The sequence below is a fragment of the Methylobacterium nodulans ORS 2060 genome (genome assembly GCF_000022085.1).
Lineage (GTDB): Bacteria > Pseudomonadota > Alphaproteobacteria > Rhizobiales > Beijerinckiaceae > Methylobacterium > Methylobacterium nodulans.
Genome location: NC_011892.1, coordinates 55,889 through 168,091, shown reverse-complemented (window position 1 = coordinate 168,091; position 112,203 = coordinate 55,889). Strand labels below are relative to the sequence as shown.

The following is a 112,203-nucleotide window of genomic DNA, read 5'->3' as shown; positions in this document are numbered from 1 at the left end:
GACAAGCGCCCGCGCGACCGCTACGCAACGGAATCTGCGCGGCTGCTCGGTGTCCTCGACGAACGGCTCGCGGGACGCGAATGGGTGATGGGCGCCGACTATAGCATCGCTGATATTTCCCTGCTCGGCTGGGTGCGCAACCTGATCGGCTTTTACGAAGCCCGCGAGCTCGTCGGCTTCGGCCGTTTTCTTCATGTGCAGGCGTGGCTCGACCGTGGCGTAGCGCGTCCGGCAGTGCAGCGCGGGCTGGAAGTGACAGCGAGCTAGAGGGTCTGCAAAGAACGAAGCGAGGGTATCTATGATTGAAATCACTGCCGACATGCATGCGATCATCAAGCAGGCGATACTGTCGTTCGTTGCGACAGTCAACGAGGACGGAACGCCCAATCTTTCGCCGAAGGCGTCTTTGACGGTCACGAACGGTATTCTCTACTTCGCCGATATCGCATCGCCCCAGACGATACTGAACCTGGGGCGCAATCCCGCCATCGAAATTAACGTGGTCGATATCTTTCAGAGACGCGGTTATCGATTCAAGGGCCGTGCGTTGGTACTACCGCCAGGCGATGACGAGTATCTGATGATCGCCAACCGGGTTCGGGCGACGAACGGCCCCGAGTACCCTGTTGATCACATAGTCAAAATCGAAACCACTTCGATCATCCCGCTGCTGTCGCCGGCCCAAATCTTTGCCCGCCCTCCTCGGAGTCAGGACGAGATCAGGGACACCTACCATCAAAAGTATGGTGTGAAACCCATCGGGTCATAGGTGCTGGGCCCGCGAGGCCGGCCCTGCCGAAATGCGCCGACCTCAACCGTGACTTCGGGCGTCCAGCGGTGCAGCGCGAGCTGCAAGTGACGGCGGCACGAAGCCTGAAAACCGACCCGTGAGCAGAAGGAGAAAACTCATGAAGTTCCGAACCATCATTGCCGCCGCGTGCACCGCCCTCGCCATCTCGATTGCCGGCGCCGCCTTGGCCCGTGATGGCGAAGGGCAAACCGTCACGAAGAACTTCGAGGCGGCCATTCCCAATATCCCCGGCAGGTCGCCAATCGCCGTGGAAGTCGATTACGCGCCCGGCGCAGCCTCTGCGCCCCATACCCACGCGAAGTCGGCTTTCATCTACGCCTATGTGATCTCGGGCTCGATCGAGTCGAAGGTGAATGACGGCGAGACGCGCATCTATCGGGCAGGTGAGAGCTGGTCGGAACCGCCGGGCGCGACCCACTCGATCAGCCGCAACGCGAGCAAGACCGAGCCGGCAAAGCTACTCGCTGTCTTTGTCCTCGACGCCAATGACAAAGCACTGACCACGCCCATTAAATAATCCCCTAGACGCAATCGACCCCGCCAAGGGTCGAAGGCTTGCACCGTGCAAGATCCGCGAGCCGCTACGAGGGAAGGGCGGTGAGACTGCATTTCCGCCGAAGGCACACTCAACTCAAAAAGAGATTGCAAATGACCAACCCGATTCGTCTTCTAATCGCTGAAAGAGGCGCTGGCTCTCTCAACTTCCTGGCGCTGCTTAGATGGGCTTTGGTCGTTATCTTTCTTTGGTTCGGCGGAATGAAGTTCACCGCATACGAAGCAGCCGGTATCGCGCCGTTCATTGAACACAGTCCGATCATGAGCTGGTTGCACGCCCTGTTCGGAGCTCAAGGGGCAAGCTACGTCATCGGCGTAATCGAACTGTCGACCGCCGCTGCTCTTATCCTCGGGGCCGTTCAGCCCATTTTTTCCGCATTGGGAGCAGCGATGTCCGCTGCGACCTATCTTATTACGCTCACCTTCTTCTTGAGCACCCCTGGCGTAGCAGAAGGGACGGCAGGCGGTTTTCCAGCGATCTCAGCGGCGCCAGGCCAGTTTCTTCTTAAAGACCTTGTTCTGCTGGCTGCGTCACTTTCCCTTCTCTTGGCGTCTGTACAAGGCCCATGGCTCAACGTTCGAAGTCGTGAGTAATTATTAGGGAAATCCCACACTTAAAGAGACTTCTATGCCAAGAACAGCAGTGCCAAACCCGGAACAAGTGTCGGCCGATTCGAAGCGGGCCCTCGATATGTTTACCAATAACATCGGGTTCACCCCAAATATGTTGGCGACCTTCGCGCAGAGCCCGATCGCGTTCAACGCATGGGCCACCCTGCGTGGCTCCTTGAGCAAGTCGTTAGACTTAAAGACGCGCGAGAGCATCAGTCTCGCCGTTTCTGAAGTGAATGGCTGCAACTACTGCCTTGGGGTTCACAGCCATGGGGCCGAGCTGGTCAAGATGCCTGCCGATGAAATCATTCTCGCTCGAAAGGGCCGTGCCAGCGACCCGAAGCGGGACGCCGCCGTCCAGTTTGCGCGCAAAGTGATCGAGACTCGCGGCCAGGTCAGGGACGCCGATGTGAAAGCCGTCTGCGATGCCGGCTACACGGATGCGAACGTCATGGAGATCGTCGCGCTGGTGGCCATGTACTCCCTGACGAACTTTTTCAATAACGTGTTCGATCCCGAGAAGGACTGCAGTGGCCGCTTTGTATCTGGCGTTTCAAGAGCGTCGTTCCGCGATCGAATGACTGGGATGAGGCTAATACCAACTCTCATTGATCAGAACCCATGGGCCCAGGCGCGCAAGCCGATGGAGATGATGCGCCAGGGCTGGTCGATGAGCCTGTTCCAGGCATGGCAGCAGTGATCGAGGATGGCGTCGGAGGAGGCGAAGATCCGGTTGCCGAGCCAGTTCTCGCGTATAAACTGCCAGATGTTCTCCACTGGGTTGAGTTCAGGCGAGCGCGCTGGCAGCGGCAGCAGGGTGATGTTGGCAGGGACCACGAGTTGTCTGGTCGTGTGCCAGCCGGCCTGATCGAGCAGCCGGACGGCGTGCGCGCCCGGCGCGACGGCCTTGGCGATCTCAGCCAGGTGCAGGTTCATCGCTTCGGTGGTGCAGCGGGGCATGACGAGCCCGGCTCCCGTGCCACGGGCCGGGCAGATCGCCCCGAACAGGGAGGCGGAGGCCGTGCGCTGGTCCTTCGGAGCCGAGGGGCGTGTGCCGCGGCGCGCCCAGCGCCGCGGGATGGTGTTCGTCTGGCCGACGCGGGCCTCGTCGGCAAACCAGATCTCTATCGGCTTGCCGCCTGTGGCCTGCGCGATCTGCGCCCAGCGGGCGGGGAAGGCTTTTTAAACGCGGCGGTGGCCTGCGGATCCTGGGCGTGATGGCGGGGACGGGCCGAGAGCTTCCGATAGCCCATGCCGCGCTGAACCCGGCTCAGCGTCTGTTGGGAGACCGAGACGCCGTGGTCCTCGAACAGGATCTGGACCAGATCGACCAGCCGCCAGCGCACGACACCATGGATGGCGGGCATGGGCTCCTGCTCGACCAAGGCGCGCAGCGCCTCCCGCTGCCGGGCGTTCAGGCGCGGGCGCGCACCGGGGGCCTTGGCGTCGATCAGCCCGTCCGGGCCGTCTGCGTTGAAGGCCAGCACCCAGTCGCGCCCCGTCTGCAGCCCGACCCCGCCGAGCGCGGCGGCCTGCGTGCGTGACCCGCCCGCGTCGATCGCCGACAGCGCCAGCAGACGGCGGGTTTGAGCCGGATCGCGCGACGCTCTGGCCAAACGACGCAGAGCCGCGGCGTCAAAGTCCGACCGCAGCGGAACGGGAGCGGCCAATCCAGCCTCCTCGCGCTTCAAACCCGAGGACAGAATCATAGTTGAGGACCCCACCGCCAGCCTGCGTGAGTCTCGATCAACGAGGCTTGGTATAAGCCGTATGGTCAAAGCTGACTTGTTCGGCTACGCGCCACGAAGCGACCTTCGATGAGTGCCATCGGAATGGCTGCTCATCACCCGATTTCGTTGAAAAACTCGCGGTCGAACTCGATCGGCGGGAGCCGCAAGGAGCAACCCCCGTGAGGAACCGGGTACCCCCTGGCGCTCAAGCCGGGCTCGGCTGCGGAACCGGGATGAGCTTGGCGAGCTTCCTGAGGTTCTGAGCCGTTGCGGCCAGATGGAATTCGTCGCGGGCTCCGTTTGGGCCGCGCAGCCGGAGCCGATCCAGCTTCAGGATGCGTTTGAGGTGGGCAAACAGCATCTCGACCTTCTTGCGCTCACGCCGCGACGTCTTGCCCTCGTCAGATCGCGCAATGTCGCGCGCCATGTCTCGCGCCCCCTCGGAGATCGAGCGTGGGATCTTGCGCACCGGCCCGTTCGGGCAGCATCGCGCCTTCAACGGGCACGCCATGCAGTCGAACGTGCTCGCCCGATCCAAGAGCGTCGCCCCGCCGTTGACCCGGCTGCCCGGCGTGGTCAGCATCTTGCCCGCCGGGCAGCGGTAGACATCGCCGGGCTGGTCGTAGCTGAAGTCGGCGCGCGAGAAGGTGCCATCCGTGCGCTCCGACTTGTCGAACACGCTGATGTGCGGCGCGATGCCCTGCTCGGAGACGAGCCAGCCCAGCATCTCGGCCGAGCCAGAGCCGCTGTCGCCGGCAAGCCGGGCCGGATAGAGGTCGAAGCTCGCGCGCGAACGCTCGATCATGCGCTTGGCGGCCGTGACCTCGGCCTGCCGGATGGCAGTGGTCGCCTCGACATCAACGATGATCGCGTGGTCGAGATCGACCAGGTCATTGGCCGTGTAGGAAGGCCAGCCCGCCATGGGCACCGGTCCAGCGGGCGGCCGGATCAGCGGGTGAGAGGAACTTGGGCGGCACTGGTGTGGCAGCCCCGAAGGCCGCCGCGTCGAGCACGGCCAGGTACTCCTGAGCGGCCCGGCTCACGGCCTCGGGCGGCAGGCCGGCGGATCCCTCGACGCCCTTCTGCCGACTGGCGTCGGCCTGGATCAGGCGGCCATCCACCGCAAAGCCTTCCCCGCCCACGAGCCCTTCCGCGATGCAGCGGGCCAACACGCGCGCGAACAGGCGGCGCAGGAGGTCGCTGTCGCGGAAGCGGCCGTGGCGGTTCTTGGAGAAGGTGGAATGGTCGGGCACGCGCCCGTCCAGGCCGAGCCGGCAGAACCAACGCTAGGCGAGGTTGAGGTGGACCTCGTCGCCGAGCCGGCGCTCGGAGCGGATGCCACGGCCGTAGCCGATGATCAGCATGCGGATCATCAACTCGGGGTCGACAGAAGCGCGGCCCGTCGAGGCGTAGAAGGGAGAGAGGTCCTGGCGCAGTCCGGTCAGGTCGACGAAGCGGTCGATGGCGCGCAGCAGATGGTCGGCTGGGACGTGGGTATCGAGCGAGAACTCGTAGAACAGGGCACCTTGCTCGACTTGCCGCGGTCCCATCATCTGCTTCAATCCCCGTCTCTCAACGGGAGTGAATCACCCCAAAACTGCCGGCGCAACAGCCGAGTTTTCAACAGAATCCACCCGTAGCGGACCTCGCGAGTGGGTACCAAGCGTCAGGTTTTGACCACTAGAACCGTCCGACGGCGACCGCAGCGAAGCTCCAGGCCATTGCGACGGAGCTCAATGAGCGCCAGCGGGCCTACCGGCTCGCCGCCTACGAAGAGGACCAAGCCCGCGAGGCGACCCACCGCGGGCCCGGCAGCCCGCCCGCCAGCCATTGGCGCTGGATCGAGTACGGGCCAGTCGGAGCGCGGTGGCAGGACAGCCCTCAGGGCAAACGCATGAGACGAGTTAGCCCTGAGCAGCTGGGCCATGCCGGCGTCGTCCCAGGCCGCGGTCTTGCGCCGGCCGGCTGGCCGTGAGCGAGGCGTCGGCGCGCCGCCGATCAAGGGCGACGCGGCGCAGGAGCGCGAGGTGGCGCGCCGCACAGCGCTCGCGCACGCGGCTGCGCTCCTCGCCGAAGCTCACCTCCAAGACCCAGGGCTCGCCGGTCGCGAGGGCCCCGTGGCGCCGGATCGCCTGGGCCAGCACCTCGGACGGCGCGGTCGAGCTGCCGAGGGAGTGGCGGACCTGCGCCGGCACGCTGTCGGTGCCATTCCCGCCGCGGAGGGTCTCGGTCGCGAGCACCGTCGTCAGCCCCGGCCAGGTGCGCAGCGTGGCCAAGCAGCTCACGTCCCGACAGGCGAAGACGCGCCGGCGTACCAGACGACCAGGGGTGTCGTCGCACGCGTCGGAACAGGGCCGCCGGACGGCCCCGCGGGCGAAGGCGTGCGCGGCACACCAGGCCCGGACCTCGTTCGTGGACCTTGCCCTGATTGGCCTTGAGCGTCAGCAGGTAGGCGGCCCCGCGTGCCAGAATCTGGCTGGCCACCTCGCGCCGACACGAGCGCGCGTCCAGGCCCGGCAGCCGTCAAGCTGCAGCCCCTCCAGCACGGCCGCGGGCTCACCGCCTTTCTGGTCCACGGCGCGCTGGGCCAGCACCAGCCCGCGTCCGGTCGCGTCGGCGCTGACCAGGTGCAAGGGCGAGCGGCCGCGGTCGAAGGACCGACGGATCACCTTGCCATCCACGGCGACCTGTTCAGGTCCGGCGGCTGCACTGTCCGCATCGGACCGGAACGCTCCTCGCCCCCAGGCCAGGCAGCCGCGCTCGAACCCGTCCGGGTCGATCAGCATGACCACGCGGCGAACCGTGTCGTGCGAGGGGATGCCGCCGGGCAGCTCCAGGACGCCGCGCAGCCACGCCTCCGTGCAGCGGCCGGAGAGAGCGCTGTCCTCGAACGGCTCGGCCTCGGCCCCGAGCGCAGACCGCGATCACCAGGATGTCCCCCAGCCGGTGCTCGATCTTGCCGGGGCGGCGTGGATCCTCCCGCGTCGCGAACGGCTCGACCAAGCCCTCGATCATGGCGCGCCTCCTGCCGGAAGCGCGCCATCTGACGCCATCACCGCCAGCGCCGGGCGCCCGTCAGAGTTCATGCGGTTGCCCTGCATGCCACCCGTCTCAGACCTTCGGCAGACGCTCACCGATGGATCGGAGTTGGTCGGGAGCGGACCGGCGGCTTCTGATTTGCCGAGCGGCGCCTCAGAAAAGGCCGCTTCGATCGCCTGGTGCGTCTCGCCTGCGGTCACCGCGCCTTTCAGCCAAGTCCGCAGGGGAGACAAGCCGGCTCCAACCGACGTTATCAGGCGACGCCGAGCTTCCCGCGCTCCCCTTCACGAGGCGTCGAGCGCTCCTCAGGCCTCAGAAACGGGCTTGTCGCAAACTCGGGCTCGGGCCGCAGAAGGGGCTCGGCTACCCCGCTTTCACGCTTTGTTCGCGACGGGAAGTCCGAAGCAGTGGGCGAGCAGCTGGTTCTGCTCCCGCACGGTCCAGGCCCCCGCAAACCCGAAGCCCTTGCGCAGCCACCGCATGGCTTTGACGCCCTGGATCGTGCGCCGGGCCGTGCGGACGGAGCGGAACCCGCCCCCCGCGGCATCGGCCGCTTCACCCGGAAGGGGTCGCTCGCGATCCCTTGCTGCAGGGGCTTGCTGACGTGGTGGATGGGCGTGCGCGGCAGCAGGCCCGCCTTGCGGCTCTCGGCGATCGCCGGCGGGTAAGGACCAGCGCCATCCGTGCCGATCCGGTCGGGGGCGCGCAGCGGCTCCTTCTGCAGCATCGTGCGGAAGAAGCGCTTGGCGGCATCGCGGTCGCGGTTGGCCGTGAGCAGGAAGTCGACCGCCTCACCGGGCTTGTCGATGGCCCGGTCCAGGGAGCGCCACTGCCCCCGGATGCGGATGTCCGTTTCGTCGACGCGCACCGAGCCGCAGTGCGGCTTGCGGAACCGGCGCAGACGACGCTCGATGGCCTGCCGACGGCCGCCGCGAGCGGCCACGCGCCGGCGGTGGAGGTGATGCGGCGACTGACCTTCGACATCCCAGAAGCCTTGCACCGGCGAATCCGGATCTACTGCGCGGAGAACGATCAGCGAATGGCCGATGTAATCCGCGACCTGCTCGAGGAGCGCTTCCCGGCTTGGTGATCTACATACCTGGCGCGATGAGGAGCGAAGCCATGTCGAAGGAACCGGAAGAGGCGTTCCCGCTGGGCGAGACTGCACGAGACCGAGACGTCGCCCTCGCGCGTGGTGCGCTCGGCTTGATCCCCGTGGTCGGCTCCGTGATCGGCGAGCTCGTCACGATGACGATCCCGAACCAGCGGGCAGAGAGGCTCGAAACCTACGCTCGGCATCTCGGCGAGCGCCTTCAGGCGCTCGAGCCCGATGCACTCCGTAAGACATTCGAGAACCCGGAGAACGTCGACCTCTTCGAGGATGGTGCCTTCCAGTCGGCCCGTGCGCTCTCGGATGAGCGTCGGGAGCGGATCGCTCGGATCGTCGCGCGAGGCTTGACTAGCGACGAGCGTGGCCGGACAGAAGCAAAACGTATACTTCGTCTTCTCAGCTCAGTAGAGGATGACCATCTAATTATTTTAGCTAGCCTTGGAAAAAAGCTAGCCTTGGAAAAAGATTTTCAGATGACGAGTTCAATGATTTTAGAGCGCTGCACGTAAATATATTGTATCCAGAATATGCTTATATGACAAAAAACGGCGTTGATTGGCGCAAATACGCCATGTTTACACTTCTCAGAAAGGAACTAATGACACTCGGACTTTTGAAGAGTAGTGAATCTATGTTAGATAGACCGATGAACGACACTCGAGATCCGGCGGAAGGATCGTTGGACATCACAGAGCTTGGCCGGATGCTCCTCGACTATGTTGGTATACAGCCCATCGAAGCCGAAGAAGCGGACGAGTAGCTTTCAGGCCCGCCTGAGCCAGCCGAAGAAGCCGCGCCGCTCCGGCGGCGCCGGCGTCGCCAGGCGCTCAGCCTGAGCGGCCCAGCGGTCCCGCTCCGCCTTCAGGTCCTCGATACGGCGGTTGCTGGCCTCCTGGACCTCTTCGACACGGCGAGCTCCGGCCTCCTGCGCCTCCTCGGCGCGCTTCCTCTCGATCTCGAGGAGGACGGTCAGGACCTCGACCTGTGCCGCGCGGACCCGCTCCGCCTCGAGCGCCGCCCGGGCCTCGTCGAGGTCTGTCCTGGTCCGCTCGAGGTCCTCCTCGAGGCGCGCAACCTGTTCGCGGAGGATGGCGACGACGGTCAGGGTGTCCGCACTCTCGACCGCACTGTCGACCGATCGGGCATCCGCACGCTCGACCGGCTGCCCGTCCGCATCATCGACCGGTGGGTCGACCGGTCGGGCGTTCGGTCGGGGCTTACGCGGCTTCTCGAGAACCTCGAGCGGGATGGCGATCTTCGCCTTCCCGTCATTGCCGACGATCCGCTTCCACCGCTTGCGGACGCAGATCGCCCGCGCAGCGGCCGCAGAGCGGCCGATCGCCTCGCCGAACTCGGCATAGGTCATCATCTGGTGATCGGACACCGTGCACCCCTCCCGTTGATCGGGCGTGCGAAAGGGAGCGCGGTCGGGCGACCGCTCAGCTGTGCGAACGGTCGCCGGTGATTCGGTAACGAGGTCCTAACGCAATCGGAAAATTGCGAAGCTGGTCGGATCCGGCTATGATGAAGATCCTTACGGAGGGATGGCAGAGCGGTCGATTGCGCTCCGCTGAAAACGGAGTGGGCCTCGTCAGAGGCTTCGCGGGTTCGAATCCCGCTCCCTATTCTAGGAGCCCGCTCCGGCCGATGGGCCGTCGAGCGGGCTCCGTCGTTTCGAGAGCCGCTTCGCGGGCGCCCGCCGGACGGCGGCTCGATCATCAGGATCAGCAACGGAGGGCAGGGCGCGGCGGAGCTCGACAACCGCGTCGAGGCCGCCTGTGTCTCCGCCGACGAAGCAATCCTGGGCGGCCTTCGCGAGCACCTGGCGGAGCCGGTCTGCGACCTCGGGATCCTCGGCGGCAGCGGTCTGCGTCAGGACGCCGAGGACCTGGACCAGGACGCCCTCGGCGCCGCTCAGATTGCCCGTCTCTGCCATGCCGTTCCCCCCTCGAGCCGTCCTCGCGCAGCAAGGCTGACTCGCGCGGTCGCGTCGAGTGCCGTCGGCGAGTGAGGGGCCGCTCCGCCGTGATGCCGCCGGGTCGGCCTCTTAGGCCCGACCCGGCTCGTCTCAGCCTAGACTGGCGGATCGTACGACGGCGGCCGGGTGAAAATCACGGTGCCGTCCTCAGCCGTGGCGGTCGCCGGCAGGAGGCACTTCGCCAGACGGCCGGCTGTGATCTCGAAGAGCGGCTGAAGGTCTCGCGCGTGGCCCTTCCGGCCCGGCGGAGCGATCACGTTGAGCGCCTTCCGTGGGAAGTGCTGTCGGACGGTCCGGAGAGCCGGAGCGAGGTCCGAGTCGGCGCTGATGATGAGCGCGCGATCGTACCCGTCGAGGAAGGCGTCGGTTGTGATCTGCACGGCGATCGCGACGTCGGTCTCCTTTTCCTCGTGGACGTCCCCCTGGGCGCCGCAGCGCTTGCACTCACGCTGCTTCGTCTTGAAGTGCCCGATGACGCAATTCACCCCGGCGTGACGGAGCGCCTTCACGTACACCTGATGGCGCTTCATCGGTCCCGGCTTCCAAGTCGGGTAGGCGGTGAAGAAGTTGACCTCGATCAGGGTCTCACCGGTGCCGCAGATGCTTTGCGCCAACTGCCATAGGTCGAGCCACTTCAGGTGCGGTTTCTGGAGATCGTCAATCGCGTGGTAGAGGTTGAACCCGTCGACGTAAGCGATGACGCGGCGCATTCCGTAGGCCCTGAAAAGCGAAAAGGCCGCAACCCCGGAGGGCTACGGCCTGTCCACCGCGACAAGCACGGTGGGAGTGCATGGGGGTTACATGCCCGTTCGACCGTCCGTCGGCAAGGGGGGCGATCGGAAATTTTCGATCCTGGAGAGCCCCTATTGGGCGACCTCGCAGGTCCCGGTGATCATCATCGACAGGCGGAACACGAGGAAGGTGACGCTTGGCCGGCGCTCCCATCCGGTAACACGGATGAAGTCGGTCGACGCTCCACTAAGCGACGATCGAGGCGTCGCGACGAAGTCGTTCGAGGAGCCACCCTTCTGAGTGACGAGCCACTCCTCGAGCTTGCCACTGCTCCACCGGATGGAGCCTGTGTCCGTGTCGACGAAGAAGCTTCGATAATAGCCGAGCCAGAAGTCACGGTTGGTTCGACCAACCGTGCCGTCCTCCTCAGCCGCGACGACGTCCCGGCCGGTGCAGCGGTACAGCTTCCCGGCCGCGGCCGGGGAGGCGACGACGAGCGCGGCCGCCAGGCCGATGATGGCGCCCTTCATGGTCAAGCCGCCAGCCGGACCGGCTCGATCGGCGCCTCGAGCGCCGCCAGGCGTGCGCGCACCCGCCGGACGCCGGCGGCCGTCCAGCGGCCGCGGCCGGTCGCGGTCGGGATCTCCTCCGCGTCCAGGGCCGCCGCGAGCTCGCGAAGCAAGAGACGGCCGTCCGGATCCAGCCGGCCGAGGACGGGAGCCAAGTTCGCTGCGAAGGCGTCCGCCTTCGCGTTCCGGGCGGCGTTCGCGATCGCGATCTCCCGCGCGGTCCCGGCGCGGCCGCGGAAGCCCCCCAGCTTGACCCCCCGCGCCTTGGCGGCCGCCAGGGCTGCCTTCGTCCGGGCGGAGATGAGCGTTGCCTCCTCCTCCGCAACCAGCGCCATGATGCCGACGGTCAGCCGGTTCGCGGACGGCATGTCGCACGCCACGAAGTCGACGCCGGCCTTGTGGAGGCCGAGCAGGAAGTGCGCGTCCCGAGCCAGGCGGTCGAGCTTCGCGACGACGAGCGTCGCGCGGTGTGCGCGGCCGAGCTCCGGCCGATCGGCTCGACGACCGCTTTCCACCTCGACGAGCTCGGCGACGATCCGGCCGCCTGCCGCGTGCGCGGCGACGGCCGCGCGCTGGGCTTCGAGACCGAGGCCGCTCCGTCCCTGGCGGCCCGTGGAGACGCGGAGATAGGACACGTAACGGTTCATGCGGAACGTCCAATCATAGCGGGTCGCGAGGAGCGTCCGACGTTGCCCGAGCACGACACGAGCCGGAACACGGGGCCCGACGTGATGCCGGCGGCGTCGAGCCATTCCTGGACCAGGGCAACCGGCCGCACGAACCCAGGGCAAACGCATGAGACGAGTTACCCCCTGAGCAGCCAAGATTGCCCTTGGGGCAGCATGGATCCTCCGGCGTCGCGAACTGCTCGACCAAGCCCGCGATCATGGCGCGCCTCCTGCCGGAAGCACGCCATCTTACGCCATCACCGCCAGCGCCGGGCGCCCGTCAGAGTTCATGCGTTTGCCCTGGCACGAACCAGCGGTCTGTAGTAAACGCCATACCGTACCCATCCCAACTTAATTCCACCTGCGATAGGCGTGCCTCTCGCCCACCGCCGCCGCGCCCGAAAGCCCCGAGCGCCACTCCGAAGCTCGCGCATCACATCGGCAGTCAGGACACAGCCTCAACGCGACACGCATGTCTGTTTGGGTATGCCCCGGGCGAGACGGTGGCGTGAGACACCGAATGTGGCCCGGCGCCGAACACGGGCCGGCCCCTCAGCAGCCCACCGGCCCTCATCTAGACCCAAGCGAGACACGCGACCTGCGCTCCGTTCGCAGGTCGGTATGTAAAGAAAACGACGGTTTTCCAGCCACTTAAACCTGTAATGATTGCGTGTCAGGAAATCATAATCGGGCGCCAGCGGTCTCCCGCACGCCTGTCACACCTGCGTCGCTCGCATAAGGGCGGCCCATGGAGCCCGCCTAACTCCCGCCTTCTCGCAATTCGTGAGTTTTGATGGGCGCTCGTAGGTACGTGACAGGCATCACCGATTACGCGGGCGTCCTCGTGGTAAGCCATTCCGGAGAAGGGGCTCAAGTATTCAGGACGACCTTCGCACGAACTTCAGCCGCGGCGACATGACCACTTTATCCTGTCGGCTCAGGTCCTGTTGCATCCACTTTGCCGCTTGGAAATAATGCTTGAAGGTCTCTTGGAAACTTGCCTCATCGAAAAATCCGACAAGATCCCACTGATCTTGATCCGAGAACGGGACGGCAAAGACATAGATGTAACATCCGAGCCTAAACTCGCCGACGATGTGCGGGAGATGCGGGTGCGAATGCCTCCGGGTGTAGATTGTGATCTGCGCTGATGGATTGAGCGGTAGAGGGATAACGGAGGAAGCCACCTTCGGTAACGGGCGCTCGGAATGCGTGCCGTGACGCACCCACTCGATCGTCTCTTTCAAGTGGGGCAGCTCTTCTTCGTCGACCACCGAGACGACCATCTTTACGAGCGCACGATAGACTGATGAGGGGGTGAGTGGAGCCCCCCTACCGAGGTTTACCACGAATGTGTCAGATGCGTCCTTGATGACAGATTTTGATTGTATATTCACCCTCTCGCCGTCGTGGAGGAGGATGTCTTCGCCAAAACGGAGCTTCGGCCTTCCATCGTTTTTGCCTCTGCCTTGCGTGCCTAGGAAAACGCGTTGCAGGTCGAGCATTGCAATAAGTGAGGGCTCTGTTTCGCATCCAAAGTAACCATTACACTCATCGCACTCCTCGGCCGACTTGAGGTGATCATTTCCTAACGCTGTCGGGATGACATGCGCCGCCTTCTTGAAGGTCGCACCGCCCGCAGCCGTGCGGCCACAAAAGCGGCACGTCCGGGGATCACGCTCCGCACCGATGAGCGTGCGCTGATCGGTGCGTGGTGATGATATATTATACCGCTCAAGCAATAGTCCGAAGAGATCATCGATCCGTTCATCCGCGGATTGATCTTCGGGATGGTTGAGGCTATGCAAATAGCGTTCAAGACGAAGTTTTTCTACGGTTGTAGCTGGGTATTCGGGGAGAAGAAGAAAGTACTCGTTATCTCCCAGCGAGCTGATGATCTTCTTCAGTTTATTCAAAGGAGGTACAGCGGAGCCGTGCTGCTGGATTAGTGCGTCGATAGCTGCTTTGAGTGTGGGGCTAGCGGTTTGCACCGGCTCCAACTCAACGCCATCACCTTCGGCAGAACCGAACGTCGCTATAATCTGCTGGACGGCTGCAGCTCCATCCAACGCATATCGAAACCGCATTTCCGTCACACCGGCCTGCGTCATGATATGCAGCGAGAGCTCGCTGAAGATCGTCGGCCCAGCGGGGGTGAACTGCACGCCAGCACTCTCGAAAGCGCGGCGGATAGCGATGAGATTATTGGGGATCGGCGTACGCAATCCTTTCTCGAAATCGGCGATGGTCGACACGCTAACGTCGGCAACCTTCGCGAGTTCGGCTTGCGACCACTGGATCAGCGCTCGGGCGGCTCGTACATCTTGTGGTGTAAGGCCAAGTTCGTTCATGGCGCGACTCGGATGTCATGGATTTTCGCTGACCTTACATGAAATCCGTGGTTTGGGAAGCGGCCTGTGAGAGCACCCTTGGCCGGTGCCATCGATGAGGCAGTCTCATGTCTTTGATGCTGTGAGGAAAACGACCGGATACTGTTGGCGAATTCGGCCGCTATGCAGCGAGAGCCTCGAAGCGTGAGGTGCGCGTGGGGGCCAGCGGGCGGTGCGAGAACCAAGCGGCGAGACGATCAAGATTGAGAGCGGCCGCCGTCGCCACGCTCTGCAGGGTCATCTTCGCCAGTCCGCGATAGCGCGCTCGGCGCAAGCCGAAGCTCCGCACGCCCTGCGCGATCGTCGCCTCAATGCCTTGTCGCTGCCCGTAGAGCTGCCGGCCCTCCTCGCTCTCCTGCCGCATCCGCGCGGCCGCCAGCGCCTCGTGCTCCGCACGCGGATGCAGGCTGAGCCGGCGGCTCCCCGCCCGGGTGCACCGCGGCTTGGCTGGACACACGCGGCAGACGGCGGGGCTGAAGCCTGCGCGTATGAACGCGCGTCCGCTCACCTTGTCCCTGTACGTGCCCCAACTCGTACTCTCGCGGCCCTCGGGGCAGCACACGCGACAGCGCTCCCAGTCGACCGCGAAGTCCGTGACGTGGAACGCCCCCTCCTCACGCGTCTGCCAACTCTGGTTCGACCGCGCGGGGCCGATCAGGGCGATGCCGTGCCGCTCGTGCGCCGCGACCAGATGCTCGGCGCTGATATAGGCCGCGTCGACCAGGTGCTCGGAGGGGATCAGATCCAGGCCCGCCAGGGCGGCATGGATCACGCCGGTGCGCATCGCCTCATGCACATTGGCCGGAGTGGTGTCGGCGTGAACGACCAACCGAGGCAGGTCGGGGTCGCAGGTCTCGGTCAGGTGGACCATGTAGCCGGTCCACTCCGTTCCAGACTTGGCCCGGAACCGCGCCTCGACGTCGTAGGGCGACTCGACCCGGTCGCCGGGCCCGCGTCCCTGCACCGGGCGCAGCCGGACGCTGGTGCCGGCGGGTGGACTTCCGTCCCCTGCGCGCTCGAAGTGCCGCGCCCATACCCGGCGCAGCACGGCCACGGCAGGCAAGGCGACAGCGAGTGGCGGCGCGCTCGCGCCATCCAGCGCGTCGAGCAGGCGGTAGCCGTCCGCCCCGACCTGCAGCACGTAGGCCTCGCGCTTGGGGCCGGTCTCCGGCAGTCGCGCATCCTCGATGCGGCGATCGTAGCGCTCGTGCCAGTCGGGCGGGGCGACACGGCGCAGCCAGTCGGGGGCGAGGGCCGCGACCGCGTTGAGAGCCGCCCGCAGCGTCTCGGCCAACAGCTCGACCCGGTTGAGGTCGCGCACCGCGGCGAGCACGTGGGTGCTGTCGGTGCGCTGGCGCCCGCGCGCCTTGAGCACGCCCTGGTCGCGCGCGGCATCGAGGATGCGGGCCAGCAGCCGCCCGGTGGCCTCGTGCTGCAGCAGCCGACCGCGGAACTCGCACAGGACGCTGTAGTCGAAGCCGGGATCGGCCAGATCAAGTCCCAGCAGGTACTTCCAGTCAATCCGCGCCCGGACCGCCTCGGCGGCTTGGCGATCGCTCATGCTCTCCCGAAACTGCAAGAGCGTGACCAGGGCCAAGCGCCAGGGCGCGTAGGCGGGCTGGCCGCGTGCGGGATAGAGGTCGGCGAACGCGGCATCAGCGAAGATTGTGCCGAGCCGCGTGCGCAGGAGCAGGTAGGGGTTGCCGCGCCGGAACGCGGTTTGGGCCACCCGGGCGGTGTCCTCAGGGACCGGTGGGAGTGGGTGGTGCGGCCGGAGCGACATGAGCGACCTCCGAGCGGGACGGTCAGCCTACACCCAGCACCCCCCGGAATTCGCCAACAGTGTCCGACCGTTTTCCTGACAGTATTGGAGCCGCCTTCGCTGACGCGCTTGACGCGAGAGCGCCACGCGCCGGCGGATGTCAGGAAACCCTGTAGGGAAAACAACTGTCAGGAATACGCGAACCTGGCACTATCCTGACATGCTCGTCGGCTACGCCCGCGTCTCCACCCAGGACCGGAACCTCGACCTCCAGCGGGACGCGCTGACCAAGGCCGGCTGCGAACGCATCTTTGAAGAAAAGAAGTCCGGCAAGACGGGCGCCAAGCGCCCGAAGTTCGATGCGGCCCTGGCCTTCCTGCGTCCCGACGACGTGCTCACGGTCTGGAAACTCGATCGGCTCGGGCGCTCGCTGGTGGAGATTGTCCTCCCAGCTCTCGGCGCAGGCGATCACTGCGCACACTGCGATCACAAGGATGTCGATGAGCAGGTGGTCGCACCGGCTGGTCTCGCGTGGATCCTCAAGCGCCGTGAAGCAGACCGCCTAACCTTCGATCATGCCGCCCGTCCCCCGTTGCACCGAACGGGAAACAGCCAGCGCGGGCCTCAATCACAGCCCAACCCGAGTTCATGCGGGAACCCTGGCTCGGAGCGCACGGTAGACGCTCGTGCGCGAGATCCCGAGCTGGCGAGCAATGGCCGTCGGGCCCGTCCCGGCCGCATGGCGCCGGCGGATCTCCGCGTCGGGCACGGTCTTCGCCCTCCCCTTCCCCGCATAGACGCCAGCCGCCTTCGCCGCCTCGATCCCAGCCCGCTGCCGCTCCAGGATGAACTTGCGCTCCATCTCCGCCGCCATGCCCAGCACGGTCACCACGATCCGGCCGACCTCGCCGCCCGTCGTCAGCTCCGGATCGAGGATGCGCAGCGAGGCGCCCTTCTGGTCGAGATCATGGACGAGGTTCAGCACGTGGGCCTGCGGGGCTGAAGAAGGGCCGCGGCCGGCCGCGCAAGGCTGCGGCCTCAGAGTAGGGCCGAGAGGTCGGCAAGGCTTCGTCAAGGTTCCTGGCCTGGACGTTCACCGCGCTTCTTAGCTGACGGTTCAAGATTGCCCTGCATGCTGCCTTCATGACTTCGGGGCTGGGAGGCAGAACCCGAGGCGGCCGGGCAACGACCCGGATCAACAGAGGCCGACGTGGAGATGGCCTCGTCCGCCCGGCAGAAGCCGGCGGCGGGGCCATCTTCGTCTATCGTTCATCTCATGCTGTTACAGCATCCATGCGGGTCGAAGGCGATGCCCGGTCGCCGGCAGCGCGAGGGAGGAGCCACCATGGTCGCCAAGAACACGATCTGCCTCTGGTACGACAAAGACGCCGAGGCTGCCGCCCGCTTCTACGTCGAGACTTTCCCAGAGAGCGCGATGGGGGCCGTCCACCGGGCGCCGGCCGACTACCCGTCGGGAAAGGCAGGCGACGTGCTGACGGTCGAGTTCACGGTGGCTGGCATCCCGTGCATCGGCCTGAACGGCGGGCCCGTCTTCCAGCACAACGAGGCCTTCTCGTTCCAGATCGCCACGGACGACCAAGCGGAGACGGATCGTCTGTGGAACGCGATCATCGGCAACGGCGGACAGGAAAGCGCCTGCGGCTGGTGCAAGGATCGCTGGGGCATCTCGTGGCAGATCACGCCGCGCGTGCTCACCGCCGCGATGGCGGCCGGCGGCGAGGCGGCGAAACGCGCCTTCACGGCCATGATGACCATGCGCAAGATCGACGTCGCGGCGATCGAGGCGGCCCGGCGCGGATGACGATGCGTCGGCTGCGCTCCTCGCCCGACCTCGTGCAACTCTTCGCGGTCTGACCTGCCCCATGCCACCCGTCTCAGACCTTCGGCAGACGCTCACCGACGGATCGGAGTTGGTCGGGAGCGGACCGGCGGCTTCTGATGTGCCGAGCGGCGCCTCAGAAAAGGCCGCTTCGATCGCCTGGTGCGTCTCGCCTGCGGTCACCGCGCCTTTTCAGCCAAGTCCGCAGGGGAGATAAGCCGGCTCCAACCGACGTTATCAGGCGACGCCGAGCTTCCCGCGCTCCCCTTCACGAGGCGTCGAGCGCTCCTCGGGCATCAGAAACTCGGCCAGATCCGCCGCGTCGAAGAACGGCCGGATCTCGATCTCGCTCGGGCCCGGCATGGGATTGGGGCAGCGCTGCGCCCAGGCCATGGCCTCGTCCATGTCCTTGACCTCCCAGATCGAGAAGCCGGCGACCAGCTCGCGGGTCTCGGCGAACGGCCCATCGATGACCGTGCGGTTCGGACCGTCGAAGGCGATGCGCTTGGCCTGGGCGCTGGGCTTGAGGCCCGCGGCGGCCACAAAGACGCCGGCCTTGACCAGCTCTTCGGTGAACCGGTCCATCGCCTCGAACGCCTCCAGCGCCTCCGGCGTGGGGGACACGCCCTTTTCGCTGTCCTCAGTGGCTTTCACGAACACCATAACCCGCATCGTCTGTCTCCTTGCCTGAGCCAGCCCCTCTGGCGTCTCATCAGAACGACGAACGAGCTTGTCGGAAATCGACATCGTTCTGCAAACATTGCCCGAATTTGAAGCGCGCAGCAGGAATGGCCGCTTTTCGGGTCAGGGATCCCGATGGCGCGATGGCCGCAGACCAGCCGTTGTTTGGACGCCGGCGCAAGGACCGCATCCCACCGATTTCGTTGCAAAACTCGCGGGCAGGCTGGATCAGCGGTGGCTGCGAGGAGCGACCCTCGTGGGGCACGGAGTGCCTCCCGCCGATCAAGCCGGGCTCGGCTGCGGGACCGGGACGAGCTTGGCGAGCTTCCTCAGGTTCTGAGCAGCTGCGGCGAGGTGGAACTCGTCGCGGGCTCCGTTCGGACCCCGCAGCCGGAGCCGATCCAGCTTCAAGAGGCGCTTGAGGTGGGCAAACAACATCTCGACCTTCTTGCGCTCACGCCGCGACGTCTTGCCCTCGTCAGATCGCGCGATGTCGCGCGCCATGTCCCGCGCCCCCTCGGAGATCGAGCGTGGGATCTTGCGCACCGGACCGTTTGGGCAGCATCGCGCCTTCAACGGGCACGCCATGCAGTCGAACTTGCTCGCCCGATCCAAGAGCGTCGCCCCGCCGTTGACCCGGCTGCCCGGCGTGGTCAGCATCGTACCCGCCGGGCAGCGGTAGACATCGCCGGGCTGGTCGTAGCTGAAGTCGGCGCGCGAGAAGGTGCCATCCGTGCGCTCCGACTTGTCGAACACGCTGATGTGCGGCGCGATGCCCTGCTCGGAGACGAGCCAGCCCAGCATCTCGGCCGAGCCAGAGCCGCTGTCGCCGGCAAGCCGGGCCGGATAGAGGCCGAAGCTCGCGCGCGACCGCTCGAGCATGCGCTTGGCGGCCGTGACCTCGGCCTGCCGGATGGCGGTGGTTGCCTCGACATCAACGATGATCGCAGGGTCGCGGTCGATCAGGTCATTGGCCGTGTCGGCGAAGAAGGCCAGCCCGCCATGGGCACCGGTCCAGCGGGCGGCCGGATCAGCGGGTGAGAGGAACTTGGGCGGCACTGGTGTGGCAGCCCCGAAGGCCGCCGCGTCGAGCACGGCCAGGTACTCCTGAGCGGCCCGGCTCACGGCCTCGGGCGGCAGGCCGGCGGATCCCTCGACGCCCTTCTGCCGACTGGCGTCGGCCTGGATCAGGCGGCCATCCACCGCAAAGCCTTCCCCGCCCACGAGTCCTTCCGCGATGCAGCGGGCCAACACGCGCGCGAACAGGCGGCGCAGGAGGTCGCTGTCGCGGAAGCGGCCGTGGCGGTTCTTGGAGAAGGTGGAATGGTCGGGCACGCGCCCGTCCAGGCCGAGCCGGCAGAACCAACGCTAGGCGAGGTTGAGGTGGACCTCGTCGCCGAGCCGGCGCTCGGAGCGGATGCCACGGCCGTAGCCGATGATCAGCATGCGGATCATCAACTCGGGGTCGACAGAAGCGCGGCCCGTCGAGGCGTAGAAGGGAGAGAGGTCCTGGCGCAGTCCGGTCAGGTCGACGAAGCGGTCGATGGCGCGCAGCAGATGGTCGGCTGGGACGTGGGTATCGAGCGAGAACTCGTAGAACAGGGCACCTTGCTCGACTTGCCGCGGTCCCATCATCTGCTTCAATCCCCGTCTCTCAACGGGAGTGAATCACCCCAAAACTGCCGGCGCAACAGCCGAGTTTTCAACAGAATCCACCCGTAGCGGACCTCGCGAGTGGGTACCAAGCGTCAGGTTTTGACCACTAGGACCATTCGACGGCGACCGCAGCGAAGCTCCAGGCCATTGCGACGGAGCTCAACGAGCGCCAGCGGGCCTACCGGCTCGCCGCCTACGACGAGGACCGGGCCCGCGAGGCGACCCACCGCGGGCCCGGCAGCCCGCCCGCCGTTGGCGCTGGATCGAGTACGGGTCCGTCGGGGCGCGATTGGCTGAACAGCCCTGGCTCACGCCTCCTGCGCTCCACGCTCGAGGCGGCCGGCGTGGTGAGCCAGGGCACCGGCGCTTCATGGCCGGCGGCGCTCGAGGAGCGAGGCCTCCTCCGAACCAGCTACGCCCACCCCGGGCTGGTCGATCGGCGCAGCCGCAGGCCGATCATGTCGCTGATGGTACGGCTGACGACCGACGGCCGGAAGGTCGCCCAGCTCATCCTGGGTGAGCCCCTGATCAAACCGCGCGATCGCATCGCCAAACCCCTCTCCCTCTCGGCCCTGCGGCTCATCGCCTACGGCCAGCAGCATCAAGCCCGCCCTCCCGGGGGAACTGGCGCATGGCGACCGTGCTGTTCGCCGGCGATTCACCCACTCGGCTCAAGATCACGGAGGCGGGGTTGGCCCTGGACGTCACTCAGGAACCGAATTGGAAGCCGTTCGCTCGGCCTGCCGTGTTCTCCGCGAGCGTCAGTAGCCGCCCTCCACGCCGACATGGCCGGCTGAGCTCTACCCAGGGCTAAGCCCCTCCAAGCCGGCTACGAAATCCGCAAGGCCGATCTTGAGCAGGACGGCCTTGTACGCCTCCCAGTTCGGTGCGGTCTTGCTCAGGTTCGCCTGCGCCTACCGCGTGAACTCCAGCACGGCGGCCGGGCTGCCATCGAGGAGCCTTCGCAGGAACCGGTCCGGCGTCTGAACCTCGACGCCAAGGGAACGCAGCGCCGCATCGTCGAAGTCCCCCACATTCCAGGTGAGCAGGATGGAGGGCGTGATGTGGACCGCACCGGCGGCGACATGGCGATCTTTCGGATCGGTCGTCCCGAACGGCGTTGCCGGCATCGTCGGCAGCCAAGCCCTCGGGAAGTGCCGCCGCATCAGGGGCAGCGTCCTCGTCTCGCACTTGGTCCTCTGCCCCAGGTCGAGGTTGCGGAGCCACTCGCCGATGACGGTGTCGGTCCAATGGATCGCGAAGAGGTCCTGATAGGCGAGTTGAAGGAGCAGGTTGCGCTGCTGAGGGGACCAGAGGACGTTTGCGTCGACGAAGACCTTAGAAGCCACGAGGGATCGGCTCCTCCTGCTCGTCGGTGTCCTCGCTCATGGCCTTGGAGAACCCCCGCCTCTCCTCCTCGAACGCCTTCAGCGCCAGGACGTCCTTGTAGAGGACGCGCCGGTGCGAGCCGACTTGGCGGAACGGCAAGCGCCCACTGTCCATGCGGTGGTAGACCACCGGCCTGGAAACCCCGAGGATCTTTGCGGCGGCCTCCGGTGACAACTCCGCATCCTGCGATCCGAGCATGATCGTGTCGGACTCGGCGAGGCGGGCCAAAGCAGCCTCGAGAGCCTCGACGGCTGAGGCGGTCAGCGAACCGACTGCTTCTCCGGAAGGACCGTGCAGGGTCAGGGCCATGGTCTTTTGTCCTCTCTCACCTCGAAGGCGTCGCAGCGCATCAGCGAGGCGTGCGTTCGGTTCGCGCTCGGCTTCAGGAGAGGGGATGATCGCCGCGGCTTCGGACATGACCGGCTCCATCGGTGTATCTGTAACAAGTGTAAGTCCGCTGGACAAAAAGGCAACCGGAAGGGGCTTGTCGCAAACTCGGGTGCGAGCCGCAGAAGGGGCTGTCCGTCCCCGCTTTCATGCTTTGTTCGCGACGGGAAGTCCGAAGCAGTGCGCGAGCAGCTGGTTCTGCTCCCGCACGGTCCAGGCCCCCGCAAACCCGAAGCCCTTGCGCCGCCACAGCATGGCTTTGACGCCCTGGATCGTCCGCCGGGCCGTGGTGAAGGAGCGGAACCCGCCCCCCCGCGGCATCGGCCGCTTCACCCGGACGTGGTCGCTCGCGATCCCTTGCTGCAGGGGCTTGGTGACGTGGTGGGTGGGCGTGCGAGGCAGCAGGCCCTCCTTGCGGCTCTTGGCGATGGCTGGCGGGTGCGGGCCGGCCCCATCGGTGCCGATCCGGTCTGGAGCGAGCAACGGCTGATCCTGCAGCATCGTGCGGAAGACGCGCTGGGCGGCATCGAGATCGCGGTTGGCCGTGAGCAGGACGTCGACCGCTTCGCCGGGCTTGTCGATGGCCCGGTCGAGGGAGCGCCACTGGCCGCGGACGCGGATAGAGGTCTCGTCGACGCGCCCGGATCCGCAGGGCGGCTTGCGGAACCGGCGCAGCCGACGCTCGAGGGCGGGTGCATAGGCGAGGACCCACCGGTTGAGGGTGGAGTGGTCCACCTGCAGGCCCCTCTCCAGGAGCATCTCCTCGATGTCGCGGTCGCTGAGCGCGTCGCGCAGGGACCAGGAGACGGCCTGCACGATCAGCGTGGCCTCGACATGCCGGCCCCGGAAGTCGCCGCGGGCCTGGCGCTTCAGCGTGAGGGCGAGGGCATTCAGGATCATGGGCCGGCTCCGAGGGCGGAGCGGCAAGCTGGGCGGCTATGGCTAACAACCCGTGAACATGGGCCCATCCGCGTTTGCGACACGCCCTCTACGTCCACCCGCTCGTGAACACGCGAACCCTCACGCTCACTCCGGGCGATCTCCTGAACGCCCTGCGCGCGGGGGGACACGAGCCCACATCCATTGTCTTTCCGGACAGCGCCGCGGCCTAAAGAATTTGCAATCATTTAAACCAGGCACGAGGGAGTGACACGACTTGTGGCAACAAATGAAAGAAATTTAACAGAATATCGCTGTTTGTGACGTCTGTTTATTAGAAGTGTTACTGGGCCAGTGTGCGATGGTTGTGATGCAACACGAGAGTGGTGCATAACTGCATCACCGGCATGAAGAGACAATGCGCGTGCGTTGAATGTGTGACAGATGACCTTGCTGAAAGTAAGAACGCATCAAAACAAAGCAGTGTTTTGATTGGCGCGCTCGTCATCGAGTTGGCATCTCGTGATTGCGCATACCCGCAAGACATTTGGATTCGCGCGCGCATGTTGCGCTCCAGCCTTCGAGAGACCCGATGTCCGTTCGCCCCATCTTCCTTGCCGCGTTCCTCGTCCCGACTTTGGCGGGTTCGGGTCATGCCGCCGACGCGCCGGCGCCGGTCCCAACCCTGCCGCCGGTCGATCCGCAGATGGTCTCGGCCGCCTTCGGCTTGCGCTTTGTCAGCGACTACAATTCGCGCGGCATACCGCAGACCAACCGCAATCCGGGCGTGCAGGGCTACCTGGAGTTCCAGATGCTCGACGGTCTGCTTTACGCCGGTATCGCGGGCGAGCAGGTCGACCTACCGAACCGCCCCTCGATGGAGATGGATTTCTCGGCCGGCATCCGGCCGACCTACGGCGCCTGGAGCTTCGATCTCGGCTACCTGTTCTACAACTATCCCGGCGAGCGCAGGCTGCAGGGCCTGGACAGCACGATCTACACTGCCAACAACGCCGACTATTACGAGATCGTCGGCAAGGCGACCTACGCCGTGAACGATGCCCTGATACTGGGCGTGAACGTCTACTACTCGCCGAGCTACTTCGGAACCCACGCTCCGGGAACTTACATCTCGGGCATTGCGAAGTACGCCATCCCCGAGGGAACGTTCGGCGTGATGCCGAGCGGCTTCATGCTCTCGGCGGAGGTGGGACACTACTTCCTCGGCACGACCCGTGCCTCGTTCGGCCGGTTCAACCTGCCGGACTACACCTACGGCAACGTCGGTGTCGCCTACACGGCGAAGAACTTCACCATCGACCTGCGCTTCCACGACACCACCATGACGAAGAGCGAGTGCGGGCTGATCACCGCCGATCCCCGCAGCATTGCCAACGGCACGTTCCGCTCCAACTGGTGTGGCGCGGCGGTGATCGCCACGCTGTCGGTCGACGTCACCTCGAAGGATCCCGGCATCTTCGCCGGACAGGAGCCGATCGCCTCCTCGGTTCCCGGCCGGACGAGCGACGCGGAAGGGCCGGCGGTCCGGTAAGCGCCCTTCGGCGGTCCTGCATCGCCCCACGACCGGCACAGGGCGCAATCCCCGCGGATTGCGCCCTGTGCCGCATGCGGCATGCAGATCCGCACCGGAGGTCAGGTAAGACGGCGATACGTGAATGCCGCAGCCCAGGGTAGGCGAGGGACTTTGCGCGCTTCGGAAGCCGGATCGATCGGGCGGCGCGTCAGCAGGCGGCGACGTTGACCGCGAGCCCGCCCAGGGAGGTCTCCTTGTACTTCGCCTGCATGGCGTGCCCGGTCTGGCGCATCGTTTCGATGACTTCGTCGAGGGTCACGAAGTGGACTCCGCCGCCGCGCAGGGTGAGCGAGGCGACGGCGACGGCCTTGTTGGCCCCGAACGCGTTGCGCTCGATACAGGGGATCTGGACGAGGCCGCCGACCGTGTTCTTCGTCGACATGGCGCATTTCGCCGGCCTGGTGGCGGGCGGGGTGCATCCCTCGCCGTTCCCGCATGCGCATGTGGTCACCACCACGACGCACAAGACCCTGCGCGGGCCGCGCGGCGGCATGGTGCTGACCAACGACGAGGCGCTGGCCAAGAAGATCAACTCGGCGGTGTTCCCGGGCCTGCAGGGCGGCCCGCTGATGCACGTCATCGCCGCCAAGGCGGTGGCCTTCGGCGAGGCGCTGACGCCCGAGTTCAAGCTCTACACCAAGCAGGTGGTCGAGAACGCCAAGGCGCTGGCCGCCACCATCAGCGCGGGCGGCTTTGCCATCACCACGGGCGGCACCGACAACCACCTGATGCTGGTCGATCTGCGGCCCAAGAGCCTGACCGGCAAGGCCGCCGAGGCGGCGCTGTCGCGGGCCGGCATCACCTGCAACAAGAACGGCGTGCCGTTCGACCCGCAGAAGCCGACCGTGACCTCGGGCATCCGCCTCGGCACGCCGGCGGCGACCTCCCGCGGCTTCGGGGTCGCCGAGTTCAAGAAGGTGGGCGAGCTGATCGTGGCGGTGCTCGATGGGCTGGCCCGCGCGGGTGAGGCGGGCGACGCCGCCGCCGAGGCGAAGGTGCTGCAGGAGGTCCACGCCCTCACCGGCCGCTTCCCCATCTACGGCTGAGGATCCGGTGTCACGGCGGTCATGCCAGCATGACCGCCCGTGATCTTCCCCATCCCGGTCGCAAGGTCAGGGTCGCGCATGGGAGCCCTGGAACAGGATCCGTTTTGGCGTGAGCGGATCCTTCCCTAAATCGGGCCGCAGCCCTTGCCTCCGATGATGCGCGTCGTTCGCGACAGGTCCTGGCTCGAATGCTCGGACAGCGACCATCCGAACGGATGCGCGGGTGCAGCCTCGAGATCCTCGGCCGCCGAAACCGCCTCGTCGTCGTTGATGGCGCAGAACGCTGCGTCGAGCGCATTCGCTATGCGACAGGCGCGCGAAGGGTCGCCCGCGAAGAGACCGAAACCGGCCGTCGCGCGGCGCCCCACGAGCCGGCGGATCAGTTCTTGGTCGTCCTCGAACGGGATCAGGGTCACGACGGGAGCGAAGTTGTGCCCCCGCACGAGGCTCATCAATTCGGTACACCGATCGAGAACCGTCGGCGTGAGCCAAGCGGCGCGCGTCGTCCCCCCGCGCGAGACCTGTCCGCCGACCACCAGAGCGGCCATTGCGGCAAGATCTGAGCGCAAGGCGTCCTCAAGGCCTGCGGCATGGGTCGGCGAGAGCAACGGACCGACCTGCGTCGCCGGGTCCAGTGGGCTACCGAGCCGCAACCGGCTCGCCAGAGCGCGTAGGGCGTCCAGCAGGTCCGGACGCATATCGGCATGGACGTAGATCCGCGACTGGCCGGCGAAGGACGATCCCGTCCAGCGCCGGCCGCCCTGAAAGATCGCGGCGGCGACCCGGGCGGGATCGGCTCCCGGCAGGACGATCGTGCAGGCTTTGCTGCGTCCGAGCCCTGCGCCGAGATCGACCTCGTCGTCCCCGCCCGCCGAGGCGGCTTCGGTGGCGAGCCCGGGATATGTTCGCAGGAGGCGCGCGCTCTCCGCATCGCCGCGCAGCACCGTCAGCGTCCCCTCTGGGAGACCCGCCCGCACGAAGAGATCGGCGAGGCGCGTGCTCGTCTCCGTGGCGTACGCATCGGCGGCGAGGACGACGGCATTGCCGTGGGCGAGCCCGGCGGCCTGCCTGCACAGGTCGAGGATGGCTGCGCTCCAATGTCCCGTTGCGGCGATGATGCCGACGGGGCCTCGCCGCACATGGCCGAACCGGCCGCTGCCTAGATCGGTCCAGCTTGCCGCCGCCCGTTCGGCGATCCCGGCGGCGTGGTCCAGCGCGCGGCCCGCATCCCGCAGGTCGAGGCCGGCGGTATGGAGCAGCGGGCGGCCCGTCTCCAGGCTCTCCAGGCGTGCGAGATCGGGCCCTTCGGCACGCAGGAGACCGGCGCAGCGGCGCAGGATCTGCGCGCGGTCGGCTGCGCCGATCGCCTTCCAGGCCGCGAGGCCCCGCTGTGCATCCTGGACGGCCCGTCGGATCTCCGTCGCACGGGCGGGAGCGAAACGGGCGATCTCCTCGCCGGTCGTCGGGCTCCGGTGCCGGATCGGCGGAGCCTCGGCGACGGGAAGCGCCGCGGCGATCGGCCGGGCGGACGCGCCAGGTTCCGCCGTCTCCGGCATCCCGGCCAGAAGGCCGTCGATGAGTGCGCGGACGATCGTTCGCGCCGCGGCCCCTCCGGCTTCCGCACCACTCGCCGTGCCGTTCGCAACATGGGAGCGCAGCCAGAGCCCGTCGATCATCGCGGCGATCATCCTGGCGTGCAACGCGACGCAGTCCGCTGGCACCAAGCCCCGCAGGGAGTGGCGCAGGTTTGTGATCATGCGGCGCTGGTAGATGTACTGAACGCGCTGGTAGCGCTTTGAATGCGTGAGCTGGCCCCAGAACGCGAGCCAGACGGCGCTGGTGCGCCGGTCGAACTGCTCGTCTGCCAGGGCGGCATCGCATACGGCGAACAGCCGCTCCCGCCGCGTCGATGCCGCCGCGAGCTTGGCCGCCGTCACTCGGGCGAGGCGCGCGGCCACAAAGCGCAGCGTGGCTTCCAGCAGCCCGTCCTTGCCGCGGAAGTAGTGGGCGAACAGGCCGGCCGACACGTTCGCCCGGCGGGCGATCTCGCTCAGGGTGGCGGCCTTGAAGCCGACTTCGGCCAGCGTCTCCATCGTCGCCTCAATGAGATGGCGCCGCCGTGCGGCCTCGAAGCTTTGCAGTGCCTCCAGATGTTTCATTGCGGCTCCCGGCGGATGTCCGAGTCGCCAAGGACCCGGGCAAGTGATTGAATGATCATTCAACCCATCTTCTCGTGCAACCCCGGTGCCATCACGAAGCCATCTCTCGGGCGCTCCGTGAGCCAGCGCCATCTGCTGCGACGCACAATTTCTCAACGATAATGCACGCACCGCAGCATCTATTGCTTAAAAATTTATCGTGACATCTGCGTCAACATACTATTGAATGGCCATTCAATGAAGTTTTCGAACTCGAATGCCCGGTATCCGCTGAAGGGGGTTCATCATGCGTGTTTTCCTGGTCCGTGTCCTGTTCGGCGTCTCCCTGTTCGCCACGCCAGCCGCGGCAGACCCGGCGGCCTGCAAGACCGTGCGCTTCGCCGATGTCGGCTGGACGGACATCACGGCCACGACCGCGCTCGCCTCCCGGATCCTGACGGGCCTCGGCTACACCCCGAAGACCCAGATCCTGTCGGTGCCGGTGACCTATGCCTCTCTCGGCTCGAAGAACATCGACGTCTTCCTCGGCAACTGGATGCCGACCATGGAGGCGGACCGGAAGCCCTATCTCGACAAGAACGAGATCGAGGTCCTGGGGCCGAATCTGACCGGCGCGAAGTACACCTTTGCGGTGCCCGCCTACCTGTACGAAGCGGGTCTGAAGTCATTCTCGGACATCTCCAAGTCTCATCGCCAACTCAAGGGCAAGATCTACGGCATTGAGCCAGGCAATGACGGTAACCGGATGATCCTGGGAATCATCAAGAACAATACTTACAACCTTGGCAATTTCGATCTCGTCGAATCGAGCGAGCAGGGCATGTTGGCTCAGGTCGAGCGCGCGATCCAGCGCAAGGAGCCGATCCTGTTCCTCGGCTGGGAGCCCCACCCGATGAACACGAAGTTCCCGATCCGCTACCTGTCGGGAGGCGACGACACCTTCGGGCCGAACTACGGCGGCGCCGAGATCTTCACCAACCTGCGGGCTGGCTACGTCGCCCAGTGCCCGAACCTCGGACGGCTCTTCAAGAATCTCACCTTCGACCTTCCCACCGAGAACGTCGTCATGGGCTCGATCCTGTTCGACGGCCTCGATCCGGAGAAGGCCGCCGACAAGTGGCTCAAGGCGAACCCCGGCGCATGGCAGCGCTGGCTCGACGGTGTCGAGACCTTCGACGGCAAGCCGGGCCTGCCCGCCGCGCGGGCGAGCCTCGGCCTGAACTGAGCGCCGCAGACCCTGCGCCGTCGGCGGTCGGCGCCGACGGCTCTCCCGTCATGTCCTGCAAGCGGGTGTGTCCATGTATAACTGGATCGTCGATCACAAGATCTCGCTCGGCATCTGGCTCAAGGCTGGCGTCGACTTCCTGAGCCGGCATGCCCAGGCCGTCTTCGACCTGATCTCGACGGTGCTCGGCGCGATGGTGCAGGGGCTCACCGACACGCTCCTGGCCGTGCCCCCGCTCGCCATGATCGGGCTGTTTGCGGCGGGCGCCTACCTGCTCCACCGCTCCCTCGGGCTTGCGCTGTTCATCGTGACCTCGCTGCTGCTGGTCGCGAATCTCGGCTACTGGCAGGCCACGATCGAGACCCTGTCCCTCGTGATATGGTCAACGGCCGCATGCGTGGTCGTAGGCGTGCCCGTCGGGATCCTGGCGGCGCACCGGCCGATGTTCTACGCGGCCATCCGGCCTCTGCTCGACTTGATGCAGACGATCCCGACCTTCGTCTACCTGATCCCGACCCTGGTCCTGTTCGGCCTCGGCATGGTGCCGGGCATCATCTCGACGGTCATCTTCGCGTTGCCGGCCCCGATCCGCCTGACGCAGCTCGGCATCTCGTCGGTGCCCGAGAGCCTGCGCGAGGCGGCCCTTGCCTACGGCGCGACCCGCACGCAGATGCTGTTCAAGGTCGAACTGCCGAGCGCCATGCCGACCATCCTGGCGGGTGTCACCCAGTGCATCATGCTCAGCCTCTCGATGGTGGTGATCGCCGCCCTCGTGGGCGCCGACGGCCTCGGCAAGCCAGTCGTGCGCGCCCTCAACACCGTCAACATCGCGATGGGCTTCGAGGCGGGCCTCGCCATCGTGGTGCTGGCGATCATCCTCGACCGCGTGTGCAAGCGGCCCGCGCCGCGCAGTCGAAAGGCCGCCCAATGAGCGTCATCGACATGAAAGCCCTCTCTCCTGTCAGCCGGACGTCCCCGGAGAACGCGATCGAACTGCGCGACGTCGCCATCGTCTTCGGCCGCGACGTCAAGGCCGCGCTGGCGCTGGCCGACCAGGGCGCCACCCGCGAGCTGATCCGCGAACGGGTCAACGCCCTGATGGGGACGTTCAAGGTCAACCTCGACGTCAAGCCCGGCGAGATCTGCGTCCTGATGGGTCTCTCGGGCTCGGGCAAGTCGACCGTGCTGCGGGCGATCAACGGGCTGAACCCGGTGGCCCGCGGGAGCGTGCTGGTCCGCCACCGCGGCGAGGCCGTCGACATGACGCGCTGCCGGGCCTCCACCCTGCGCGAGGTGCGGCTCAACACCGTCTCGATGGTGTTCCAGCAGTTCGGCCTGCTGCCCTGGCGCAGCGTCCGCGACAATGTCGGCTTCGGGCTGGAGCTGCGCGGGGTGCCGGCCGCCGAGCGGCAGCGGATTGTCGACGAGAAGCTGGAGATGGTCGGCCTCGCGAGCTGGGCCGACAAGATGGTCCAGGAGCTGTCCGGAGGCATGCAGCAGCGCGTCGGCCTCGCCCGCGCCTTCGCCACGGACGCCGACATCCTGCTGATGGACGAGCCCTTCTCGGCCCTCGACCCGCTGATCCGCGACAAGCTGCAGGACGACCTGCTGGAGCTGCAGCGCAAGCTCCACAAGACCATCGTGTTCGTGAGCCACGACCTGAGCGAGGCGCTCAAGCTCGGCAACCGCATCGCCATCATGGAGGGCGGCCACGTCGTCCAGTTCGGCACCCCCTCGGACATCGTGCTCCGGCCGGCCAACTCATACGTGACCGAGTTCGTGAAGCACATGAACCCGCTGGAGGTGCTCGACAGCGGCGCCGTGATGACGCCCGTCTCGGCCCTGCGGCGGGAAGGCGACGCAGTGCTCCTCGACGGGAGCGGCGAGGTGCGCATCAGCCTCGATTGTGCGGAACGCCCGGTCATGGCGCATATCGGCGGACGCGCGGAGGCGCTGGAGCGGGCCGACGCGACCGGCGCCTGCGGCGATCCCGGGCGGGTCGTCGTCGCCCCCGTGATGCTGCCGCTGCGGGCCGCGATCGATCTGCGCCTGCGCTCGCCCTACCCGATCGTCTTCGTCGACCAGCTTGGTCGCCTCGCGGGCCTGTGCGACCACAGCGAGATCTACCGCGGCCTTCTCCAGAACACCTGACCCGCCGGGCGCGCCGCGCCCGCCTCCCCCTCTCGACACAGACGTCCGCCATGCTCCTCACCGACATCCAACGCCCATTCATCGGGGGCCGCCTCGCCGAAGAGGCCGGGCGTTGCACCTTCCGGTCGGTCAATCCGGCGACCGGCGAGATCCTGGCCGAGGTCGAGCACGCCACGCGCGAGGATCTCGAGGCCGCCGTCGCGGCGGCCGCACGCGGGCAGGCCGTCTGGGCCGCCACGCCCGCGCGCGAGCGCGGCCGGGTGCTGATGCGGGCCGTGGCGCTTCTGCGGGCGCGCAACGACGAACTCGCCCGGCTGGAGAGCCTCGACACCGGCAAGCCGATCGCCGAGACCCGGGTGGTGGACGTCGCCACCGGCGCCGACGTGCTGGAATACTATGCGGGCCTCGCTGCGGCGATCGAGGGCCGGCAGATCCCCCTGCGGGAGACCTCCTTCGTCTACACCCGGCGCGAGCCCCTCGGGATCGTCGCCGGCATCGGCGCCTGGAACTACCCGATCCAGATCGCCCTCTGGAAGTCGGCGCCCGCCCTCGCGGCCGGGAACGCCATGATCTTCAAGCCGAGCGAGGTGACGCCGCTCACCGCCTTCGCGCTGGCCGGGATCTACGCCGAGGCGGGCCTGCCCGACGGCGTGTTCAGCGTCCTGCCCGGCCTCGGCGGCGAGATCGGCGCGTGGCTCACCGAGCACCCGGCAATCGCCAAGGTATCGTTCACCGGCGGCACGCTCACGGGCGCCAAGGTGATGGCCGGCGCCGCCCGCTCGACGCTCAAGGAGGTTACGATGGAGCTCGGCGGCAAGTCGCCGCTCATCGTGCTCGACGACGCCGATCTCGACCGGGCCGCCGACATCGCGGTCGCGGCGAATTTCTTCAGCTCGGGCCAGATCTGCACCAACGGGACCCGGGTGTTCGTGCCCGCTCCCCTCAAGGCGGCTTTCGAGGCGCGGGTGCTGAAGCGCGTGGCCCGCATCCGCATCGGCGACCCGCTCGACGAGGCCACGAATTTCGGCCCGCTTGCGAGCCATGCTCACCGGGACAAGGTCCTCGCCTTCATCCGTTCGGGGGTGGAGCAGGGCGCCCGCCTCCTGATCGGCGGCCACGCCCTGGAGGGCCGCTTCGCGGCCGGCGCCTACGTCGCGCCGACCGTCTTCACGGATTGCCGCGACGACATGGAGATCGTTCGCGAGGAGATCTTCGGGCCGGTGATGAGCCTGCTCCCCTACGAGAGCGAGGCCGAGGCGCTCGCCCGGGCCAACGCCACCCTCTACGGTCTCGCGGCCGGCGTCGTGACCCGCGATCTCGCCCGCGCCCATCGGATCACGCACGGCCTTCAGGCCGGCATCTGCTGGATCAACACCTGGGGCGAATCTCCGCCCGAGATGCCGGTCGGCGGAACCAAGCAATCGGGGATCGGCCGGGAGAACGGGATCGAGACCCTCGAGCGCTACACGCGCACGAAGTCGATCCAGGTCGAGCTGTCCGACTTCGCCCCCCTGTTCTGATCGGGTTTCCCGGCATCGGGAAACCTCGCTGCAACCCCGCGCGGCCCCTGAGCGAGGCCGAACTTCGCTCTCGACGGATCGACCGGATGTCCCGCGATATCGGATCCCGCGCCCCAATCGGAGCTGAGACGATGCCCCAGACGGACGCCCGCGAGTACGACTTCATCATCGTCGGCGCCGGCTCGGCCGGCAACGTGCTGGCGACCCGGCTCACCGAGGACCCGGACACGACGGTGCTGTTGCTGGAGGCGGGCGGCCCCGACTACCGCCTCGACTTCCGCACCCAGATGCCGGCGGCGCTCGCCTATCCGCTCCAGGGGCGGCGCTACAACTGGGCCTACCGCACCGATCCCGAGCCGCACATGAACAACCGCCGGATGGAGTGTGGCCGTGGCAAGGGGCTCGGCGGCTCCTCGCTCATCAACGGCATGTGCTACATCCGGGGCAACGCCCTCGATTACGACGGCTGGGCGCAGCGCCCGGGCCTCGCCGACTGGTCGTACCACGATTGCCTGCCCTATTTCCGCAAGGCCGAGAGCCGTGACGTGGGGCCGGACGCCTATCATGGCGGCGACGGCCCCCTGAGCGTGACCACGGCCAAGCCCGGCAGCAACGTCCTGTTCGAGGCGATGGTCGAGGCGGGCGTGCAGGCCGGCTACCCGCGCACCCCCGACCTCAACGGCCACCAGCAGGAGGGCTTCGGGCCGATGGACCGGAGCGTAACCCGGCACGGGCGCCGGTCGAGCACCGCGCGGGGCTACCTCGATCAGGCGCGGGCGCGCCCGAACCTGACCATCGTCACGCATGCGCTGACCGACCGCATCCTGTTCGAGGGCCGGCGGGCGAGCGGGGTCGCCTATCTGCGCGGCGGGCGCGGGCCGGTCGTGGCGCGGGCGTGCCGGGAGGTGCTGCTTTGCTCCGGGGCGATCGCTTCGCCGCAGATCCTGCAGCGCTCCGGCGTCGGCCCGGCGGATCTCCTGCGCGGCCTCGACATCCCGGTCGTCCACGATCTTCCGGGCGTCGGCGAGAACCTGCAGGACCATCTCGAGATCTACGTGCAGTTCGAGTGCCGCGAACCGGTCTCGCTGGCCCCCGCCCTCAAGCTCCACAATCAGCCGCTGATCGGCGCGCAGTGGCTCTTCACCGGCACGGGAATCGGTGCGAGCAACCAGTTCGAGGCCGGCGGCTTCATCCGGTCGAGCCCGGATTTCGCCTGGCCGAACCTCCAGTACCACTTCCTGCCGCTGGCGATCAATTACAACGGCACCAATCCGATCAAGTCGCACGGCTTCCAGGCCCATGTCGGCTCGATGCGTTCGCCGAGCCGGGGCCGCATCCGGCTCACCTCGCGCGATCCCAACGACCACCCGAGCCTCCTGTTCAACTACATGTCGCGCGAGCAGGACTGGCGCGAGTTTCGCGATGCGATTCACATCACCCGCGAGATCATCGCGCAGCCGGCGCTCGACCCTTATCGCGGTCGCGAGATCAGTCCCGGCGCGGACCTGCGCAGCGACGCCGAACTCGATGCCTTCGTGCGTGCGCATGCCGAGACCGCCTATCATCCCTCCTGCTCCTGCAAGATGGGAGAGGATGCGATGGCCGTGGTCGATGGTCAGGGACGGGTGCACGGCCTGGAAGGGCTGCGGGTGGTCGACGCCTCGATCATGCCCTTGATCGTGACGGGCAACCTCAATGCGCCGACGATCATGATCGCCGAGAAGATCGCCGATCGCATCCGCGGTCGGGCACCGCTGCCGCGCAGCGAGGCGCCGTATTTCGTGGCCGGCGACACGCCGACCCGGTGCCACCCGGTCCGCGGCGGGGGCGCGTCCGGACGAAGGCCGCCATCCTGATTTCAAGAGGGCGAGCGGTTTCGCCCGAGTTCAGGGCGGCCCTCCATAGGCGCAGGCTAAAAGCCCGTCCGAGTAAGTGTCTCGACGGCGTAGCTTAGGAGTGGTTCAGTCGGCTCCACGTTATTCCTAAAGCTGTGAAAGGTTACTACTGACTTCCACCATCAATTTTAATGCAGCCTCGATCGCGCTTTTGTTCAATCCACTCGCAGTAACCGCATAAACCGGCAACGTAAATTCAGGCATATCTGCATTTTCGAACAAAATATTTGAGTCAATATATTGCTTTACTATTCGGTGTGGAAGATACGCAGAGCCTCCGTTCCTGATCATGTGCTGGAGGCCCAACCACCCAATGTTAACCGTGAGCGCCGGACTACGAAGACCCGCAAGTACTGCACTATGGCGGGCATAGAACTCTGGTCCCCAATCAACATAAATGTAGGTTGATGGATCGAGGACATTTTGTTCCGCGTCGGTTGATACGTACACCAAGCGATCTTCGAATAACGCGTGAATCGTCAATCCGGGTCGAATCTCAGGTGTATACATGACACCGATATCAATGCGCCCTTCTACCAGGCCCTGCATGATCTCCGGCTCGAGGCCGCTCTCGGCTCGAATAGAAAGATGCTGCTGACTTCTCTGCATAAACGGCAGCCAATGCAACAGAAACTGTTCCCATAAGCCGATGCGACCCCCAACGACAATGGTTCCGCTGAAGCCTTCAGGTATACCGACCTCCTGCCGCGCTTGCTCGACTGCCCGCACAAGCGTGGCCGCGTGCCGTTGAAACCGCCGGCCTGCTGCTGTCAGCGTTGCTCCTGATTTGTTGCGCACGAATAGGGTGCAACCCAAAGCATATTCGAGAGCCTGAATCCGGGTGCTGACCGTCGATTGGCTGACATTCAGTCGGTCAGCGGCTCCGACAAAATTGCCGGCCGACACAACCGCAAGGAACGTTCTGGCGAGCTCGGTGTCCATCAGAGCGCTTCATATCGAAAAAGCCGATGCTATCCTCCAATGAAATTCGTTTGTCAAAATCGGCGGTTTCGTATTATGTCGACCACATACAGCCGGCCGGCACACAGTTTGACGTTGATAAGCTTATGGCGCTCAGAAATGCAGCCGGAGGAACGCCATGCCGAGCCGGAGTTATGACGTGCGTAAAGGGCGTAAGGGCTGGAGTGTCTATGCCTCGCAAACGGGCAAACCGGTCCGGCTGAATGGACATCCACAGATAGGGCTGTCGCTTGAGACTGCCGCGCAGCTCGCGGCAGTGCTGGAGGTCATGGACTTCCTCCACGCTGAGAATGCCAGCTGGATGATCACTGATCGTCCCACAATCCACTAGGCCGCGACGTTCAGGTGGCCAGCACGCGCTGGACCTGCAGGCTGCTGCCCGCCGAACAAAGTGCGCAGCCGGCACGGATCGCGCCCGACACGGGCCGCAGCTAGGCCGAATCTGTGGCACCGCAAACCCTCCGCCCTGAGCGCTCGGGCAGAGGAGTCACCAGGGGGCCGAGGGTCTTCCCGGCATCTTCCTTCCGGCCCACTGCTTCAAAAGCCTGACGCCCGGTGCGGGTCCCGAACCCCGGCCGGGCGTTCTGCTGCCCGCTTCGCACGAGGTGTCGCGGCGCAGTTGCACCTGCTCACAACCATCAATAATGATAGCAAGCCTCAGCGAGAGCCGAATGGCTGCGGCGGCCCAGCCATCAACCCGTCCGCAGAGAGGCTGGGTCGCCGCCCCGGTGCTGCTGAGCGGAGATCAGCCCGCCATGGGTCCTCGCGGGCAATGCAGCTTGCGCGGGTCGGCCCAAGGCATTGCGAGAAGTCGCTGGGCTAAGCCTGGCGACTTGAAGCCCTGCTGTTTGCGCTCTCGTCGTCGCACCGCCTGATGTGAGTTCTCGGCCCGGGTGTTCTGGCGCAGACCCTGCTCATGACGGGCGTTCAAGCCGAGGTCTCGGTGAGCGGCGGCGTAGGAGCGCAGCTTGTCTGTCACCAGCTCCTCTGGGGCGAAGCCCTGTTTCTTGATCAGCTTGCGCAGGAACCTCAGGGCCGCCTTCTTGTCACGCTTGGGCTGCACGAGCAGATCCAGCACCTCGCCTTCCGCATCAACGGCCCGCCACAGGTACATACGCCGGCCCTGGACGGTGATAACCATTTCGTCCAGGTGCCACTTCTTCGATGGCCTCGGCCGCAGCCGCCGTAAGTTTCGGGCGAACACGGGCCCAAATTTCAGGACCCAGCGCCGGATGCTCTCGTGGGTGGTCTCGATCCCGCCCTCGGCCAGGAGCTCCTCCACATCGCGATAGCTCAGCGTGAAGCGGAGATAGAGCCAGATGGCGTGGCGGATGATCTCAGGCGGGACCTGGTGGCGAGCGTACGTGACCGGCTACATGCCCCCTGCCCTACCCTGACCTGAGATCGTCTGCCATCGTTTCTCGTGACAATGCCCGACAAAGCGCATCGTCGGGCGGCTCACGGCTTCTGCGATGGCCTCGGCATCGGCGGCATCGGTTTGGCCGCGCTTGACGTACGGCTCACATGAGGGGGATTGGATCAAGGCTGAATTGCTTCAGTTCATCCAGTTCTCCCTGACAGTTACGGGATCACAGGTCCGAGCCCAGCCATCAAGCACGTTTTTGCACCACGCGCTCAAGCTCACATCCGGTCGCCGCCTGCAACGGCTGCACCAACATCCCGCATTCTGTGGGTGGGGCTCGGGAGGACGGGACCATTCTTAACTACGGCTGGTCAGGCCATACCGTACGCCGGTTCGTCTACCCGGATCCGCCAAAGCTGATCAGGCCTTGGTGGAAGTGGTGAGAGTTCGGTTGATGGGCAGGATCAGGCAACCTTCAGGGCTGCCCCCTCAATGACCACGCCGTGGGTCACGTACTTCCAGAGGGCCACAAGCAGTTTCCTCGCCAGCGCGACGGTAATGACCTTCTTCATCCGCCCGCCCAGGCAGCGCACGCGATCCTGGTACCAAAGCGAAAGCGCCGATCCTGGTTGATGCCTCAGCCAGAGCCAGGCCATCTCGACCGCGATGGCGCGCAGGCGGGGATTGCCGGCTTTCGACACTCCCTGCTCGTGATCGATCTTGCCGCTCTTCCATGGGGTCGGCGCCAAGCCCGCATATGCCGCCACCTGCCGCCGGTTGTCAAAGTGCCGAAAGAGACCTTCCGACCACAGCGCACCAGCAAAACCGGATCCGATCCCCTTGAGGCCGAGCAGCATCTGGACCGCCTTTGAGGGGACCTCCTCCGGTTGCGCCGATGCGAGAAGAGCATCGCGTTCTGCTTTCACGACCTCGATCTGCCGATCCAGCAGCTCGACGATCTCGAGTTCGCGCAGCACCAGAGCTTTGAGATGGTGTGGTAAGGGACGCCCATCGCCGGTGCGCAGCTCGTCGAGTCTTTCACGCCTGTCCGGACGCCGCGGCTCGTAGTCTGTAATGCCTTGCGAGAACAACACCCCCTTCAGCCTGTTGACATGCCGGATCCGTTCGCCGACGAGCGTCTTCAGCTCACGGCAGAGGCGCCGCTGATCCTCTTCTTCCGGGGTTGGGACGCGGACCATGGCGCAGACCCGAGGCTCGCCCCGCTTATAAGCCAGCAAGGTGCGTACCAGAGCCTCTCCGTCAATCCGATCGGTCTTGGCGCGTCGATGCCGACGTGAGACGGCAATCGATGCGGAATCCACGACGTAGCTCTCGATCCCTTCTGAGACCAGGGCGCGGTGGATCCAGAACCCGTCCAGGCCAGCCTCCTGGATCACCACGATCCGGGCGAGCTGGCCCGTGCGGGCCTGGGCCTTGCATTGCAACTCCGCAAAGCGCCCCAGCAGCCCGGCCAGATCACCGCTAAGGTCGAAACGGCAGAGCTAACCGATCCGGCAGGGATCGAAGGGAATGGGGGAACCCTGATGGCCGATGGATCAACCACGTCCGAAGGGCCGCAAGCCTCAGCGGCGTTCTCGCCTGGCGAGTGCGTTTTCGATCCAGACCGCCCTTGGGATCAAATCCGAGGCGGCATTATCAGCGATCGGGACGGAGACCTGTGGCTCTGGATCCCAGTGGTCACCACTGAGGAACTTAAGGCCGATCCATATACTGTGCGCGTTGCCGAGTATCCTGGGCGTCTCACAACAAATGTTCTGCTCAACTATAGCTTACGCCGTTCCAAGATCGATCCGGCTCCATATCTAGACATCCGGACCGCAGCACTCAATCTTTTGTGAGGCGCCGACGTCCGGCCACTTCCATTAGATGAATTGATGGAAAGACTTAGAGCCAAACCGGATTTAGCGCACGACCTCATCGAGAACACGCTGCGCATGATGGTGACTGCGGGCGCAACTGCCGCGAAAATCAACAAAGCTGGAGTCATTCTATACAGCCTCTCGGAGCATATGGCTGGGATCTTCTCGGATCGATTATCTCACAACCTTCGCGGACGAACTGCTGGCTAAGAGCCGTCGTGTAGACCTGCTCATCCAGCATACAGGGACGGTGGGAAGCTACCGGGAGGAGTTGCTAAGAGTGCCGCTGCGTCAGCTTGTGCCCCGTCGATTGGTTGTCGGCCTCGATATGCGTGAAGATGCCGCCGCGATCCGAAAGCGCGAAGGCCGACCAGACGAGCTTCACGATTTCAGTTCGCCGGCCCTGCGCCGGGCCGCAGCGCGCCGCTGCGCGAAATGCGCCTCAGCCTGATCGTCAGGAACGTCGGGCCGGGTGTCGTCCAGCGCCTCAAGGACCTTGGCCCGGAACCAGGCGTCGTGCGCCTCGCTGTTCGTGACCAGCTCGAGGGGGAGCGCACCCTCATTGGCGGTCCGGGTGAGCAGAATGCGCACCGCATCCGAGACCGTAAGGCCCATGTTCTCGAGCACCGCCGATGCGCGATCCCGGACGTCAGCGTCGATGCGTGTCTGAACGAGTGCGTTTGCAGGCATGGTCACCTCCCTTGTCGCAATGTAATGCATTTGAATGACGAATGCCAGCCCGTCAGAGGCCGCCCCTCCCCTCGCATTCGTTCGGCCAGAGGTCGAGTTGGCTGTGATCGGCGGCCGTCGAGAGATCGGCCTGATCGAGCGGAACGCAAGAGCGGTGCAGGAAGACCTCGCCGCGTATGCTGCGCAGGCCGGTGCGAAGCGCCCGGTGACCTCAACGGCGTCGGTCCATGCCTCAGCGTCGCGATCGCCCATATGCCGCCAGCGGGCATTGTCGTGAAACGGGCAACCGATGCAGGCGCTTTTCGGCGGGTCGGGATAGCCGTGCCGGCGCAGCCAGGGAAGGCAATCGCGCCGACTCATCCGTCTCTCGATAAGTGGGAACCGCTTGACCTGTCATGCCTCGAAGCTCGGCTTGGCGCAGATGATCTCGTCGGTCGAAATGCCAATCCAGGCTTCCACGACGGGAAACGCCAGCGAGCGCTTTCGCGTGAGACCGGCGAGTTCGCGCACCTTCCGACGGATCGGGACGATCTTGAGGTCGGTGGTGCATTGTCTCTGGATCATGCCGATGGAGACGGTCTCGGTCGTGGTGCGACGGGTTGCGGCCTCGACAAGCTGCCCTTCGTCATCCTCATCGAGCACCGGAACCTCCGCGCCGGCCGGCGTGACGGACTTGGCGAAGGCCGGGATCGAGGCGCAGCGATTGCCCTCGCCCGCCCGCATGAGTTGGTCGCGGATATTCCCGGCCGAAACGATATGGACCGGGAACGGCAGCACATTGCCGGGCATCAGCCATTCCAGATGATCGTAGACGGCGCGGGGCTCCCAGCCCGTGTCGGCGGAGATGGCGCAGTCGGGCAGAGGTACCGCCACTGGCCGCGGACCCGAATATAGATCCTACGGGGACCGGTTACCGCCTCGGCAGGCTACGCGCCGCCAATCCCGGGAGCGCTACCATGACCCACCAGACCCACCTCACCGCCAGCCATAGCCTGGACTACGACCGCACGCTGATCCTCGTTGTTGAGGTCAGCGCCCGCAGCTGGGTCGTCGCCGCCCAGGTGCCGGGGCTCCGGCAGAAGAGCTCTCAGCAGCAGCTCGCCCCTCAGGCCGACGCGCTCATGGGATCGCGCTCTGGCGATACCTCCAGGACGGCGCCGGGCCGCAGAGGGGATGGAGCTGAAGCCGGCCTGACGGTGGGAATCCCCAGAGCGGCACGGTGGGAGGGAAACGGGCCGGCGGAGCCCCGGCGAATGCGGATCGACGGATCGGGCCAGACCCGCCGGGCGGAACTGGCTCGGTGGGACCGAGGGAGCGGCGGCCGGGACGAAGCATGGGCTGCCTGACAGCGCCGATGCTGGAGAGTGGCGCCGCTCGCCTCGGAGCTCCTCCGACCCGAATGAGGGATCGTGGCGCGGACACCGTCCCGCCGGATACGAGGTTGGCGAGGGCACCCTCGCCGCGCGGAGCTCCACCTCGGCACCCCGGAATGCCAACACGAGGGGGGACCGGGACGATGACGACCAGCACTCAATAGAACAGGCTTGACGCAGCGGTCCTCAGAGGTTTCGTTGACGCGCCCGGACCCGCAGGGCGGCTTGCGCAACATGCGAGTGCCGAGCCTTGAAGTCGCCGCGGGCTTGGCGCTTCAGCGTGAGGGCGAGGGCGGCGAGGATCATGGGCCGGCTCCGGAGCGGAGCCGGCAAGCTGGGCGGGTATGCCCAACGGCTGGTGAACGTCACCGCGTTTGCGACAGGGCCCCGCACCAAAATTCATGATCCGCTAGAGGCGACGACGCCCGACGAACCGAGGGCCTTCAGGCGCGGGTCAGGGGTTACTCGTTCGCCACCTTCCTCGCCGGCGTGACCTGGGCACCAATCTCGGCCCCATGTAGGTTCGGTTCGGTATCCGTCATTACCTTGCCGTGCCTTACGCGGTGCACGATTGCGGCAAGGTGGGCGGGTTTCTCGACGTGCTTCCAGGGCTGGGCTTCGAGGGCAGAACGCATGTCGGCGTAGCCCGCAGCGCGGCGTTCCGCGATCGACGAGCGGGAGAACTCTGCATCGGAGTTAGGAATCTGGTCCTTGCCTGGTTGATAGGTGATATGCACGATGTCAAGGCGACGGGTCTCGTCGATGTAGAGGTCGTCCGGCACGGCCTTGTCGACCTCGGCGATACTCTGTTTCCGCAGAAGGCGAACGGCGTGGCGAAGATTGACCTTGGAGGCGACCGCGTCGACCTGGGTCCAGGTGCGGCTGGCATATTGGATTTGCTTCGCGCGCCAGAACACGTCGTTGATCGTCCCCGGTAACTGCCCGGCGGCACCCCAGAGGTCGATCATGAACACGACCGTGTGGCCCTTGGGCTGGTCTTCCAGGATGGCCTCAAGCGGGGTGTTGGAGACACAACCTCCGTCCCAATAGTAGCGGTCTCCCACCTTGGTCGCCGGAAAGCCTGGCGGCAGCGAGCCCGAAGCCATCACATGCTCAGGGCCGAACGGGCCCTCCTTGGTGTTGTCGAAGAAGACCATGTCGCCGGTCGCGACATCGGTTGCCCCGAGCGTCAGCCGGACCTTGGCTGAATTGATGAGGTCGAAGTCCGCAAGGTCTCTGAGCGTTTCCCGCAATGGCGCAGTGTCGTAGAAGCTCACAGTCGAGGGATTGCCAGGCGGGGCGACAAAGGGACTGACCGGCCGCGGCGTGAAGAAGGCAGGCTGGCCGAACATCAGCGCGGCCGCGTTGCTGAGATTGTTGTGCCAAATCTCGAGCGGCAGCTGCTTGAGCGGCACGAGCACCTCCGGCCAGGAGATCGCGTGCCAGAGCGCCTCAAGCTTGGCAAGGCGGTCGGCCGGCTGGTTGCCGGCGAGTACCGCGGCATTGATCGCCCCGATCGAAATGCCAGAGAACCAGTCCGGCTCGAAGCCGCCTTCTGAAAGAGCCTGATAGGCGCCGATATGGTAGGCGCCAAGCGCGCCCCCGCCCTGCAGCACCAACACACAATTGGGCTTCGCCTCGCCGATAGGGTCCTTTGCCATCCCCGTCTCCGTTGAACACGCATTGAAAATCCGGATCCGTTGCTCGCCAGCCGACGCTTGCGCCTCTCCGCCGGGTGACGCGCCGCCGCCACGCCCGAACGCATCGCCGGTCCTGGCGCAACTCCATTTTGAACCTGGCGTGCGACACACTGATTAATGGGACGTTCGCAATTGCAGCGAGCTTTGAACGCGCCATCGCGAAGTGGCCTCGTCTCGGCGTTCATGCGCCGGAGGCTGGTCCTGACCCGCGAAACTGGTTCATCGCCGAGTTTGATACCGCTGGCGAAGTCAGCCGGCTGCAGCGGGCGCGAGCAGGCGGCCGAAATGACTGCGGCGGGTCGGGGCGATCGGTTCGCCCAGGATCCAGCGGACGATGCGGTGAGGTTCAGCGCGGCGGCCGTTGCGATATGCTGCAATCAAACCTTGGCCAAGCCGGCATAGCGCGCCCGGCGCAGGCCTAAGCGGCGGACCGCCAGCGAAAGCGTGGCCTCGATGCCGGCACGCTGGGCGTAGAGGTGGGCGAACGCGGCCGTGTCCTGGCGCTGGCGCGCCTGGGCGAGCGCCTCGTGACGCGCCTGCGGGCGCAGCGACATCAGCCGGCGCGTCGCGCTCGGACCGGCGCAATCGACGCGATCCGGGCAGGGCTGGCAGTCGCGTCGAGAGAACTTCACCGTGATGCCCGGTGTCCCGCGGCTGTCGAGAGCTGGTGACCAGCTGGAGCTTTGGACGCCCCGCGGGCAGGTCACCCGCTCGGCCGTCCAATCGATCCGGAACGCCGCGATGGCGAAGCGACCTCCGGCCTGAGCCCGCCAGCGCACGTCGCGCCTGACGGGGCCGATCAGGTCGACCCCGAAGCGCTGCCGGGCTTCGATCAGCAGCCCGGCATCGGTGTAGCCAGTGTCGACGAGGTGCTGGGCCGGGAGCAGGTCCTTATCGGCCAAGGCCTCGTGAGCCGGCGTGATCATCCGGTGATCGGCGGCGGGCGCGGGGCTTGTCTAGACGTGCGTGATGAGATGCGGGCGGTCGTCGTCGCAGGTCTCGGTCAGGTGAGCCTTGTAGCCGACCCAGTAGATCGTGTCGGTGTGAGCGTAGTGCGCCTCAAGGTCGTGGGGCGAGTTCAGGAACAGGCCGGCGGGTGGCGTGTCCTGCGAGGAACGCCAGCCAGAGCAGCTACTTCGCCTGGAGGAGCCGTCCTGCCTGTCGGCGCCAGCGCGAGGACCTCGTGCTGCTGGCGCACGTCCGCTCGGCCTTCGCGCTTTCCAATGAGACCTACGGCAGCCCGCGGATGACGCGCGAGCTTCAGGACCAGGGGCTGAGCGTCGGCCGCCGCCGCACTGCGCGGCTGATGCGGGAAAACGGGTTGCGTGCTCGCCAGCCGCGCCGCTTTCGGCACACCACCGACAGCCAGCACGCCTTCCCGGTCGCGCCCAACCTGCTCGAGCTGGACTTCACGGCCGCGCGTCCGGACGAGAAGTGGGCGGCCGACATCTCCTACCTCTGGACAAGGGAGGGCTGGTTGTACCTCGCTGTTGTCATCGATCTGTTCGCGCGGCGCGTGGTCGGTTGGGCGGCCAGCGACCGGCTCCACAAAGAGTTGGCGCTCACGGCACTGCGACGAGCTTTTGCTGTTCGCGGACCATCAGGCGGCCTGATCCATCATTCAGATCGCAGCAGCCAATATTTCTCGACCGAGTACCAGGCCGAACTCAAAAAGAACGGCATTCTGATCTCGATGTCAGGCAAGGGGAACTGTTACGACAACGCCATGGCCGAGAGCTTCTTCAAGACGCTGAAAAGCGAGTTGGTCTGGCGCACCGTGTTCCACACCCGAGCCGAGGCGAGCGAGGCCCTGGCTCGTTACATCGACGGCTTCTACAATTGCTCATCAGAACGCACATCTCGCTATGCTGTTGATGCGAAGAGGCTTTGCTGCGCCGGATCCGGTACCGCGGGGTGTTTGCTGCGGTTCAGCGTCCCCTGCGCGAGGGCCCGGGCGGCCGGGCTGTCGAGAGCGGCTCGGCTGAACACCCAGGGTCCGTCTGCGAGAGGATGCACCGCATCGACCTCGCCCCGTTCCGCCGCCAGACGAAGCGTGCGCGCGGCCACCCCGACGAGGGCGGCTGCCTGGCTCAGGTTCAGCCAGGGCTCCTCTCCCTCTGCGCCCGCGCGGAACACCGGAATGCGGTAGTGCGAGCGCAGCGCCGTGACGCGCTCGCGCGTGAAGCGGTTGCCGTGCCCTGTCCTCACGCCGTTGCGATTGAGCACGCCCGCGATCACGTCGTCACGCGCGATCAGCGCCAGCGCGCGCACGGCCTCAACCACGTCGGCGGGCGTGCTGGTGCGCTGGCCGCGCCGGCGGCGTGGCAGGCGGTGCTCGGTGTGGGCGCCGCCCACCCAGTGCAGCGTCAGCACGATCTCGGCCCGCGCCTCGTCGAGGTCAGCAACGGCCTCGTGGAGGACAGTGCGCACGATCCGCTTCTTGAGCCGGGCATCCGTTGTCGGTGCCGACCAGATACCGCGCAGGTCCGCGGCCAGCGTCTCGAGCGCCGCAGGAGCGAGGGCGGGCCGCGGAGTGGCCGCTTCGTGCTCGGCGATGCGCGCCTCGCAAGCGCCCACTCGGGCCAGAGCCCGGTTCCAACGCGCCTCGAGTTCGCCGGTCACCAGGCGGTTCTCGGGATCAGCGGCATCGTACTGCCGGAAGGCGCGGTCGGCCGCGAAGCGTGCCGCCTCCAGGTCGCGCACCATGGCCGCGCGGGCCTCGTCGCGCCGCGTGTTCGCCTGTGCCTCGGCCGCTCGCGCCGCCTCAACCGCGGCCGGCTGCACGACAGACAGGAGCGCTGACTCCACCACGTCGTCGACGCGCAGGCCCCCAAAGGCGATGCAGTTCGGCTCGCCGTAGTCGATCCGCCCGCGCACGCAGGCGTAGCGCGGGATCTGTCCCTTGGCCCCCGTGTACTGCACGTTCAGCTTGCGCCCGCAGCGGCCGCAGCCCCGAGAGCAGCGCCGCGCCGAGCTTGGGCGCGCCGCGGGAACTTGCCGGGACGTTCTCGCTCACCATCGCCCGGATCGCCTCCGCCCGCTCCCACGCCACGTAACCTTCATGCGCGCCAGGCTTCAACGCCAGCCATTCCGAACGAGGCGTGCGCCGCGCCCGCGCCTTGGCTCCGGCCGCGTCGTAGCTGGCGGTGACGCGGCTGCGACCGTAGGCGTAGGCGCCGCCATAGGCGGGATTGGCAATGAACGCGCGAAGCGTCGAGTAGCGGGGGCGGCGCCAGACGACCGGACCGGCGTTGACGCGGGTCGGCAGATCGAGCCCGTGCTCCAGGAACCAGAGCAGCGCCTGACGCACGCTGCCGAGTTCGGCCACCTTGTCGATGGCAAGCCGGATCGCCGCCTGCACGCGCCGATCAGGATCCATCTCGAGCCGGGCTCCGACCTTGATGAAGCCCACGGGGGCCGCGACCACGAGCTCGCCGCGGTGGGCCTTCTCGTAGCGCGCCGCCAGCGAGCGCTGGCGCAGAAGGTCGAGCTCGTACTCGTTGAGGCTGCCCTTGAGCCCCAGGAGCAGGCGGTCGTTGCCGAGGCGAGGCGCGTAGATCGTCTCCTGATCAACAAGCAGGGTATCGACGACGCGGCACATCTCCACGAGCTGCTGCCAGTCGCGGCTGTTGCGGGCAAAGCGCGAGACCTCACGGGCGGCGACCGCGCCGACCTTGCCCAGGCACACCTCGGCGACCATGCGCTCGAAGCCGGCGCGGGGCGTCCCGCCGGCGGCCGAGCAGCCGAGGTCCTCGTCGATCACCTCGATCTCAGCAAAGCCGAGCCCCGCAAGCCGCTCGCGCATGGCGTACTGCAGCGCCTGGCTCTCACGGTTGTGCTGGACCTGATGCGCCGAGGACTGGCGGACGTAGAGCACGGCTTTGCGGGCCCGGTGCTGCGGGCCGATCTTCTCAGCGCTCATCGGGGCTGCCTCCGGCTCGGGCGCCCGGCTGCGGATCGGCGCCGCGGGCGTGCGCGACGAGCAGGTGGGTCAGGAGACGGGTGAGGGTCTGCTGGGTCGCCTCCGGCAGGTCGCCTCAGGCCGGCGGCGCTGTCGGGGTCGATGGCCCGCTCGTTAAACCGAGTTCGAGTTGCGGGTCCGACCGGCGCGGTCGGCGCGGAGGATGAGGCATGACGATCTCCCGGGGACTCGGGCGATGCTAGCCGGGCTCGGCTCGGGGCGCGGTGCTGGCCGCCCGTCGCAGCGGCGAGGAGGGCGTGCAAGCTCATCAGCGCGGACATGGCCGCGACCGGCTGCGCCGTCGCCTGCATCGTGCGGCACGCAACGGGATCGAGCATCCAGACCGGGAGTTCCTGAGGGCGGACGATGGGCGCGTCCGCGAGCGAGCAGCGCGCCGCCGCGCCGGTCGTGCGCTCGATCACCTCGTGGACGCAGACGGCGCGCCCGGCCCACGGGTGCCACGCGTAGACCACGACGACCTCGTCGCCCGCGCCGGTACTATGGGTCTTGTGGTGAGAGGTTGTACAACCCGGTACGCCGCCACTCGGCGCTGGATTACGTCAGCCCTGCCCAGTTCGAAAGGCGCAGCGCCAGCCAAACCGCTCTCCACTAATCCGGAGCAAGTCCAATCCGCCCTTCAGCCACAGCCGTCCACGCGGCCGGTGTTTCTGCGGGACCTTCAGCCCCTCGCGACGCCAGATCCGCTGCACCCGATCCTTGCCCACCTGCCACCCGGCTGCCTGCAGCAGCGCGGTCACGCGGCGGTAGCCATAGCGCCCGTACTCGGACGCCAGGGCGATGATGGCGCAGGTCAGCGCATCCTCGTCGGCCGGCACGGTGGGCACGTAGCGGTGCGTGCCCCGGTGCTGACCGACGATCCGACAGGCGTGGCGCTCCGAGAGACCGTACTTCTCTCGGATGCCAGCAACCGCCTGCCGGCGTCGCTCAAGCTCGGATCGTCCCATACCGGCAGGGAATTAGCTCGCCCGCCTCTCGGCAAGCGCATCCGGCCCGCCGCCTCCCTCGCCCCGGAGCCATGCGCCACCCCCTGGGTAATTGCTTCTGCGCCGTACCGCCCGGATCGAAGCCCTTCATGTAGCTCAAAATCCAGACGGTAAAGAACGACAGGAAAGCGGCTCCGATCTTCAACTCGGGCCTGTCGACGAAGATGCTCGACGCACCCCGGACGACGTGAGCGCCGAGAGCGCGATCTGGGCCAGCTTCAGGCGTCGCAGCGTGTTGCTGCAGTTGTCGGCCATCTATTCATGCGTCTTGTGCGTATAGACCACGCGTCCGAAGCACTCCCGGACTTGGTCCTCAAGCGAGGTGAAATCTTCCATCAGCCCTGTCCGACTGGTTCACGCGGTGGGTTTCGGCTGAGGCCCGTAACGGTCCTTGAACCGGACGTGGTTCGCCAGCGGGGCCGGTCGGTAGGAGGCAAGACCGTCGCACTGCACGACAGCGGGAAGGGCAAAGCGTTCGTCGACGCTCGGGTGCACCGTCGCGTCGGGCCTGATCTCCCGGTCCTTGGTCTCCCAGGTCTTGCCCTGCGCCCAGCGCCGCACCCAGCCAGGCACCCACGAGGCCGACATGCGCTCTTCGATGGCGTCGCGCATGCCGGCGACCTCGCAGTGCTGCACGCCGGCTGCGGAGGGATGCAGCCGCAGCCGCGGGATCTGCATCACCTCGACGGGATGCATGGGATCCGCCATCGTCGGCATACCATCCACCTTGAGGCCATCCGGGATGCCGACGGCCTGCTCCAGCATCCACTTGAGCGCGATGTCGGACAGGCGGGACTCGGTCTCGTCGTAGCTGCCGCCGATGTCGGAGTGGTTGCCCGCAAACCAGAACTGCCGGAATTGGTCGGGCGCGCCGGGCGCCCGCGGCGGCGGGGTCTCGGTCGGACCCCATTTCACGCGGTCGAAGTCCTTGCGCCGCTCGTCGATGGCGATGGCGGCGCGGGCGTAGCCGACCTGGGCGCTGAGCAGGCGGTCGAAGTTCTCGCCCTTCCACTCCGCGACGTGGCTCCTCTTCTCGCCGGGCGACGGCCAATCGGTGATGGTCTTGGTCTTCGCGGCCACGAGGTGCCGTCGCACCGCGAAGGCGACCGCCGCCGACGCGACGACGAGGACGCCGGAGGTGATCAGGTCGGCCTGCCAGAAGGGACCGTCGAACAGGTACGAGATGCCTCCGACCACGGCTGACGTCACCGCGATGACAATGGCCAGTGGGATGACCACCGCCGCTGCCAAGCCAGCCTTGATCAGGGTGCGCTTCGGGCCGGCGACCCCCAAGGCAGCGACCGTGTCGAAGGTGCCGATGAAGTAAGGCTCGACGTTGGACTTCCCGTCGCCGTCGTCATGGTCCGAGCCGTACTTGGCCCGAAACCGTCGGGCGAGTTCGTGCCGCTCCGCATCGAAGTCCTTCCGGGGGTGGCCAGCACCATGCTCCAACACCGTCTCGACGGCCTCGCGCGCGATGTCCCGTGTCATCTTGCAGAAGCGCAGCAGCGGACCGCCGGCGCCCTTGGTCGGCACACCGCAGTACATGAGGAGGTTCGCCACGCACCGGACCGTGTAGGCGCCGCGGCTGAAGCCGATCAGGTAGATGCGGTCACCCGGCTCGTAATGGTCGATGATGAAGCGGTAGCAGTCGGCGATGTTCGTGGTAATGCCCCGCCCCGAGACGGAGGCGGCCATCTTCTGCACGAACCTGACGGGCGCCGTCAGGGCCGTGGCGCCGATGTCGGTGCCCAGCCCCGGATCGTAGAACGCGACCTGCTCCGCCGGATCGATGCCGCTCTCAGGCCCGACCTTGCAGACCCGATACATCTTGTAGACGTTGCTGACGCGCTGCTCGGGGCGGACGCCGCCGTCCTGCCCCGTGCCGTCCGAGAAGACCACGATGTTTTTGGCCATGATCCGCCTTACGTGAGGGCATGAGGTTGCGAGCCCATCACGCGACGAGCCCGCCTTGAGCGCCTCAGCGCTCCTTGCGCACGCCCTTGAAGGGGGTGCCGTCCTTCTTTCCGTCCATGAAGCGGCCGGTGTCGGCGTTCCGCTTCGTCCAGGTCTCCGTCTTCGGGTTGAAAACCTGCGAGCGGTCGCGGACCGCGCCGTTCCGGTGCCCATCGCCTCCCAACCCGCCGGCCCTCGCCGCGAGCCGGGAGGACGGCCTGCTGCCCCACGCGCCCACTCACCATGTCACCAAGCCCCTGCAGCAAGGGATCGCGAGCGACCACTTCCGGGTCAAGCGGCCGATGCCGCGGGTGGGTGACTTCCGCTCGTTCACCACGGCCCGGCGCACGGTCCAGGGCTTCGCGGCCATGCTGTGGCTGCGCAAGGACTTCGGGTTCGCGGGCACATGGACCGTGTGCGAGCAGAACCAGCGGCTCGCCTCCTGCATGAAAGCGGGACCATTAGGCCCCTTCCGCGGCTCGCCTCCGAGTCTGCGACAAGCCCCGCCGCAGCCACTATCAAGAGCTCCAGCCATCCATAATCTCGCCAGGGTTGCAATCTTCGCAATTTCACGCTTCTATGGTGAGGTGGGAGGTGAGCATGATACGCCCAGATCCCGAGTCCCACCGCTTATTCAGTAAAGGACATCTTTTCAGGAAGATGGGCGCCCACCCATACTTTGGCAAGAGGAGAAGTTTTTTTCAAATTTTTACTCTCTTTCTAGGATTGCTTGTAAACACTGCTCATGCCGATGAAAAATCTGCTTTGAAGCTGCTTAATTCAACAAATATTATTCGTTTAATCGGTGCCGACTGTCTACTTTCGAGATGTTGGCTATCGGGCGTTTTCGCTCCAAGTGTCGTCCGAGATAATGTCGCTGTGATTCCCATTATTAATGATGGTCCGCAATTGCTCACAATTACCCCTGAGTTTATGCCTACCAACGGACCTGCTGTGGCGCTCGGCGACACCAGCCTGCTCTCAATGCCTCAGCGGATAGAACTTCAGCCGGGTCAGACAGTGGCTCTCCAGTTGAAACTTCCAAACAGAGGTCTTCGCGCCGGCCTCTACACGGGGTAGTTAAGCCTTACAACGTCGGGCAAAGCTGTATTGAGAGTGCCAGTAGAATTCCGAATCCGCGCCTCTGCGTTCTGGGCACTGCTCACGGCCCTTTGCGGGATCGTGCTCGGACGTTTTTCGCAACTTGTCTACGATCCTAAGGTGATTGCGCGGCTACAGCTGCTCGACTGGCTCAACGATATTGATCGAAACCTCGAGGGCGTCACCGACCCCGCCCAGCGCGCGCCATTGCAAATACGGTTGGACAGTCTGCGAAGACGCCTTGCTGCTCGCACCGGCGATGCTGCATCGCTGCAACCTGAGGTCTATAAGTTGGAAACGGACGTAGATGCTGCAAGGAGCAGTCTCGGCATGGCAACCGGCTCCACGTTTAGTTCCGTCGCCAGCCAAAATACTGCAAAGCAAATTGGACGCCAACTTTGCTTTCTGAGATGGGTCGCAGGCGTGTCTCCAGTTCCGCTTCAAGATATTTATGATTGGATGTTGCCTGTTATTGTAGTTCTAACGCTGGCCGCGCTTACTATCGTCTTTGTATTGCAGCAATATGGTGGATCTGGAACAGCAGAAACCTTCGGATCCGGAGGTCTTTCCGACTATGCGGGATTGTTCCTAGCTGGCGTTGCCTCTGAGGTCATTGTGGGGGGGCTGCGCGCCGTCAAGCTGAAATAGTATGAAAAGACACAACTACCCGGTGCGATCGGCTCGCATCCATTCCAGAATGTAAGCGAAACGGGCGCATTGCGCGACCACCTGGAGTGACTGCGATCAGCCAAGCTAAGGTCATCACAAGGAGGAGCATGGGGCCATGATTGACGATCTCCGGGGTGAGAACGAGATAGCCGAAGCTGGTATGATGGCAACAAGGGCGCATACCGAACAGGACGTCGCGCAGGGTGTCACGCGCTGGATGATAGCCAATTTCCGGTCCGATCTGGCGGATGCTGTTAGGTCGACTCCGTTCACTGTGCCACTACTATGCGCCATTGCGTGTAGGGAGGCCGGCATGTACTGGCTGCCGCTCACCCCACATAGGCCGGCGACCGAGATCCTTGGGCTTTGCGTTTATGACGCGAGCGGCGATGTTGCCGGTGCACCGCGAAGCGCATTTCCTACGAACACAGCGCAGTTCCGGCTATCCTACGGCGAGGCTTTTACGGATCTCCTTATAGGGGAGACGAACAAAGCGCGGATGGCCCGCGGCCTCAACCCAGCGTCCATAGTCTACAAGGGCTATGACATATTCCAGTACGACCTGCAATATGTTCGGACGGACGAAGGTTTCTTCAGAGAAAGGAAGTGGTACAATTTCAAAGAGTGCGTCAACCGTGCCGTTTCTGAACTCACCAAGAAGGTGCAGATCACGGGCGATATCCAAGACGCCGTCCGGGCCTACAACGGCTCTGGCCCAAAGGCGCAACAATACGCCCGAGACGTTATGCGCCTTCTGCCCTATTGCGAAGAGGCGGCTGCGACTGCGGTAACTCCAGCCGTTGCGTTCAGCGGTGCTGGAGCCGGACTAAGCTTCGTCGCGTTCGAAGAATCAGGAATAGCTGCGGACGAGGATGACCCGGGTGCTCCAGGTAACAGTGACACGAACGAGACCGCAGATTTTGAGACAGCCCGGTTTCTCGCCAACCTCGGTGCTCCTGGAGCATCAGATGACGCCTCGCTCGACAGTCCAACCTTTGCAGCGATCGGGGCCATCAATCTCGACATTTCTCGGGCGTAGGAATTTCTTGATGCCTGCCGAAACGCGCATCCGCGCGTCACCTATGGACTTGGTAAAAAGGTACCATTTCTCGAAGCCGTGCCGGGGCGCGACTTCACGCAGGTCGATTGCAGCGGCTTCGTGAGAGAAGCCGTTCGCCTTGCCATACTGCCGTTCGTTACCCATCGCGGCGCAGATTGTAACGCCTGCCTCAATGAGTTGGTCAAACAAGTCTCTCTCCGTAGCATCCGGAGCGGCGGGTCCACCAATGCTAAGATTGAGCACGTCCGGCGGATTTTCGACACAGTCCGCCAAGGCACGGCGATACATAATCGGGTTCACGTAGTATACAAAGGCGCCTTGACCCGGCGCATATGTTGGTTCGTCATCAAAAATTTTCCAAACATCAAGTTTGCAGTCGCATATACCTTGAACTGACACGCCGCGGCCGATCAGTGCCGCAATTATCCCGGAGACGTGAGTGCCGTGTCCAATGATGTCTCGGTTTGACACCGGTCTTGTAAGGTCGGGGTGACGCCAATAGTATTGGTCAATTTTTAGCTCGGTATGCCCATCGTCAATACCCGTATCGAAGACGGCTACCCGCACATTGCCAGCTTCCATAAAGCCTTCAGCACGACGGGCCTCTTGCCACCGGATCTTCTCGAGATCCCACAAAACCGATCCGGTTGGCGGTGCCGCCTCGATGCCAATGCCTCCTCCGGCGAGCCGAGTGCGGGAGGTCCTGCGTGCCGTGAGATAACGGACAGGCACACGGGAAACCGAGAGAACATTTGGATCGGCGGCGAGGGCAGTGTGGAGTTGCTGGGTGTCTTGCTCGCGCTTCATCTCGATGAAGCGCACAGCAGCTGCTGCGTCAGTATTTTCGGGGGGTTGTGCTGCGAACATCAACGCTGAGGCGGCTGCCATTCGTAGAGGAGCATTGCCCGCTTGCTCGCTCCGGCGCAGCGGCACAATTCTCTTTACCTGCCCAGCCCGTTCGAAGAATGAAAGCGCACTCAAGCCCTCTGTCTCGGGAGGTGGTGGCATTGCAGCCATTGCCATTGCGGGGGCGACCTGCATCGTCTCCTGCCGCATGTTGACGATTAGGAGCGCGTCGTGATGTTCTGGCAGAGAAGCTGTTGTGAACACGTTTGACATTATTCGACCAGTCGTGATCGCGTCGCTGCGCCCGATGACGGCCGGTGCCCCCACGACCTGAACATCAGCCAAAATTGGCTGCGCCGCCATAGGCTCCGCTCCCACTGCGGTGACCTGGGCCTTGCGCGCAAGGACATAGACGAAAGCCTTCGCCTGCCAGTTTGCCCCCGTCCAGTCGCGAGAGTCCGGGCCGACCCCACCATGCGACTCTAGCGTCTTGCCGTTATTGATTAAGACGACGTGACCAATACCCTTTCGTGAGTCCTGGGGGCGGAGGAATGCAATCCGAACGACACCGTCTTTACTCATAGCTTCGGTGATCGTTGACTTTTCTAATCCCGAGGCACGTGCCCAGTCGTGCTGGTTGATGGAGCCATCTGGGAAGCGGAGCCGCGGGTTTGTGGCAGCCCAACGTCCTATCCAGCAGCAATCCCTGGTATCATCGCGGTTGGCGCTACCGGACTGGACGATCGGGTCACCATGTTTTCAAACAGCGGTAATCACATCTCGGTGGCAGCACCTGGCAAGGCAATCTGGTCGACGCTCCCCGCCTACCCCGGTCAAACGGCTTTTGGAGTCGTGTTCGGCTCCGACAGGCGGCCAAAGCTGGGGGTGCCTGTGCGCCGGGAGATTAATTATGATGCCTGGGATGGAACTTCGATGGCGGCACCACATGTCACGGGGTGCGCTGCCCTTTTCATCGCCAAGGGTATCGCTGCCAACGAAAAGCCGACGCCTGCGCAAGTCAGGCAAGCGCTGATGGAGTCCGCTGATAAGGTACCCGCTATGAATGGAAGCGACTTCAGTGTGGACTACGGTACAGGCCGGATAAATCTGTCCAGGCTACTTCAAGCAGGGCGGTAGATCAATGAAAAGTGTAATGTTCAAATTTGGCGCGCATACACCAGAGAAAGTGCAGGACGAGATCCGCGACCATATCAAGAATCTTGCCGGCGTCAGCAACGTCGGGAGAATCAGTCCTAAGGCAACCAAACCGGCACTGCGGCGACTCTGGTATGCTGAAGTCACTGATGACGCAGCGGCTTCTAAGCTAGTGACAAAGCTACGGGAGCAGGAAGGCATCGAATCCGCTGAATTGCCTTCTCAACGCAGCCTAATTTGATCCGGCGGGCTGTCTTCGTGGCGGCCTGTCGGACTAGAGCGGTGCCCGAGCGGTCTGAGTCGGGACGGGTAGTCGGTCCGGCCTGGTTCTGATCGATGCGCGGCTTTCGCAAGGGGGCTGCCATGCGGTCAGCGTTGTCTGTTAATCTGCGCGAGCGCCTGGTCGTTACGTATCCCTCCGCAGAGGACCGCCTTGCGGGGCAGATGATCGGCCGTTGAGAACAGTGCGTATGGACAGTCATACGCACAGTGCGCGCCTCAGGCGCCTCGAGATTGTTGAGACCGGCCGGCGTCGCTGCTGGTCGGAGGACGAGAAGCTCAAGGTGGTGCGGGAGAGCCTGCAGAGGCCGCGCTTGGTCTCCGCCACCGCACGTCGCTACGGCATCTCGCGCTCGCTGCTCCTGACCTGGCGGCGTGCCTTCGCGGCGAGCCGGTCGGCCCCGGCAGTAACGCCGACCTTCGTGCCGGCGGTGGTCGTGCCCGCGCCGGAGCCCACCAGAGAGCGGGCCGAGACCTCCCGATCATCGTCGACTTCGAGCCGCATGGTGATCGTGCTGGGCAAAGGCCGGCGCATCGTCGTCGATGCCAGCGTGGAGGCCGAGGCGCCGGCCCGCGTGCTGGCTGTGTTGGAGGGGCGATGATCCCGGTCCCCTCGGGCGTCCGGGTCTGGATCGCCAGCGGCCACACCGACATGCGCCGCGGCATGAACGGCCTCTGCCTGCAGGGGCAGGAGGCGCTCGGGCGCGATCCGCACGCCGGGGATCTCTCCGTGTTCCGCGGCCGGCGCGGTGATCTGATCAAATGTCTCTGGCATCACGGTCTCGGGCTATCGCTCTACGCGAAAAGATTGGAGAAGGGCCGCTTTCTCTGGCCCTCACGTAAGCGTCGTTTTGGAGGCACCTTTCGGGAGCTCGGCTGAGCATGGGATACGGAGCGGGTCAGGAGCTCCGTCCTATGTCGATGTCAGAGCGTATGGCTATGTCGGAGCCGGTCCGGCGCCTGGAGCTGTTCACCGGGGCCGGCCGGCGGCGGACGTGGTCGGAGGATGAGAAGGCGGCCATTGTCGCCGAGAGCGAGGCGCCGAACACCTCGATCAGCGCGGTAGCGCGCCGGCATGGCCTGAGCGCCTCGCAGCTGTTCACGTGGCGGCGCTTGGCGCGCCAAGCGGCGATGGATGATCAGCAGGCCGAGCTGCGGTTCGTGCCGGCCGTGCTGATCTCGGAACCGCAGGAGCCGGCGTGTGCAGAGACGAGCCCCAAGCCGCGTTGGCGCCACGGCTGTCACGGCATTGAGGTCGAAGTAGCTGGCGCCACGGTCCGCATCGGCGGGGAGGCGAGCGAGGCTCAGATTGCGGCGGTGATCCGGGCGCTGAAGGTCTCGGCATGATCGGGCCGGCTGGGACAGTGCGCGTGATGCTGGCGACGCGGCCGGTGGACTTCCGCAAAGGTATCGACGGGCTGGCCGCGCTGGTGCGCGAGGCGATGGGAGCGGATCCGTTCTCCGGCACGGTCTATGTGTTCCGCTCGAAGCGGGCAGATCGGACCAAGCTTTTGTTCTGGGATGGGAGCGGGGTGGTTCTCGCGGCCAAGCGTCTGGAGGACGGTCAATTCTGCTGGCCGAAGGCTCAGGACGGCGTCGTGCGCCTCACGGCTGCGCAGCTCTCGGCCCTGCTCGAAGGGCTGGACTGGAAGCGTGTCCACGAGGCTCGTCAGGTGAGCGCGCCAGCGGTGGCAGGCTGAGCAAAAAGAACGGCGCGAGGGGACGTCGTACTGGTAAGTGGCTGAGTGATCTGATCTAATCCGCTTTGTGGCTGCGCCTGCTTCACCCTCGCCCGACGATCCCGAGACGCTCAAGGCGCTGCTCGCCGAGGAGCGGGCCGAGAACGAGCGGCTGCGCCAGATCATCAAGGCGATGCAGCGTCATCGCTTCGGCCGTCGCGCCGAGAGCCTGCCCGAGGACCAGCTCCTGCTCGGGCTGGAGGAGGCCGAGCAGGTCGAAGCCGAGGGTCTTGCGGCCGAGGAAACCGCGCCGGCGGTGAGGGCCGAGCGTACAGCGCGCCGGCGCAACAATCGCGGGGCCCTGCCCGCCCATCTGCCGCGCGTCGAGCGCGTGGTCGACATCGAGAGCCCCGTCTGCCCCTGCTGCTCGGGCAGCCTGCACCGGATCGGCGAGGACGTGTCCGAGCGCCTCGACATCGTACCGGCCCAAGTCCGGGTCATTGTGATCCGGCGCCCGCGTTACGCGTGCCGTGCCTGCGAGGCTATTGTGCTGCAGGCGTCCGCGCCGGCGCGGCTGATCGAGGGCGGGTTGCCCACCGACGACCTCGTCGCGCACGTGCTCGTCGCCAAGTACGCCGACCACCTGCCACTCTATCGTCAGGCACAGATCTTCGCGCGTCAGGGCATAGCTCTCGACCGCTCGACGCTCGCGGATTGGGTCGGCCGTGCTGCGTTCCTGCTGCGGCCGGTCCACGCGCGGCTGCTGGGGAGGCTGAAGGCTTCGGGCAAGCTGTTTGCCGACGAGACCAGCGCGCCGGTGCTCGATCCCGGACGCGGCCGCACCAAGACAGGCCAGCTCTGGGCGTATGCCCGCGACGACCGGCCCTGGGGCGGCACCGATCCGCCGGGCGTTGCCTACGTCTACGCACCCGACCGCACGGCCAAGCAGCCCATCGCGCATCTTGCCGGCTTCCGGGGCGTGCTGCAGGTCGATGGCTATGACGGCTACAAGGCGCTGGCCAGGCAAGGCGAGGTCCGGCTCGCCTACTGCTGGAGCCATGTACGGCGGGCGTTCTACGATCTTGATGGGCCGATCGCGGCCGAGGTGCTCACGCGCATCGCGGGCCTTTACCGGATCGAGGCCGAGATCCGCGGCCGTCCTGCCGAGGAGCGCCGCACCGCACGTCAGGCGCGCAGCCGTCCCATCCTGGAGGCCCTAGAGCCCTGGCTGCGGGAGAAGCTCGCCCTCATCAGCCAGAAGAGCAAGCTGGCCGAAGCGATCCGCTACGCGCTGAGCCGCTGGGCTGGCCTGAGCCTGTTCCTCGATGACGGGCGGGTCGAACTCGACACCAACGTGGTCGAGCGCGCGATCCGTCCCCTGGCCCTGACGAGAAAGAATGCTCTCTTCGCCGGCTCGGATGGCGGGGCCGCGCACTGGGCGGTGATCGCCTCGCTGATCGAGACCTGCAAGCTCACGGGCGTCGGACCGCAGGCCTATCTTGCCGACGTGATCACCCGCATCATCGAGGGCCATCCCAACAGCCGCATCGACGAGCTGCTGCCCTGGGCCTACCCGGTCACGCCCACGCTCAGGGATGTGGCCTGAGGAAGACGCTTACATCCGAACGGCCGCATTGACGAGTTGCGGCCTTGGGCCTACCCGCGCGCACAAGCCCTCAGAGCCGTGGCCTGATGGCAGCGCTTACCCGACACCGCCCCGGCCTCCTCTTGCAAACGGTCGATTAGGCCTAATTTCCCCTGCTGCATTGTAGCAAGTACTGGGCGCATCTAAGCCTGATACACGCATTGGTGCCCTCTCCGGAGCCTTTTCCGGCGGCTATGTACGAAAAAGCGCTCGGGCGCGCAGCGGAAATCTCACTCAATCGCGTGCCGTCTTCCCGAAAGGCCGATGTTAATACACCGCGGCCAGGTAGGCGGCGATGACCTTGGCGTCGGCCTCGCTGATCGGGGCGCCGTAGACCTTGATCATCTTGGTCACCTCGGCGTCCCAGAAGGCTCGGCCTTTCCCGGGCGGCTGTATGGCGATGTAGTCGACCGAGTGGCAGGTCAGGCAGTTGGCCTGCGTGGCCTCGTACCCGGCTGCGTGCGCCTTGTCCCTCGGCTCCTTCAGCTGCGCCGTTGGCTCGGGCAGCGCGTAGGTGCGCGGCCCGGCCAACGCCGCGCCTCCGGCGAGCAGGCCCGCGGCCGCGGCGGCGGTCAGGAATCGCTTCGTCATCATCGCCTCTCTCACGCCGCCTGCACCCGGGTGGTCTCGACGACGTTGCGCATGTAGCCGGCCGGGTTCCACAGAGGGTCGAGCGGCTGCGTCTGCCCGATCCGGTTCGTCGCGCGCACCCGGATCGCATGCGCCCCCGGCGCCAGATCGACCCGCAGGCTCCAGGGCCGGAAGGAGTAGCGCCCGAGATCCTCACCGAGCGCCGCCCGCCTCCAGGTGCGGCCGTCATCGGTCGAGACCGCGACCTCCGTCACGCCGGAGCCGCCGTCGAAGGCGATGCCGCGCAACAGGGTCTCGCCCGCGGGCACCCGCGCCCCGTCGGCGAGGTTGGTGACGAAGGAGCGGACGTTGTAGCGCCCGATCGGCACCGTGGCCGTGGGCGCCTGGCCCGGCTCCGTGCAGGCGCACGCATTGGCCGGAATCCGGTAGGCCGACTTCATCCAGAAGCTCTCGAACGGCTGATCGAGCACCGTGATGCGGTTCAGGTGCTTGACCCAGTAGGTGCCGTAATAGCCCGGCACCACCAGGCGCAAGGGATAGCCGTTGAGCCAGGGCAGCTCCGCGCCGTTCATCGCATAGGCCAGCAGCACCTCGCCGTCGCGGGCGTGGTCGAGGTCGAGCGCCTTGGCGTAGTCGGGTGTGGCCGGGAGCACCGGCCCGTCGAGGCCCTCGAAGGCGACCTGCACGGCGCCGCGGCGCAGGCCGGCCTTGTCGAGCACGCTGCGCAGCGGCACGCCGGCCCAGCGGGCATTGCCCATGGCGCCGTTGGCGAGCTGGCCGCCGGCGACCCGCGGCGCGACGAAGCCGCGCGAATTGCCCGAGCACTGGTTGACCGCGACGACCTCGCTGCCCGGCAGCGCCCGCAGCTCGGCCAGCGAGAGCGAGAGCGGGGTCTCGACATGGCCCGTGACCTCCAGGCGGAAGCTGTCGGGGTCGATGGCGGTCGGGAGGTCGGCGAGGTGGTAGCGCACGAAGAAGGCGTCGTTGGGGGTGATCACGCCCTCGTCGAAGATGCCGAAGGGGGTCTCGAGCTGCGGCGGCCGGCTGGTCATCTCCAAGAGCGGGCGCTTGCCCGGATAGGCGACGAGCGGGCGCTCGCCGTTGCCGAACGGCAGCCGCGCCAGTTCGTCCGCTAGCCCGCGCAGCGGCGATACGAGCGTGGTGCCGCTAAACACAACGGCGCCTAGCCCGGCGCGTCTCAAGAGCTCTCGCCTGTCAAGCAAAGGACTTCCTCCAATCTGACGCCGTTCGCGCGCCCTGGAGCGAAGAGTTACTGAGGAAGCTGACGGAGCGACTAGATTTGACATAGAGCCCTCTCCTGGCGCGACCAAAATTCAACAACGTTCTTTGAGGTCAAATGGACTGTAAGAGCCCATACTTGATGAAATGCATAACTCCTGCGGATGCGCCTATTTTAGATTTCCGTTTGTCATTCAAAAATCGCGGTCTGCAACTGTTATTAGATTGGGTTGATATTCGATGGGCATCTTCTATCCTTTCTGCTTGGTTTGGCTGTGACTCTGGCCAATTGAGTAGCGTCAGGATGGGATAACGTACGCTCCCTGGATATGGTCAGATCACTAGCCGAAATATGATGAAGGCCCCGGTCGCAATAAGCACGGAGGCGGCTATTGTCCGCAGAGTGGCGCGCGGAACATGGTGAGCAACCCCAGCGCCAACTGTACTGCCCACGGCTAGGCCGATCGAGAGAAGTACGCTGAGGTAGATGTCGAGAGAACCGAAGGCGTAGGCGCCTAGGGTCGCAAGGGCGGCGACAGGCAGCTGGATCGCTTGGCCAAGCCCAACCGCCGTGAGCACCGGATAGCCAAATGTCAGCAGCAAGGGAACCAGGATCACCGGCCCGCCGGTACCTGTCACTGCCGACAACAGGCCGACGCAGGCTCCCATGGCGACAAAGCCAAGCGTACCAAGGGCCAACGGGGGTGTATCGACCACGCTGTTGCCACGAAGATTGTACAGGCCCGACATAATGGCGAGCGCCGCAATGAGCATCTCAATAATATGCGCATTTATGGCGCCGCTGGCCCAGGCGCCGAGCAGAGCTCCTGGTGCTGCACCAAGACACAGGCTGAGTGCGAGTGTCCAGCGTATTGAGCCATTCCGACCAAAGACCAGCGTTCCAGAGAGGCCAGTCAGAACGTAGCCTGCCATTGCCGCCGCGATTGCGGTGCCGATTGGGATGCCAATCCCAAGGGTCATGACAGGCACTAAGATGACCCCGCCAATCCCCACGCAGCCGATCATGAGACCGCTCACTAGCCCGAGGCTAAGAAGCGTGGCCGTCATACTCGCCGCAGCGTCCAAAGAACCACCTCAGCCGAACTTGTCGTACCGGATCCGATCCGGCGTCATGCGGCCCTCGATGATGAGGGTTCGGAGCGCGCCGTCGACCATAGGCGGCGGTCCGGCGATGTAGCTCATGACGTTGTCGTAACGCCCCTTCATCGCACGCGCGCAGACCTCGTGGACCAACCCCTCAACGACTCGGACATGAGGATGGCCGGGATGAACAGGAGAAGCCACCGCCTCGTCCGATATGGCCAGGGTGACTTCCAGATTTCCATTCGCAGCCGCAACGTGTTCGCTGAAATCTGCCAAGTAAAAGCTATCGTCCAGCGTACGCACTCCGAAGAACACGTAACCCTTGTGGCTGCTGAAGTAATCCTCCTGCACTGCCCGTGAAAGAATTGACATCATGCCAGCAATGCCGGAGCCGCCGGCAATCATCAGCAGATCGTAATTTTCCTCAGGATGAAATGTCGCTCGGCCGAGCGGGCCGAACACATCAACGGTCTGTCCTTCCCGTGATGCTTCGAAAATCCAGTTTCCGAAGCCGCCGCCGGGCTTGCGTTTGATCACAAGCTCGAGGCGACGGGTTTCCGTCGCGAAGTTCACCATTGAGTATGCCCGCATTCCCTGCAGGTGAGGCGCGCGCAGGACGACGAACTGGCCGGCATCGAAGCTCATGGGGTCGTTCAGTGAGATCTCAAAGTGGATCACGTCCTGAGTCAGGTGCCGGACGCAGTCAATCACGGCGCTGTGGTGTCGCGGAACGGCGTGCCGCGGGGAGGTGTGGACGTGGGCCGGCACACGCAGCACGCAATCACTTTGCGGCCGTGTCTGGCACATCAGGATGTCGCCCTTGTCGCGCTTGAGCCCTTTATGGCCGGGCGCGGCTTCCCACCCGACAGCAACGCTCCCGGAAGCGACCCGGGCACGGCAAGTGCCGCAGGTTCCGGTGGCGCACTCATATGGAAGCGTCAGACCCTGTCGCAACCCTGCGTAAAGCAAGTTCTCATTCGGCTCGCAGGTAAAGGCGAGTGTGCCCGATTTCGATTGAACTTCTACGTTCCAACGGCGGCTCTGGTCGTCCCGATCATTCGTATCAGAGCGCGGCAAGGACTCGAACTGGCTGACCACCGGGCCTGAGTCATTTGAAAAAGTCGTCGTCGTCATCGCCGGTGTCTTCCTCAAAGTCGTAGGTTAGCTCCTCGTCGACGAGAGCCAGAAGGCGTCCGCCCTCCTGCTTAACCTCATAGGTCTTGAGCGGCTTCTCGGCCTCGCCGACCATGTCGAGGCTGCGCAAGTCCCACGCCCACAGGTGTTTGGTGCAGGTCAGGACGCAATTGGCGATGACACCCGATTCCTCGAGTGGCTCCTCCATGTGGGGACAGACCGGTGGAATAGCCCGGAATCCGCCACCATAATTCGCCACGACGATGCGGACGCCGTCGGCATCGACGAGCTTCAGCGAGTTCTCGGCAACCTCAGCCGCTTCGCATAAATACCTCCAGCCCATAAAACCTCCGCTTCCGCTTGTACGTGCCCGCCGATTGTAGGTGTGGGGCTTCGCTCCGTATCCGCACGCGCCCCTTCGTTCTGAACAAGATTGGCCGCCAAGAAGGCGGCGGGATCACCTTTGCACTCGCTGGCGACGGCCTCATAGAGTGGCCTAGAGTGGCCAGTGGGAGCCTTTGTCGAGGCGGCGGTTGAGCAGCCTGACCTCGCGCGAGACGAACTTCACGCCTGCATCGTCGAACCGAAGCTGGTCATAGTACTTGCCGACCAGGAACAGCCGGCTCTCGCCCGCGTCGATGTGAGAGTTCGTGCCGTCAAGCATGTGTTGGAAGATCACAACCGAGGAGACCGTCTGAGCCGTTGTCCCGTCAGGGGAGATCTCGACCGTGTAGACACTGGTGTGGCGGGTCAGCGGCGAATGGTCAGTGTTGTGCTTGGGCAGCAGGCGGATCAGACTGTCAAGATCCTTGCGCGAGGCGTGCAAATAGGTCATATCGTAGTTGATCTCTGGACTCCACGACTTGATGTCGTAGGTGAAGTCCTCTGCGCAGAGTGCAAGCCAGTCATTCCAGCGCTGATCATCCAGAAGCAGGCTCGCCTGGTAAATCGCATCGCGGGCAAGCGTCTGCCGCTGGTCGAGGTACGAACCGGCCCGTGCTGTGTCGCTGCCGGTCAACATCGAGGTTCCCATTGCCTCTTCCTCCCTTTATCCTCCGGTTCATTTCAAGGCTGGCGTGTATGGACCGGATCCTGATTGCTCGAATGCGCTTCGGAATCGAGATCGTCTCAGGCCGCATTGACCGAGATCGGTTCCGTCGCGCGCTGCCGGGCGGAGTCTGACGGGGCGGGGAGCCCCGTCAGGTAAGCTCGCGGCGTGCTCTACTCGGCCGCGACAGCCGGCGGCGCGTAGGGTTTCGACGGGTCGCGCGGCAAACGGTTCATCCACCGGCCCCACTCGTCGTAGTAGTGGCGCATACCGTTCTCGTCGTGGATGGTCTGATTCTCGTGGCGTCCGTGCAGAATGCGGCGCGGTTCGGAGCCGGGTCGCATCGTGGTGCCTTGCCCCTGCACGCCGATCAGGTCCTCGTGCAGGTTGCGGCCGAACGGACCCCAGATCGAATTGTGGTGATTGATGCGGGTCTGACGCTCCTCCTTCGTGTCGCTCTTGAGCCCCAGACCGCGGAACTCGATCATCGTCTTGTTCGGACCGAGTGGCGTGACAACGTCGCAGCGCAGAGCCGAGCCCCGGAGGTTGAAGTTCATGCCGGGGAACAGATCGATCATGTACCACTGGTTCGGCGGCAGATACGGGAATGATAGTCCGGCGCGGCTCTCGAAGCCTTCGTATTGATCGTAGTTCACCTCGAAGGTGCCGACCACGATATGACCGTGTTCAAAGGCTTCGTTCTTTCTGGCGAAGTACGCGTCGTTAAAGCCGGTGACACGATTGTGGTAGTGCATGAAGTCGTGATAGAATTCACAGTTCGTATCGTGCCAGAGCTTGTAGTTCGTGTCGACGATAGCCTTGTGGTAGTGGAAGACCTCGAGAGGCTCCGCATCGAGCGTCTTGCGCAGGCATTCGAATGGGGCACCCGCCCAATCCTCCAGGGGAACGGGATTGTCGTCCAGGCTCACCCAGACGAAACCGCCGAACTTCACCTCGCAGCGCAGTCGCCGCAGCCCGACATCCTCCTTGCTGAGGCGGTCCTGGTAGCCCTCCTTCTCGCGGCTGACGTAGACGCAGTTGCCCTTCAGGTCGAACTGCCAGGCATGGAACATGCAGGTCATCCGCTTCGGATTGCCCGAAGCCGAGGCCTCGTAGAAGCTGCCGGAGGGACGACGCTCGATGATCATGCCACGATGCGGGCAGACATTGAGGAAGGCACGTACGACGTTGTCGGGACCGCGGCAGACGACAATCGGTTCATTGGCGATGCTGGTGGTGCGGAAGTCGTAGGGCTTCGGCAGCTCGGACTCGTGACAGACGGGGACCCAGGTATGCTTGAAGATCTTCTCCAGCTCTTCCTCGAAGATCTCTTGATCGGTGTAGAGTCGGCTGTCGATCCACTCACCCGTCTGCAGGGGTGGATTTGCGGTCCATTGCTGGTAGTTTCTCGCGGGCATTCACGCTCCTCCTCGGGTTCTGGGTGTCCTCTGCGGATTGAGCACTGCGGAGCCCTGGTTTTCCGCGGACCTCAGCAGTGATCAAGGCGCAGGCATTGGGCCGTGATGCGCGGGCTGGACAACGTCAAGCGGAGCTAGAGGGCGGCCGTGTTGGCGTTAGGACCGCTGATCCGCTGAAGGCTGCCGGGTACCGCGAGCAGCCCGGGCATCGTCATGCTGAAACATGGTCCTTCTGTTGTGCTTTGGATAATTGATATTTCTTATTCTACCATAGCCTGCGCCGCTCTGATTAGCTTGTGCGCCAAGTTGATCTTAGCCGTTTAACTCCTTGGTGTTTTTGCGATATTACGGCGGAGCCTCGTGACCAAGTGGCGGGCATCGTACAGGATCCCGTCTATGATCCACCTTGCGGGCACACTCCTGCTCAAGCAAACCGGTAGACCGGATCGCCATAATCGTGCAGCGCCGATCCTGCGACGTCACCCCGCTTGGGCCAGCAGCACTCGATCGGCGGCAGCATCGCCAACCGTGCGGCGGTCAGCATCTCTGCTCCTCCAGTGATAACGGCAAAGTGCCAGCTGGGCGACCAATGCTCGCCAGCTGGGCGGCAGTGCTCAAGCCAACCGAGTGTGCCGATTTCTGATCAGCCCGGTCCCAGCTCACAACCGTGTCTTATGCTCGCCAAGCTTACACCCACATTGGGCGCGCGCACTGCGGGCAGCGCATCACTCAGACATTGGGCGCGCGCACTGCGGGCAGCGCATCACTCAGGTTCTTATAGACGCCAACTATCGTTAGCTATCAAAAAAGAATTAGCCTGAGATACGGTTTCGGGCCACTGTGCCTATTCGAGTGCGTGATGCGGCGCAACGGGAAGCGTAACTGGTTCTATCGCTTCCGGAGAGGCAATCCTCAACTCAGTCCGTTTTACGGCTCTGAGCGGAAGCGGATGAAGGCGCCACAGCACGACAGCCCCTTGAGCAAAGGCGAGAGAGTCCCGCCAAGCGTCTCAAGGACATCTCGGCACACAACAACACATGGGCTCAAAATCTGACAATAGAGAGCAAAAGAGCAAAACGACAGAACTAGTACGGACGCAATCATAGCCATATTTGAGGATATTTGAAGATAATATATTAGAAAAAGTGTAATAGCTAACATCTAACGCGCTGGTGCAACTAACGCGCTGGTGCCTGGTGCAAGACGGTATCAAATAAAAAAACACCGCATGGATACTTGAGATACTTGAAACCCAAGAATCGAAGCAGGAGGAAACAGTATCATGCTATCCCTAAGGAGCAGCGCAAAACCCCCGAGCCAGCCACCCGGCTCGGCTGAGTTGATCGACCTTCACGACCCGGACAAGCCTAATATCACGAAGAAGGCTCGCAACGTCATCACGCTGGCGGCCACTCTCGGCTACCTCTTCGACGCTTACGCAATCAACATCTACGGCATGACCCTCGGGCTCATCGCTGTAGAATTCGGCGTCGATGTGAAGACAATGGGAGCAATCGGATCGATCTTCATCGTCGGATACATGCTGGGCAGTTGCGTGTTCGGCATGCTGGGCGATCGCTTCGGTAGAAAAGTAACGCTTGGCTTTTCGATTTTCGCCTATGGCAGCGTCACTGCGCTAACCGGGCTTGCCGTCACCCCTGTCCAGTTTGCGATCGGCCGCTTCCTCACCGGGCTCGGCGGCGGGGGAGAACTGACGGTCGGCGTCCCCTATGTCGTGGAATCATGGGATAGCAAGAAGCGTGGCTTAGGTGCAGGCCTCATGTTCGCGGGCTATGCCCTTGGGGTGGTGTACGCAGCGATTGTTTCTGCACTCATTCTCGAGTGGCTTGGCTGGCGCGCAATGTACTTCCTCGCGATCTTGCCTGCGATCCTTATTCTGTTCGTTCGGATGCAGTTGGAGGAAAGCCCGAGCTACACAGCAACGATAGAGCGCTTGAAGAAGGCGAAGCTAAAGCGGGCCTCTTTCTTTACATCACTTAAAACTAGCCCGAGGCTGCGGCGCAACGTGATGTGGGGAGCCCTGATCTACACCTCTCTCGCAGGAATCTACTATGCTGAGACGGTGTTTGCAGTGCCGTTCATGGTCTCGACCCTGAAAATGAGCACCACGGTCGCCGTTGCCACGCTCGGCCTGTTCAATCTCTCGATGTTTGGTTTTTCTATCTTTTGCGGCCACCTCTCTGATTACATCGGCCGCAAGCGAGCTGGCGCTATCACATTGCTTGTTCTAGCCGGCTCTCTGTGGGTGATGTTCTCGACAACCTCGATTCCGCTGTTCGTCATCTGTGGAGTCTTGGCGTTTGGTGGCATTGGAGGTTCTTGGGCCATCGGCATGGTGCATGTGGCGGAACTCTTCCCAACGGAGATCCGCGGGTCTGGCTACGGCTGGTCAGTGGCGCTCGGTCGGTTTCCGTCCATTTTTGCTCCGATTGCGATCGGCTGGCTCGCCAGCTTGACGCCGGGCGGCATGGGCGACGCCATGAAGTACTCTTGTGTCGTTCTGCTGTTCGCCTTGGCCGCGTATCTGCTCGGGCCTGAGACGCTCGACCAAACCGAGGTTGATCACGTCCTCAAGAACGAGGACGACCAGGTGCTCGAACTCCATGAGGCGGGATCTCACTGACGTTGGACTTGTGCGCCCTTCTCCTCCGGGGCTGCCCACTCGAAAGCCGGGCCTTTTGGGCCCGGCATTTTTCCCGGTGAGTGTGGCATCCGGCCAGGTTTAGCTCAGACTGAATAAAGGGAATCGGGCCGGCGGTGAGCGCGCACGCACGTGCTCCGCTCGTTGGCTCTCATCAACGCTGAGGAGTAAAGTCAATGGCGAAACCTATCGTGGACATGCGGAGCCGGCCCTCCTTCCTGCATCCCTTCTTCGGAGCCACACCTGACACGCCCGAATACGGCGTCGTGCGCTGGCTCAACCGCCGGGTAGGAACTAAGGAAATCGACCACTTCGCCCGGGGTCAAAGCGTCGAGGGCTTTGTTGGGGAGATGGATGCGGCTGGCATCACTGCCGCCGTGATGGTCGCCCGCAGCGTTCCCGGGGTTCGGATCAGCAACGACGATCTCGCCGCGGTCGCGCGCCATAACCCGAAGCGCCTGATCGGCATCGCTTCGGTCGACCCAACCGACCTCGGTCGCGAGAAAGCTGTGGCGGAAGCACGTCGCGCCGTGTCAGAGCTCGGCATGAAGGGCATTAACCTCGATGCCGGTTTCTACGGGAGTCCAATGCGCGCGGATGACGAGCGCCTGATGCCGCTCTACGAGCTGTGCCAGGAGCTCGGTGTGCCAGTCTTCGTGATGTCAGGGCCGACCACCCCAGACCTGCGTCTCAATGATCCGTTCGCGGTGGACCGGATTGCTAAGACTTTCCCAAAGTTACCTATCATCTGCTCACATGGGTTTTACCCGCACATCGACGCCATTATCACAGTTGCTTTCCGCAACGAAAACGTCTACGTCTCGCCTGACATGTACACTTTCTCGCCGGGCGGACGGCTCTACATTGAAGCTGCCAACGGCTTCATGAAAGACCAGTTCCTGTTCGGGAGTTCCTTCCCGTTCCGCCCCATGAAGCAGGGAGTCGACGACTTCATGGCACTCGGCCTCTCGCCGGATGCTCTTGATGCAGCCCTTTGGCGGAACGCGAACCGGGTCCTCGGCCTCGGATTGGGCGCCTGAACAGACGCTCCGCGGAGCAGCCCTGCGCAAGAAATGTGACGAACCCCCGAATGGCTAGGGAGGGATGAGGATGGTCCCGGAAAATTGGCCCGTTGCAACTGCACACGATCCACGGCGGCTGGAGGAGGCACGCCATCAGGTGCACAGCCTTGTCCAATGGCTCGCTCGGATTGAGCGGAGCTATGGTTCGCAGGGCAACGGCGCCATGCCAACGCTAGAATGGCATAATGCTCGTAACGCGATCACAACTCACCCTCTCGGGCGGGATCTTGACCTTGAGTTACGTTTGCCAGAACTGGTCTTACAGTTCCGAGAAGGCGGCGAAGCGGTGAGCCATCCGCTTCATGTTGAGGAGCATTCACCAGCACATGTCGAAGCATGGCTCCTCGTTGAGCTGCTTCATCGCGGGATGGATCGCGAGCGGTTCTCAAAGGCGCTGCCGTACGATGTCTCTGGTTTGATGTCCGGAGACGCAGTCGAATTCTCACCAGAGGCGTACGAGAACGAATTGCGCGTGCTCACGGCGTGGTTCTCGAACGCGGCCTCGGTGATTGCACGAACAATCGACAAGTCGCAACCGGAGCAGAAGCAAACTGTCACGGTACGTCCTGACGATCTGAGCCTTGAGGCGGGCGCGAGTGGAGATCGCATTCTCGGCTTTAGGACCGGCAGGGCAGAGTTGCCGGAGCCGTTCTTTTACATCCGGCGCGGCCAAGGTGGTTCGGCCGCTGGTGCGGGGGAATCGGTCCTTCCGGTCTCGCAAATCCCGGCCCACGGCGGCGAGGATCGCGTGGCGCAGTTTCTGAAGGAGGCCTGACGCATAGAAGTCACTGCTAATCAGTGGCTGATCCCGCCCCTCTTTCGAACGCGAGGTAACCGGTCGCGATGATTCCTGCGCCACAGTCGCGGGCTGTCGGATAAGCAAAGACGCGGGTTCCTATTGGGCGGGAGCCAAGGGCCGCCACCGACGCGATGCTGGGACTGGGCGATGCTGCGGCGGTGTTATTACGTGAGAAGTTAGAGCAGCCGTGTCGCTTGCATTGGGGAGCACGACGTGTCGCGCGTACAGCGCTTCGAACATCCCGGACGGGGCCGCGAGCGGGCCAGGCCCGTGCCGAAGGGGCGCCAGGTCGACCCGCGCGCCAAGGCGGAGATCGCCGCCCTGCTCGGCGAGGCGCCGCGCCGCCGCGACCTCCTGATCGAGCACCTTCACCTCATCCAGGACACCTATGGCCAGATCAGCGCTCCCCATCTCGCGGCGCTCGCCGACGAGATGGGGCTCGCCTTCGCGGAGGTGTTCGAGACCGCCACCTTCTATGCCCATTTCGACGTGGTGAAGGAGGGCGAGGCGGCGGTTCCGGCCCTGACGGTGCGCGTCTGCGACAGTCTCACCTGCGCGATGCACGGGGCCGAGGCGCTGCTCGCCACCCTGCAGGCCGAGATCGGCGGGCCGGTGCGCGTCGTGCGCGCGCCCTGCGTCGGCCTCTGCGATCACGCCCCGGCGGCGGAGGTCGGCCACAACTTCCTGCCCCGGGCCACGCCCGAGCGCGTGAAGGCGGCGGTCGCGGCCGGCGACACCCACCCGCACATCCCCGACTACGTGGACTACGACGCCTACCGGGCGGCGGGCGGCTACCGCACCCTGGAGCGCCTGCGCGCCGGCGAGCTGACGGTCGAGGCGGTGCTCGCCATCCTCGACGATGGGGCGCTGAAGGGGCTCGGCGGGGCGGGCTTCCCGACCGGGCGCAAATGGCGCTCGGTGCGCGGCGAGCCGGGGCCGCGGCTGATGGCGGTCAACGGCGACGAGGGCGAGCCCGGCACCTTCAAGGACCAGCTCTACCTCAACACCGATCCGCACCGCTTCCTCGAAGGCACGCTGATCGGCGCCCATGTGGTCGAGGCCGCGGAGATCTACCTCTACATCCGCGACGAGTACCCGATCGCCCGCGCGATCCTGGCCCGCGAGCTCGCCAAGCTCCCGCCGGGCGGCCCGCGCATCCACCTGCGCCGCGGGGCCGGGGCCTATATCTGCGGCGAGGAATCCTCGATGATCGAGAGCCTCGAGGGCAAGCGCGGGCTGCCGCGCCACAAGCCGCCTTTCCCGTTCCAGGTCGGCCTGTTCGGGCGCCCGACGCTGATCAACAACGTCGAGACCCTCTACTGGGTGCGCGACCTGATCGAGAAGGGGGCCGCCTGGTGGAAGAGCCACGGCCGCAACGGCCGCACCGGGCTGCGCTCCTACTCGGTCTCGGGCCGGGTGGCCGCGCCCGGCGTGAAGCTCGCGCCGGCCGGCCTCACCATCCGCGAGCTCATCGACGAGTTCTGCGGCGGCATGGCCGCGGGCCACCGCTTCGCGGCCTACCTGCCGGGGGGCGCCTCGGGCGGCATCCTGCCGGCCGCCATGGACGACATCCCGCTCGATTTCGGCACGCTCGAGAAATACGGCTGCTTCATCGGCTCGGCCGCGGTGGTGGTGCTCTCGGACCAGGACGATCTGCGGGGCGCCGCCCTCAACCTGATGCGGTTCTTCGAGGACGAATCCTGCGGCCAATGCACGCCCTGCCGGGTCGGCACCCGCAAGGCGCGCCGGCTGATGGAGCAGGGGGTCTGGGACACCGACCTCCTCGGCGAGCTCTCGCAATGCATGCGCGACGCCTCGATCTGCGGCTTGGGGCAGGCGGCCGCGAATCCCGTCACCAGCCTCATCAAATATTTCCCGGACCTCTTCCCGACCCCGCGGCCCGTGGCGGCCGAGTAGGGATTGCGGGTTCGGCAGCGGAAGCGACACCATGAGCAGCGGCACCCAGAACAGCAATCCGGCCGGCAGCGACCCGCTCGTGACCGGCCCGTCCGCCCCGCAGGATGCCGGCGGCTCAGGGGGCCGGCCGCAGGCGGGCGGCGCCTCTTCGCAGGGCACCAAGGCCGGCGGCCAGGCCGGGCCGGCGCCCAGCGGCACCCTGTCCCTGCGCGAGATGCCGGCGGGCATCCCGGGCGTGGTGTTCGAACTCGACGGGGAGCCGGTCGAGGCGCGCCCCGGCGAGACGCTGTGGGCCGTGGCCCAGCGCCTCGGCAATCCCATCCCGCATCTCTGCCACAAGCCCGCGCCGGGCTACCGGCCGGACGGCAATTGCCGCGCCTGCATGGTGGAGATCGAGGGCGAGCGCGTGCTCGCCGCCTCCTGCAAGCGCGTGCCGGCCGTCGGCATGAAGGTGAAGACCCAGAGCGACCGGGCCGTGAAGGCCCGCGCCATGGTGATGGAGCTCCTCGTCGCCGACCAGCCGGAGCGCGCGACCTCGCACGACCCGGACTCGCATTTCTGGGCCCAGGCCGATGGCGTCGGGGTGACGCAGAGCCGCTTCCCGTCCGAGGCGCGCTGGCAGCCGGATGCGAGCCATCCGGCCATGCGGGTGAACCTCGATGCCTGCATCCAGTGCAACCTCTGCGTCCGCGCCTGCCGCGAGGTCCAGGTCAACGACGTGATCGGCATGGCCTACCGCAATGCCGACGCCAAGGTGGTGTTCGACTTCGACGACCCGATGGGCCAGTCGACCTGCGTGGCCTGCGGCGAGTGCGTCCAGGCCTGCCCGACCGGCGCGCTGATGCCGGCCGCCTACCTCAACGAGGCGCAGGAGCGCGTGGTCTATCCGGACCGCGCGGTCGATTCGCTCTGCCCCTATTGCGGCGTCGGCTGCCAGGTCTCCTACAAGGTCAAGGACGACCGCATCGTCTACGCCGAGGGCATTGACGGCCCGGCCAACCACAACCGGCTCTGCGTCAAGGGGCGCTTCGGCTTCGACTACGTCCACCATCCCCACCGGCTGACGAGGCCGCTGATCCGCCTCGACAACGTCCCGAAGGACGCCAACGACCAGGTCGATCCGGCCAATCCCTGGACGCATTTCCGCGAGGCGACCTGGGAGGAGGCGCTGGAGCGCGCGGCGGGCGGCCTGCGGCGGATCCGCGAGGCGCACGGGCGCCACGCGCTCGCCGGCTTCGGCTCGGCCAAGGGCTCGAACGAGGAAGCCTACCTGTTCCAGAAGCTGGTCCGGCTCGGCTTCGGCAGCAACAACGTCGACCACTGCACCCGGCTCTGCCACGCCTCCTCGGTGGCGGCGCTGATGGAGGGGCTGAACTCGGGCGCCGTCTCGGCCCCGTTCTCGGCCGCCCTCGACGCGGAGGTGATCGTCATCATCGGGGCGAACCCGACCGTGAACCACCCGGTCGCCGCCACCTTCATCAAGAATGCCGTGAAGGAGCGGGGCGCCAAGCTCATCATCATGGATCCGCGCCGGCAGGTGCTGTCGCGCCATGCCCATCGCCACCTCGCCTTCAAGCCCGGCACCGACGTGGCGATGCTGAACGCGATGCTGAACGTGATCGTGGCGGAGGGGCTCACCGACCAGCAGTACATCGCCGGCTACACCGAGAACTTCGACGCGCTGAAGGAGCGCATCCGCGAATTCACGCCCGAGCGGATGGCCCCCGTCTGCGGCATCCCGGCCGAGACCCTGCGCGAGGTGGCGCGGCTCTACGCCCGCTCGCGGGCCTCGATCATCTTCTGGGGCATGGGGGTGAGCCAGCATGTGCACGGCACGGACAATTCCCGCTGCCTGATCGCGCTGGCGCTCACCACCGGCCAGATCGGCCGGCCCGGCACCGGCCTGCACCCGCTGCGCGGCCAGAACAACGTCCAGGGCGCCTCCGACGCCGGCCTGATCCCGATGGTCTATCCCGACTACCAGTCGGTCGAGAAGAAGGCGGTGCGGGAGCTGTTCGAGACCTTCTGGGGCCAGTCCCTCGATCCCCAGCAGGGCCTGACCGTGGTCGAGATCATGAAGGCGATCCATGCCGGTGAGATCCGCGGCCTGTATGTCGAGGGCGAGAATCCGGCGATGTCGGATCCCGACCTCAACCACGCCCGCGGCGCCCTGGCGCGGCTCGACCACCTCGTGGTGCAGGATCTGTTCCTGACCGAGACCGCCTTCCACGCCGACGTGGTGCTGCCGGCCTCGGCCTTCGCCGAGAAGGCCGGCACCTTCACCAATACCGACCGGCGGGTGCAGATGGCCCGCCCGGTGGTGCCCCCGCCGGGCGAGGCGCGCCAGGACTGGTGGATCATCCAGGAGCTGGCGCGCCGCATGGGCCTGGCCTGGGACTATCGCGGCCCGGCCGACGTCTTTGCCGAGATGACGCGGGTGATGCCGTCGCTCAAGAACATCACCTGGGAGCGGCTGGAGCGCGAGGGGGCGGTGACCTACCCGGTCGATGCCCCGGACGAGCCCGGGAACGAGATCATCTTCTACGCCGGCTTCCCGACCGAGAGCGGGCGGGCCAAGATCGTGCCGGCCGCGATCGTGCCGCCGGACGAGGTGCCCGACAGCGAGTTCCCGATGGTGCTCTCGACGGGCCGCGTGCTGGAGCATTGGCACACGGGCTCGATGACGCGGCGCGCGGGCGTGCTCGACGCGCTCGAGCCCGAGGCGGTGGCCTTCCTGGCCCCGCGCGAACTCGGCCGCTTGGGGGTGGGTCCGGGCGACCGGATCCGGCTGGAGACCCGGCGCGGCGCGGTGGAGGTGACGGTGCGCTCCGACCGGGACGTGCCGGAGGGCATGGTGTTCATGCCGTTCTGCTACGCGGAGGCGGCCGCGAATCTGCTCACCAACCCGGCGCTCGACCCGCTGGGCAAGATCCCGGAATTCAAGTTCTGCGCCACCCGGGTGGTGCCGCTCGCCGCCTCCTCAATCGCCGCGGAGTAACCGGAGAAATTGAAACACTCCGCGGACCGACAGTCCTCGGAGTGCCATCTGGACACCTCCAAAAACCTCCCAACTGGTGGTCGCGAAACTCGCTAGTGCACTGACTCAAACAGATGGTGCAGCATTGCGGTTGACGGCGTCGAAGATGGCCGCGGCCGGCTTGGTCCAGACGAAAGGCTTCGGCCTGTCGTTGTGCTCGGCGATGGAGCGGTTGATCGCCGCCTGGAGATCCACGATCCCGCTGAAGCTGCCACGCCTGAGCCGTCGCTGGGTGAGAGCCGAGAAGAAGCCCTCAACAGCATTATCCACGAGCCAGAGGTCGGGAAGAAGTGGAAGGTCCAACGCGGATGCCGCGCCAGCCAAGCGCGCACTTTCGGGTGCTTGTGGGTAGCATAGTTGTCCAGGATCACGTGGATCAGCTTCGCCTCCTGGCACCGCCGCCTCGATGGTGTTGAGGAAGCGCAGGAACTCGTCATGGCGATGCCGCTGCATACAGCGGCCGATCACGGTGCCCTCCAGGACGTTGAGGGCTGCAAACAGCGTGGTCGTGCCGTGCCGGTGATCGTCGTGGGTCTGGGTCTCGGGCCGACCCGGCTTCACAGCTCGGCTGGGGCGGGTGCGTTCCAGCGCCTGGATCTGGGACGTCTCGTCCAGCGAGAGCACGACCGCATGGCGCGGCGGGTCCATGTCCAGGCCGACAATGTCCTCCACCTTCTCGGCGAAGGCGGGATCGGAGGAGCGCTTGAAGCTGCGCACCCGGTGCGGCTGCAGGCGATGCGCGTCCCAGATGCGCTGGACGGAGCGCAGTGAGATCCCGACCGTGTCAGCGACGGCGCGGCCGGTCCAGTGGGTGACCGCGCCGGGCGGTTCGGAGCAGGTCAGCGCCAGAACCTCGGCGACCGTGTCGGTGGAGTGGGGCGGCTTGCCGGGCGGGCGGGTCTTGTCGCGCAAGAGGCCGTCTACGCCCTCCTCGGCGTAGCGTTGCTGCCAGCGCCAGACGGCGGGTCGGCTGACGCCCGCCCGCTGGGCAACCTCCAGGACAGCCAAGCGCTCGGCCGAGAGCAGGATGATGTGGGCGCACTGGAGGTGCTTGAGGGGACGAGCGCGGTCATTGACGATGGCCGACAGGCGCGCCAGATCGGCGTCACTCGGGATCACACAGACGGTCTGAGCCATGCCTTCAGACTCGCACGGCTCACGGCCGAGGTGAATCCTCTGAATGCGTCAGTGCACTAGGTCGTTGACCTGGTTGGACGAGTGTTGGAAACCGAGGAGGTTATTAGAGGTGTGCATCTCCATACGTGGTGAGATGCCGGACTCCGCTGCAACGTGGTTCCCCACCCAGCCGCACCGGATGCGGCCCTACGCGACATCGGCCGCTTGAAAAGGCGCTACGGATGTCAATCCGGTCACAACCTGACGCGCGTCCCTGGCCACATTCTATCACAGCCAAACTATTTCATCACTTGGTGGTTTGCTACGGGCAGTTGCTAAGTCGCACTCCGGCGAGGCCAGAAACGGCGCCCCGATCGACGGAGCGTGGGCATCCCGCTGACCCCGGAAACAAGGCTCCAATCCAATATTCATGAGGATCGTTTCCAGACCACCTCGCTTGTTAAGGTCTTTCATGGCGCTGACTAGCAGATTAGCCAGAGGAGTCATGACCTCATCCTCGGCCCAGAGCAAGCCGACCTCCCGGCTCACCACGGGATCAATAAGCTGAAGCGCTTTCGTTCCGCGGTGCAGACCTGGCATAAGGGTAAAATGTTCTGGTATAATCGTGCACAATCCGCCGAATTGTACCTGAAACATCAGGTGCATAATGGACCCTGATTCGGCTCGGACCATTGGGTGACAGCCTACACTTGCAAACACTCCGTCGATAAAGTGGCGCTCGTGCAAATTTGGTCGCAGCAGCGCGAGTGGCATCTTGGCCGCCTCATGCCATGAAATACTGGTCTGATCAGCAAACTCCGCCACATCTGGCACTAAAAGGCTGAGCTTCTCGGTGCAAATCTTCAACGTCTTATAGCGACCAACTTCGTCATCATCGAGATAAGTGAAAGCCACATCGAGAAGTAATTTGCTCAACCCCGTTCTAATAACTTCATTGTTGATGCAATGCACATCCGTGATTATCTCTGGATGCTCCGCGCGAACGAGCTGGAGCAGAACAGGCAAGACTGGCGACATCGAGGGTGTCACCCCCACTCGTAGGCGACTAGGAGAGTTGCCATGCTTGGCCGCAATCTCGGCGCGCATCCCCTCGCAAAGGGTTACCACCTTGCGAGCCCATTTGATGATCAACTCGCCGTCTGGCGTCAGTCCGTGAAGCCGGTGGCCTCTCCCTCGCACAAAAATCTGCACGCCAAGTTCCGATTCCAGGTGCTTGATGGCGACCGAGAGGGTCGGCTGAGTGACATGGCAGCGATCGGCAGCTCGCCCGAAATGCTCTTCGTCGGCCACCGCGAGCAGATATTCGAATTGACGCAAAAACATCACCAGCCCCGTTCTGCATGTAACATGGAAGCACCAGGTCGTGATACCCGGGCTGGTCAACAGCAAGGGTGTACGTAAACCTCGGGAAGGCCAGCTCGGTCCGTAAAGATGCTCAACGTTCCAGGCGAACCTTGACCTCACCAACGCTACAGTATGGCTTATTCGGTTGGGCATAGATAATTCAGAGTATTTATTGAACGATAGCCAAAATATGCCTAGCTTCGAGCGCCGGTGGCACGCTGACTGCCTCTTCGGCCGCGATAAACACGTGCTGAGCTTTGTACGTGCACCGCACCCTTTTTCGAGCGGACAGGCAGCATAGCTCGATATGGCATAGGCATCGGCCTATGGATACGACTATGGCTTCCGATCCGAACGGCCCCGCCGGTCCTGCGTCGGGGTGCTCACGTTCTTCCAGCGCCGTCAATGCTGGAGCACGGCTGAGAAGGTGCGCTTGGTCGAACAGACGATGCAGCCCGGGTCCTCAGTATCGCTGGTTGCTCGGCAGACCGGGATCTCGCCCAACCACCTGTTCCGCTGAAAACGCCGCATGATCGAGGGTGGGCACGAGTCGGTGGCGGCCGACAAGGACGCAGTCCGTGCCAGCCGCGTCCGGAGCTTGAGCGGCGCGCGTGACCTGGAGCGCCTGCTCGGCCGCAAGACGATGGAAGTCGAAGTGCTTAAGGAGGCACTCGATGCCGCCCGGGTAAAAAAAACCAGCGTTGTTGCTGCCGTCCTGGAGCGCTCCAATGGGCGCTTCCCGATGAAGGCCGTCGCTGACACGCTCGGGGTTGCTCGCTCCAGCCTGATCGAGCGTGTGCGCAGGCCGGCCCAGCCACGCAGTCCCTGCCGCAAGCCGGAGGACGCGGCGCTCCTGCCCACCATCCGCCAGCTCGTGGTCGAGTGCCTGAGCTACGGCTATCGCTGGATCACTGCACTCCTGAACCGGGTGCCGCGCGCCCGGGGCGCGGCCGTGAACGCCACGCGGGTGCTGCGCATCTTGCGGGCGAACGCGGTCACGCTCACACCCCATACTGCCCTTCGTCCCGGCCGGGTGCACGATGAAGCCGTGTAGCGCATGCCTCATTGCTGCCGCGGAGGCTGTTGAGCAGTACGAAATCACGCGCTACGGCACGCTGATCGCTTCGGCCAAGCAGCTTGGACAGAGCAAAGCGGAGTGCCTTCTCAATGAAACGCTCTCCGAGAAGGAGAACACGGACGGAGTGCTATCGGATCTCGGAGGCGGTCGTTAACCTGCCAGCAGACTTAGCCGTCTCGGTGGGGGATCTCGTTGGCGTCTCCAATTACTTGGAGCGCTGTGGCCAGGATTCTGGCGTCAGGCGCCATCATTGCGCTGGCGTCCGAGCACGGCCGTTACGGCTATTCCTGCGTAACCGCCATGCTGCAAACGGAGAGATGCCTGAATGCCTAAAAAGCCTTTTCGCTTCGCTCCCAAAGCGCATGTCCCTTATCCCACATGCACCAACACCAGCACGAACAGCGCGATGAAAGCCGTCTCCGCTACCATCAGGGCCATCGCACGATGGCCAACTTGAGCGAGTGCGGCGAGCGAGGTCTTGGCGCCGAGCGCCGCAATCGCGATTACTATGCACCACCGAGACAGATCGCTGAGAGTGGATTGAACGATCGGCGGAATAAAGTGGAAGCTATTGAGTATCACAATTACGATAAATGCAACAAGAAAACTCGGTACGAGCGCTGGAGGTTTTGCAGCCGGCCCAGCTCCAGCCTGAATCCGACTGGTGAGTATCGATATGGAAAGAACAGCTGGAACAAGAAGAGCAACACGAAGAAGTTTAATTATCGTGGCTATGTCCCCAGTTTCAGGTGAGACACTGTAACCAGCGCCAACTACTTGCGCCACATCGTGGATAGTTCCGCCGAGAAACACGCCTGCATCGGCATGCGAAAAGTGAAACATTCGGCTGACTACTGGATAGACGACCATAGCGATAGTACTCAACGTCGTAACAGCGATAATGGTGAAGACAGTATCGCGTTCATGCATTTCATGCCGCGGCAGCACGGCAGCAATAGCTGCCGCTGCAGACGCGCCGCAGATCGCCACCGCACCTGCGGTGAGAACGCCGAATTGAGTCTTGAGGCCAAGCAGCCTGGCGGCCGCCATGCCAAACCCGATTGTGAGCGCAACAGCCGCCGCTACGCCGACAAGCGTCGACCAGCCAAGACCCAATACTTGCTCGGCTGTGATCCGAGCGCCCAGGGCAGCCACACCAATTCGCAAGATTGTGCGTGCTGAGAAGACTACGCCGGGCGCGAGTCGAGACTCGGTCGAGATGAAGTTAAACGCCATTCCCAGGAGCAACGCGAAGAGAACGGTCGGTCCACCATAGGCACCCGATACAAAGGTCGCAGCCATGCCTATTGTGACGCTAAAAAGGACCCCCGGAAAGTACTCCGTGGTCTTGCTCAGCACGTTCAGGTTCTTAAGCCAACTTGAGGCGGAATGAGGCGCAAGACTGAACATTGAAAGTCTCTTTCGATCGATATAGAAGTTTCAGAAATCCCTCAGACATGTGGCGTTTTCGTCGTTATAAATCTCGTATCAGCTTATCTGACCTTGGTGGAGATGTTGAGGTCAATCGACTGAAGTGAGATGCCAAGAGACCTATGAAATCCTCGCCGCCGACCTGATGAGCGTCGCCGGACGCTTTGGGCAGCCCCAGACATTCATAGCCCAGACATCCATAGCCGGAGCATGGCCCCTCCGGCCGTATCCAGGAAAATTGAAGTTTCTTATCCAACAATAGTCCTTGGCCGAATGCTCGCCCGAGGGGAGACGAACCGTCTCATATGCCGGTCTGCTCATATGCCGGTCTGAATGTGCAAAAAGCCTCCACCCTGTTGTGTGGCATAGCTTCAAAGCAGCTCCGGCTCGTACCAGTAGCTCGTACCAGTACGTGAGCGCCACGCCCGGCATGACGCGCAAATCCTCGGCGCCGTCATTTCCATAGCCGCTGAGGACAATGCCGACGACGCGCATGCGGTAGGCCTCGGCTGCCGCGACGAAAAGAGACCGGCGGCCAGCTGGCTGAGATTGACCATTCTTCCTTTCCGCGCCCAAGCCATGTTGCCCGAGGCGGTGGATGCAGCGCGCCCGAACGGATCGCTCGGATGGCGGGGGTCATACGGAACGCGCCGTTGGGACCTGGTAAAGACGCCAGAGCTCCAGCCCGGCCAGGGCAGCCACAGTGACCCCAACCACAACATGGGTCCACATGGCATGCGTGACCGCCGCAAAGCCGAGCACCCACGGGGCGACGGCCACCCAAAGGCCGATAGCGAGATTGAGGTACTCTTCCCAGTCGTAGGACAGGCTGATAGCCATCAGCCCAACGATGGCGATCAGGCCCCCGCAGATCCATGCATTCCGCGCGGCATAGGTCCCGCTGCCGAGCTCAAGGTACCATGGCATCAGGGAGAGGATGACACCGCAGGCGACGCATAGCCCGTTCAGGAAGATGCCTCCGTTTTCGTTCTCGATGGCTCTCATTTACTCCTCCTCCGAGAACTCTCGCTCGCCTCAGGCCGTCAGATAGGCCAAAGGGAGCGAAGCCGAGCGGCAGGATGCCTGCCGCCACTTAGGCACTGAGTGTACAAGCGGTCGGGAGCGGCGCCAAGGCATCAGTTGAGACTTAGCAGAAACACTTGAGCCTGTCGGAAGCTTTCATATATAAGAAATAGTTCTGATTTATCGATAGCCTCGCATATTGGGTTGACATTGTGAAATATTTTTCCTCGATTTAAACTTGGCCTTATTTCGGAAGATCGGGGTGCTGGAGCCCCCCCGCCGCCGAAGTGGAGGCCGGTTCGGCGCAAGGGAGCGGAAAAATCAAAGACTGAAGAGCCGTGGCCGTTTCAACCGAAACGGCCACGGCTCTAGTACTACCTGGGCGCTTGGGAGGTGTTGTGCGTTTCCCTTCCGAGTCAGGCTGCCACGGGAGGTCGCGATGTCCGATGCCGACCCTCACGCTCAGGATCTCGATACGTGGCTGGCGCCCTTCCTCGCCGTAATGAGTCGCAAGACCCGCCGACGCTGGGCCCCGTTCTACCTGCGCGGTCTACTCGGGCCGGGGGGACGCGTGAGCCGGCAGCCGATTGGTCGGCGCCTGGAGCTTTCCGGAGACGATCAGCTACAGTACTTCATTGCCAGTCTGGAAGGCGGGTTCCTCTGGACTGTTGTTCTCCTGGAAGCGGCGCATGCTGGAGGGCGGCCATCAGGCCGTGCACGCTGACGAGGAGGTGGTCGCCACGGGCTTGTCACGTTGGGCTTGGTTACTTGCCTCTACTGGCGAGCCGAGCCGCAGCGGTTCGTGCAATTTCAACGACTTACCGGGCCGGGGCGGCGCCGTTTTGGGCCGCAACGGCCTATACTGGCCCAACGTGACAAGCCCCCTGGCGCAGCAGGTCAGCGGCGCGGCGCCCGGATCTCCTGGCGGATCTCCCGCAGCAGGTCCGTCGCGATCCGCACCTGATCCTCGAGGCGCACCAGCCGGTCGCGGTCGCGCTCCAGGCTCTCGACCCACCCAGACACGGAGGCGTACCGCTAATCCAATTACTTATCAGGAGAATCACCATGGGCATAGGTTAACTCTCTAATACTTCGCAGGACACCCATCCTGTCGCCGCCCAACTCCCACTTCCTAGTACCTCAACAGAAGTCAGCACGGTTGTTGCTCACTACTATCGAGCTGAAATGGGCCGCACAACCGGCTGGCGCGACCGCATCGACCGCACCACGAACTGGGCGATCACGGTTATCGCGCCATGCTGTCGGTCTCGCTCTCAAGCCCTACTGCCCATCATGGGGTGCTCCTGTTCGCCATGCTCCTTGTGATGCTGCTGGCCATCGAGGCGCGCCGCTACCGCTTCTTCGATGTCTATCGCGTTCGTCTGCGACAGCTAGGAGCCCGTCCGAGTAACGGTTTGATGCGTTGGGACTAAGAGTCCGTTGGGAAAGGGTCATTTCATAGTGATTGACGCGAGAAGCCGAGTTATAGAGGCGAAAAGCATAGCCGCCGCCGAGATGTGAAGCAGCGTATCGTAATCCAGCTTGAGACGGCGCGACACCGTGAGAGCGCCGATGCTTTGCTCAATCCGCCATCGTTTCGGCAGAAGCACAAAGCCCTTCCCAAATTGCGGCCGTACGACCACTTCCACGACACGGCTCGTGCCAGCCTGAACCGCCTCAATGAAACGGGCCTTGTACCCACCGTCCACCACGATTGTCTTGATCCAGGGACAGAGACGAACCAAGCGCTTGACGAGCGGGATCCCGCCCTCTTGATCCTGAACGTTGGCCGGAGTGATCATCACCGCAAGCAGGCGTCCGTCGCTGTCGACCGCCAGATGCCGCTTGCGCCCCAGCACTTGTTTCGCCGCATCGTACCCGCGCTCGCCTTGCGGGGCGTCACACTTCACCGCCTGGGCATCCACAATCGCCAGCGTTGGACTGGCTTCTTTCCCGGACTTCTCACGATCCCTCATCACGAGATGATGGTTGATCCGGTCCATGTGGCCGCCATCGGTGAGCAACCGCCAGTAATCGTAGCAGAGACTGGCGGGCGGCAGATCCTTTGGCATGGCATCCCAGGGAATGCCGTACCGCTGCACGTAGCGGATGCCGTTCATGATGTCCCGAATAGGATAGGTCCGGGGCCGCCCGATCCCCTCCGCGACAGGAAGCAGTGGCTCCAGGGTGAGCCACTCGTCGTTCGTCATATCACTCGGGTATCTCTGGCTGCGACGATCATAGCGCGGCCGATTTGCAGCGGTCCAGACCAAGGAGGGGCCATTCATCCATTCGAGACGAGCAGACATGCTCTATCATCCCGCATTTTCTCTTGGCCACCCTTTCCCAACGGACTCTAAGGTTGAGATCTGGGCGGATGGCTCCTGCGCCACAGGCTCAGCGCGCGGCCTGCGCCAGCTTCAGGAGGTTATGGGCGGTGCAGATCATCGCCCACTCGCCGCGGACCTGATCGAGCCCACGTAGCAGGAACTGTCGGAAGCCTCTGGCCTGCTTGATCTGCCCGAACACCGGCTCGACGACCTGCTTCCTGAGACGGTAACGGCTCCGGCGCCCAGCCCGCTTCAGGCGGACGGCCATCGCGCTCATCAGGGGCATCTTCGTCAGCCTCCGGCGACCTGCTGCATCCGCCTCGCCGTGACGGGCACGGCCCGGAGCGAGATAGGCTGTGATCCGTCGCTCCTGCAGCGCGGCCAGGTTCGCCTCGGTGGCAAAGCCGGCATCTCCGGAGACCTCCCGCGGCTTGCGCCCGAGATGGGTGCAGACGCCGTCGACGAGCGGCACGAGAGCGCGCGAGTCGGCGGGGTTCGTCACGAGCCGATGCGCGACGATCACCTGATGGGCCGCATCAACCGCAATCTGGCCGTTGTAGCCCTGCACGAACCCGTCGCGCGTGGGCAGGATGCGGCTGTCCGGGTCGGTGAAGTTGCGCTGCGCCCGGTCGGGCGGACCGCCGTCCTCGCCCCGCAAGGGCCGACCTTGCCAGCGCATGCCCGACGAGGCCCCCGGCCCGTCCTCGTCCTCCGGATCGGGCGGATCGGCAGCCTCTGCCTCCAACGCGGCCTTGGCGGCGCGGATCGTCTCCAGCCGCCGCTGCTTGTCGGCCATCCAGGCCGGTGTCTCGTCGCCACGATGGTCGGTCCCATGAGCCCGATCCTCCGCCGCGTCGGCCTCGCGCGCTTGATCCAGCCAAGCCTCGACCTCGGCGGCCAGCGTCGACTCGGCCGCCTTCATCCGGCCGTAGCTCATCGCCTTGTGGCGCGAGGCGTTGGCCTTCAGCTTGGTGCCGTCCACCGCCACGTGGGCAAAGCCGACCAGCCCGGCCGCCCGGCACAGCCGCAGCACCTGCACGAACAGGTCCGAGAGCGCCGTCAGATGCCGCTTGCGGAAGTCAGCGATGGTGCGGAAGTCGGGCCGGTTCAGGCCGGTCACGGCCATGAAGTCAACCCGCTCCTCGCAGGCGCGGGCGAGCTGACGCGACGAGTACAGACCGCGGCTGTAGCCGTAGAGGAGCAGGGCCACCATCATGCCGGGATGGTAGGGCGGGTAGCCGCGCTCCTCGGTGTAGGTGTCGAGAATGGCTGAGAGGTCGAGCGCCTCGCGCACCGTATCGCGCACGAAGTGCGCCATGTGCCCGGGCGGCACGAACTCATGCAGCGAGGGTGGCAGCAGCCAGCCCTGATCGACGTCCCAGGAGCGAAACACCTTGGCCATGAGCCGAGTGAATCATCCCAAAGCGCCGCCGTCGAGGTACTTACTCGGACGGGCTCCTAGATGCCGTAATGGGCCTGCCGCCCCGCCTCGCTACACCCTGGCGGCAGGCCCATTACGGCATCTAACCAAGCGGGCGTGCAACTCGAACAGCGTCTGACCGTCCCGCAGTGCGAGCTCGTCCAGCAGACGGCGACGCGTCGGATCGGCCAGCGCTTTGAAGAGGGGGTCAAGGTCCATTCACGCAACCTATGCTGATCGCGGGTCTCATGCAACCGACAGGCTGCCTGACCATGATGGTTCGCTTTCCCCCAACCCGAGGCCTTCGATCTGATCGAGTCCAGACCCTAGATCGGCCGCGTGTTCGCGCGCAGCCATGCCGCGATGGCGGCCTCGTCCATCTCGCCGGCCGCGATCGACAGCCATGTCGTCACCCGGTCGGACTGCGGTGCTGTCAGAACAAATCCGTTCATATGCAGAAACAGCAAGGTCACTACGAATGATGTCCGCTTGTTTCCGTCGATGAACGGATGATTGCGCGCCACACCGAAAGCATAGGCTGCCGCGAGTTCCATGATGTCGGTGCAGCCGTAAGCCTCTTTGTTCTGAGGCCGTGCCAAAGCGGAATCGAGGGCGCCCTCGTCCCGCACGCCCGAGGAACCGCCGTGCTCCGCCAGTTGCTCGTCGTGAACGGCGAGGACGACCTCTTTGATGATCCAGATCGGCATTACTTGCCAATTACTTGGCAAGCTCGCGAAGAACGTCACGGTTCTGCCGCATGATCTCGCGGGCGGCTTTCATCTGTGTCTCGAATTCCTCGTTATAGGGCGTGATCCGATAGCCGTCCGGCGTCTCGGTGAGATACACGGTATCGCCCTTGTCGAGTTTGAGACGGCTCAGCGCCTCCTTCGGCAGGATGACGCCCACCGAATTGCCGATCGCCGTCAGCTTGAGCGCAAGCATGGCAGCCCCTCCGTTCTAACTGATGTTTTAACATTAGGGGGCAGTGCGGCGGTCCACAAGCGGGTTGGAGGTTGCATCTCCAGGGGCGCAGTGCAGGGTAGCAAGGCTCTACCAGCCTGATTTGGCGGGGCGGCCAGCATGCCCGAGACCTCACACCTGCGCTTCGTCGGGCATGCCGCATCGCCGGCCGCGGAAGCCGCGCCACCGCCGAGCCTGCTGATCAATGACGACGTGCAGTACCTGCTGCGGCGGTTCGCCAGCCTGAGCGTGCGTGCCCAGGAACTGGACGATCCCGAGATGGCAGGGTGGCTCGATCGCGCAGGTCTGCTGGCCGTCGCTGCACGGCTGCGGGCTCAGGACGGGATAGATCTTGCCGTGGCGGGCCTGTCTTGCGTGCAGCGGCCGGACCGACAGGTCTTTGTCCGTCCGCTGGTCACGGCACCCTGCCTAGCTGGCTGGGGATCGAAGGGCAGCGTGACGGCCGCAACGATAGGGCTGAAGCTGGTAGCCCAGGTTAAGGCGCCGCGCCGGCCGGCGTGGTTGTCTGGCACTCCTCCCAATGGTGCCCTTCTCAGCCCGCCCGGTCCTGCCGTGGCGGGCTCTTCTCGTCTGGCCGATCCGCCTGATATGGTGCGGTCCTACCAATCGTAACCGTACTTCTTGTGATATTTGTGCCAAGCCTTCTCGCTTTTGCGGCGGGCCTTATAGAACTCTTTCTCCTGTTTCATCTCTTGCTTATAGTATTTCTTCCAAGGATCTTTTGCATACGCACATGATGTTCCTGCGGTCATCAGGAGCGGAGCAGCAAAAATGATCAGAGCGCGTTTCATTTGAGCCTCAGGTCGGCCTTGTTGAACACGAAATAGGGCACCACGCGTTCGAGGCACCGGGGTCAGGCCGGATTCAATCGTGGCCTGATCCGACGCCCTGCCGCATAGCGTCAACCGCCTCCGCGACCCTGTCCGAATCCCTGCGGGAGGCGGAGCTGGCCGAGCGCTTCGCGATCAGCCGGACGCCGATCCGCGAGGCGCTGGCGCGGCTCGAATCCCATGGGCTCGTCACGCACGAGCCGCACCGCGGCGCCACGCTCACCAAGCTCGGATACGCGCAGGTGACCGAGCTCTATGACCTGCGGGAGGTGCTCGAAGGCATGGCGGCTCGCCTCGCAGCCACCCACGCCAGCGACACCGAGATCGACGTGCTGGAAGAGATGGTCGCCCGCGACCGCACGCTGACCCACGATCCGAGAATCCTCGCGCGGACCAACCGGCTCTTCCATCGGCAGATCCACGCCTGCGCCCGCAACCGCTTCCTGCAGGGCATGCTGGAGAACATGCGCCTGTCCCTGGTCCTGCTTGCCGGCACCACCCTCGCCGAGCCGGGCCGCGCGGAGCCAGCCGTCGACGAGCACGCGGCCATCGTGGCGCGGATCCGGGTGCATGACCGCGATGGCGCGGAGGAGGCCGCCCGCGCCCATATCCGCGCCTCCTTCAAGACGCGGATCAGGATGTACCAGTCGGACTGAGCGCCGCCGGCTCACCCGCGGTCGGCTGCTCGGTCTGCTCGCGGAGCGCCGAAGCGGCCCCCCGGCCGGCGATCCAGCCGAAGGGGGCCTGTCGCAAACGCGGTGACGTTCACCAGCCGTTAGGCATACCCGCCCAGCTTGCCGCCTCCGCCCCGGAGCCGGCCATGATCCTCACCGCCCTCGCCCTCAAGCTGAAGCGCCAAGCCCATGGCGACTTCAAGGGCCGCCACTTCGAGGCCGCCCTGATCGTCCAGGCCGTCTTCTGGTCCCTGCGCTGCGCCCTGAGTTTGGGCAACGAGCTCGCTGATCCGCCGCTCGCCATTGCGATGTGCAGATCGGCTTCGTCGAGGTCGGCGATGATGTGATGGCCCGGCATGGCGGCGGCCCTCTACTCTAAGGTAACGCAGCAACGGCGACCCGGACCCGGCGAGGCGCCCGGCCGATCCTGCGGCGCCTGAGAGAGGCGCACGACCCACGGCCGGTAGTGATCGAGGTCCGAATCCAGGTCTCGTAGACGCGCGGGCCGGCGAGCAACAGGGCGATCACGCGCAGGATCGCAGCCGATCCCGCGCCGGGAGGGGCGATCGAGGGACATGCTTAGACGTGGCCGATTGGGGAGCGCGCCCGCCGCACGCGCTGCCGAACGTCGATATCCTCACCCCAAAGCCGGTGCGTCCTCGACGCGGTAGCGCAACCAGACCATGCCGCCCTCAAGCGTCTCGGTGTGCAGGTGGCGAAGCGCCTGCCCAGCACCCGGCCGCTCATCGGCGCTCCCCTCGTATCCGAAGATGCTCGGCACCCCGGCCAAGCCGTCGATGGCCGGTTGGATGAGCAGGCTGATCTCGTCGATGAGCCGTTGCTTCAGGAAGGCGCCGTTGATGCTCGCACCACCCTGCAACAGGATGGTCTCCACCCCGAAGGTCTGGCCGAGGGCGTCCATCGCGCGGCGGAGGTCGGTGCCGTCCGGACCCGCGAACAGGTAGGACACGCCGTCCTCCCGCAGTTCGGCGAGGTAGGCGTCGGACACCGCCTCCGAGAGCACGGCGACGACGTGGTCGCCGAGGACGTGATCCTGCCCGTAGTGGACCCTGCCGTGGGGGTCGATGGCCACGGCGAGGTCGCGGCCCTTGCGGTTGCCGACGAACGGCTCACGCGAGGAGACGCCAGCGCCGGCCGGTGTCCGTGCCGCGCCCTTCGCGATCTCCTGCATGGTCTTGCGCCCGACCATCCAGCCTTGGGCCCCGAAGCGAGCCGCGACCTCGTCGTAGTGCCGCCGCAGACGGTCGCCGTCCACGCCGGCCGCCGGGACCGTGAAGCGGCTGGGATGGAGGCGCCCGTCGATGGAGCTCACCATGTGGCAGATGATCTTGGGGCGCATGAGACGACAGCTTCCTTTCTCGGTCCGGTCCGCGGCGGCTGGCTCACTCGCCGCGGTACTGCGTGTCGGTGACGTGCTCCATCCAGTCGACCACCTTGCCGTCGAGCGCCTCCGCAATGGCGATGTGGCTCATGCCGGCAGTGGCCGCGGCCCCATGCCAGTGCTTCACGCCGGGCGGGATGCGCACCACGTCGCCGGGCTGGATCTCCTGGATCGGGCCGCCCCATTGCTGGACCCGGCCCGCCCCGGCGGTGACGATCAGGGTCTGCCCAAGTGGGTGGGTGTGCCACGCCGTGCGAGCCCCCGGCTCGAAGGTGACGAGGGCCCCCGACATTCGCAACGGGGGCGCCTCCCTGAGCAGCGGGTCGACGCGCACGGAACCCGTGAACTGTCCGGCGGCCCCCTTAGCAGAGGGCTGGGAGCCGCTTCGCTGGACCGTCACCGTTCCCTCCGCGGCCACAGCGGCAGCCGCGGCCACGAGAAGGAGCGACGTCGCCAACGCGGTCATGGCGCGCATGGCCGGATCTCCCTCGCGCCTCACGCCGCGTCCGGCATGCGGTCGAGGAGCTTGTCGACGGTGATGGGATAATCCCGCACCCGCACGCCCGTGGCGTTGTAGACCGCGTTCGCCACAGCAGCGCCCACCCCGCACAGGCCGAGCTCGCCCACCCCCTTGGCCTTCATCGGGGACGACATCGGATCGACCTCGTCGAGGAAGATCACCTCCTGGTGGGGGATGTCGGCATGCACCGGCACCTCGTAGCCGGCGAGGTCGTGGTTGACGAAGAAGCCGCGGCGCCTGTCGACCGAGAGTTTCTCCATCAGCGCCGCGCCGACGCCCATGGTCATCCCGCCGATGACCTGACTGCGGGCCGATTTCGGGTTGAGGATGCGCCCAGCCGCGCAGACCGCCAGCATGCGCCGCACCCGCACCTCCGCGGTGTCGACATCGACGCCCACCTCCACGAAATGGCCAGCGAAGGTCGATTGCTGCTGCTTCTTGGAGAGGTCGCCGTACTCGATGGCGTCCTCGGCGGTGAGTTCGCCCGCCCTCGCCGCCTCGCCGAGCGGCACGACGCGATTGCCCGAGCGGACCTGGCCGTCCGCGAAGACGGCGTCGGCCGAGTTGATGCCGAGCCGCTGCGCCACCGCTTCGCGCAGCTGCACACAGGCCGCATAGACCCCGGCGGTCGAGTTGTTGGCGCCCCATTGGCCGCCGGAGCCGGCCGAAGCCGGGAAGTCGGAATCGCCGAGCCGGACGACGACCGTGTCGAGCGGCACGCCCATCATCTCCGCCGCGGTCTGGGCGATGATGGTGTAGCTGCCAGTGCCGATGTCGGTCATGTCGGTCTCGACCGTCACAGTCCCGCCTGCGTCGAGCCGGACGCGCGCGCCGGACTTGCCCAGGAGATTGTTGCGGAAGCCGGCCGCCATTCCGATGCCGACAAGCCACTGCCCGTCACGAGCCTGTCCAGGAATCGGGTTGCGCTTGGCCCAGCCGAACCGCTCGGCACCGAGCCTGAGGCAGCCGACGAGGTCGCGATGGGAGAAGCGGCGCCCCGGCTGGTTCGGATCGACCTGGGTGTCGTTGCGGATGCGGAACTCCACCGGATCCAGCCCCAGCTTCTCCGCCATCTCGTCTATGGCGATTTCCAGCGCCATCATGCCCGGTGCCTCGCCGGGCGCGCGCATGGCGTTGCCCTCGGGAAGGTCGAGATGGGCGAGCCGCAGGGCAGTGAGGCGATTGGCGCCGGCGTAGAGGAGCTTGGTCTGGTCCACCGCCGTCTCGGGGCTGCCGTCCGGCAGGTTGCCCGACGTGCTCTCGTGCGCGATGGCGGTGATGGTGCCGTCCTTCGTCGCGCCGATGCGGATGCGCTGGATGGTGGCGGGTCGGTGCGTGGTGTTGTTGGGGATGAGCGGACGCGTCAGCGCCACCTTGACCGGGCGTTGCGCCGCCTTCGCGCCCAGTGCGGCGAGCACCGCATCTGCGCGCACGAAGAGCTTGCCCCCGAAACCGCCGCCGACATAGGGCGAGTCGACCCGGACGTTCTGCTTCGGGATGCCAAGGATCTTGGCGATGCTACCCTTGGCCCAGGCGATCATCTGGTTGGAGGTCCAGAGCGTGAGCTTGTCGCCCTCCCAGGCCGCGATGGTCGCATGCGGCTCCATCATGGCGTGGCTCTCGTCGGCGGTGGTGTAGGTCTCGTCGAGCGTGACGGGAGCCTGCGCGAAGGCGCCGTCGAAGTCGCCGACGCGCTCCTTGCCGCTGCTGCCGCTGCCCTCCCCGCTGTCGCCCCCGACCGGCGGCGCGGACGGCGTCTCCGCGGCCAGGTCGAAGCGGCCGACCTCCGGCGCGTAGTCGACCCGGATGAGGAACGCCGCCGCCCGGGCCTGCTCGAAGGTCTCCGCCACCACGACGGCGATCGCCTGGTGGTAATGCTGAACCTCCGGTCCCCCGAACAGGTAGGCCGCGTTCAACATGCCGCGCCCGAGCCGAGGCGTGTCGAGCGTCGTGACGACGGCGAGGACGCCGGGCGCCTGCCGGGCCTCCTCGACGTGCATCGCACGGACGCGGCCCTTGGCGATGCCAGTGCCGAGCACGTAGCCGTAGGCCTGGTTCGGCACGACGTCGTGGCGCTCGTAGGCGTAGGGCGCCGTGCCGGTGGTCTTGTACTTGCCGTCGATGCGGTCGGTAGCGCGGCCCACGACCTTGAGCTGGTCGATGGGGTTGGTGCCCGCGGGGGTGTCGAACTTCATGGCTCAGGCCCTCGCTTGCTTGAGCGCCGCGCCGAGAGTCCGCTCGGCGAGCTTCAGCTTGAACGCGTTGTCGTGGGTGGGCTTGGCTCCGTCGAGGAGCCTGGCGGCCACTGCCTTCGCCCCGCGCGGCAGGTCGGCCTCGGCGGCCTCTACCCGCCAGGGCTTGTGTGCTAAGCCGCCGAAGGCGACGCGGCCCGTGCCGTCCGGCTGCACCACGGCGGCGACCGAGACCAACGCGAAGGCATAAGAAGCGCGGTCGCGCACCTTGCGGTAGACCTGCGCCCCGCCGAGGGGCTTGGGCAGCGTCACCGCGGTGATGAGCTCGCCCGGCTTCAGGGTCGTATCGACCTCGGGCGTGTCGCCGGGCAGGCGGTGGAACTCGGCCATCGGGATCGTCCGCTCAGCGCCCTTGGCGTCGACGGTCTCGACCGTCGCGTCGAGAACCCGCATGGCGACCGCCATGTCGCTGGGGTTCGTGGCGATGCAGGCGTCACTGCCCCCGATCACCGCGAGCTGCCGGCTGACCCCGTCGAGGGCGGAGCAGCCCGAGCCCGGCTGCCGTTTGTTGCAGGGCTGGGCGGTATCGTAGAAGTACGGGCAGCGGGTCCGCTGCATCAGATTGCCGGCGGTGGTGGCCTTGTTGCGCAGCTGCCCCGAGGCGCCCGCGAGCAGCGCCCGGCTCAGCACCGCGTAATCCTTGCGCACCCGCGGGTCGGCGGCGAGGTCGGTGTTGCGCATGAGCGCGCCGATGCGCAAGCCCCCCTCCGGCGTCGGCTCGATGCGGTCGAGGGAAAGCCCGTTCACGTCGACGAGGTGGGTCGGCGTCTCGATCTGCAGCTTCATCAGGTCGAGCAGGTTCGTGCCGCCGGCGATGAACTTCGCGCCCGGCGTGCGGGCGACGGCCGCCGCGGCCTCGGCCGGCGTGCTCGGGCGCTCGTAGGTGAAGGACCTCATGCCTGCCTCCCGGCGACCTCGGTCATGGCCGCGACGATGTTGGAGTAGGCGCCACAGCGGCAGATGTTGCCGCTCATGCGCTCGCGGATCTCGGTCTCCGTCACCTCGGGGGTGGCGGTGAGGTCGGCGGTGACGTGGCTCGGGATGCCGGCCTTGATCTCGGCGAGCACTGCGACGCCCGAGCAGATCTGGCCCGGCGTGCAGTAGCCGCACTGGTAGCCGTCGTGCTTGATGAAGGCGGCCTGCATCGGATGCAGGTTCTCCGGCTGGCCGAGTCCCTCGATGGTGGTGACCTCGCTGCCCTGGTGCATGACGGCGAGCGTCAGGCAGGCATTGATGCGCCGCCCGTCGACGATCATGGTGCAGGCACCGCACTGGCCGTGGTCGCAGCCCTTCTTGGAGCCGGTCAGGTGCAGGTGCTCGCGCACGGCGTCGAGCAGGCTGGTTCGGATGTCGAGTTCGAGTTCGCGCTGCTCGCCGTTCACCGTGAACACGACCTTTGCCAGGTTGGGCCTTTCGGTGCCGGCGGGCTTGGCGCCCGCGGCCAAGGGCATGGCACCAAGGGCCGCGGTGGCGGATGCTCCGACCATCAAGTCTCTCCGGTTCAGTTCGAACGCGTTGGAACCGTCCATATCGTCCTCCGGACCGTTCGCGGCGACGGGGTCGTCATCGCCGATGGGGCGTCGCGACCCGACGAGCTGCGCGGTCGGTCTCGCCTTCCTTGACGAGGAAGCTAGAGCCCTTCGGACAACTGGATTAGGCGCTCGAATTCACTTAGGCTTATGAGCGGAGGTTATGAATGGCGCGGGAGAACCTGACGGACCTGCTCTCCTTCACCACCGTGGCCCAGGAGGGGAGCTTCACCCGCGCCGCGGCTCGTCTGGGCGTCACCCAGTCGGCCTTGAGCCACGCCATGAACGGGCTTGAGGCGCGGCTCGGGCTCCAGTTGCTGAACCGCTCCACGCGCAGCGTGTCGCCGACCGAGGCCGGCGAGCGCCTGCTGCGCATCGTGGGCCCCCAGTTCGAGCAGATCGAGGTCGAGCTCTCGGCGTTGACGGAGCTTCGGGAGACGCCGGCCGGCACCGTCCGCATCACGGCGCCCGAGCATGCGGCAGAGACGGTCCTGTGGCCGGCCCTGGAGCGGCTGCTGCCGGATTACCCGGACATCACCGTCGAGGTCGTCACCGAGCAGAGCCTGACGAACATCGTGGCCGAGCGCTTCGACGCGGGCGTGCGCATCGGCGAGCACGTCGAGAAGGACATGGTCGCGGTGCGGATCGGGCCGCCCATGCGCATCGCCGTGGTCGGCGCGCCCGCCTACTTCCAGGGCCGGCCCAAGCCCAAGCAGCCGGAGGACCTGACCGCCCAAAGGTGCATCAACCTGCGCCGTCCGACGCGCGGCGGGTTCTATCCCTGGGAGTTCGGACGAGCGGGGCGGGAGCTCGCCGTACGGGTCGAGGGCCAGCTCGTGTTCACCAGCCTGCATCTGATCCGGAACGCGGCCCTGGCCGGGCTCGGGCTGGCGTACCTGCCCGAGGACCAGGTGCAGGCGCAGGTTGCGGAGGGGCGGCTGGTGCGGGTGTTGGAGGATTGGTGCGAGCCCTTCCCCGGCTACCATCTATACTATCCGAGCCGCCGCCAGGCTGCCCCGGCCTTCACGGTTCTGGTCGAGGCATTGCGCCATCGGGGCTGACCGGGCCCGGCGTCAGCCCACCGTCTGGCCGCCGTCGACCACCATGGCGTGTCCGGTCACGAAGGCGGCCGGGGCCGAGCACAGGTAGAGGACCGCGGCGGCGATCTCCTCGGGCTTGCCCATGCGGCCGACCGGCTCCTGCGCGACCACCCGCGCCACGCCCTCGGGGGTCCCACCCGTGAAACGCTGCATCATCGGGGTGTCGATGATGCCGGGGCAGATGGCGTTCACCCGGATGTTCTCCTTCGCGTAGTCGAGGGCCGCGCACTTGGTCATCCCGATCACCCCATGCTTGGTCGCGGTGTACGCGGCCTGGCCGGCGAAGCCCTTCACCCCGGCGCCCGAGGAGGTGTTCACGATGGCGCCACCCCCGCCGCGCAGCATCAGGGGGATCTGGTGCTTCATGCACAGGAACACGCCGCGCAGGTTGACCGCGACGATGCGGTCGAAATCCTCGTCCGCGATGTCGGCGGCCGCCATGACCGGCTGCTCGACCCCGGCGTTGTTGAAGGCGAAGTCGAGCCCCCCGAACGTCTCGACCGTCCTGTCGAGCGCCGCCTTCACGTCCTCGGCCTTGCTCACGTCGCACCGGACGGCGAGGACGCGCCCGCCCGCCTCCTCGATGATGCGGGCCGCTTCGCGGCTGCCCTCCTGCGACACGTCCGCGAGCGCCACGCTCGCACCCGCCCGGGCGAAGGCCAGGGCCGTGGCGCGCCCGATGCCGCTCGTCGCGCCGGTCACGAAGGCGACCTTGCCGGCAAAGCCGTCGTTCTGGATTGTGGTCATGGGCTGTTCTCCTTCGCGGGAATCGTGGGGGTGTGGGGCTCCGAGGCGGACGCCGCCCGACAGGTCCGGACGATCCGACCGTTACTGGTGCGAGTAGAGAGGCAGGGCCTTCGCGAATGCCCTGGCGTGGAAGACCGTCGAGCCCTGCCCGCCCTCTCTGTCGTTCGTGATGTTGAAGAGGTCGTCGGTCCCGGGCTTGAGGGCCATGCTGGTGGAGCGCAGGTTGTGGCCCTCGTCGCGCCCCGGCAGCAGCACCTGCCCGATGGGGATGCCGTTGCGGTTGAACGCCAGCACGCGACCCTGGCCGTACATGGCGACGTAGAGGTTGCCGTCGGCGTCGGCGCGCATCGAGTCCGGCGCGGAGCCGGTGAAGTGGTAGGCGACCGCCGTCCCGAACGGTGTGGGAGTGGTCGCATCCGCCAGCTCGACCCGATGCAGGAGGTTCCGGCTGAACTCCGTCACCCAGAGCGTCTTGCCGTCCGGGCTCAGCGCGACGCCGTTCGCCATCGCGAGGTGCGGCAGGACGGGCGTGACCGTCTTGAGGTCCGGCGAGACGTAGTAGACGCCGCCCTGCGGATCGGTGGAGGTGCCCCGGAAGTCGGTGAAGTAGAAGCCGCCCCGGGCGTCGAACACCAGGTCGTTCGGCACGTAGCCCGCCTCCGGCGGCACGACCGTCCGCAACCCCGAGCCGTCGGGCTAGACGACGACGACGGAGCCGTGCCGGAAGCCGCCCGTCCCGGCGGCGAAGATGCGCCCGTCCTTATGAACCGCGAGACCGCCGAGCCCGAGAGTGTTCGCGGGCACGACAGTGGAGAGGCGCCTGTCCGGCGCGAGGCGGAACACGCGTCCGCTGCCCGCGTCGGTGAAGAGCAGGTTGCCGTTCCGGTCGAAGGCCGGCCCCTCCAGGGGCACACCCTCGTCGGACACCTTGAACCAGGGCTCGGCCACCACCGTCTGAAGCCCGCGCTCGGCCGGCGGGATCGGCACGGCCCCGCGCGTCTGCGCGTCGTAGGCCAGTGCGCGCGGCACCTCGCCGGGTTGCGTACGGCCCGCCGGAGCGAGGCCGGCGACGCCGGTCAGAACGATGAGCCCCAGGGCTGCCCGTCGGGCCAGCCGCCGCGGGCCGGGCGTCGCGCACATCACCTGTCCGATCATCGCTGCCGGCTCACTCGCGGGACGTGACGGCTTCGATGGTCACGGTTACCGGACCCGGACCACGGAACGCTTCGGGGATGCGGCTCAGCTTGCCTAGGCGGACGAGCCCCCGGGAGTAGCCGAAGTCCTTGTAGAAGACCGCCAGGTTTCCCCAGGGCGCATAATAGGCGAGGTCGCCGGGTTCCGGATCGAAGCCCGCCGGCGCGCCCTGGGTCGGCAGCCGCTTGGGGAGATCGCTGATCTTCTCGGTCGCGTTGTAATCCGTCAGGCTCAACGTCAGGGGCAGGAGCGCCTTGAAGGCGCGGGCCGCCTCGCCGTCCTCCAGGGTCGCGGTGACGCTCTCGCCGGCCAGCAGAATTCGAACGCTCTCCATCGCATGCCCTCTCTGGCTCGTGGGTGAGGACGGCCGCCGGTCCGGCCCGGGCTCGCCGTGGAGCCCGGCCTGAGCAGCCAGGACGACGAGCGCCGTCGTCGTGAGAAGCGTCGCCGTCCACATGCCGCGTCGCATGGGACGGCCCATCAGTGCGCGGCGAAGCCGCCGTCGACGGACAGGGCAACGCCGAGCACGAAGCTCGACGCATCGCTGCAGAGCCAGAGCACTGCGGACGCGACCTCCTCGGGCCGCCCGAGCCGCCCGATGGGCTGCTTCTTGATGATCTCCGCCATGGCCTCGGGCCGCTCCGTCACCATCGCGGCCACCATCGGCGTGTCGATGGTGCCCGGGCAGACCGCATTGACGCGGATGCCCCGTGCCGCGTTCTCAAGCGCCGCGCACTTGGTCAGCCCGATCACGCCGTGCTTCGTGCCGTGATAGGCGGCGAGGAACTCCAACCCTTTCAGGCCGCCGATCGACGAGCAGTTGACGATGGCGCCGCTGCCCTGCGCCTGCATCTGGCGCAACTCGTGCTTCATGCAGTTCCACACGCCGCGCAGGTTGACCGCCATCACGCGCTCGTAATCCTCGCTGGGCACGTCGACGATGTCGGCGGGCGGGATCTGGATACCGGCATTGTTGAAGGCTGCATCCAGCCGGCCGAACGTCTCGACCGTCCGCTCGATCATGGAGGCAACCTCGGCCTCGTTCGCGACGTCGCACCGGACGCCGAGCACCCGATGGCCCGCCGCCTTCAACCCCTCGGTGGCGGACTTCAGGGCGTCCGCGTTGGTGTCGGACAGGACGACTGCCGCGCCTGCCTCGGCGAACGCCTTGGCCGTCGCCAGCCCCATGCCCATGGCGGCACCCGTCACCAGGGCCACCTGTCCTTCGAACGAATACGTCACGCTCATCGGTTTCTTCCTTCTCAGTGAGTGATGGGTGCGAGGGCGGTCGGCATGGTCAGTGCTGCCCGCTTGCTGGGGCGACGGGGGACGCGTATTGGTCGTCGCGGGCCTTCTCCATCCACTCGACGGGGCTGCCGTTGAGCGCCTCCTGGATGGCGATGTGGCTCATCGCGATGGTCGCAGTGGCGCCGTGCCAGTGCTTCTCGCCCGGCTCGAACCAGACCACATCCCCGGGGCGGATCTCCTCGATGGGGCCGCCCTCGCGCTGGACCCAGCCGCAGCCGGCGGTGACGATGAGCGTCTGGCCGAGCGGGTGGGTGTGCCAAGCCGTGCGGGCGCCGGGCTCGAAGGTGACGAGGGCGCCGCTCGTGCGGGCCGGCTCGGACGAGCCGAACAGGGGGTCGACGCGGACCGTGCCGGTGAACCACTCCTGCGGGCCCTTGCCCGAGGGCTGCGAGCCGAGGCGCTTGATCTCCATGGTGCCGCTCCGTCCCGATGGGTGTCCCCGCCTCGCCGCGTTTGCGGGGGATGCTCGCGAGTCAAGCTAGCCCTTGGCCCCGACCCGGATTAGATGCCGGGATGCACATGGGGTTATGAGCGAGCCTTATGAATGTTGCGCGAGAGCCTGAACGACCTGTTCGCCTTCATCGCCGTCGCGCGCACGGGCAGCTTCACCCGGGCCGCTGCGCAGCTCGGGGTGTCGCAGCCGGCACTCAGCCAGACCGTCCGCGGCCTTGAGGCGCGCTTGGGGGTCCGGCTGCTCACGCGGACCACCCGGAGCGTCGCGCCGACCGAAGCCGGGGAGCGCCTCCTCAAGGCGGTGGGGCCGCGGTTCGCGGAGATCGAGGCGGGGCTCGCCATGCTGGCGGAGCTCCGGGGCAAGCCCGCCGGCACCGTCCGCATCACGGCCACCGAGCATGCTGCGAACACGGTGCTCTGGCCGACCCTGAAGCGGGTCTTGCCGGAATACCCGGACATCAAGGTGGAGATTGCCGTCGACTACGGCCTGACCGACATTGTCGCCGAGCGCTTCGACGCGGGCGTGCGCTACGGGGGCACGGTAGCCAAGGACATGACCGCGGTGCGGATCGGGCCGGACGTGCGCATGGCCGCCGTCGCCGCGCCCGCCTATTTTGCCGGTCGCTCAAAGCCGGAGCGTCCGGAGGACCTGACCATTCACGACTGCATCAACCTGCGGCTGCCAACGCGTGGCGGGCTCTATGCCTGGGAGTTCGAGAAGGACGGGCGCGAGCTCAGGGTGTGGGTCGAGGGCCAGCTCGTGTTCAACACCGTGACGCTGATCCTGCTGGCTGCGCTCGACGGGTTCGGGATCGCCTATCTCCCCGAGGACGGAGTGCAGGCCCATCTGGACACCGGGGCGCTTGTTCGGGTGCTGGAGGACTGGTGCGAGCCGTTTTCCGGCTATCACATCTACTATCCGAGCCGCCGGCAACCCGCCCAGGCTCTTGCCGTGCTGGTCGAGGCGCTGCGCTGGAAGTCTGACCGGGTGGAGCCGGCGCGGCGCGGGCAGGCTCGGGCTTGACCGGATCGAGAGGCGCCTCTGGAGCGAGCAGCGCCCGGATTTTGCAGGGGAAGCAGCCCGCGTCCTGCTGGCGAACAAGCCGTCGTGGCGGATCCGGTGGAATCCGTCGGCCAGGACGTGCAGCAGGAACCGGCGGATGAACTCGTCGGCCGACAGCGTCAGGCTCTTGATCCACTCCCGGCCCCTCGCCCCGGCCCGGACGCGGTCATCCTTCCAGCGGAATGTGACCCCGCGCTCGTCCAGCCCATAGGAGGCGAAGATCTGACCGCCTTGCCAGTTGTCGCGTAGGAACTGCCAGACGTTCTCGACTGGGTTGAGTTCCGGCGCGCAGGAGGGCAGCCGCAGCAGGCTGATGGTGTCGGGCACGACGAGGTCGTGGGAGTTGTGCCAGCCGGCTCAATTGGCGCAGCCGGCGCTCGATCGAGGGCGCGTCGGCGAGCACCCAGCGATTGATCGTGGAGTGGTCGACAGTCAGGTCGCGCTCCAGCAGCATCTCCGCGATGTCCCGGTCGCTCTGGGCGTCGTGCAGGGACCAGGAGACGGCCTGGACGATCAGCATGGCCTCGAAGTGCCGACTCGTGAAGTCGCCGCGGGCCTGGCGCTTCAGCTTGAGCGCGAGGGCGGTGAGGATCATGGGCCGCTTCCGGGATGGAGGCGGCAAGTTGGACGGGTATGCCTAACGGCTGCTGAACGTCAGCGCGTTTGCGACAGGCCCTACAGAAGTATTATTGTTCAAAGTTGTGCGCCCAATTCGGATGAGAGACGCTCGGCCGCGTCCCGTAACCGCGGCTCTAAAACGCTGGCCTGCTCAGCTGTGAGACGCGACGAAGGACCTGACAACGCGAGTGCTCCGATGAGCCGTCTTTCGGTGCCGAAGATCGGCATTGCAAGGGATGCAACATGCGGATCGGTGACACCTGACGTATAGATAGGAAGCTTTACATCGTTCTGCTTTGGCAGCATTCGGTCTCCGAAAATAGATAACACCTGCGCAATGGCCGAGTTATCCATCGGCCGCATGTCGCCCGGCCGAACATTCATGCGGAGCGGGTACGGCGAATCTGCTCGGAACAAGCAGAGCCTCTGATTTCCGCGACGAATATAAAACGACGCCGTCTCGAGTGACTCAGCGGCGAGGCGCTCCAGAACGGGGACAACGCGTTCCTCCAACGCAAAGGATTGCTGATAAACGGAGCCGATGCGAGCGGCCTCAACCCCCAGGCGATACCGTCCATCATCCAGGCGTTCAATTAGGTCGAACTTCTCAAGCGAGATGCACAGCCGCATGATGGTGCTTTTAACGAGCGATGTGCGGCGGGCGAGTTCCGATAATTCGAGTGCGTCGTCGCCCCGTCGAAAAGCAGTCAAAACCGTCAACACCCTCTCGGCCGAGGCAACGCCCTCAAGCTTGGGCCTCTTTCGAGCCTCTTTCGGCATTCGTTTCTCGTCCGCTCACAGTTCGGATGGCTCACCAAGGGAAACCTTTAAACGCGCTTTCCCGTGTCACCAAACGATGCGACCGGGCCGGGAAGAGACCTGAGACAAGGCTTGAAGCGGTCTCGGCCTGACGCGCGCGTCCCGTCAGAGCGCAGCCCGCATGCGACATTCCGAAGCATAACTGTCTTGTGGCATGCGGTGACAGGTCCCGGGCGTGCTTCGCATCAATGCACAGGCTTCGTGGCGCGATCTGGATCGTCCGTAAAGCGCTGGACCGCCAGCTCGATGATTGCGACGCTTTGTTGGTCAACTTGTCCGCCTCGGGAACCCGAACCCTGATCACCTTTGCAGGCGCTCGCTTAGGCAGCTCCAAGGCGAGGTATCCCCCGAACGCTCCGTGGACGCTTGACCTGCGCAACCATGCCATGTACGCAAAATGAAACGCCGTTGCAAAATTCACCAGGGAGAGAGCGTCATGGCATGGGGGCGCCCGGCGGAGCCGGCATTCGCTCAGACGGCGGCGGTCGACGAGCACGCGCTCTACCGCAAGATGCTGCGGCGCATTCTGCCGTTCCTCTTCATCTGCTACGTCGTCAGCTACCTGGATCGCGTGAATGTCGGCTTCGCCGCGCTCACGATGAACAAGGACATCGACCTCAGCGCGACGGCTTTCGGCGTCGGAGCGGGCCTGTTCTTCTTCGGCTACTTCGTCGCCGAGATCCCGAGCAACCTGATCATGATGCGGGTCGGGGCCCGGCTTTGGATCGCACGGATCATGATCACCTGGGGGCTTGTCTCGGCCGCGACTGCATTTGTGACAGGCCCGGTTCAGTTCGGCATCGCGCGGTTCCTGCTCGGCCTCGGCGAGGCAGGCTTCGTCCCTGGTGTATTTCTTTACTTGAGCATGTGGTTCCCCTCCGCCGTTCGGGCCAGGGCGACGGCTCTGTTCCTGCTGGGGATCCCGGTCGCGAACATCGTCGGGTCGCCGATCTCGGGCGCTTTGGTCCAGCTCGAGGGCTTCGGTCTCAAGGGATGGCAGTGGCTCCTCGTTCTTGAGGCTGCGCCTGCGGTGATCCTCGGCGTCGCCTGCCTCCTCGTCCTGACCGACAAGCCCGAGAAGGCTGCCTGGCTGTCCGCCCCAGAGCGCGACTTCCTCGTCTCCCGGCTCGCGTCGGAGAAGGCCGCCATCGAGAAGAAGCACAACCTCACGCTGGCTCAGGCTCTTCGGAACTGGCGGGTGCTGACGCTCGCGACCATCAACTTCTGTGCCATCATCGGGTCACTCGGCATCGGCCTCTGGCTGCCTCAGATCATCAAGCAACTCGGCCTCGCCACGTCCGTCGTCGGGTTCGTCACGGCGATCCCCTACCTCTGCGGGGCAATCGCGATGGTGGTGTGGGGCCGGATGTCGGACCGGGGCAGCGATCGAACGATCTACCCCGCCATCTCGCTGTTCGTCGGCTCGGCCGCCCTGGTGGCCAGCGCCTTCACCTCATCGCCGCTCCTCACGATCGTCGCCCTCTGCATCGCGGTCGTCGGCATCAACTCCTTCGTGGCGACCTTCTGGGCCGTCCCGTCGAGCTTTCTCACCGGCCGCGCGGCGGCGGGCGGGATCGCGATGATCGTCTCCATCGGCAACCTGGGCGGCTTTGTCGGGCCTTACATGATCGGCTTCGTTCGCGACCTCTCGGGCGGGTTCACGGCGCCGCTCGTCGCGGTCGGCTGCTCCCTCCTGTTTGGCGCAACGCTGATGGTCGTCTTCGGTCGCCTCGTCCGGCGGGACGATGTCGCAACCGCGATCCCGGCCTGACGCCATGATCCCGCGCCTCTCGCCCGAACCCGTCACGCTGTCGGTCTACGCGGTCTTCTGCGCCGAGTTGCGGGCGCGGGGCTTCGCGGGCGACCTGTCGGTGGGCGCGGCCGATCGAACCGTCGCGGCGACGGACAATTCGATCTACCAGCTCACGCCGCAGGCCATCGCCTTTCCGCGCGGCCTCGACGACCTCGTGCGCATCGCGACGCTCCTCGGAGAAGAGCGCTTCACAGAGGTTCGGATCGCGCCGCGCGGCGGCGGGACCGGTACCAACGGCCAGTCCCTCACGGACGGGCTCGTCGTCGACCTGTCGCGGCACATGAACCGCATCGTGGCGATCGATCCGGAACGCCGCACGGCGCGGGTCGAGGCAGGCGTCGTCAAGGACCAGCTCAACGCGGCGCTCAAGCCTTTCGGGCTCTTCTTCGCGCCCGAGCTCTCGACCTCCAACCGCGCCACGATCGGCGGCATGATCTCGACCGACGCCTGCGGCCAGGGCTCCTGTCTCTACGGCAAGACGCGTGACCACGTGCTCGAACTGACGACCGTCCTGTCTGACGGAACGGTTTGGCACTCAGGCCCCCTCGATGAGGCCGAACTTGCAGCCATCCAAGCGCGATCCGACCGTGTGGGCATCATCCACCGCGACGTGGACAGGCTCCAGCGCGAGAACGCGGCACTCATCACTGAGCGGTTTCCGCCTCTCAACCGCTGTCTCACGGGATACGACCTCGCCCACATCCGACGCGCGGACGGACGGTTCGACCTCAACGCCGTCCTGTGTGGCTCGGAGGGAACGCTCGGATTTCTGGCGGAGGCGACGCTCAACGTCCTGCCGCTGCCGAGCCATGCGGCGCTGGTCAATCTCCGCTACGGCAGCTTCGACGCAGCGCTCCGCGACGCGCAGGCGCTCGTATCCTTCGGGGCGGCGTCGATCGAGACGGTCGACTCCACGGTGCTGGCGCTCGCCCAAGGCGATCTCATCTGGGAAGGCGTCGCATCCTTCTTCCCCGAAAACGGCGGGGAGCGGGCGCACGGCGTCAATCTCATCGAGTTCGTCGGCAACAGCGGCGCCGAGGTCGAGGAGGCGGTGGGACGCCTCACGGCGGCGCTGGACGCGGCCGGTCCTGTCGGAGGGCGGCGCGGCTACACGGTGGCGCGGGGGGAGATGGACGTCGATCGCATCTGGGACATGCGCAAGAAGTCGGTCGGACTCCTGGGCGGCATGAAGGGCGACAAGCGGCCGATCGCCTTCGTCGAGGACACCGCGGTCCCGCCCGAGAACCTCGCCGACTTCATCGCGGAGTTCCGGGCAGCGCTCGATCGGCGCGGTCTCGATTACGGGATGTTCGGCCACGTGGACGCGGGCGTGCTGCACGTGCGGCCTGCGATCGACATGAAGGCGCCGGGCGCCGAGGCCCTGATCCGCGAGGTCACGGAGGACGTCGTCGCGCTGACGCAGCGCTACGGCGGGCTCCTCTGGGGCGAGCACGGCAAGGGTGTGCGGTCCGAGTTCTCGCCCCGGTTCTTCGGCCCGCTCTACCCGGTGCTGCAATCCGTAAAGGCCGCCTTCGATCCGCGTCACCAGTTCAACCCGGGCAAGATCGCCGTGCCGGAGGGCGGCACACTGCTTACCGTCGACGGCGTGCCGACCAAGGGCCAGCGCGACCGCGCGATCCCGCCGGGAGTGCGGGCCGGCTACGACGAGGCGCTCCACTGCAACGGCAACGGAGCCTGTTTCAACTGGGATCCGGACGACGCCATGTGCCCCTCCTGGAAGGGCACGCGCGAGCGCCGGCACTCCCCGAAGGGGCGCGCCCAGCTCATGCGCGAATGGCTGCGCCGGCTCGCCGCGGAGGGCTGCGACCCTCTCGTCGAGGCAATCCGGCTGCGCGCGCGGCCGGGCTGGCTCGCCTTCCCGGGCCGCCTCGTCGCAACGCTTCGCCGGCGGGAGGACGACTTCTCCCACGAGGTGCACGAGGCCATGGCGGGCTGCCTGGCCTGCAAATCCTGCACGGGCCAGTGCCCCATCAAGGTGGACGTCCCGAGCTTCCGGGCGAAGTTCCTCGAGCTGTATCACGGCCGTTACCTGCGGCCCTTGCGCCACCACGTCGTCGCTTCGCTGGAGGCGCTGGTGCCCTGGCTGGCCAAGGCGCCGAGGCTCGTCAATCGCGCGACATCACTCGGCCTCGCCGACGCGATCGGGCTCGTCCACACACCGAGGCTGTCCGGGCTGAACCTCGGGCGGGAGATCGAGCGTCGAGGCGTGGCGCTCGCCAATGCGGAGGTCTTGGCGAAGCTGTCCGCCTCCGAGCGCCTGATGAGCGTCGTCGTCGTGCAGGACGCATTCACGAGCTACTACGAGACGCCCGTCCTGCTCGCCCTGCTCGATCTCCTGATCGGGATCGGAGTCCGGCCCTGGCTCGCGCCCTATCGGCCCAACGGCAAACCGCTGCACGTTCACGGCTTCCTGGGCCGGTTCGAGCGGCGCGCGTCGGCGAGCGCGACCGACCTCGGCCGCCTTGCCGCGACCGGCGTCGCGCTCATCGGCCTCGATCCGTCCATGACGCTCACCTACCGGTCGGAGTACCCGCAGGCTCTTCCCGGGCGCGACGTGCCGCGCGTCCAGCTCGTCCAGGAATGGCTCACCGGCCGTCTCGAACGCGCGCCGCGAACGCCCGACAGAGAGACCTACTGGCTGCTCCCGCACTGCACCGAGCGGGCGACCGCGCCGCCCGCCGTGGCGGCGTGGTCAACCGTCTTCGCGGCTTTCGGGCTCGGCCTCTCGACGCTGCCGTCCGGCTGCTGCGGGATGGCCGGCACCTTCGGCCATGAGGCGGAGCACCGGGCGATGTCCGAGCGCATCTACGGCCTCAGCTGGGCGGCGCCCGTAGCCGAGAAGGGCCGGTCGGGCCGACTCGTCGCCGACGGTTATTCCTGCCGCCTGCAGGCCAAGCTCATCGACGGCGTCCGGCTGCCGCATCCCGTCGAGATCCTTCACGCTCACGTGGCGGCCGGCGCCGAGGTTGTGGCCGCCGCGAAGCGCAGCCCGGCCGAAGCGCGGCGCTGATCCGATCACATTGAGGACAAGGAGCACGTCATGGCAGACCGCAAGCAGTTCAGGCTGGGCCTCGTCGGGTACGGCGAGATCGGCAGCACCCTCGGAGCGGGGCTGCGCGGAGCCGGTCTCGAATCCATTGCCTGCTACGACAAATACGCCTTCGACGGTCCTTACGCCGACCTCATCCAGAGCAGGGCGCGGGACGCCGGCGTCACCCTGGTGCGGTCGAACGCGGAGCTCGCGGATGCGAGCGACCTGATCTTCAGCGTGACGCCCGGCGCGTCCTCGCTGGAGAGCGCGGACGCGTTCGCACCCGTCCTGACGAACCGGCACACCTTCCTCGATTTCGCGTCCGCCACCCCGAAGATCAAGAGAAGCGTCGCCGACAAGCTGGCGGCGAGCGGTGCGCTTCTCGGTGACGGCTCGATCGAGGGGACGCCGCTTCACGGCTACTCCATGCGGATGCTGTCGAGCGGACCCGCCGGCGAGCGCGTGCGTGACCTGCTCGTGCCCTGGGGCATGCAGATCGAGTTCATGGGTCCGGTGCTCGGGACGGCGTCCGGGATCAAGATTCTCCGCTCCGTCCTCATCAAGGGCATCGAGGCGCTGACGGACGAGATGCTGCTCGCGGCCCGCCAATATGGGATCGACGAGATCGTGCTCGCCTCCGCCTCCAAGACGCTGGCGCGCCCCTGGATGGATACCGTGCAGAGCTTGACTCCGTCCGGAGCCATTCACGCCAAGCGCCGCGCCGAGGAACTCGAGATGTCGGCCGACGCCGTTCAGGACGCCGGGGTGGAGCCGATCATGGCCCGTGCCGTCGCGAAGAGGCTGCGCTGGAAGGAGAGCCTCGGCCTCAAGGATCACTTCAAGGGCGTCGTGCCGCGGACCTACCAGGAGGCGCTCGACGCCATGGAGCTCAAGGCCGGCCTGAAGCGATCCGAGCCGGCCTGACCGTCCCTCGCCCCTCACTCCGTTTCACTGTTCAGAAAGCAGCCATGTCCATCGGGTTCAAGATCCATCCCCGCACCCGCAAGGTCGACGAGGCCACGGTCGAGAAGTTCAAGGCCATCGCGGTCGCGAATATCAGCGACTCCATGAACCGCATGGTCCATGGCGGGCCCCGCCTCAGGCCGCTCCATGCGGGGGGCGTGCTGGCCGGCGCCGCGCTCACCATCAAGCAGCGCCCGGGCGACAACCTGATGGTGCACGCGGCCCTGAACCGCGCCAGCGCGGGCGACGTCCTCGTCGTTGATGCAGGTGGTGACCTGACGAACGCGATCATGGGTGAGCTCATGCTCGCCCATGCGCAGCAGATCGGGGTCGCGGGCGTGATCGTGAACGGTGCCGTCCGCGATCACGGGTGGATCCGCGCAAATTCTCTGCCGGTGTTCGCGGCCGGCATCACGCATCGCGGCCCCTACAAGAACGGGCCCGGCGAAATCAATGCCACGATCGCCCTGGACGGGATGGTGATCCAGCCAGGCGACCTCATCGTCGGCGACGACGACGGGATCGTGTGCGTGCCCTTCGATCAAACGGAAGCCGTCTTCGCCGCAGCCAACAAGAAGCAGCAGGACGAGGCCAAGACGATGGCGGCCATCAAGGCCGGCACCGTGGACCGGTCGTGGGTTGAGCGCGCCCTCCGGGACGCGGGCTGCGAAGGGATCTGATCCGCCCGCGGACGGCAGGAAAGCCGAAGGCACAGAGACGGCGACCTGCATCGCGCGAGCCGTATCCAGGAAGACCATGGGAGGACAGGACGTGAGCGTCCCTGAACAAGCGCCGCAGTCCCTCGAAAAAGCGACCATGCGCCGGGTGATTCTTCGCCTCGTGCCGTTCCTGATGGTCTGCTACTTCTTCGCCCTGCTCGACAGGGTCAATGTCGGCTTCGCTGCGCTGCAGATGAACAAGGATCTCGGGCTCACGCCTGCGATGTTCGGCTTCGCGGCGAGCCTGTTCTTCGTCTCCTACTTCCTGGTCGAGGTGCCGAGCAATCTCGCGCTGCAACGCGTCGGCGCTCGTCGGTGGATCGCCAGGATCATGATCACCTGGGGCTTGGTGACGATGGGCATGGCCCTGGTGATCGGGCCATACTCGCTCTACGCGATGCGGTTCATCCTGGGGGCGGCCGAGGCCGGCTTTTTCCCGGGCGCCATCCTCTACCTGACCTATTGGCTGCCGAACGAGTATCGGGCGCGCATCCTCGCGACGTTCACGGTCTCGATCCCGCTCGCGACCTTCCTGGGCTCGCCGCTCTCCGTGTCGCTGCTCGAACTCGACGGAGTTCTTGGGCTCAAGGGCTGGCAATGGCTGTTTGTTCTGGAGGGGCTTCCGACCGTGCTCCTCGGAATCTGCTGCCTGTTCCTGCTGACGGACAAGCCCCGGGACGCCGTCTGGCTCAGCGACGCGCAGCGCGAATGGCTCGTCGGGCGTCTCGCCGACGAGGCGGCACGCAAGAAGCCCATCGGCCACATCTCGCTGTGGCAACTCGCGCGCAACAGGTACTTCGTGACCATGGCGCTGGTCTGTGCGGGAGCGTCCGCCACCGGCAGCGTGCTCTCGGTATGGCAGCCGCAGATCATCAAGTCGTTCGGACTGACCAACCTTCAGACCGGGTTCGTCAACGCGATCCCGTACGGCCTCGCCACAATTCTGATGATCCTGTGGGGCCGCCGGTCGGATCGCAGCGGCGAGCGTACGTGGCATACGGCGATCCCGCTGATGCTCGCGGCTTTCGGCTTGTCGTACCTGAACCTGTCGGGCGGCATCGTGACAACGATTGTCGCCGTGTCCTGCGCGCTCGTCGGCGCTTACGCCTTCAAGGGGCCATTCTGGGCCCTGTCGGCGGGGTGGTTGTCGGCCGGGACTTTGGCGGCGGGCCTCGCGGGGATCAACGCGATCGCGAACCTCATCGGGGGCGGCCTCATGGTGAACATCGTCGGCCTCGTGAAGGAAGCGACGGGGAGCTTCGCACTCGGCATGCTTCCTGTCGCGGCGCTTGATGCGGCCGCCGCCGTCTGCGTCCTCATGATCAGCCGCGCGCACGCCCGCGACGCACGCGCGGCCGCAGCTCTGGCCTGACGTCAAGCCAGCGACCTGCCTGGCGCGGCGGTCGTCGAAGCGCCCGGCCATGCCATTCCGTCCGGACCACCGAGTGCGGATCCCATCATCCCTCGAGGACGTGCGATGTCGTTCTTCGCTCCCCCACCGACCGTGACGGCCGAGATATTCACGCGGCTGCCGGACCGGTTCCGCAAACCCAGGCCGACCGCGTGGGCGACCGCGAACCGTGGCGGACACGCGATCGACTCCTTTTTGGAGGGGCCGGTCTTCGACCGCGCCGGCCGGCTCTACGTGACCGACATCCCGTTCGGTCGCATCTTCCGCATCGATCCGAATGGGACATGGGAACTCGTCGCGGAATATGACGGCTGGCCGAACGGGCTGAAAATCCATCGCGACGGACGCATCTTCATCACCTGCTACAAGCGCGGGATCATGCTGCTCGATCCCGAGGCCGGGTCGGTGACGCCCTTCCTGGAGACTGCCGGTTCGGAAGGGTTCCGAGGCGTCAACGATCTCACCTTCGCCCAGAACGGCGACCTCTACTTCACGGACCAGGGCCAGACGGGCCTGCAGGACCCGACCGGTCGCGTCTATCGCCTTCGCCCGTCCGGCGAACTGACCTGCCTCATCGACACGGTGCCGAGTCCGAACGGCATCGTGATTGACAGCGCCATGACGAATCTCTTCGTCGCCGTGACGCGGGCGCAGCAGATCTGGCGCATCCCGCTCGGGACGAGCGGGCTCGTGTCGAAAGTCGGCGTCTTCTCGCAACTCCACGGCGGGATGGGAGGTCCGGACGGCATCGCGCTCGATGCCGAAGGATGCCTCGTCGTCGCCCATACCGGCTTCGGCTCGATCTGGCGCCTGTCTCCGGTCGCCGAACCGATCCTGCGCGTGAAGTCCCCGGCCGGCATCTCGACCACCAACATCGCCTATGGCGGGCCGGATCACGCGACCCTCTTCATCACCGAGTCCCAGACTGGGAGCATCCTGACGGCGCGCATGCCTGCTCCTGGTCAGGAATTGTTCTCGCACACCTGAACGGAAGCGCCTCATGACCAAGTTGACGACGCGGCGCGATCACCTCGCGCTCCTCGTGGCCGGGGTCGCGCTGGGCGCCGGCACGCGTCGAGCCTCGGCTCAAGCGGTGCGCTGGTCCGCGGGAACGGAACGCCCCTCGATCACGATTCCCCTGAACGCGACCGATTGCCACCACCACATCTACGACGCGCGCTTTCCCCCATCCCCGAGCGCGACCCTGCGGCCCCCCGATGCCAGCGCCGAAGATTACCGGCAGTTGCAGCGCCGACTGGGCCTCACGCGCAACGTCGTCGTGCAACCGTCGACCTACGGGATCGACAATCGGCTGCTCGTCGAGTCGGTCAGAGCCTTCGGCGACAGCGCGCGCGGCATTGCGATGCTCGATGCGACCGTCACCTCGGCCGAACTGCAACGCCTGCATGAGGCCGGCATCCGGGGCGTGCGGTTCGGCACGCGGCTCCCGGGCGGCGCATCCATGGACGACATGGAGCCGGTCGCCCGCAAGATCGCGGAGCTGGGCTGGCACATCCAGCTCGTGTCCGAGGGCGAAAAGATCGTCGAGTTGCGGGACGTGCTGGAGCGCCTGCCTGTCCCTGTGGTGTTCGACCACATGGGTCATCTTCCGGAGCCGGCCGGCCCCGACCACCCCGCCTTTCGCGTGATCGCGAACCTGATCGAAACCCGCGGTGCCTGGGTGAAGCTGACCGGTGCATACATCCTCTCCAAGGTCGGCCCGCCCAGCTATGCCGACCGAAGCCGGCTCGCACGCGCCTACGTCAAGTTCGCCCCCGAGCGGCTCGTCTGGGGGAGCGACTGGCCGCATCCCACGTCGCCTGTCGATGCGAAGCCCGACGACGCCATCCTGCTGGATCTGCTGGCGGACTGGGCTCCGGATCCCAAGCTGCAAGCCCGGATCCTCGTCTCGAATCCGGCCACGCTCTACGGGTTCTGAGCCGTTCGGAGGCAGCGCGGGACACGAGGCAGCGGGAACCGAAACGAATGAAGTCCGTCGAGAGCCGCCATTCCGCGGAGGACGCCCGATCGGCTCAGCGCAGCACCACGATGCGCCAACGCTGGGCCAAAAAACTCGACAAAGATAGGGAGGTGAACAATGAGAACGTTCGATCGGTCGAGGCACGATATCCTGAAGGCTGCTGTTGTTTGCGCCGTGTCGGCGGGCCTGTCGCAAACGGGATGACATTCACCAGCCGTTAGGCATACCTACCCAGCTTGCCGCCTCCATCCCGGGAGCCGGCCCATGATCCTCACCGCCCTCGCGCTCAAGCTGAAGCGCCAGGCCCGCGGCGACTTCACGAGTCGGCACTTCGAGGCCATGCTGATCGTCCAGACCGTCTCCTGGTCCCTGCGCGACGCCCTGAGCGACCGGGACATCGAGGAGATGCTGCTGGAGCGCGACCTGACTGTCGACCACTCCACGATCAATCGCTGGGTGCTCGCCGACGCGCCCTCGATCGAGCGCCGGCTGCGCCAATTCCGCAAGCCGCACCGCGGGCCGGTGCGCGTCGACGAGACCTCCATCCGGATCCGCGGCCAGTGGCGCTCCCTGGATCGGGCCATCGATAAGCACGGCGAGCCGGTCGACTTCCTCCTCCCCGCCCACCGCGATCTGGACGCCGCCAAGCGGTTCTTCCGCACGATGCTGCAGGATCAGCCGCTTCTCGCTCCTGACCGGATCGGCACGGATGGGGCTGGTCCCGACCCGCCGGCCCTCGCCGAGAGCCGCGAGGCGGGCCTGCTACCCCGCACGCCCACGCACTCCGTGACCAAGCCCCTGCAGCAAGGGAGCGAGGGCGACCATTTCCGGATGAAAAGGCCGATGCCGTGGGTCGGGGGTTTCCAGCCCTTCGCCACTGCGCGGCGCACGATCCAGGGCTTCGAGGCCATGCGGTGGCTGCGCAAGGGCTTCGGGTTCGCGGGGGCGTGGACCGTGTGCGAGCAGAACCAGCGGCTCGCCTCCTGCTTCGGACTTCCCGTTGCAAACAAAGCGTGAAAGCGGGGCAGCGTAGTCACTGCTGCGGCCTGTTCCCGAGTTTGCGACCGGCCCCGTCCCGAATCATGCGGGCCAGACCCGCGATGAGCCTGACCTGCTCGATCCGGAAGACCGTCTCGATTGCTTGATGGGTGTCGGCCGCCGCCACGCTTCCCGTTCACGGGAGGAGCGAGGGGCGAGGCAAGTCATGGCGGACAGCGGGCCTCAGCGGCCGGCCATCCTGTCGCGAAGCCGGTCTTCCTGCTCGGCGAGCTCCGGCGTAAAGGCATCGCCGAAGTCGGCAGCCTCGACGACCGGGCGGATCTCGATCTCGCTTGGGCCCGGCATCGGGTTAGGGCAGCGCTTCACCCACTCGACTGCCTCAGCCATGTCCCTGACCTCCCACAGCCAGAAGCCGGCGACCAGCTCGCGGGTCTCGGCGAAGGGCCCATCGGTGACGGTGCGGCTCGGGCCGTCGAAGGCCACGCGTTTGCCCTGAGCCGAGGGCTTCAGACCCTCGCCCGCCAGCATGATGCCGGCGTTGACCAGTTCCTCATTGTACTTGCCCATGGCCTCAAGAAGCTCTGACGAGGGCATGATGCCCGCTTCGCTATCTTTCGTCGCCTTCACCAAAACCATCACGCGCATCGTCTTGTCTCCTATGACGCCGAGGCCGCACCGATCTCCCTGCTGCTACGACGAACAGAAGACGAGGCGATCGACAGCTCGTCGAAGATTTTTTTCGGGTGAGTGGAGCCACCAGCCTCCAGGCGTTGGAACCGGAGCCGGACCGGCCGGGTCGGGTGAGGCCGACAAGCAACGCCATGGAAAGGTCGCAACGCCCACCTAGCCAAGGAGCCGGAACTGACGACTGCTTTGGGTCACACTCGGTCGTAGAACCGAGCCAATGAAGGTCGGCTTTCCCATTTCCCAGGACCTTGGACCAGCGAGCCTGTGGTGAGCGCACCCTCGGTCCGAGGTGGGCTTCAAATCACTCGTTACCGTGACGCCTCATCAATCTTCGTTGCCGTCGAGGAGGCTGAAATCTTTCTGGATCTGGATGCTATCACACATAGCTCAGGCCGACCGGAAGGGGCTTCGTGCCCCTTCGATCAGAGTCTTGACTTTCTCGTTAAGTTGAGGAAGTCACTGATTTGGGATCAACGGGGCACCGAGGGCCCCTCCTGATCGGCGCGGTTCCTTCCTTCCCAGGGCGTCCGCCGATCGAGCCAGACAGTGCTCACCGCTTGGCCTCGTCGCTTGCAGCGCCCCTTCGGGCCGGCGCTCGCTTCACCGCCCCCCGGCGGTTCCATCGTTCCCTGCCATTTCCGGCGCGGCCGAGCCGCTGCCTCCAGGGTTCGCGCGCCGACACCAAGCGAGACACCCATGAGCTTCATTCTTACGCTCAAGCTGATTGCCATTGTCCTGGAGGTCACGATCATCGTGATCGAGCTGAGCCACCTGCTCGGGTAAGGCGGCCTCGGCCCTCCCCCGTTGGGGAGGGCCACCCTCCATACACCGCACCTATGCGAGGAGCGCTATTTTGATTTCCTGACATGCAATCCTTACAGGTTTAAGTGTCTGAAAAACCGTCTTTTTCTGGGCGCAGGCAGAGGCCATGATCCGAATGCGGCGCAATCTTCCGGAATGCGCCACAAGCTGCCATTGAGGTCCCAACCTCCGGACATCCGCACCTGACGCGATTTCAGGTCTTTGTCCTTCGACACGCGTTCAGGTTCGCGGTGGCCGCCTGCAAGCGCGGCTTCTCCTCATTCCTGCCAGTCATCGCTTGCTGAAAATTAGCGATTGGACCCGGGCCGCAGAACGGCCCATGAATCCGATAACCGAGATGGCCCCGGGCAGGCACGAAAGTGCTCAGGCCCACGCCTCCGATCTGTACAAGCTTAGCCGATAAACCAACGAAGTCCCGGCGTGGCATTTCTGCCATCGAAGTCCTGCATCAAGAGGACTCGATGATGGCTGCGTCGAGGTTCCAGGAAACGCGCACCTTGGAGGAACGATGTCCAGCCTCGGGCATCAGGCGGCATTGCCCGTCCGCACTGACAAGCAGAGCAGTCAACACGGTCTCGATGCGGCTCTGAAACGGATCGGCGTTCCGATCGCGCTGCTCGCTGCGGTCGCGATCTGGCTCGCTCCGACACCCGACGGTCTTTCAGTCGCCGGCCACAAGGCCTTGGCGCTCTTCGGAGGCATCTTCGCCCTCTATCTGACGGAGGCGATCCCACTCGCCGTCACAAGCCTC

At 65.5% G+C, this 112,203-nt stretch carries 93 protein-coding genes, 1 tRNA gene and 27 pseudogenes (2 of these 121 only partly in view); 53 read left to right on the top strand and 68 right to left on the bottom strand.

Annotated features, from left to right (window positions below):
• The 5 genes and pseudogenes from MNOD_RS37105 to MNOD_RS37090 all read left to right on the top strand — a co-directional run.
• A protein-coding gene (locus tag MNOD_RS37105; protein ID WP_015934093.1) for a glutathione S-transferase N-terminal domain-containing protein crosses the window boundary here: on the top strand, window positions 1-267 show its end. The gene continues 429 nt to the left of window position 1, outside the view; the window shows 267 of its 696 coding nt (coding positions 430-696); its start codon lies beyond the left edge, outside the window; it ends in the stop codon at window positions 265-267.
• 31 nt (window positions 268-298) lie between these two features.
• Entirely contained in the window at window positions 299-769 is a 471-nt protein-coding gene (locus tag MNOD_RS37100) for a pyridoxamine 5'-phosphate oxidase family protein (protein WP_015934092.1), read from the top strand.
• 139 nt (window positions 770-908) lie between these two features.
• Complete coding sequence (locus MNOD_RS37095; protein WP_015934091.1) at window positions 909-1,328, top strand: cupin domain-containing protein; 420 nt, start codon at window positions 909-911, stop codon at window positions 1,326-1,328.
• Between the two features lie 131 nt (window positions 1,329-1,459).
• Window positions 1,460-1,960 (top strand): YkgB family protein, encoded by a 501-nt coding sequence (locus tag MNOD_RS44800; RefSeq protein ID WP_015934090.1) that lies wholly within the window; start codon window positions 1,460-1,462, stop codon window positions 1,958-1,960.
• Window positions 1,961-1,994: 34 nt separating this feature from the next.
• Window positions 1,995-2,504: pseudogene (locus MNOD_RS37090) on the top strand (carboxymuconolactone decarboxylase family protein); the annotation flags it as partial.
• An 86-nt stretch (window positions 2,505-2,590) separates the two neighbouring features.
• Here the strand turns inward: MNOD_RS37090 and MNOD_RS44795 are convergent.
• The 5 genes and pseudogenes from MNOD_RS44795 to MNOD_RS44785 form a co-directional block, all read right to left on the bottom strand.
• A protein-coding gene (locus MNOD_RS44795; protein ID WP_085985012.1) for an IS630-like element ISMno21 family transposase occupies window positions 2,591-3,687 on the bottom strand; the annotation gives its coding sequence in 2 pieces (ribosomal slippage) (window positions 2,591-3,156 and window positions 3,156-3,687; 1,098 coding nt in all).
• Between the two features lie 226 nt (window positions 3,688-3,913).
• A pseudogene (locus MNOD_RS37075) lies at window positions 3,914-5,261 on the bottom strand (transposase).
• A 351-nt stretch (window positions 5,262-5,612) separates the two neighbouring features.
• Entirely contained in the window at window positions 5,613-5,984 is a 372-nt protein-coding gene (locus MNOD_RS50850) for a DDE transposase family protein (protein WP_015934087.1), read from the bottom strand.
• A 165-nt stretch (window positions 5,985-6,149) separates the two neighbouring features.
• Window positions 6,150-6,560, bottom strand: a pseudogene (locus tag MNOD_RS50845) (ISAs1 family transposase); the annotation flags it as partial.
• A 561-nt stretch (window positions 6,561-7,121) separates the two neighbouring features.
• Window positions 7,122-7,663 (bottom strand): annotated as a pseudogene (locus MNOD_RS44785) (IS6 family transposase); the annotation flags it as partial.
• Window positions 7,664-7,869: 206 nt separating this feature from the next.
• Here MNOD_RS44785 and MNOD_RS37060 point away from each other — a divergent pair.
• Window positions 7,870-8,367 (top strand): hypothetical protein, encoded by a 498-nt coding sequence (locus MNOD_RS37060; RefSeq protein WP_015934085.1) that lies wholly within the window; start codon window positions 7,870-7,872, stop codon window positions 8,365-8,367.
• Between the two features lie 254 nt (window positions 8,368-8,621).
• Here MNOD_RS37060 and MNOD_RS37055 read toward each other — a convergent pair whose 3' ends face one another.
• Window positions 8,622-9,242 carry a hypothetical protein gene (locus MNOD_RS37055; RefSeq protein WP_015934084.1) on the bottom strand — a complete coding sequence of 207 codons (621 nt, stop codon included), beginning with the start codon at window positions 9,240-9,242 and terminating at the stop codon, window positions 8,622-8,624.
• 154 nt (window positions 9,243-9,396) lie between these two features.
• On the opposite strand from MNOD_RS37055, the gene MNOD_RS37050 reads away from it, so the two are divergent.
• Window positions 9,397-9,485, top strand: a tRNA-Phe gene (locus MNOD_RS37050).
• On the opposite strand, the gene MNOD_RS37045 is transcribed toward MNOD_RS37050, so the two are convergent.
• The 6 genes from MNOD_RS37045 to MNOD_RS37020 all read right to left on the bottom strand — a co-directional run bounded on the left by MNOD_RS37045 (window position 9,486) and on the right by MNOD_RS37020 (window position 15,978).
• The gene (locus tag MNOD_RS37045; RefSeq protein WP_015934083.1) at window positions 9,486-9,794 is read right to left on the bottom strand and encodes a hypothetical protein; all 309 of its coding nucleotides are present in this window, start codon (window positions 9,792-9,794) and stop codon (window positions 9,486-9,488) included. It abuts the tRNA gene before it with no gap.
• A gap of 137 nt (window positions 9,795-9,931) precedes the next feature.
• Complete coding sequence (locus MNOD_RS37040; RefSeq protein WP_015934082.1) at window positions 9,932-10,546, bottom strand: NYN domain-containing protein; 615 nt, start codon at window positions 10,544-10,546, stop codon at window positions 9,932-9,934.
• A gap of 153 nt (window positions 10,547-10,699) precedes the next feature.
• Window positions 10,700-11,098 carry a hypothetical protein gene (locus MNOD_RS37035; protein ID WP_015934081.1) on the bottom strand — a complete coding sequence of 133 codons (399 nt, stop codon included), beginning with the start codon at window positions 11,096-11,098 and terminating at the stop codon, window positions 10,700-10,702.
• 2 nt (window positions 11,099-11,100) lie between these two features.
• The gene (locus MNOD_RS37030) at window positions 11,101-11,784 is read right to left on the bottom strand and encodes a recombinase family protein (protein WP_015934080.1); all 684 of its coding nucleotides are present in this window, start codon (window positions 11,782-11,784) and stop codon (window positions 11,101-11,103) included.
• 899 nt (window positions 11,785-12,683) lie between these two features.
• Window positions 12,684-14,156: a helix-turn-helix domain-containing protein gene (locus MNOD_RS44780; protein WP_015934079.1), complete on the bottom strand. Its 1,473-nt coding sequence runs from the start codon at window positions 14,154-14,156 to the stop codon at window positions 12,684-12,686.
• Window positions 14,157-14,316: 160 nt separating this feature from the next.
• Window positions 14,317-15,978: an IS1182-like element ISMno10 family transposase gene (locus tag MNOD_RS37020; RefSeq protein WP_012631283.1), complete on the bottom strand. Its 1,662-nt coding sequence runs from the start codon at window positions 15,976-15,978 to the stop codon at window positions 14,317-14,319.
• Window positions 15,979-16,177: 199 nt separating this feature from the next.
• On the opposite strand from MNOD_RS37020, the pseudogene MNOD_RS47520 reads away from it, so the two are divergent.
• Window positions 16,178-16,402 (top strand): annotated as a pseudogene (locus tag MNOD_RS47520) (recombinase family protein); the annotation flags it as partial.
• Window positions 16,403-16,603: 201 nt separating this feature from the next.
• On the opposite strand, the pseudogene MNOD_RS37010 reads toward MNOD_RS47520, so the two are convergent.
• Window positions 16,604-16,942, bottom strand: a pseudogene (locus tag MNOD_RS37010) (recombinase family protein); the annotation flags it as partial.
• 360 nt (window positions 16,943-17,302) lie between these two features.
• Between MNOD_RS37010 and MNOD_RS37005 the strand changes: the two are divergent.
• The gene (locus MNOD_RS37005; RefSeq protein WP_015934078.1) at window positions 17,303-17,779 is read left to right on the top strand and encodes a VOC family protein; all 477 of its coding nucleotides are present in this window, start codon (window positions 17,303-17,305) and stop codon (window positions 17,777-17,779) included.
• Window positions 17,780-18,034: 255 nt separating this feature from the next.
• Here the strand turns inward: MNOD_RS37005 and MNOD_RS37000 are convergent, their stop codons facing one another.
• The 6 genes and pseudogenes from MNOD_RS37000 to MNOD_RS36975 form a co-directional block, all read right to left on the bottom strand.
• On the bottom strand, window positions 18,035-18,469 hold the full coding sequence (locus MNOD_RS37000) for a YciI family protein (protein ID WP_015934077.1): 435 nt from the start codon (window positions 18,467-18,469) through the stop codon (window positions 18,035-18,037).
• Window positions 18,470-18,760: 291 nt separating this feature from the next.
• A pseudogene (locus MNOD_RS36995) lies at window positions 18,761-20,113 on the bottom strand (transposase).
• Between the two features lie 389 nt (window positions 20,114-20,502).
• A complete protein-coding gene (locus tag MNOD_RS36990; protein ID WP_015934076.1) occupies window positions 20,503-20,736 on the bottom strand; it encodes a hypothetical protein in 234 nt (77 codons plus the stop codon).
• A 312-nt stretch (window positions 20,737-21,048) separates the two neighbouring features.
• A complete protein-coding gene (locus tag MNOD_RS36985; RefSeq protein ID WP_015934075.1) occupies window positions 21,049-21,483 on the bottom strand; it encodes a PIN domain-containing protein in 435 nt (144 codons plus the stop codon).
• Window positions 21,473-21,940 (bottom strand): helix-turn-helix domain-containing protein, encoded by a 468-nt coding sequence (locus MNOD_RS36980; RefSeq protein ID WP_198157696.1) that lies wholly within the window; start codon window positions 21,938-21,940, stop codon window positions 21,473-21,475. The genes MNOD_RS36985 and MNOD_RS36980 overlap by 11 nt, the downstream gene beginning before the upstream one ends.
• Before the next feature lie 117 nt (window positions 21,941-22,057).
• The gene (locus MNOD_RS36975) at window positions 22,058-22,810 is read right to left on the bottom strand and encodes an IS6-like element ISMno35 family transposase (protein WP_015934074.1); all 753 of its coding nucleotides are present in this window, start codon (window positions 22,808-22,810) and stop codon (window positions 22,058-22,060) included.
• Window positions 22,811-23,381: 571 nt separating this feature from the next.
• Between MNOD_RS36975 and MNOD_RS36970 the strand changes: the two genes are divergently transcribed.
• Window positions 23,382-24,341: a TorF family putative porin gene (locus MNOD_RS36970; protein ID WP_015934073.1), complete on the top strand. Its 960-nt coding sequence runs from the start codon at window positions 23,382-23,384 to the stop codon at window positions 24,339-24,341.
• A 190-nt stretch (window positions 24,342-24,531) separates the two neighbouring features.
• Here the strand turns inward: MNOD_RS36970 and MNOD_RS36965 are convergent.
• A pseudogene (locus MNOD_RS36965) lies at window positions 24,532-24,750 on the bottom strand (L-serine ammonia-lyase, iron-sulfur-dependent, subunit alpha); the annotation flags it as partial.
• Between MNOD_RS36965 and MNOD_RS36960 the strand changes: the two are divergent.
• Window positions 24,749-25,429 (top strand): annotated as a pseudogene (locus tag MNOD_RS36960) (PLP-dependent aminotransferase family protein); the annotation flags it as partial. The pseudogenes MNOD_RS36965 and MNOD_RS36960 sit on opposite strands and share 2 nt — an antisense overlap.
• Before the next feature lie 125 nt (window positions 25,430-25,554).
• Here MNOD_RS36960 and betI read toward each other — a convergent pair.
• Window positions 25,555-27,588 carry a transcriptional regulator BetI gene (gene betI / locus MNOD_RS36955; RefSeq protein WP_015934072.1) on the bottom strand — a complete coding sequence of 678 codons (2,034 nt, stop codon included), beginning with the start codon at window positions 27,586-27,588 and terminating at the stop codon, window positions 25,555-25,557.
• Between the two features lie 286 nt (window positions 27,589-27,874).
• Here betI and MNOD_RS36950 point away from each other — a divergent pair, with 286 nt between their 5' ends.
• From MNOD_RS36950 to betA, 5 genes are all read left to right on the top strand, one after another.
• Window positions 27,875-28,813, top strand: a complete 939-nt coding sequence (locus tag MNOD_RS36950; protein WP_015934071.1) for a choline ABC transporter substrate-binding protein — start codon at window positions 27,875-27,877, stop codon at window positions 28,811-28,813.
• A 73-nt stretch (window positions 28,814-28,886) separates the two neighbouring features.
• Window positions 28,887-29,744 carry a choline ABC transporter permease subunit gene (gene choW, locus MNOD_RS36945; protein ID WP_015934070.1) on the top strand — a complete coding sequence of 286 codons (858 nt, stop codon included), beginning with the start codon at window positions 28,887-28,889 and terminating at the stop codon, window positions 29,742-29,744.
• Window positions 29,745-29,755: 11 nt separating this feature from the next.
• The gene (choV, locus tag MNOD_RS36940; protein ID WP_015934069.1) at window positions 29,756-30,964 is read left to right on the top strand and encodes a choline ABC transporter ATP-binding protein; all 1,209 of its coding nucleotides are present in this window, start codon (window positions 29,756-29,758) and stop codon (window positions 30,962-30,964) included.
• 50 nt (window positions 30,965-31,014) lie between these two features.
• A complete protein-coding gene (gene betB / locus MNOD_RS36935; RefSeq protein ID WP_015934068.1) occupies window positions 31,015-32,484 on the top strand; it encodes a betaine-aldehyde dehydrogenase in 1,470 nt (489 codons plus the stop codon).
• Between the two features lie 131 nt (window positions 32,485-32,615).
• The gene (gene betA / locus MNOD_RS36930) at window positions 32,616-34,340 is read left to right on the top strand and encodes a choline dehydrogenase (RefSeq protein WP_015934067.1); all 1,725 of its coding nucleotides are present in this window, start codon (window positions 32,616-32,618) and stop codon (window positions 34,338-34,340) included.
• 126 nt (window positions 34,341-34,466) lie between these two features.
• On the opposite strand, the gene MNOD_RS44775 is transcribed toward betA, so the two are convergent.
• From MNOD_RS44775 to MNOD_RS36905, 5 genes and pseudogenes are all read right to left on the bottom strand, one after another.
• Entirely contained in the window at window positions 34,467-35,321 is an 855-nt protein-coding gene (locus MNOD_RS44775; protein WP_015934066.1) for a LysR family transcriptional regulator, read from the bottom strand.
• A gap of 841 nt (window positions 35,322-36,162) precedes the next feature.
• Window positions 36,163-36,732 (bottom strand): annotated as a pseudogene (locus MNOD_RS36920) (IS6 family transposase); the annotation flags it as partial.
• Window positions 36,733-37,187: 455 nt separating this feature from the next.
• Window positions 37,188-38,204, bottom strand: a pseudogene (locus MNOD_RS36915) (IS110 family RNA-guided transposase); the annotation flags it as partial.
• Between the two features lie 780 nt (window positions 38,205-38,984).
• Entirely contained in the window at window positions 38,985-39,293 is a 309-nt protein-coding gene (locus tag MNOD_RS36910) for a type II toxin-antitoxin system RelB/DinJ family antitoxin (RefSeq protein ID WP_012631115.1), read from the bottom strand.
• A 52-nt stretch (window positions 39,294-39,345) separates the two neighbouring features.
• Window positions 39,346-40,166: pseudogene (locus MNOD_RS36905) on the bottom strand (hypothetical protein).
• Between the two features lie 83 nt (window positions 40,167-40,249).
• Between MNOD_RS36905 and MNOD_RS48630 the strand changes: the two are divergent.
• Window positions 40,250-40,639, top strand: a complete 390-nt coding sequence (locus MNOD_RS48630; RefSeq protein ID WP_015934063.1) for a hypothetical protein — start codon at window positions 40,250-40,252, stop codon at window positions 40,637-40,639.
• A gap of 231 nt (window positions 40,640-40,870) precedes the next feature.
• Here MNOD_RS48630 and MNOD_RS50840 read toward each other — a convergent pair.
• The 3 genes and pseudogenes from MNOD_RS50840 to MNOD_RS42125 all read right to left on the bottom strand — a co-directional run.
• Window positions 40,871-40,972 (bottom strand): annotated as a pseudogene (locus MNOD_RS50840) (IS6 family transposase); the annotation flags it as partial.
• Window positions 40,973-41,127: 155 nt separating this feature from the next.
• Window positions 41,128-42,327, bottom strand: a complete 1,200-nt coding sequence (locus MNOD_RS36895) for a patatin-like phospholipase family protein (RefSeq protein ID WP_015934061.1) — start codon at window positions 42,325-42,327, stop codon at window positions 41,128-41,130.
• 416 nt (window positions 42,328-42,743) lie between these two features.
• Window positions 42,744-43,292, bottom strand: coding sequence for a transposase (locus tag MNOD_RS42125; protein WP_050783589.1), 549 nt, complete (start codon window positions 43,290-43,292; stop codon window positions 42,744-42,746).
• Window positions 43,293-43,468: 176 nt separating this feature from the next.
• On the opposite strand from MNOD_RS42125, the pseudogene MNOD_RS44765 reads away from it, so the two are divergent.
• Window positions 43,469-44,206: pseudogene (locus tag MNOD_RS44765) on the top strand (IS3 family transposase); the annotation flags it as partial.
• Between the two features lie 23 nt (window positions 44,207-44,229).
• Here MNOD_RS44765 and MNOD_RS36885 read toward each other — a convergent pair.
• The 5 genes and pseudogenes from MNOD_RS36885 to MNOD_RS45875 all read right to left on the bottom strand — a co-directional run bounded on the left by MNOD_RS36885 (window position 44,230) and on the right by MNOD_RS45875 (window position 49,471).
• Window positions 44,230-46,288, bottom strand: a pseudogene (locus tag MNOD_RS36885) (recombinase family protein).
• Between the two features lie 668 nt (window positions 46,289-46,956).
• Window positions 46,957-47,271: pseudogene (locus MNOD_RS36880) on the bottom strand (IS3 family transposase); the annotation flags it as partial.
• 315 nt (window positions 47,272-47,586) lie between these two features.
• The gene (locus tag MNOD_RS50405; RefSeq protein ID WP_341874505.1) at window positions 47,587-47,667 is read right to left on the bottom strand and encodes a hypothetical protein; all 81 of its coding nucleotides are present in this window, start codon (window positions 47,665-47,667) and stop codon (window positions 47,587-47,589) included.
• Between the two features lie 18 nt (window positions 47,668-47,685).
• Complete coding sequence (locus tag MNOD_RS36875) at window positions 47,686-49,248, bottom strand: DUF2235 domain-containing protein (protein ID WP_015934059.1); 1,563 nt, start codon at window positions 49,246-49,248, stop codon at window positions 47,686-47,688.
• A 64-nt stretch (window positions 49,249-49,312) separates the two neighbouring features.
• On the bottom strand, window positions 49,313-49,471 hold the full coding sequence (locus MNOD_RS45875) for a hypothetical protein (RefSeq protein ID WP_015934058.1): 159 nt from the start codon (window positions 49,469-49,471) through the stop codon (window positions 49,313-49,315).
• On the opposite strand from MNOD_RS45875, the pseudogene MNOD_RS44760 reads away from it, so the two are divergent.
• From MNOD_RS44760 to MNOD_RS42120, 4 genes and pseudogenes are all read left to right on the top strand, one after another.
• A pseudogene (locus tag MNOD_RS44760) lies at window positions 49,467-49,733 on the top strand (DDE-type integrase/transposase/recombinase); the annotation flags it as partial. The gene MNOD_RS45875 and the pseudogene MNOD_RS44760 sit on opposite strands and share 5 nt — an antisense overlap.
• A gap of 154 nt (window positions 49,734-49,887) precedes the next feature.
• Window positions 49,888-50,367: a hypothetical protein gene (locus MNOD_RS47505; RefSeq protein WP_157091790.1), complete on the top strand. Its 480-nt coding sequence runs from the start codon at window positions 49,888-49,890 to the stop codon at window positions 50,365-50,367.
• Between the two features lie 36 nt (window positions 50,368-50,403).
• Window positions 50,404-51,036 carry a hypothetical protein gene (locus MNOD_RS47500; protein WP_157091789.1) on the top strand — a complete coding sequence of 211 codons (633 nt, stop codon included), beginning with the start codon at window positions 50,404-50,406 and terminating at the stop codon, window positions 51,034-51,036.
• Between the two features lie 136 nt (window positions 51,037-51,172).
• Entirely contained in the window at window positions 51,173-52,096 is a 924-nt protein-coding gene (locus MNOD_RS42120) for a hypothetical protein (RefSeq protein ID WP_050783588.1), read from the top strand.
• Here the strand turns inward: MNOD_RS42120 and MNOD_RS44755 are convergent.
• Window positions 52,022-53,326: a S8 family serine peptidase gene (locus MNOD_RS44755; protein ID WP_015934055.1), complete on the bottom strand. Its 1,305-nt coding sequence runs from the start codon at window positions 53,324-53,326 to the stop codon at window positions 52,022-52,024. The genes MNOD_RS42120 and MNOD_RS44755 overlap by 75 nt on opposite strands.
• A 267-nt stretch (window positions 53,327-53,593) precedes the next feature.
• Between MNOD_RS44755 and MNOD_RS44750 the strand changes: the two genes are divergently transcribed.
• The 7 genes from MNOD_RS44750 to MNOD_RS36835 all read left to right on the top strand — a co-directional run bounded on the left by MNOD_RS44750 (window position 53,594) and on the right by MNOD_RS36835 (window position 57,682).
• Window positions 53,594-54,100, top strand: a complete 507-nt coding sequence (locus MNOD_RS44750; protein WP_083786719.1) for a S8 family serine peptidase — start codon at window positions 53,594-53,596, stop codon at window positions 54,098-54,100.
• A 16-nt stretch (window positions 54,101-54,116) separates the two neighbouring features.
• On the top strand, window positions 54,117-54,359 hold the full coding sequence (locus MNOD_RS44745; RefSeq protein ID WP_244424864.1) for a hypothetical protein: 243 nt from the start codon (window positions 54,117-54,119) through the stop codon (window positions 54,357-54,359).
• A gap of 229 nt (window positions 54,360-54,588) precedes the next feature.
• The gene (gene tnpA / locus MNOD_RS36855; RefSeq protein WP_015934054.1) at window positions 54,589-54,999 is read left to right on the top strand and encodes an IS66-like element accessory protein TnpA; all 411 of its coding nucleotides are present in this window, start codon (window positions 54,589-54,591) and stop codon (window positions 54,997-54,999) included.
• Complete coding sequence (gene tnpB / locus MNOD_RS36850; protein WP_015934053.1) at window positions 54,996-55,277, top strand: IS66 family insertion sequence element accessory protein TnpB; 282 nt, start codon at window positions 54,996-54,998, stop codon at window positions 55,275-55,277. The genes tnpA (MNOD_RS36855) and tnpB (MNOD_RS36850) overlap by 4 nt, the downstream gene beginning before the upstream one ends.
• 59 nt (window positions 55,278-55,336) lie before the next feature.
• Window positions 55,337-55,744, top strand: a complete 408-nt coding sequence (gene tnpA / locus MNOD_RS36845; RefSeq protein WP_244424538.1) for an IS66-like element accessory protein TnpA — start codon at window positions 55,337-55,339, stop codon at window positions 55,742-55,744.
• Entirely contained in the window at window positions 55,741-56,097 is a 357-nt protein-coding gene (tnpB, locus tag MNOD_RS36840; RefSeq protein ID WP_015930854.1) for an IS66 family insertion sequence element accessory protein TnpB, read from the top strand. Before tnpA (MNOD_RS36845) ends, tnpB (MNOD_RS36840) begins: the two co-directional genes overlap by 4 nt.
• A 67-nt stretch (window positions 56,098-56,164) precedes the next feature.
• A complete protein-coding gene (locus MNOD_RS36835) occupies window positions 56,165-57,682 on the top strand; it encodes an IS66-like element ISMno13 family transposase (protein WP_015930855.1) in 1,518 nt (505 codons plus the stop codon).
• Window positions 57,683-57,988: 306 nt separating this feature from the next.
• On the opposite strand, the gene sorB is transcribed toward MNOD_RS36835, so the two are convergent.
• The 7 genes from sorB to MNOD_RS36800 form a co-directional block, all read right to left on the bottom strand.
• On the bottom strand, window positions 57,989-58,312 hold the full coding sequence (sorB, locus tag MNOD_RS36830; RefSeq protein WP_015934052.1) for a SorB family sulfite dehydrogenase c-type cytochrome subunit: 324 nt from the start codon (window positions 58,310-58,312) through the stop codon (window positions 57,989-57,991).
• An 11-nt stretch (window positions 58,313-58,323) separates the two neighbouring features.
• Window positions 58,324-59,535, bottom strand: coding sequence for a SorA family sulfite dehydrogenase catalytic subunit (sorA, locus tag MNOD_RS36825; protein ID WP_015934051.1), 1,212 nt, complete (start codon window positions 59,533-59,535; stop codon window positions 58,324-58,326).
• 349 nt (window positions 59,536-59,884) lie between these two features.
• Window positions 59,885-60,619, bottom strand: a complete 735-nt coding sequence (locus tag MNOD_RS36820) for a sulfite exporter TauE/SafE family protein (RefSeq protein WP_015934050.1) — start codon at window positions 60,617-60,619, stop codon at window positions 59,885-59,887.
• A gap of 27 nt (window positions 60,620-60,646) precedes the next feature.
• Window positions 60,647-61,789: a 2Fe-2S iron-sulfur cluster-binding protein gene (locus MNOD_RS36815; protein ID WP_157091787.1), complete on the bottom strand. Its 1,143-nt coding sequence runs from the start codon at window positions 61,787-61,789 to the stop codon at window positions 60,647-60,649.
• The gene (locus MNOD_RS42115) at window positions 61,764-62,132 is read right to left on the bottom strand and encodes a Rieske 2Fe-2S domain-containing protein (protein ID WP_015934048.1); all 369 of its coding nucleotides are present in this window, start codon (window positions 62,130-62,132) and stop codon (window positions 61,764-61,766) included. Before MNOD_RS42115 ends, MNOD_RS36815 begins: the two co-directional genes overlap by 26 nt.
• Window positions 62,133-62,285: 153 nt before the next feature.
• The gene (locus MNOD_RS36805) at window positions 62,286-62,822 is read right to left on the bottom strand and encodes a nuclear transport factor 2 family protein (protein ID WP_015934047.1); all 537 of its coding nucleotides are present in this window, start codon (window positions 62,820-62,822) and stop codon (window positions 62,286-62,288) included.
• Between the two features lie 188 nt (window positions 62,823-63,010).
• On the bottom strand, window positions 63,011-64,255 hold the full coding sequence (locus MNOD_RS36800) for an aromatic ring-hydroxylating oxygenase subunit alpha (RefSeq protein ID WP_015934046.1): 1,245 nt from the start codon (window positions 64,253-64,255) through the stop codon (window positions 63,011-63,013).
• Between the two features lie 1,339 nt (window positions 64,256-65,594).
• Between MNOD_RS36800 and MNOD_RS36795 the strand changes: the two genes are divergently transcribed.
• The 5 genes from MNOD_RS36795 (at window position 65,595) to fdhF (ending at window position 73,713) form a co-directional block, all read left to right on the top strand.
• Window positions 65,595-66,899, top strand: coding sequence for an MFS transporter (locus tag MNOD_RS36795; RefSeq protein WP_244424862.1), 1,305 nt, complete (start codon window positions 65,595-65,597; stop codon window positions 66,897-66,899).
• Window positions 66,900-67,093: 194 nt separating this feature from the next.
• Complete coding sequence (locus MNOD_RS36790; protein ID WP_015934043.1) at window positions 67,094-67,957, top strand: amidohydrolase family protein; 864 nt, start codon at window positions 67,094-67,096, stop codon at window positions 67,955-67,957.
• A gap of 70 nt (window positions 67,958-68,027) precedes the next feature.
• Window positions 68,028-68,774: a hypothetical protein gene (locus tag MNOD_RS44740; protein ID WP_015934042.1), complete on the top strand. Its 747-nt coding sequence runs from the start codon at window positions 68,028-68,030 to the stop codon at window positions 68,772-68,774.
• 237 nt (window positions 68,775-69,011) lie between these two features.
• Entirely contained in the window at window positions 69,012-70,715 is a 1,704-nt protein-coding gene (locus tag MNOD_RS36780; RefSeq protein WP_015934041.1) for an NAD(P)H-dependent oxidoreductase subunit E, read from the top strand.
• A 214-nt stretch (window positions 70,716-70,929) separates the two neighbouring features.
• A complete protein-coding gene (gene fdhF, locus MNOD_RS36775) occupies window positions 70,930-73,713 on the top strand; it encodes a formate dehydrogenase subunit alpha (protein WP_425277529.1) in 2,784 nt (927 codons plus the stop codon).
• A 105-nt stretch (window positions 73,714-73,818) separates the two neighbouring features.
• Here the strand turns inward: fdhF and MNOD_RS36770 are convergent, their stop codons facing one another.
• Window positions 73,819-74,889 carry an IS630-like element ISMno19 family transposase gene (locus tag MNOD_RS36770; protein ID WP_015934039.1) on the bottom strand — a complete coding sequence of 357 codons (1,071 nt, stop codon included), beginning with the start codon at window positions 74,887-74,889 and terminating at the stop codon, window positions 73,819-73,821.
• Between the two features lie 267 nt (window positions 74,890-75,156).
• The gene (locus MNOD_RS36765; protein WP_015934038.1) at window positions 75,157-76,212 is read right to left on the bottom strand and encodes a LysR family transcriptional regulator; all 1,056 of its coding nucleotides are present in this window, start codon (window positions 76,210-76,212) and stop codon (window positions 75,157-75,159) included.
• A gap of 347 nt (window positions 76,213-76,559) precedes the next feature.
• Here MNOD_RS36765 and MNOD_RS42110 point away from each other — a divergent pair.
• Together MNOD_RS42110 and MNOD_RS44730 are read left to right on the top strand one after the other, a co-directional pair.
• Window positions 76,560-77,284 (top strand): annotated as a pseudogene (locus tag MNOD_RS42110) (transposase); the annotation flags it as partial.
• Complete coding sequence (locus MNOD_RS44730; RefSeq protein ID WP_083786716.1) at window positions 77,274-77,465, top strand: DUF892 family protein; 192 nt, start codon at window positions 77,274-77,276, stop codon at window positions 77,463-77,465. The pseudogene MNOD_RS42110 and the gene MNOD_RS44730, both read left to right, overlap by 11 nt.
• Before the next feature lie 215 nt (window positions 77,466-77,680).
• Here MNOD_RS44730 and MNOD_RS36755 read toward each other — a convergent pair whose 3' ends face one another.
• Window positions 77,681-78,721, bottom strand: a complete 1,041-nt coding sequence (locus tag MNOD_RS36755; protein ID WP_015934037.1) for a YeiH family protein — start codon at window positions 78,719-78,721, stop codon at window positions 77,681-77,683.
• Between the two features lie 657 nt (window positions 78,722-79,378).
• Window positions 79,379-79,747 (bottom strand): SPW repeat protein, encoded by a 369-nt coding sequence (locus MNOD_RS36750; RefSeq protein WP_015934035.1) that lies wholly within the window; start codon window positions 79,745-79,747, stop codon window positions 79,379-79,381.
• Between the two features lie 457 nt (window positions 79,748-80,204).
• On the opposite strand from MNOD_RS36750, the pseudogene MNOD_RS44720 reads away from it, so the two are divergent.
• Window positions 80,205-80,429 (top strand): annotated as a pseudogene (locus MNOD_RS44720) (transposase); the annotation flags it as partial.
• 233 nt (window positions 80,430-80,662) lie between these two features.
• Here the strand turns inward: MNOD_RS44720 and MNOD_RS50200 are convergent.
• A complete protein-coding gene (locus MNOD_RS50200) occupies window positions 80,663-80,788 on the bottom strand; it encodes a hypothetical protein (protein WP_280113511.1) in 126 nt (41 codons plus the stop codon).
• A gap of 162 nt (window positions 80,789-80,950) precedes the next feature.
• On the opposite strand from MNOD_RS50200, the pseudogene MNOD_RS36745 reads away from it, so the two are divergent.
• Window positions 80,951-81,159: pseudogene (locus MNOD_RS36745) on the top strand (DUF2270 domain-containing protein); the annotation flags it as partial.
• A gap of 57 nt (window positions 81,160-81,216) precedes the next feature.
• Here the strand turns inward: MNOD_RS36745 and MNOD_RS36740 are convergent.
• From MNOD_RS36740 to MNOD_RS36720, 5 genes and pseudogenes are all read right to left on the bottom strand, one after another.
• Window positions 81,217-82,074, bottom strand: a complete 858-nt coding sequence (locus tag MNOD_RS36740) for an IS5-like element ISMno12 family transposase (RefSeq protein WP_015927380.1) — start codon at window positions 82,072-82,074, stop codon at window positions 81,217-81,219.
• Between the two features lie 88 nt (window positions 82,075-82,162).
• Entirely contained in the window at window positions 82,163-83,497 is a 1,335-nt protein-coding gene (locus MNOD_RS36735; protein ID WP_012631034.1) for an IS1182-like element ISMno38 family transposase, read from the bottom strand.
• A 126-nt stretch (window positions 83,498-83,623) separates the two neighbouring features.
• Window positions 83,624-83,734 (bottom strand): annotated as a pseudogene (locus MNOD_RS36730) (transcriptional regulator); the annotation flags it as partial.
• 107 nt (window positions 83,735-83,841) lie between these two features.
• Complete coding sequence (locus MNOD_RS36725; protein ID WP_015934032.1) at window positions 83,842-84,222, bottom strand: type II toxin-antitoxin system death-on-curing family toxin; 381 nt, start codon at window positions 84,220-84,222, stop codon at window positions 83,842-83,844.
• A 10-nt stretch (window positions 84,223-84,232) separates the two neighbouring features.
• A complete protein-coding gene (locus tag MNOD_RS36720; RefSeq protein ID WP_015934031.1) occupies window positions 84,233-84,457 on the bottom strand; it encodes an AbrB/MazE/SpoVT family DNA-binding domain-containing protein in 225 nt (74 codons plus the stop codon).
• A gap of 138 nt (window positions 84,458-84,595) precedes the next feature.
• Here MNOD_RS36720 and MNOD_RS48505 point away from each other — a divergent pair, with 138 nt between their 5' ends.
• Window positions 84,596-85,108, top strand: coding sequence for a hypothetical protein (locus MNOD_RS48505; RefSeq protein ID WP_015934030.1), 513 nt, complete (start codon window positions 84,596-84,598; stop codon window positions 85,106-85,108).
• Here the strand turns inward: MNOD_RS48505 and MNOD_RS44710 are convergent.
• Entirely contained in the window at window positions 85,096-85,287 is a 192-nt protein-coding gene (locus MNOD_RS44710; protein WP_015934029.1) for a hypothetical protein, read from the bottom strand. The two genes, MNOD_RS48505 and MNOD_RS44710, sit on opposite strands and share 13 nt — an antisense overlap.
• A gap of 32 nt (window positions 85,288-85,319) precedes the next feature.
• On the opposite strand from MNOD_RS44710, the pseudogene MNOD_RS50400 reads away from it, so the two are divergent.
• The 3 genes and pseudogenes from MNOD_RS50400 to MNOD_RS47485 all read left to right on the top strand — a co-directional run.
• Window positions 85,320-85,529, top strand: a pseudogene (locus tag MNOD_RS50400) (GntR family transcriptional regulator); the annotation flags it as partial.
• A 39-nt stretch (window positions 85,530-85,568) separates the two neighbouring features.
• A complete protein-coding gene (locus tag MNOD_RS36715; RefSeq protein WP_244424861.1) occupies window positions 85,569-85,982 on the top strand; it encodes a GntR family transcriptional regulator in 414 nt (137 codons plus the stop codon).
• Between the two features lie 164 nt (window positions 85,983-86,146).
• Window positions 86,147-86,269 (top strand): annotated as a pseudogene (locus tag MNOD_RS47485) (IS6 family transposase); the annotation flags it as partial.
• A gap of 368 nt (window positions 86,270-86,637) precedes the next feature.
• On the opposite strand, the gene MNOD_RS36705 reads toward MNOD_RS47485, so the two are convergent.
• Genes MNOD_RS36705 through paoA form a run of 5 tightly spaced genes read right to left on the bottom strand, consistent with a single transcriptional unit; the run spans window position 86,638 to window position 91,661 of the window.
• Window positions 86,638-87,360 carry a RibD family protein gene (locus MNOD_RS36705; protein ID WP_015934027.1) on the bottom strand — a complete coding sequence of 241 codons (723 nt, stop codon included), beginning with the start codon at window positions 87,358-87,360 and terminating at the stop codon, window positions 86,638-86,640.
• Window positions 87,361-87,403: 43 nt separating this feature from the next.
• Complete coding sequence (locus tag MNOD_RS36700; RefSeq protein ID WP_015934026.1) at window positions 87,404-87,877, bottom strand: (R)-mandelonitrile lyase; 474 nt, start codon at window positions 87,875-87,877, stop codon at window positions 87,404-87,406.
• A 20-nt stretch (window positions 87,878-87,897) separates the two neighbouring features.
• The gene (gene paoC, locus MNOD_RS36695) at window positions 87,898-90,117 is read right to left on the bottom strand and encodes an aldehyde oxidoreductase molybdenum-binding subunit PaoC (protein WP_015934025.1); all 2,220 of its coding nucleotides are present in this window, start codon (window positions 90,115-90,117) and stop codon (window positions 87,898-87,900) included.
• A 3-nt stretch (window positions 90,118-90,120) separates the two neighbouring features.
• Window positions 90,121-91,071 (bottom strand): FAD binding domain-containing protein, encoded by a 951-nt coding sequence (locus MNOD_RS36690; RefSeq protein WP_015934024.1) that lies wholly within the window; start codon window positions 91,069-91,071, stop codon window positions 90,121-90,123.
• A complete protein-coding gene (paoA, locus tag MNOD_RS36685) occupies window positions 91,068-91,661 on the bottom strand; it encodes an aldehyde dehydrogenase iron-sulfur subunit PaoA (protein WP_043753705.1) in 594 nt (197 codons plus the stop codon). Before paoA ends, MNOD_RS36690 begins: the two co-directional genes overlap by 4 nt.
• Window positions 91,662-91,870: 209 nt before the next feature.
• Between paoA and MNOD_RS36680 the strand changes: the two genes are divergently transcribed.
• Window positions 91,871-92,764, top strand: coding sequence for a LysR family transcriptional regulator (locus MNOD_RS36680; protein ID WP_015934022.1), 894 nt, complete (start codon window positions 91,871-91,873; stop codon window positions 92,762-92,764).
• Window positions 92,765-92,776: 12 nt separating this feature from the next.
• Here MNOD_RS36680 and MNOD_RS36675 read toward each other — a convergent pair whose 3' ends face one another.
• The 5 genes and pseudogenes from MNOD_RS36675 to MNOD_RS36655 all read right to left on the bottom strand — a co-directional run bounded on the left by MNOD_RS36675 (window position 92,777) and on the right by MNOD_RS36655 (window position 96,464).
• On the bottom strand, window positions 92,777-93,550 hold the full coding sequence (locus MNOD_RS36675) for an SDR family oxidoreductase (RefSeq protein WP_015934021.1): 774 nt from the start codon (window positions 93,548-93,550) through the stop codon (window positions 92,777-92,779).
• Between the two features lie 81 nt (window positions 93,551-93,631).
• A pseudogene (locus MNOD_RS36670) lies at window positions 93,632-94,690 on the bottom strand (SMP-30/gluconolactonase/LRE family protein).
• Between the two features lie 25 nt (window positions 94,691-94,715).
• Complete coding sequence (locus MNOD_RS36665) at window positions 94,716-95,213, bottom strand: cyclophilin-like fold protein (RefSeq protein ID WP_043753493.1); 498 nt, start codon at window positions 95,211-95,213, stop codon at window positions 94,716-94,718.
• An 11-nt stretch (window positions 95,214-95,224) separates the two neighbouring features.
• On the bottom strand, window positions 95,225-95,992 hold the full coding sequence (locus MNOD_RS36660; RefSeq protein WP_015934019.1) for a glucose 1-dehydrogenase: 768 nt from the start codon (window positions 95,990-95,992) through the stop codon (window positions 95,225-95,227).
• A 49-nt stretch (window positions 95,993-96,041) separates the two neighbouring features.
• A complete protein-coding gene (locus MNOD_RS36655; protein WP_015934018.1) occupies window positions 96,042-96,464 on the bottom strand; it encodes a (R)-mandelonitrile lyase in 423 nt (140 codons plus the stop codon).
• 132 nt (window positions 96,465-96,596) lie between these two features.
• Here MNOD_RS36655 and MNOD_RS36650 point away from each other — a divergent pair, with 132 nt between their 5' ends.
• Entirely contained in the window at window positions 96,597-97,529 is a 933-nt protein-coding gene (locus tag MNOD_RS36650) for a LysR family transcriptional regulator (RefSeq protein ID WP_015934017.1), read from the top strand.
• Here the strand turns inward: MNOD_RS36650 and MNOD_RS47480 are convergent.
• From MNOD_RS47480 to MNOD_RS36640, 4 genes and pseudogenes are all read right to left on the bottom strand, one after another.
• Window positions 97,492-97,772: pseudogene (locus tag MNOD_RS47480) on the bottom strand (transposase); the annotation flags it as partial. The gene MNOD_RS36650 and the pseudogene MNOD_RS47480 overlap by 38 nt on opposite strands.
• A gap of 6 nt (window positions 97,773-97,778) precedes the next feature.
• Window positions 97,779-97,925: pseudogene (locus MNOD_RS48500) on the bottom strand (transposase); the annotation flags it as partial.
• Window positions 97,921-98,163 (bottom strand): annotated as a pseudogene (locus tag MNOD_RS47475) (IS6 family transposase); the annotation flags it as partial. The pseudogenes MNOD_RS47475 and MNOD_RS48500, both read right to left, overlap by 5 nt.
• Window positions 98,164-98,261: 98 nt before the next feature.
• Window positions 98,262-98,966, bottom strand: a complete 705-nt coding sequence (locus MNOD_RS36640) for an IclR family transcriptional regulator (RefSeq protein WP_015934016.1) — start codon at window positions 98,964-98,966, stop codon at window positions 98,262-98,264.
• Window positions 98,967-99,441: 475 nt separating this feature from the next.
• On the opposite strand from MNOD_RS36640, the gene MNOD_RS36635 reads away from it, so the two are divergent.
• The 8 genes from MNOD_RS36635 to MNOD_RS36600 all read left to right on the top strand — a co-directional run bounded on the left by MNOD_RS36635 (window position 99,442) and on the right by MNOD_RS36600 (window position 109,961).
• Window positions 99,442-100,776: an MFS transporter gene (locus tag MNOD_RS36635; RefSeq protein WP_015934015.1), complete on the top strand. Its 1,335-nt coding sequence runs from the start codon at window positions 99,442-99,444 to the stop codon at window positions 100,774-100,776.
• Window positions 100,777-100,780: 4 nt separating this feature from the next.
• Window positions 100,781-103,849: a D-2-hydroxyglutarate dehydrogenase YdiJ gene (ydiJ, locus tag MNOD_RS36630; RefSeq protein ID WP_015934014.1), complete on the top strand. Its 3,069-nt coding sequence runs from the start codon at window positions 100,781-100,783 to the stop codon at window positions 103,847-103,849.
• Window positions 103,850-103,879: 30 nt separating this feature from the next.
• Complete coding sequence (locus MNOD_RS36625; RefSeq protein ID WP_015934013.1) at window positions 103,880-104,794, top strand: DUF1932 domain-containing protein; 915 nt, start codon at window positions 103,880-103,882, stop codon at window positions 104,792-104,794.
• A 44-nt stretch (window positions 104,795-104,838) separates the two neighbouring features.
• Window positions 104,839-105,513, top strand: coding sequence for an RraA family protein (locus MNOD_RS36620; protein WP_015934012.1), 675 nt, complete (start codon window positions 104,839-104,841; stop codon window positions 105,511-105,513).
• Window positions 105,514-105,589: 76 nt separating this feature from the next.
• A complete protein-coding gene (locus MNOD_RS36615) occupies window positions 105,590-106,924 on the top strand; it encodes an MFS transporter (protein WP_015934011.1) in 1,335 nt (444 codons plus the stop codon).
• A 105-nt stretch (window positions 106,925-107,029) separates the two neighbouring features.
• Window positions 107,030-107,950, top strand: coding sequence for an SMP-30/gluconolactonase/LRE family protein (locus MNOD_RS36610; RefSeq protein WP_015934010.1), 921 nt, complete (start codon window positions 107,030-107,032; stop codon window positions 107,948-107,950).
• Window positions 107,951-107,963: 13 nt separating this feature from the next.
• On the top strand, window positions 107,964-108,902 hold the full coding sequence (locus tag MNOD_RS36605) for an amidohydrolase family protein (RefSeq protein ID WP_015934009.1): 939 nt from the start codon (window positions 107,964-107,966) through the stop codon (window positions 108,900-108,902).
• 306 nt (window positions 108,903-109,208) lie between these two features.
• Complete coding sequence (locus tag MNOD_RS36600) at window positions 109,209-109,961, top strand: IS6-like element ISMno34 family transposase (RefSeq protein WP_015934008.1); 753 nt, start codon at window positions 109,209-109,211, stop codon at window positions 109,959-109,961.
• A 204-nt stretch (window positions 109,962-110,165) separates the two neighbouring features.
• Here MNOD_RS36600 and MNOD_RS36595 read toward each other — a convergent pair whose 3' ends face one another.
• Window positions 110,166-110,588: a YciI family protein gene (locus MNOD_RS36595; RefSeq protein ID WP_015934007.1), complete on the bottom strand. Its 423-nt coding sequence runs from the start codon at window positions 110,586-110,588 to the stop codon at window positions 110,166-110,168.
• A 1,372-nt stretch (window positions 110,589-111,960) separates the two neighbouring features.
• On the opposite strand from MNOD_RS36595, the gene MNOD_RS36590 reads away from it, so the two are divergent.
• Window positions 111,961-112,203, top strand: the 5' end (the start) of a protein-coding gene (locus MNOD_RS36590) for an SLC13 family permease (protein WP_015934005.1). The gene runs 1,233 nt beyond the window's last position; 243 of the gene's 1,476 nt are visible here — the first part of the coding sequence; its start codon is at window positions 111,961-111,963; its stop codon lies off the right edge, out of view.

Excerpts from the sequence above, each read along its gene's own strand:
- MNOD_RS36770 (WP_015934039.1), bottom strand. The coding sequence starts at position 74,889 with ATGGCTCAGACCGTCTGTGTGATCCCGAGTGACGCCGATCTGGCGCGC.
- MNOD_RS36620 (WP_015934012.1), top strand. The coding sequence starts at position 104,839 with ATGTCCATCGGGTTCAAGATCCATCCCCGCACCCGCAAGGTCGACGAG.
- MNOD_RS47505 (WP_157091790.1), top strand. The coding sequence starts at position 49,888 with ATGATACGCCCAGATCCCGAGTCCCACCGCTTATTCAGTAAAGGACAT.
- MNOD_RS37060 (WP_015934085.1), top strand. The coding sequence starts at position 7,870 with ATGTCGAAGGAACCGGAAGAGGCGTTCCCGCTGGGCGAGACTGCACGA.
- MNOD_RS36625 (WP_015934013.1), top strand. The coding sequence starts at position 103,880 with ATGGCAGACCGCAAGCAGTTCAGGCTGGGCCTCGTCGGGTACGGCGAG.
- MNOD_RS36610 (WP_015934010.1), top strand. The coding sequence starts at position 107,030 with ATGTCGTTCTTCGCTCCCCCACCGACCGTGACGGCCGAGATATTCACG.
- tnpA (WP_244424538.1), top strand. The coding sequence starts at position 55,337 with ATGTCGGAGCCGGTCCGGCGCCTGGAGCTGTTCACCGGGGCCGGCCGG.
- MNOD_RS44775 (WP_015934066.1), bottom strand. The coding sequence starts at position 35,321 with ATGGACACCGAGCTCGCCAGAACGTTCCTTGCGGTTGTGTCGGCCGGC.
- MNOD_RS44745 (WP_244424864.1), top strand. The coding sequence starts at position 54,117 with ATGTTCAAATTTGGCGCGCATACACCAGAGAAAGTGCAGGACGAGATC.
- MNOD_RS36705 (WP_015934027.1), bottom strand. The coding sequence starts at position 87,360 with ATGCGCCCCAAGATCATCTGCCACATGGTGAGCTCCATCGACGGGCGC.
- MNOD_RS36790 (WP_015934043.1), top strand. The coding sequence starts at position 67,094 with ATGGCGAAACCTATCGTGGACATGCGGAGCCGGCCCTCCTTCCTGCAT.
- MNOD_RS44740 (WP_015934042.1), top strand. The coding sequence starts at position 68,028 with ATGGTCCCGGAAAATTGGCCCGTTGCAACTGCACACGATCCACGGCGG.
- MNOD_RS36740 (WP_015927380.1), bottom strand. The coding sequence starts at position 82,074 with ATGTCTGCTCGTCTCGAATGGATGAATGGCCCCTCCTTGGTCTGGACC.
- MNOD_RS36600 (WP_015934008.1), top strand. The coding sequence starts at position 109,209 with ATGATCCTCACCGCCCTCGCGCTCAAGCTGAAGCGCCAGGCCCGCGGC.
- MNOD_RS48505 (WP_015934030.1), top strand. The coding sequence starts at position 84,596 with ATGCCCGAGACCTCACACCTGCGCTTCGTCGGGCATGCCGCATCGCCG.
- MNOD_RS36690 (WP_015934024.1), bottom strand. The coding sequence starts at position 91,071 with ATGAGGTCCTTCACCTACGAGCGCCCGAGCACGCCGGCCGAGGCCGCG.
- MNOD_RS36895 (WP_015934061.1), bottom strand. The coding sequence starts at position 42,327 with ATGGCAAAGGACCCTATCGGCGAGGCGAAGCCCAATTGTGTGTTGGTG.
- MNOD_RS36980 (WP_198157696.1), bottom strand. The coding sequence starts at position 21,940 with ATGTCCGAAGCCGCGGCGATCATCCCCTCTCCTGAAGCCGAGCGCGAA.
- MNOD_RS42125 (WP_050783589.1), bottom strand. The coding sequence starts at position 43,292 with ATGATCACGCCGGCTCACGAGGCCTTGGCCGATAAGGACCTGCTCCCG.
- MNOD_RS36675 (WP_015934021.1), bottom strand. The coding sequence starts at position 93,550 with ATGACCACAATCCAGAACGACGGCTTTGCCGGCAAGGTCGCCTTCGTG.
- MNOD_RS36680 (WP_015934022.1), top strand. The coding sequence starts at position 91,871 with ATGGCGCGGGAGAACCTGACGGACCTGCTCTCCTTCACCACCGTGGCC.
- betI (WP_015934072.1), bottom strand. The coding sequence starts at position 27,588 with ATGAAACATCTGGAGGCACTGCAAAGCTTCGAGGCCGCACGGCGGCGC.
- MNOD_RS36910 (WP_012631115.1), bottom strand. The coding sequence starts at position 39,293 with ATGCCTGCAAACGCACTCGTTCAGACACGCATCGACGCTGACGTCCGG.
- MNOD_RS44710 (WP_015934029.1), bottom strand. The coding sequence starts at position 85,287 with ATGAAACGCGCTCTGATCATTTTTGCTGCTCCGCTCCTGATGACCGCA.
- MNOD_RS36800 (WP_015934046.1), bottom strand. The coding sequence starts at position 64,255 with ATGCCCGCGAGAAACTACCAGCAATGGACCGCAAATCCACCCCTGCAG.
- paoA (WP_043753705.1), bottom strand. The coding sequence starts at position 91,661 with ATGGTCGGAGCATCCGCCACCGCGGCCCTTGGTGCCATGCCCTTGGCC.
- MNOD_RS36750 (WP_015934035.1), bottom strand. The coding sequence starts at position 79,747 with ATGAGAGCCATCGAGAACGAAAACGGAGGCATCTTCCTGAACGGGCTA.
- MNOD_RS36650 (WP_015934017.1), top strand. The coding sequence starts at position 96,597 with ATGTTGCGCGAGAGCCTGAACGACCTGTTCGCCTTCATCGCCGTCGCG.
- MNOD_RS36655 (WP_015934018.1), bottom strand. The coding sequence starts at position 96,464 with ATGGAGATCAAGCGCCTCGGCTCGCAGCCCTCGGGCAAGGGCCCGCAG.
- tnpB (WP_015934053.1), top strand. The coding sequence starts at position 54,996 with ATGATCCCGGTCCCCTCGGGCGTCCGGGTCTGGATCGCCAGCGGCCAC.
- paoC (WP_015934025.1), bottom strand. The coding sequence starts at position 90,117 with ATGAAGTTCGACACCCCCGCGGGCACCAACCCCATCGACCAGCTCAAG.
- MNOD_RS36735 (WP_012631034.1), bottom strand. The coding sequence starts at position 83,497 with ATGGCCAAGGTGTTTCGCTCCTGGGACGTCGATCAGGGCTGGCTGCTG.
- MNOD_RS36700 (WP_015934026.1), bottom strand. The coding sequence starts at position 87,877 with ATGCGCGCCATGACCGCGTTGGCGACGTCGCTCCTTCTCGTGGCCGCG.
- MNOD_RS36970 (WP_015934073.1), top strand. The coding sequence starts at position 23,382 with ATGTCCGTTCGCCCCATCTTCCTTGCCGCGTTCCTCGTCCCGACTTTG.
- MNOD_RS36665 (WP_043753493.1), bottom strand. The coding sequence starts at position 95,213 with ATGCGACGCGGCATGTGGACGGCGACGCTTCTCACGACGACGGCGCTC.
- betB (WP_015934068.1), top strand. The coding sequence starts at position 31,015 with ATGCTCCTCACCGACATCCAACGCCCATTCATCGGGGGCCGCCTCGCC.
- MNOD_RS36990 (WP_015934076.1), bottom strand. The coding sequence starts at position 20,736 with ATGCTGCTGGCCGTAGGCGATGAGCCGCAGGGCCGAGAGGGAGAGGGG.
- fdhF (WP_425277529.1), top strand. The coding sequence starts at position 70,930 with ATGCCGGCGGGCATCCCGGGCGTGGTGTTCGAACTCGACGGGGAGCCG.
- MNOD_RS36720 (WP_015934031.1), bottom strand. The coding sequence starts at position 84,457 with ATGCTTGCGCTCAAGCTGACGGCGATCGGCAATTCGGTGGGCGTCATC.
- MNOD_RS37005 (WP_015934078.1), top strand. The coding sequence starts at position 17,303 with ATGGTCGCCAAGAACACGATCTGCCTCTGGTACGACAAAGACGCCGAG.
- MNOD_RS36725 (WP_015934032.1), bottom strand. The coding sequence starts at position 84,222 with ATGCCGATCTGGATCATCAAAGAGGTCGTCCTCGCCGTTCACGACGAG.
- MNOD_RS44730 (WP_083786716.1), top strand. The coding sequence starts at position 77,274 with ATGAAGCCGTGTAGCGCATGCCTCATTGCTGCCGCGGAGGCTGTTGAG.
- betA (WP_015934067.1), top strand. The coding sequence starts at position 32,616 with ATGCCCCAGACGGACGCCCGCGAGTACGACTTCATCATCGTCGGCGCC.
- MNOD_RS37000 (WP_015934077.1), bottom strand. The coding sequence starts at position 18,469 with ATGCGGGTTATGGTGTTCGTGAAAGCCACTGAGGACAGCGAAAAGGGC.
- choW (WP_015934070.1), top strand. The coding sequence starts at position 28,887 with ATGTATAACTGGATCGTCGATCACAAGATCTCGCTCGGCATCTGGCTC.
- MNOD_RS36765 (WP_015934038.1), bottom strand. The coding sequence starts at position 76,212 with ATGTTTTTGCGTCAATTCGAATATCTGCTCGCGGTGGCCGACGAAGAG.
- MNOD_RS42120 (WP_050783588.1), top strand. The coding sequence starts at position 51,173 with ATGATTGACGATCTCCGGGGTGAGAACGAGATAGCCGAAGCTGGTATG.
- MNOD_RS36595 (WP_015934007.1), bottom strand. The coding sequence starts at position 110,588 with ATGCGCGTGATGGTTTTGGTGAAGGCGACGAAAGATAGCGAAGCGGGC.
- MNOD_RS37100 (WP_015934092.1), top strand. The coding sequence starts at position 299 with ATGATTGAAATCACTGCCGACATGCATGCGATCATCAAGCAGGCGATA.
- MNOD_RS36755 (WP_015934037.1), bottom strand. The coding sequence starts at position 78,721 with ATGTTCAGTCTTGCGCCTCATTCCGCCTCAAGTTGGCTTAAGAACCTG.
- MNOD_RS36615 (WP_015934011.1), top strand. The coding sequence starts at position 105,590 with ATGGGAGGACAGGACGTGAGCGTCCCTGAACAAGCGCCGCAGTCCCTC.
- ydiJ (WP_015934014.1), top strand. The coding sequence starts at position 100,781 with ATGATCCCGCGCCTCTCGCCCGAACCCGTCACGCTGTCGGTCTACGCG.
- MNOD_RS48630 (WP_015934063.1), top strand. The coding sequence starts at position 40,250 with ATGACCCACCAGACCCACCTCACCGCCAGCCATAGCCTGGACTACGAC.
- tnpB (WP_015930854.1), top strand. The coding sequence starts at position 55,741 with ATGATCGGGCCGGCTGGGACAGTGCGCGTGATGCTGGCGACGCGGCCG.
- MNOD_RS37040 (WP_015934082.1), bottom strand. The coding sequence starts at position 10,546 with ATGCGCCGCGTCATCGCTTACGTCGACGGGTTCAACCTCTACCACGCG.
- MNOD_RS36950 (WP_015934071.1), top strand. The coding sequence starts at position 27,875 with ATGCGTGTTTTCCTGGTCCGTGTCCTGTTCGGCGTCTCCCTGTTCGCC.
- MNOD_RS37095 (WP_015934091.1), top strand. The coding sequence starts at position 909 with ATGAAGTTCCGAACCATCATTGCCGCCGCGTGCACCGCCCTCGCCATC.
- MNOD_RS44780 (WP_015934079.1), bottom strand. The coding sequence starts at position 14,156 with ATGAACGAACTTGGCCTTACACCACAAGATGTACGAGCCGCCCGAGCG.
- MNOD_RS44755 (WP_015934055.1), bottom strand. The coding sequence starts at position 53,326 with ATGGCGGCGCAGCCAATTTTGGCTGATGTTCAGGTCGTGGGGGCACCG.
- MNOD_RS37030 (WP_015934080.1), bottom strand. The coding sequence starts at position 11,784 with ATGAACCGTTACGTGTCCTATCTCCGCGTCTCCACGGGCCGCCAGGGA.
- MNOD_RS36660 (WP_015934019.1), bottom strand. The coding sequence starts at position 95,992 with ATGAGCGTGACGTATTCGTTCGAAGGACAGGTGGCCCTGGTGACGGGT.
- sorB (WP_015934052.1), bottom strand. The coding sequence starts at position 58,312 with ATGACGAAGCGATTCCTGACCGCCGCCGCGGCCGCGGGCCTGCTCGCC.
- MNOD_RS37035 (WP_015934081.1), bottom strand. The coding sequence starts at position 11,098 with ATGAAGGGCGCCATCATCGGCCTGGCGGCCGCGCTCGTCGTCGCCTCC.
- MNOD_RS36640 (WP_015934016.1), bottom strand. The coding sequence starts at position 98,966 with ATGCCGAAAGAGGCTCGAAAGAGGCCCAAGCTTGAGGGCGTTGCCTCG.
- MNOD_RS37045 (WP_015934083.1), bottom strand. The coding sequence starts at position 9,794 with ATGGCAGAGACGGGCAATCTGAGCGGCGCCGAGGGCGTCCTGGTCCAG.
- MNOD_RS36975 (WP_015934074.1), bottom strand. The coding sequence starts at position 22,810 with ATGATCCTGAATGCCCTCGCCCTCACGCTGAAGCGCCAGGCCCGCGGC.
- MNOD_RS36635 (WP_015934015.1), top strand. The coding sequence starts at position 99,442 with ATGGCATGGGGGCGCCCGGCGGAGCCGGCATTCGCTCAGACGGCGGCG.
- choV (WP_015934069.1), top strand. The coding sequence starts at position 29,756 with ATGAAAGCCCTCTCTCCTGTCAGCCGGACGTCCCCGGAGAACGCGATC.
- MNOD_RS36875 (WP_015934059.1), bottom strand. The coding sequence starts at position 49,248 with ATGGCCAAAAACATCGTGGTCTTCTCGGACGGCACGGGGCAGGACGGC.
- MNOD_RS36815 (WP_157091787.1), bottom strand. The coding sequence starts at position 61,789 with ATGACGACGACGACTTTTTCAAATGACTCAGGCCCGGTGGTCAGCCAG.
- MNOD_RS37020 (WP_012631283.1), bottom strand. The coding sequence starts at position 15,978 with ATGTCGCTCCGGCCGCACCACCCACTCCCACCGGTCCCTGAGGACACC.
- MNOD_RS36820 (WP_015934050.1), bottom strand. The coding sequence starts at position 60,619 with ATGACGGCCACGCTTCTTAGCCTCGGGCTAGTGAGCGGTCTCATGATC.
- MNOD_RS36605 (WP_015934009.1), top strand. The coding sequence starts at position 107,964 with ATGACCAAGTTGACGACGCGGCGCGATCACCTCGCGCTCCTCGTGGCC.
- tnpA (WP_015934054.1), top strand. The coding sequence starts at position 54,589 with ATGGACAGTCATACGCACAGTGCGCGCCTCAGGCGCCTCGAGATTGTT.
- MNOD_RS36805 (WP_015934047.1), bottom strand. The coding sequence starts at position 62,822 with ATGGGAACCTCGATGTTGACCGGCAGCGACACAGCACGGGCCGGTTCG.
- MNOD_RS44800 (WP_015934090.1), top strand. The coding sequence starts at position 1,460 with ATGACCAACCCGATTCGTCTTCTAATCGCTGAAAGAGGCGCTGGCTCT.
- MNOD_RS42115 (WP_015934048.1), bottom strand. The coding sequence starts at position 62,132 with ATGGGCTGGAGGTATTTATGCGAAGCGGCTGAGGTTGCCGAGAACTCG.
- MNOD_RS50405 (WP_341874505.1), bottom strand. The coding sequence starts at position 47,667 with ATGGAAGATTTCACCTCGCTTGAGGACCAAGTCCGGGAGTGCTTCGGA.